Source organism: Dactylosporangium sp. NPDC005555 (genome assembly GCF_040605635.1).
Taxonomy (GTDB): Bacteria; Actinomycetota; Actinomycetes; order Mycobacteriales; family Micromonosporaceae; genus Dactylosporangium.
Genome location: NZ_JBEXDG010000005.1, coordinates 173,827 through 285,647, shown reverse-complemented (window position 1 = coordinate 285,647; position 111,821 = coordinate 173,827). Strand labels below are relative to the sequence as shown.

Here is a 111,821-nt window from a genome sequence, read left to right as displayed (position 1 = left end):
TGTGCGGTGCTGAACTCGCGGACGGTCTCCAGCATCCGGAAGCGGGTGCCCGTGGCGGTGTCGGTGACCTTGAGCAGGGACTGGTCGGCGAGCTGGGCGAGCACGGAAAGGAAGTCGCCGTCGAGGACGTGGCGGGCGGCGGCCGCGGTGAACCCGCCGGGGAAGATCGACAGGGCGCGCATCGCCGAACGGCCGGCCGGCTCCAGCAGGGTCCAGCTCCAGTCGATGACGGCGTGCAGCGTGTGGTGCCGCGGCGGCGCGTCCCTGGCCCCGCCGCGCAGCAGCGCGAACCGGTCGTCGAGGTGGCGGGCGATCTCGGGCACCGACATGACCCGGACGCGGGCGGCGGCGAGCTCGACGGCGAGGGGCAGCCCGTCCAGGTGCGCGCACAGCTCCCGGACGGCGTCGGCGGGCACGTCGGCGCCCGGCCGGGCGGCCCGCGCCCGCTGCTGGAACAGCGCGACGGTGGTGTCGAGGTCGAGCTCCGGCAGCGGATACACCGACTCCGACGACAGCCCGAGCGGCGCCCGGCTGGTGGTCAGCACCCGGAGATCGCCGGTTGCCGCGATCAGGTCCCGGACGAGGTCGGCGGCGCCGCGCACCACGTGCTCGCAGTTGTCCAGCACGAGCAGCGCGGGGCCGGTGCCGAGCGCGCCGGCGACGGCGGCGGCCGCGCCGGAGCCGTCGGCGGGGGTGCCGATGCCGAGCGCGGACGCGACCGCGGGGGCGACGTCCGCGTCGGCGGCGACGCCGGCGAGCGCGACGACCTGCACGACCGGCTGGGGTGCCTGGCGGCTGACCGCGTAGGCGAGCCTGGTCTTGCCGAGCCCGCCGGTGCCGATGACGGACGTGACCCGTGACGTGGCCAGCAGCGCGGTGACGGCGGCGATGTCGTCGTCGCGGCCGAGCAGCTGGTTGGGGTCGTGCGGGATGCCGCGCCGCACGGCGGGCGCGTCGGCGCGCAGCAGCCGCCGGTGCGCGTCCTGCAGCGGGTGGCCGGGGTCGGTGCCGAGCTCGTCGCGCAGCGACGCACGGTAGGTCTCGTAGCGGGCGAGTGCCGCCGAAGGACCAACAGTGGCGTCTTCGGACCGCAGCAGCTCCAGCAGGACCGTCTCGTCGCGGGGGCGCAGCAGGAACGCCTCGGCCAGCGGTCCGGCGGCCTCGGCGTGGCGGCCGAGACGGGACAGCGCGAGCGCGCGGGCGGTCCGCAGCGTGCGCCGGGTCTCCTCCCGGTCGGTGCGCAGCACGGACAGCGGGTCGGTGAGGCCCGGGTCGGCCGGCTCGGCCGAGGCCCACAGCGCGAGGCCCTCCTCGGCGCGGGCGAGCGCTCCGGCGTGATCCCCGGCCCGCGCCAGGTCGGCGGCGGCGTCCGCGTGCAGCAGCACCGCCGACGTGTCCAGTTGCGGCGGCGGCACGGTCAGTCGGTAGCCGCCCGGAGTGCGGGCGACGATGTCGGCGCCGGCCTGCGCCCGGACCCGGGACACGACGACCTGCAGCGCCTTCGCCGGATGCTCCGGCCGCTCGTCGGGCCACAGGCCGTCGACGAGCCGGGCGGTGCCGCACCCGGTGCGCGGGTCACCGGCGAGCAGCGCGAGCAGGCCGCACTGGCGCGGCCCGACGATCTCGCGCCCCCGGTAGGTCACCCGCGACAGCAGGCTCAGCTCGACGGTCACCGCAACAGGCTAATGCGGTGACCGCCGAGCTCGTCCGCCCGGCTCAGAACAGCAGTTCGAGGGGGCCGCGCAGGAAGTAGACGATGAACAGGACCGCCACGCCGTAGAGGAGGGGGTGCACCTCGCGGGCCTTGCCGGCGGCGACCTTGATCACGACGTAGGAGACGACGCCGGCGCCGATGCCGTTGGAGATGGAGTAGGTGAAGGGCATGAGGACGATCGTGAGGAACGCCGGGAGGGCGATCTCGTAGTCGGACCAGTCGATGGTCCGCACGACGGTCATCATCAGGAAGCCGACGACGACCAGGGCGACGGACGCCGCCTCGAACGGCACGACGGTCACCAGCGGCGCGAAGAACATCGCGACGAGGAACAGCGCGCCGGTCACCAGGCTCGCCACACCGGTGCGCGCGCCCTCGGCGACGCCGGAGGCGCTCTCGATGTAGCTGGTGTTGCTGGAGGTGCTGGCGACGCCGCCGGCGGCCGCGGCGACGGAGTCGACGAGGAGGATCTCCCGGGTGCGGGGCGGCATGCCCTGCTCGTCGAGCAGCTCACCCTCCTGGGCGACGGCGACCATCGTGCCCATCGTGTCGAAGAAGTCGGTGATGAGCAGGGTGAACACGAACATGATCACGATAAGGACGCCGGCGGTCTGCCACGAGTGCAGCACGTTGAAGTGGCCGAACAGCGACAGGTCGGGCTTGTCGATGATCTTGTCGGGGAGGACGGGGACGTTGAGGCTCCAGCCCTTCGGGTTGGGCTTGCCGTCCACGGACGAGGGGCCGGCCTTGGCGATCGCCTCGATGATGATCGCGAGCACGGTGGAGACGAGGATGCCGATGAGGATCGCGCCGCGGACCTTGCGCACCACCAGCACGACGGTGAGCAGCAGGCCGACGCCGAACGCGAGGGCCGGCCAGCTGACGAGCTTGCCGCCGATGCCGAGCCCGACCGGGACCGTGGTGCCGGCCACATCGGGCACGCGCCGCACGAAACCCGCGTCGACGAAGCCGATGAGGGCCAGGAACAGGCCGATGCCGACCCCGATGGCGGTCTTCAGCTGCGTCGGTACGGCGCGGAACACCGCCTCCCGCAGCCCGGTGAGCACGAGGACGGCGATGAGCACGCCCTCGATCACCACGAGGCCCATCGCGTCGGCCCAGGTCATGTGGGGCGCGATCTCGAACGCGACGAGCGCGTTGACGCCGAGGCCGGCGGCGAGGGCGAGCGGGAACCGGGCGACGACGCCCATGAGGATCGTCATCACGCCCGCGACGAGCGCGGTGGCCGAGGCGACCGCCGCGATGGCCAGCTTGCCGCCGGTGCTGTCGACGCCACTGCCGAGGATGAGGGGGTTGAGCACCACGATGTAGGCCATCGTGAAGAACGTGGCGAGCCCGCCACGGATCTCCCGGCTCAGCGTTGAGCCGCGCGCACTGATGTCGAAGAACCGGTCGAAGCCGTTACGCGGCTCCGCGCGGGTCGTGTTCATGTGTTGCCTCCCTGACGTTCACGTACGTGCCCCCGCCGCGCGATGATCCCATCTACGGCGCTGGAATCAACCGCGGGAATGTTTCGTGCGCGCAACGGTGGTCAGATGCCCGCGTGCGCACTTCGCTGAACCGGTCCGCCGTCGTCCTGCCGCCGCTCGCCCTGGCGGTCCTGATCGCGGTGTGGGGCCGGAAACTGCCGGTCCCCGTCGAGGTCGTCGTCGTGGCGCTGCTGGCGGGGTCGGTGCTGGCGGCCGTGCACCACGCGGAGGTGGTCGCGCACCGGGTCGGGGAGCCGTTCGGGTCGCTCATCCTGGCCGTGTCGGTCACCGTCATCGAGGTCGGCCTGATCATCACTCTGATGGTGTCCGGCGGGCCAGGGACGGCGACCCTCGCCCGCGACACCGTCTTCGCCGCCGTGATGATCACGTGCAACGGCATCGTGGGGCTGTCGCTGCTGGTCACGGCACTGCGCAGCCATGTCGCGGTGTTCAACGCCGAAGGCACCGGCGCCGCGCTCGCCGCCGTCATCACCCTCGCCACGCTGAGCATGGTGCTGCCGACGTTCACCATCAGCGCGCCCTCGCCGCAGTTCACCGGGCCGCAGCTGGCGTTCGCCGCCGTCGCATCGCTGACCCTGTACGCGCTGTTCGTGATCGTCCAGAACGTCCGGCACCGCGAATACTTCCTGCCGGTCGAAGGCGGCGGCACCGACGAGCACGCGGAGTTCCCGTCCCGGCGCAATGCCCTCACGAGCCTGGTGCTGCTGCTCGTCGCCCTCGTCGCCGTGGTGGGGCTGGCCAAGGTCGAGTCCGGCACGATCGAGGCCGGCGTCGCCCGGTTCGGGCTCCCGCACTCGTTCGTCGGGGTCGTCATCGCCGTGCTGATCCTGCTGCCGGAGACCCTCGCCGCGCTGCGCAACGCCCGTCGCGACCAGGTCCAGATCAGCCTCAACCTGGCGCTGGGCTCCGCGATCGCGAGCATCGGCCTGACCATCCCGGCGATCGCCGTCGCCTCGATCTGGCTCGCCGGACCGCTGAGCCTCGGCCTCGGCGCCACCCAGATCGTGCTGCTCGCCCTCACCTCCGGTGTCGGCGTGCTCACCTTCATGCCCGGCCGCGCCACCCTGCTCCAGGCCGCCGTCCACCTGTCGATCTGCGCCGCGTTCCTGTTCCTCGCCGCCAGCCCATAGACCATGAGGGTGGGCCCGGTGCTCGGGTGGTCGGCCAGGCGTGGATACCCTCTTATCTGACAATGTCTGCGCAATGTCGTCAGAATCGAGGAAGGCCGGGAATGATCGAACCAGTGCGGCTGCCGTCGCCGTGGTGTGACGAGCCCCTGACCGTGGTCGTCCCGACCTACAACGAGGCGGGCAACCTGCCTCGGCTGGTCGCCCGGCTGCTCGCCCTGCCACTGCCCGGGCTGAGCATCCTCGTCGCCGACGACAACTCCCCCGACGGCACCGGCGAGGTGGCGGAGAAGCTCGCCGCCGAGCACCCCGGGCGGATCCGGGTGGTGCACCGCCCCGGCAAGGAGGGCCTCGGCCGGGCGTATGTCGACGGCATCGGCAAGGCCCTCGAGGACGGCGCGAAGTACGTGGCGCAGATGGACGCCGACCTGTCGCACCCGCCGGAGGCGCTGCCCGGCATGCTCGGCGCGCTGCTGTCCACCCAGGCGGGCGTGGTCATCGGCTCACGGTACGTGCCCGGTGGGCAGCTCGACGAGAAGTGGCCGCTGTACCGGCGGGCGCTCAGCGGATGGGCCAACCTGTACGTGCACACGCTGCTGCAGGTGCGCATCCGCGACCTGACCGCCGGGTTCAAGATCTGGCGGGCGGACGCGCTGCGGACGATCGGCCTGGACCGCGTCCAGTCCAACGGCTACAGCTTCCAGGTCGAGATGCACTTCCTGGCGACGAAGCTCGGGCAGACGATCATCGAGGTGCCGATCCGCTTCGAGGAGCGCACCGACGGCGTGTCGAAGATGACCACGGCCACGAAGATCGAGAGCGCGACGATGCCGTTCAAGTTGCGCCTGAAGCACCGCAAGATCCAGCGCACGCAGCCGAACGTCTGACGGCCCAGCCGGCCGGCGCCGCCGAGGCGGCGCCGGCCCGCAGCCACGCGGTCAGGTCGGCCGGGGGCATCGGGCGGGCGTCGTGGCCGCCCCCCTGCGCGGCGTCGCAGCCGGGTGCCTGCAGCGCGGCAACGTGTGTGGCGCCCTCGGCGCCCTCGGCGACGACCGACATGCCCAGGTTGTGGCCGAGCTCGATCGCGCCGCGGACCAGGACCGCGTCCTCCGGGTCGGCGTCCACGTGCATGACGACCCGCAGCACGGACAGGGTGAGCCGGGTGATGAGCCCGGTGGTCTCCGCGACGGGATGAACTCCGCCGCCGTCCACGCGGAGCGCGGCCACGTGGTCACGGAGCGTCCGGACGGTGACCGCTCAAGCACGGACGGCTCGCACGGTGATGGCACGGCGGCTCGTGACGGCGATCGAGCCGTCGTCCACGCCGGGCTCGGGCAAGCTCGTCGACCCGGCCCGGCCCTGTCGGCGGCGGTCTACTGCATCGACAGGTGGACGTGGTTGTAGTGGTCACCGGCGGGGGTGCCGTCGCCGCCGTAGGACTTCCAGCCGCTGCTGGGCTGCCAGATCCGTTTGTACCAGATGACGTACTTCACGCCGAGGTTCTTGGCGTTGGCGACGCACCAGGCGGCGAGCGCGTCACCGTACTGCTGGTCGGCGCCGGTGGCCCGGGCGTTGACGAAGGTCTTCGCGTTGGCGGAGAAGTCGCACGCCTTGCCCAGCGGGTGGTCGCCACCGCCGCCGCTGCGGTAGCACGACGTGTAGTGGGTGTAGCCGGCCCTGCGCGCCTCGTTGTAGGCGTTGAGCATCCGCGGTGAGATGCAGTTGCCGGTCGTCGGGTCCTTCTCGCTGCAGCCCTGCTTGGCGTAGGAGCCGTCGCTGTTGCGCCCGACCGGGTTGGTGGTGACCTTGCCGCCGCTCGGCGCGCCGGTGGTGGCCCCGCCGCCGCCCGCCTTCTTCAGCGCGTCCTCGGCGGTCTTCTTGTTCGCCTCCATGATCTTCAGCTGGGCCTGCTGGTTGGCGACCGCCGCGGCGATGTCCGCCTTCTGCTGCTCCAGCTTCCGGCGCGTCTCGGCGAGCTCGCGCAGGGCCTGGTCGTCGCGGGAGACCATGTATTCGATCGTCGACATGTCGTGCAGCAGCTCATTGGGGTTGTCGCTGCCGACCACCACGTTGAACAGGCTGACGCGGCGGCCGCGGTACGCCGCGGCCGCGACCGTCCCCGCCGCGGCCTCCAGCTCGGTCAGCCGGGTCTGGGTGGTCCCGAGCTCCGCCTCGATCGCCGCCTGGTCCGCGGTCGACTTGTCGAGGCGGCCCTTCGCGTCGTTGTACTCGCCGAGCGCCTTGTCCAGGGCTTGACGGACGGTGAGATTCTGGCCGCCGTCCTCGCCCGGCTCGGCGGCGGCGGGGTCGGGGAACGCGGCCACCCCGAGGAGCAGGGAGGCCAGCAGCAGCATCAGAACCCTGGGCACGTGCCGGGTCGGAGCAGTCAGCATCGCCGCCAGCATATCCAAGCACCGGCAGAGCGCCAGTCCACCGAAAACCGGTGAAACCACAGCATTACAGCGCATCCCAGGCGCCGTGTCCGGCATCCCTGAGCTGGACCGGCCAGGGTAGCCTCCACGAGAACGACGGGCGGCGTGGGGAGATCATCGTGCACTGGAGCGCGGGCGCGCGACCCGTGCGTCCCCGGCGCCCGGCACGGTGGCTTTCCGTTGTCCTCCTGGCACTCGCGGTGATCTGGCCGACCGCCGGCGGGCTCGTGCGCACCGGTCATGACGCGCCCGCCGCCCAGCGGTCCGACGTCGCCGCACAGCGTGTCGGCACCACCGCGCCGCGTGTCAACGCCACCGCACTGCGGGCCGGCGCAACCGTGCCGCGGGCCGGCGCCAAGTGTCAGTTCATCGGCAGCCCGGGCGGGCCGGCACGCTGTGACCACCATGGCGACCGCCGCACCGCGGGCCGGCTGCACCCGTCCGGCATCGACCTGGACGACGCCGGCATCGGCCTTCCGGCGGACGGCCCGGCGGCCGGGACCGGGCAGCACTCCGCCATCGCCCGCCCACCGTCCAGGCCCTCGTTGGCACAACTGCAGGTCTGGCGCCGCTGACCGGTGCGACCCGCCGCAGCCGTAAACCCGCGCCGTGTTCCACAACGTCAGTAGCAGAGACCGACCAGTTCGCCGGCGGACCACCGGCGACCGACAGACCCGGATGGCGAAGACCTCGATGACATACACACCACCCCCGCGCACCCCTCACCGGCGCCGCACACGGGCCGCCGTGGCCCTGGCCGCCGCGTCCGCGCTGCTGCTGTCGGCATGCACCGGCAGCGACTCACCGTCCAAGGACAACGGCGCGGCACAGGGCAGGCCGGGAGCGAGCTCGGCACCGCCGGCGCTGCCGGTCGAGCTCGCGATCAGCGGCCCGGCCGACGGCGCCGCCAACGTGCCGACGGCCGTCGACGTCGCCTACACGGCCAAGAACGCGGCGAACGTCACCGTCAAGCTCACCGACCCCAGCGGCGCCGAGGTCGCCGGTGCGGCCGGCGCCGAGGGCAAGGGCTGGCAGCCGGCCGGGCAGCTGAAGTACTCCACGAAGTACACGGCGACGGTCACCGCGACCTCGACCGACGGCAAGCCGACCACGGCGACCACGTCCTTCACCACGATGGCGAAGCCCGGCAAGCTCGGGAAGGTCACCAGCATCATCAACGACAAGCAGATCGTCGGCGTCGGGATGCCGGTCATCATCACCTTCGGCGTCGACGTCTCGAAGGAGAACCGGGCCGCGGTCCAGCAGCGCATCCAGGTGACCAGCGACCCGCCGCAGGAGGGCGCGTTCAACTGGTTCACCGGCAAGGAGCTGCACTTCCGCCCGAAGGAGTACTGGCAGCCGAACACGAAGATCCAGGTCGACGCCCGCACCGGCGGCACGAACCTGGACGGCAAGTGGTGGGGCGAGCGCGACGTCTCCTTCACCGCGACCGTCGGGCCGAAGTTCGTCATGGAGGTCGACAACGCCACCAAGCAGATGACCGTCACCCAGGACGGCCAGCTGCTGCGCACGATCCCGGTCAGCCTGGGCCGGCCGAAGAACCCGTCGGCCAGCGGCAACTTCATCGTCATGATCAAGAACGAGTGGGAGTGGTTCGACTCCTCCACCTACGGCGTCCCGGCGGACTCCGCCGCGGGGTACCGGACCAAGGTGTACTGGCCGCAGCGCCTCACCTGGGACGGCGAGTACATCCACTCGGCGCCGTGGTCGGAGGGCGACCAGGGCAAGCGCAACGTGTCGCACGGCTGCACGAACATCTCCGCCGCGCACGCGGAGTGGCTGTGGAAGCAGACCCGCATCGGTGACCCGGTCATCATCAAGGGCACCGAGGAGCAGGTGAAGTGGGGCAACGGCTGGACCGACTGGTCGACCAGCTGGGACCAGTACGTCAAGGGCAGCGCGGTGCCGTACGTCCCGGCCGCGACGACGAGCGCGTCGGCCGCACCGTCGGCTTCCGCCTCGTCGAACTGAGTTCACGCCCGACCGGCACGGCATCACGGCCGTGCCGGTCGGCGACCCAGGAGAGGGTCACCGGCCGAGCACGCCCCGCTCGTAGGCGGCGGCGACCGCGGCGGCGCGGTCGCTGACGCCGAGCTTGCCGTAGATGTGCAGCAGGTGCGTCTTCACCGTCGCCTCGCTGACGAACAGCCGGGCCGCCGCCTCCCGGTTGCCGCAGCCCTGCGCGACCAGGGTCAGCACCTCCAGTTCGCGGGCGCTGAGCGTCGCCTGCCGGGGCCCGCGGACCCGGTCGAGGAGCCGCCCGGCGACCGACGGGGCGAGCACCGCCTCACCGCGCGCGGCGGCGCGGACCGCCCGGAACAGCTCCTCCCGCGGCACGTCCTTCAGCAGGTACCCGGTGGCGCCCGCCTCGATCGCGGGCAGCACGTCCTGGTCGGTGTCGAACGTGGTGAGCACGAGCACCCGGACGGCCGGCAGCCGTTCGCGGAGCCGGCGGATCGTCTCGGCGCCGCCGAGGCGGGGCATCCTCAGGTCCATGAGCACGACGTCGGGGGCGACGTGCCCGGCCACGGTCAGCGCCTCCGCGCCGTCGGCCGCCTCACCCACGACGACGAAGTCGGGCTGCGCGCCGAGGACGCCCCGCAGCCCGTCCCGCACGACCGGATGGTCGTCGACGATCAGCAGCCGGATCCCGGTCACTCCGCTGCGCTCCGGTCCGGTCCGGTCATGACGGCTCCACCCGTACCGCCGGAAACGCCGCACTCAACGCCGTCCCGGTGCCTGGTGCGCTTTCCACGTGCAGCCTGCCGGCGAGGGCGGCGACCCGCTCCCGCATGCCGGCGAGGCCGAACCCGCCACCCGTCGCGGCGGGGTCGAAGCCGGTGCCGTCGTCGCGGACGTCGACGAGCAGCTCGTCGTCGAGGTAGGTCAGCGTCACGCCGGCCCGGGTCGCGGCGGCGTGCCGGGCGACGTTGGCGAGGCCCTCCTGCACGACGCGCAGCGCGGCCACCTCGATCTCCGGGTGCAGCCGGCCGGGCGGCCCGCTCACCGTGACCGTCGCCGGCACCCCGGCCAGGTCCGACCACCGTTCGGCGGTGCCGGTGACCGCCTGCGGCAGCGTGGTCGTGTCCAGGGCGCCGGGGCGCAGCGCCCGCACCGAGCGGCGCGCCTCGGTGAGGCTGTCGCGGGCCAGCTCACGGACCGTGGCAAGGCGGTGCCGCACCCTCGATGGATCCGCTTCCTCCTCGGCGGCCTCGACCTGGGTGACGATCGCGACGAGGCCCTGGGCGAGGGTGTCGTGGATCTCGCGGGCGAGGCGCTGCCGCTCCTCGCGGACCCCGTCGGTGCGGGCGTCGGCGAGCAGCCGTGCCTGCAGACCCGCGTTCTCCCCGGCGAGGCCGACCAGCCGGGCGTTGGCCAGCCGGAGCTCCTCGACCGTCGCGTGCCGCTGCGCCACCTGGTCCTCCATGAAGCGCAACGCCGCGCCGAAGAGGCTCGCCCCCGCCGTCCACGCCGCCCACATCCCGAACTGGGCGAGGGGGCCGAGCCCGTCGCTGGCGGCGGTGGACAGGAGCGCGGCTCCCGCGGCGCCGGCGTAGGCCCACGCGCCGGGCAGCGCCACGAACGCCATCCCGCACCAGGCGACGACGACCGGCAGGAACATCCACTCCCGGGCGAGCAGCCACCAGGTGACGCCGAGCACGACGGCGAAGTACCCGGCCATCCGCGGCAGCCGGCCCGGCCACGACGGGTGGGCCGTGATCATCCACCAGTGCCAGGCCGCGAGGAGCCCGGCGACGGCGAGGGTCTGCCACCGCTGCGGCCAGGGCTGCACGCCGTCCCGGGCGACGGCGGCCGCGCAGCCGGCGAGCAGCGGATACGGCAGCAGCTCCCACCACACGTCCCACGGACGCACGTCCCGCCGCAGGATGCCCCGCATCCGTCCATCCTGCCCGCTCGACGGGTCCGCCGGAAGGTTCATCGGTAGGTGAGGCGCCGCAGCAGCACCTCGGCCGGGCCGCGCATCCCGCGCCGCTCCAGCAGGACGGCCGCCGCGACGGTCGCGGCCCACGTGAGCACGGCGGTCCCGGCCACCGCGGCGGCGCCGAGGTCGTCGCCGAGACCGCCGGCCCACGCGGTGAACAGCCCGGCGAAGACCACCGACTGCGCGAGGTACATGCTGAGCGACCGCCGGCCGGTCGCGACCAGCGCACGGATCACGCGCGCCCGCCACACCCCGAGACCGGCCGGCGGAGTCCGTGCCCCGGCCGCGACGGGGCCGGCCGGCGTTTGCGCCCGGGCCGCGAGCAGGCCGATCAGCGCGAGGTAGCCGAGTCCGCCGGCGACGCCGGTGACCCCGTGCAGGCCGCTGACGACCAGCAGCGTCCCGTCCCCCGGCCGCCACCGTCCGATGACCGCCGCCGCCGTCGGGATTCCGCCGGCGGTGGCGAGCCCGATCCCGATCGCCGCGACCCGGCGCAGCAGCGGCCGGTGGTCCGCGGGCGACTCCAGGATCCGCCGCCGCGCCGCCCACACGCCGGCCAGCGCCGCGGAGCCGACGCCGGCCATCGCCGGGAGCGTCATCAACCACTCCAGGGGCCGCCAGGCGAGCGCCTCGAGCGGGTCGGCGATCGCCATCGACCAGAGATACTGCCGCCGGCCGGGTTCGGCGGGGCGGATGCCGTACACGAGCGCGGTGATGACGGCGGTCGGCAGCAGCCACAGCCCGCCCAGCCACAGCAGCGTGCGGTCGCGGGCGCCGGCGAGGGCGAGCAGGACCAGCGACAGCAGGGCATAGGTGCCCAGCACGTCGCCGGAGAAGAGCGCCACGGCGTGCACGGACCCGAGGACCAGCAGCCACCGGGCACGGCGCCGCACGAGCTGTTTCGCGCCGCCGGTGCACCGCCGGGAAAGCTGCACCGTGCCGTAGGCGAAGAGCGCCGCGAACAGCGGATAGGCCCGCCCGTCCACGAACGTCACCAGCACCGCCTCGACGGCGTGGTCCAGCGGGGTCCCGCCGAGCGGGTGCAGCCGGATGCCGTAGACGGGGCCGTAGCGGTGCAGCGCCGCGTTGGCGAGCGCGATCGCGAGCAGCAGCAGTCCCCTGCCGAGGTCGGGGGCGAGGACCCGCTGTGCCGGCGGCAGCGGACCGGCGGTGACGGTCGTCGACATGTCCCCAGCGTCGCGGCCCGCCGGGGCCGGCACATCGACCGGCGGGCGGCCCGCGTCGTCAACCGGTCGGTGGATGACAGGTCAGCGGGCGATCTCCACGCCCTGCACGCCGTCGAGGAGGCGCAGCGACTCCGCGATCGCCGGCAGGGACGTGTTGTTGTCGCCGCGGGCGGTCAGGACGATCGACTGGTCGTGCCCGGCGTAGTCGACGCGCAGCACGTGCGCGGTCGGCAGCGCCTCGAGGGCCTCGCGCTCCACCACGTCGAGCGGGAAGTCCGGCGACAGGGTCAGCGTCACCTGGATGCGGTGCCGGTCGGGCAGCCAGTTCGCCTCCGCCACCTTGAACAGCCACAACGCGCCGAGCGCGAGGACGGTGACGGCGCCCGCCGCCCAGAACAGCCGCAGCCCCGTCGCCAGGCCGATCGCGGCGGTGACCCACAGTGACGCCGCGGTCGTCAGGCCGCTGATGTTGACGCCTTCCTTGAAGATGGCGCCGGCGCCGAGGAACCCGATGCCGGTCACGACCTGCGCGGCGATACGCGTCGGGTCGGTGCCGGCCTCCTTGCCCGCGATGGTGAACAGGGCCGCGCCGGCGGCGACGAGCATGTGGGTGCGCAGCCCGGCGGGCTGGGCACCGATCTCCCGCTCCAGGCCGACGGCGGCACCGAGGAGGATGGCGATCAGCAGCGGGGGGATGACGGTCCAGTCCATCGCACACTCTTACCGTCCGGCGGTCGTTCCCGCCACCGGAGGCGCCTCGGTTCTGCCGCCGGACGCCGGTGCGGCGGGTCCCGGCGCCGGGTTGTCGCACGCCCGTCCCGCCGGCCGGCTGTCCAACGCTGTCCGATGCTGTCCAGGATCGCGGGCGGCCGGTGCGGGGCTGCGCTGAGCATGGATGCGGCGTGACCCCACCGCATCGAAAGGCTCACGATGAGACTGTCCCGGTTCCTCGCCCTGCTCACCGCCGGGCTCGTGGCGCTCGTTCCCGCGCCCGCCCTCGCCAGCACCGTCCTCGCGGCGCCGACGGAGGTGCGGGTGCTGCACGTGGCGGACACGAGCGCCGACCTTTCGTGGTCGCACGACCTCTTCGCCGTCCAGGACGTGGTCGAGCGCAAGGTCGGCGGCACGTGGACGGAGTACGCGCGCGGCCTCTTCAACGGTCTCGCCCTGACCGGCCTGCAACCGGGCACCGCGTACACGTTCCGGGTGTATTCGCTGCCGTCGGAGACGTCCGGGTACGTCGCGAGCCCGCCGGCGGCGCCGATCACGTTCACGACCCTGGCCGGCCCCGACACGGTCGCGCCGTCGGCGCCCACCGCGCCGCTGTTCAGCACGATCACCACCACTGGCGTGTCCGTGGTCTGGGGCGAGTCGACCGACAACGTCCAGGTCACCGGATACCACCTGCAGCAGCTGACCGGTGGCGCCTGGACGACCGTCCGCACCGTCGACGCGTTCGGCCGCTTCCAGCGGGTCACCGGGCTGTCGGCCGGCACCGCCTACACGTTCGCCGTCGTCGCGTTCGACGCCCGCGGCAACCTGTCCGCCCGGTCGGCGCCGGCGACCGTCACCACGCTCGCCACCACCGCCGCCCCGACCTGTCAGGTGCAGCGCATCCTGTACAGCCCGGGCTTCACGGTCACGGTCACCATCACCAACTCGACGGTGGCGCCGGTCAGCGGCTGGACCGTCGGCTTCACCCTCGCGTCTGCCGCGGTCATCCAGAACGCCTTCGGCGGCGTCGTCACCCGCTCCGGCACCACCGGCACCGTCACGCCCCCGGCGTGGGGCGGCACGATCAGCCCGGGCGGGCAGGCGACGGCGGGCTTCATCGGCGGCGCCACCCCGTTCACGCCGCCGGAGAGTTTCACGCTCAACGGCATCCCCTGCACCGTGGTGTAGCGCTGTGACCTGGTGCGCGGGGTTGCGGCTGCATCGCACCCCGCGCACCGTGGCCGCGACCGGCCTACGCTGCCCGCATCGACACCCGCGGCGCCCTCCTCACGCCGGACGCGGTCGCGGCCGTGCGCGCGACCGCCGACCTGGCGCGGCTGCTGCGCGAACTGCGCCGCCGCGACGCCCGCCGCCGCGGCGGTGCCGAGCTCACCTACCGGGACCTCGCGGCGGCGACGGGCTGGTCGCACGGGATCATCGGCGGGTACCTGTCCGGGCGGGTCCTGCCGCCGACCGACCGCCTCGACACGCTGGTGCGGCTGCTCGGCGCGTCACCGGCCGAGCAGGGCGCCCTGGCCACCGCCCGCGACCAGGTCGAGGAGCGCCGCCGGCGCTCGAGCACGCCCGCGCCCCTCGCGCCGGAGTCCGCCGCGCGGCAGCCGGTGCCGAGGCAGCTACCGGCGGACGTGCCCGCGTTCACCGGCCGGGCGACGCACCTCGCCGAGCTCTCCACCGCCGCGGCGGGCCGGGTCGTGCTGATCGCCGGGACCGCGGGGGTGGGCAAGACCGCCCTGGCGGTGCACTGGGCGCATCGGGCCGCTGAGCGGTTCCCCGACGGTCAGCTGTTCGTCGACCTCCGCGGGTACGACCCGCGGCAGCCCGTCGACGCCGGTGACGCCCTCGCCGGGTTCCTGCGCGCCCTCGGCGTCCCCGCGTCCGGCATCCCCGCCGCGACCGACGAGCGGGCCGCCCGCTACCGGTCCGAGGTCGCCGGCCGGCGGTTGCTCGTGCTGCTGGACAACGCCTCCGCCGCCGACCAGGTCCGGCCGCTGCTGCCCGGCACCGCGACCTGCGCGGTCGTGGTGACCAGCCGGTCCACGCTCGGCGGCCTGGTCGCCCGGGACGGCGCCCACCCGATCCACGTCGCCCGCCTCGGCCACGCCGAGTCCATCGCCCTGCTGCGCCGCCTCAACGGCCCGGATCTGCTCGCCGCGCGCTGCGCCGGGCTGCCGCTGGCCCTGCGCATCGCCGCGGCCCGGCCGGTCCCGCGGCCCGCGACGTCGCAGGCACCCGGCCTTGCGACGGCCGGCCCCGAGGTGTCCGACCTGGCGGCGTTCGACGCCGACGACGACCCGCGCACCGCGCTGCGATCGGTGTTCTCGTGGTCGCTGCGGCACCTCACCCCCGCCGCGGCGCGGGCCTTCCAGCTGCTCGGCCTGCACCCCGGCCGCACCTTCGACGCCGCCGCGACGGCCGCGCTCACCGGCGGCGGGCCCGCGCTCGACGAGCTGGCCCGTGCGCACCTCGTGGAGCCGGCCGGGGGCGGCTACGAGATGCACGACCTGCTGCGTGCGTACAGTGCCGACCTCGCCGCGATGCTTCCCGAGGACGAGGCGCGGGCCGCGCTGGACCGGCTCGCCGCGCATCTCCTGGCGGGTGCGGCGGCCGCGATCGGCACGCTGTTCCCCTTCGAGGCTCCGTCGTGCTCCACGATGGACGGTCCGGACGAGGCCGCGCGATGGCTCGACCGGCAGCGATCCGGGCTCGTGGCGCTGGCCCGCCTGCCCGGCCGCACCGGTGACGCCGTGCGCCTCTCCCGGCTCCTGTGGCGGTATCTGGAGGTCGGCGGTCACCACCGGGACGCCCTCGCGCTGCACACCGCGGCCGCCGCGGACGACGACGCCGGCGCCCACGCCAACCTCGGCGCCGTCCACTGGATCCTCGGCGACCACCACCGGGCGCGGATCCACTTCGGACGGTCGCTGCACGGGCACCGGCGCGCCGGCGACGCGGCCGGTGCGGCGCGGGCGACGGCCCGGCTGGCGCTGGTCCACGAGCGGCTCGGCGACCATGACGAAGCCGCCGCACGCCTGCGGGAGGCGCTCACGGCGTTCCGGAGGCTCGGCGACCGGCACGGTGCGGCCGCCCAGCTGCTCAACCTCGGCTTCGCCCTGCACCGGGCGGGCCGCCACGCAGAAGCGGTCGGGCACCTCCGGCAGGCGGCCGAGCAGTTCGGCGACCTCGGCGACCGGCGCCTGGAAGGCTATGCCCTGGGCAACCTCGGCGCGGTGTACAGCCTCACCGGCCGCCACGAGGACGCCCTGACCCACCTGCGGCTGGCCCTCGACCGGTGCCTGGCATCGGGTGACCGGGGCGGCGAGGGCACCGCGCACGGGACGCTCGGTGCGGCGTACCACCGCATCGGCGACACCGTGAAGGCCCTGGGCCACCTGCGCCGCGCCCTCGCCGTCGCCCGCGCCACGGGCGAGTGCGGCCTGGAGGTCGAGACGCTCAACACCCTCGGCGCCGTGTTCCTCGCCACCGGCCGCCCCGACGCCGCCGGACACCGCTTCACGGCCGCCCGCGACCTCGCCGAGCGCACCGGCGACCGCCAGGGCCTGACGACCGCCCTCGCCGGGCTCAGCGGCCTGACCACGCCGTTTGAAGGCCTCAGCGGCCTGACCACCGCCGCTGAGGGCCTCAGCAGGCGACGCCGTTGACGGTCAGGTCGGACGGGGTCTCCGTCGCGGCGGCCGAGGCGGTCCAGCCGAACCGGACGGACCGACCGGTGTCGATGACCGCGTTGTAGGCCATGTTCGTCGCCGTCACCGAGAACGGGTCCGGCTGCGTCATCCGCGCCTGCCAGGCGCCGAGGTTGCCGGTCGCGGTGCGAAACGTCCAGTGTGCCGTCCAGCCGTCGATGGCCGGGCCGTGGTTGGTGATGGTGAGGTCCGCGACGAACCCGCCGTCCCAGGCGGCGAACCGGTAGGCGCAACTGACGTCCGGCACGGCCGCCGAGGCGGGCGTGGCAAGGACGGGCAGGGCGGGGAGCAGCAGCACCGCGGCGACGACGCGGGCGGATACAGACATCGAGCCTCCGATTGAGTGAGCAGGAGCCGGACACGCGGCACACCTGCCGCGTCCACACCGCTCGGCTCCCACCACGGCTCGCGGCGGCGAATGTACCGAGCGGAGGCGACGCCGGTCAACAGGTCCGCGTCCCGTCCGACCGGACGACGCGACGAACGTGGCGGAAATGCTCAGACCATCGCCCGGCGGCGCCGATGAGCAGGGGGCAGACCCAACTCCAGAGGAGGCCGGGAATGGCAGACGCAACCGGCGAACGGCGCCGCTCCGGGTTCCGCGACCTGTCCGTTGCCTGGAAACTGGGCAGCCTGGCGGGCGTGGTGTCGGTGCTGCTGCTGGCGATCGGCGTGTTCGGGCTGATCCAGCTCGGCGACGCGCAGGAGCGCCTCGACCTGCTGTACAACAACAACCTGCGCACCGTGCAGAACATCGACGAGGTGAGCTCCGACTACCGCGACGTCCGGTTCATGCTGCGCGACGTCGCGCTCGCGCAGACACCCGCGGAGAAGGACGCCGCCGAGCAGACTCTGCGGGGCGCCATCGAAGCCCTCGACACGAGCTGGCAGACGTTCACCGGGTCCGGCGGGCAGGGCGGCACGGCCGACCGGGAGTCGTTCGCCACGTCGTGGAAGTCCTACCGGGATCTGCTCTCGACGCAGCTGATCCCGCTGGCGAAGGCCGGCGACTACGACGGCTTCAACAAGGCGACGAAGGGCCCGGGCGCGTCGTTCGCGGCGGCGATCGGCAGTGCGCTGGACAACCTGGTCAAGATGGAGAACGAGGCGGCGAAGGCGACGCTGGCCGAGTCGAAGTCGGCGTACGACTCCTCGCGGGTCCTCTCGATCGGCATGATCGTGGTGGCGCTGGTGCTGGCGTTCACGATCGTGCAGATGATCAGCCGGGCGATCTCCAGGCCGCTCAACGAGACCGTCGGCGTGCTGACCGCGATGGCCGAGGGTCAACTGGACCGGCGGGTCGCGGTGGCGAGCCGGGACGAGGTCGGCAGGATGGGCACCGCGCTCAACAGCGCGCTGGACCGGCTCGCGGACACGGTGAGCACCGTCGTGGACTCCGCGACCCAGCTGAGCAACGCCTCCAGCCAGATCAGCGGCGCGTCGCAGAGCCTGTCGCAGGCCGCGACGGAGCAGGCCGCCAGCGTGGAGGAGACGACCGCGAGCATCGAGCAGATGACCGCCGGGATCGCGCAGAACAGCGACAACGCCCGCACCACGGAGGGCATCGCCACGAGCGCCGCGACCGAGGCGCAGGACGGCGGCGGCGCGGTGCAGAAGACGCTCGACGCGATGAAGCAGATCACCAGCAAGATCGGCATCATCGACGACATCGCGTTCCAGACGAACATGCTCGCCCTCAACGCCACCATCGAGGCGGCCAGGGCCGGCGAGCACGGCAAGGGCTTCGCCGTGGTGGCGACCGAGGTCGGCAAGCTGGCCGAGCGCAGCCAGATCGCGGCGCAGGAGATCAGCGAGCTGGCGGCCGGGAGCATGACGACCGCCGAGCACGCCGGCGCGCTCCTCGACAAGATCATTCCGAGCATCACGAAGACGTCGGACCTGGTCCAGGAGATCGCGGCGGCCAGCGGTGAGCAGTCCACGGGCGTGCACCAGATCAACATCGCGATGACGCAGATCGGCAAGGTCACCCAGCAGACCGCGTCGTCGAGCGAGGAGCTCGCCGCCACCGCCGAGGAGATGGCGGCGCAGACGCACCAGTTGCAGAACATGATGGCGTTCTTCACCACCGGCAGCGGCGGCCGCCGGGCCACGAACACGGCGCGCCCGCACCGGGAGACACCGAAGCCGCAGGCGAAGAGCCTGAACTACAGCACCACGCAGTACTCACCACGCGCCGACCTCACGGTCTCCGAGATCGACGAGAGCAAGTTCGACCGGTTCTGAACAACCCCGCCGCGGGCAGGTGCTACACCAGCACCTGCTCGCGGCTCACGTTCTCCGCGACCAGCGGGCCGACGTCGAGGATCAGCGCCACCTCGCCGTTGCCCAGGATGGTCGAGCCGCTGATGCACCGCGCCTCGCTGAACAGCACGCCCAGCGGCTTGATGACCGTCTGGAACTGCCCCAGCAGGGTGTCCACGACCAGGCCGGCGCGCTGCCCCGACTGCTCGATCACGACCACGTTCTGCCGGCGCGGCGGCTGCCCGTCGATGTCGAAGATCGTGCGGAGGCGGATGAACGGCAGCACCTCGCCGCGCAGGTACATGCAGTCGCGCCCGGCGGCGTTCGCCGGCAGCTCCACGCACTCGGTGACGCGGTCCAGCGGCACGATGAACGCCGACGACCCGACACCGACCAGGAACCCGTCGATGATCGCGAGCGTGAGCGGCAGCCGGATGCGGAACGTGGTGCCCTCCCCCGTGGCGGTCTCGACCTCGATGGTGCCGCGCAGCTCGGCGATGTTGCGGCGCACGACGTCCATGCCGACCCCGCGGCCGGACAGGTTCGAGACCGTCTCCACGGTGGAGAAGCCCGGCTCGAAGATCAGGTCGAAGACCTCGCTGTCGGTCATCGTCGCCCCGGCCTGGACCATGCCGCGGTCGACGGCCTTGGCCAGGATGCGGTCGCGGTTGAGCCCGCGCCCGTCGTCGACGACCTCGATCACGATCGACCCGGCGTCGTGGAAGGCGTTGAGCCGCAGCTTCCCGCGGGCCGGCTTGCCCGTCCGCCCCCGCTCTGCGCGGGGTTCGACGCCGTGGTCCAGGGCGTTGCGGACGAGGTGGAGCAGCGGGTCGCCGATGCGTTCGACGAGCGCCTTGTCCATCTCCGCCTCGCCGCCGGTGATGACCAGGTCGACGTCCTTGTCGAGGTCGACGCAGACGTCGCGGACGACCCGCTCGAAGCGGCGCAGGGTGGTGCCGATCGGCACCATCCGCAGCGACAGCGCGCTGTGCCGGACCTCCTCGACGAGCCGCATGACCTCTCCCTGCGCCTCCTCCTCGCCGTCGCCGTCGCGGCGATGGATGCCGACGCTCGACTGGGCGATGACGAGCTCACCGACGAGGTCGATGAGCTTGTCCAGGCGGTTGGCGTAGACGCGGATGGTCTGGGTCTCGTGCGACCGGCTGTCGGCGGTCTTGCGTTGCTTGCCGAGCGCTGCCTCGACGACCGGCTTCGGCACCGCCCGGGTCTCGATGAGGATCTCGCCGAGCTGCGGCAGCGTGCCGCCGGACCGGTTGCGTTCCTGCTGGATCCGCAGCGCCCGGGCGATCTCCAGGTCGGTGGCCGCGCCGCTGCGGATGAGCAGGTCGCCGAGCCGGTCCTGGTCGGGAAGTCCGTCGATCACGGTGACGTAGTCGTCGGCGGGCACGATCGCGATCTGGCTGTCCTCGCGGACGAAGTCGAAGACGCCCTCGATCTCGGTCTTCGGCGCACCGCTGACGAACTCGGCGTCGAACCCCAGGTAGCACGTCTCCGGGTCCATCAGGTCGGGCTCGGGCAGCTGGTCGGTCAGGGTCGTGACCCGGGTGACGGTGCCCATGGTGGCCAGGTAGCGCAGGAACGACAGGGGATCCATGCCGTTGCGCAGGCTGTCGGGCCCGAACCACAGCGTGAGGCGCCACGTCCTGACCGCACCGCCGCTCTGTCGCTCGTCCGCGGCGGCGGAACCGGTGTGCGCCGGCCCGTCGGTGAGGAACGGCTGCAGGGCGGCGAGGATGCGGTCGCCGTCGGCGGTCTCGGCGGGTGTCGCGTCCGGCCGGCCGGCGGCGACGCCCTCGACCATCGAGGAGACGTGGTCGCCGCACGGCAGCAGCGCGCTGACCAGCTCGGCGGTGACGGTCAGCTCGCCCTCGCGCAGCGAGTCCAGGACGGTCTCCACCACGTGCGTGAACGCCACCAGATGGTGCAGCCCGAACAGCCCCGCCGAGCCTTTGAGGGTGTGCATCGTGCGGAAGAGCGCGTTGACGGTGTCCCCGGCGCTCGGGTCGTCCTCGAGGCCGAGCAGGCCCTCCTCGAAGTCCTGCAGCAGCTCCCGCGCCTCGGTGATGAAGGTGTCGAGGGCGTCGCTGAGGTCGTCGGTCACGGTCGGGCTCCCGTCAGGCGTCCGTCGAGGACCGGGCGTTCGCCGAGCCCGCCACGGGCGGATCGGCGAGAAGCAGCTCCGGCACGAGATGCGCGGTGGCGAAGACGTCCCGGACGGCCGGGCTCGGCTCGCGGAACGCGAGGGTGCCGCCCAGCTGCTCCGCCTCGCGCCGGGCGGCGAGCAGGATCTGCAGCCCGGCGGTGTCCAGCTCGGTGACCCCGGACAGGTCGAGCTCGGCCGCGCCCTTCCCCTCACCCAGGAACGCCCGCAGCCGCGCGTGCTGCTCGGCCGCCATCGCGACGGTCAGCTCGCCGTCGAGCTCCAGCTGCCGCACCGTCACGGCATGACCAGCTTCGACACGGCGGCCAGCATCTGGTCGGGCTGGAACGGCTTGGTGACCCACGCCTTCGCCCCGGCCGCCTGCGCCTGCCGTTTCTTCTCCTCCTGCGACTCGGTGGTGAGCATGATGATCGGGGTGAACCGGTAGTTCGGCAGCTTCTTGACCTCGCCGACGAGCGTGATGCCGTCCATGTTCGGCATGTTGACGTCGGAGATGATCAGGTGGATGCGCCGGCCGTCGAGCTGTTGCAGCGCGTCCTTGCCGTCGGTGGCGGCCACCACCTCGTAGCCCGCGCCGCGGAGCGCGATGGTGACGACCTGCCGAACCGACGCCGAGTCATCGACGATCAGAATGGTCTTCGACATCAGTGCCCCCCTCTAGAAGAACGTGATCTCTGATTCGGGAACCGCGGTGGCCTTGGCGCCCGTGAGGTGCGCCTCCCGCTCCTGGTGCATCGTGTAGGTGGCGGCGAGCTCGTCGAGCAGCCGCCGCGCGTCCAGCGCCCGCCCGTCGCGTGACTCGGCGACGACGGCCGGCATCCGGTCGACGTTCTCCCGCAGATGCTCCAGGACCTGGCCGATCCGGTCCTGGAACTGCAGGTTGACGATGGCTCCGGCGACGCCGGCGCGGATCCCGACGGCGGCCCGCTCCAGCTGGTCCGAGGAGTCCCGCAGGCCGGAGAACACGGTGCCGAGGTCGTCGAGGACCTCGCTCACCTCGCTGTTGGCGCGGGTGACGGCGACGCCCTCGCGCTCAGCCTCGCCCTCGGCCTTGGCCAGCGCGGCGGCGATCGCGGCGGCGATGCTCTCGACCCTGCGCGCCATCCGCTCGCTCGTCTGGAACGACCGCTCCGCCAGCTGCCGCACCTCCAGGGCGACGATGCCGAAGCCGGCGCCCGCCTCGCCGGCCCGCGCGGCCTCGATGGAGGCGTTGAGCGCCAGGAGGTTGGTCTGCGCCGCGATCTGCGCCACCTCGGACGTCATCTGCTTCAGGTCGTCGTTGAGACCGAGCAGCGCCTCGAGGTCCCGCAGCGCCTCCTGCTTGGACGTCAGCGCGGAGTCGAGGGTGTTCACGACGCTGCCGAGCCGCTGCCGGCCGCGCTCCAGCGAGCCGCCGCCGTGGCTGTCCTCCAGCGCGGCGCTCGAGGAGGCGAGCACCGAGTCGAGGTTGTCGACGATCTGGCTGAACTCGGTCGTCACCGCGCCGACCGCCTTCTCCATCTGGGTCCGCGACGACTCGATCTGGCTCGACCAGACCGGGGCGACCGCGCCGGCGAACTCGGTGACGCTGCGCTCGTAGTCGGCGTTCGCGGCGCGCGCCGCCGCCGCCTCCCGCGCGGCCCGCCGGGCGCCGCCGGTCCCGGACCGGTAGCCGATGCCAAGTCCGGCGGCGAGGGCGAGGACTGCGATCAGGAACTCAACCATGGATACGGATCACCTCAGCGATGGCGGTCAGCGGCACTTCCCGGTCGACGGCGCCCAGCCGGACCGCTTCCTTCGGCATACCGTGCACGACGCAGGTCGCCTCGTCCTGGGCGACGGTGAGCGCGCCGGCGGTCCGCATCTCCAGCAGGCCGCGGGCGCCGTCGTCGCCCATCCCGGTCATGATGATGCCGAGCGCCCGGCGGCCGGCGACCTTCGCCACCGACCGGAAGAGCACGTCGACCGACGGCCGGTGCCGGTTGACCGGCGGGCCGTCGCTCACCTTGACCCGGAAGCGGGCACCGTCGGAGACGACCTGCAGGTGCCGCCCGCCGGGCGCGACGAGGGCCAGCCCCTCGGCGACGAGGTCGCCGTCGGCCGCCTCGCGGACCTCGATCGCTGCCAGCATGTCCATCCGCTCGGCGAACGCGGCGGTGAACTTCTCCGGCATGTGCTGCACGATCACGATGCCGGGACTGTTGCGCGGCAGCGCCGTCAGCACGGTCTCCAGGGCCTGCGTGCCGCCGGTGGACGTGCCGACCGCGATGAGCCGCCCGGCCGAGACCACGGCCGCCGCGGGTTCGGCCGGGCGCGGCGCGCCGGCGCCCGGCGCGGCAGTGGTGGCGACCGGTGCCGGGCGGTTCAGGCGGGCGACCTTGCCCGCCGCCGCCGCCCTGACCGCCGAGACGATGTCGCCGCTGTCGTCGGCCATGAACTGCTTCAGCCCGGTGGTGGGCTTGGGCACGACGCCGGCCGCCCCGGCCGCGAGGGCGTCCATGGTGGCGCGGGCGCCGCGCTGGCTCAGCGTCGAGCAGATGACGACCGGCGTCGGCCGGGTCGCCATGATCTTCTTCAGGAACGTGATGCCGTCCATCCGGGGCATCTCGATGTCCAGCACGACGACGTCGGGCCAGGCCTTGTTCATCAGGGTCATCGCGAAGATCGGGTCGGAGGCGACGCCGAGCACCTCGATGCCGGGCGTCTCGGCCAGCCGCCGCGACAGCACCTGCCGCACCACCGCCGAGTCGTCGACGATCACCACATTGATCGCCTTCCCGGTCATGACCAGCTCCGGGCGGCGCGGCGGTGCGGCTGGTCGCGTTGGCCGCGGTGCTCGGTGTGCTGCAGCCACACGTCGCCGGTGCCGAGGTCGAAGACCAGCTGCCGGGACCCGGTCCCGCCGAGGTGTTCGGCGGCGATCTGGAAGCCGTGCTCGCGCAGCAGCAGCAGACCGATCTCGATGTTGTCCTGCGGTACGTGCGGCGCGGGGCCACGCTTGCGGCCGGGGAACTGGTCGCCGCCGCCGAAGATCTTCGCCTGGTAGTCCGTGGGCCGGGTGCCGTTGCGCCGCAGCTCGGCCAGGAACAACTGGACCGCCTCGTCGGCGTAGCGTCCGCTGAGCTCCGGGTGGTCCGCCGGCGGCGCGGCGCGGTGGGCGAGGAGGTAGTGGCACATCCCGCCGACCCGCAACCGCGGGTGCCACAGCGTGATGGCCACGCACGAGCCCAGCACCGTGCGGATGCGGGTGCCGCCCCCGGCGAAGTGGAACTCGCCCGGGCTGAGGAAGACCTCGTCCGTCCTAGCCAACGCCGTCTCCGGCGAGGCGGTAGATCGACGGCTGCACCGGCAGCAGCCGCGACGGGATGCCGTTGAGCGTCTCGGACAGGCTGACGATGAGGTAACCGCCCGGGTACAGCATCTCCTGCAGCCGCCCGATCACGTGCGCCTTGGTGTCGGGCTCGAAGTAGATCATCACGTTGCGGAGCATGATCACGTCGAACCGGCCGAGGCGGCTCAGGTCCTCCAGCAGGTTCGCGCCGAGGAACGTCGTCCGCGCCCGCAGCGTCCGGTCGATCGCCATCAGGCCCTCGTACTCGGCCCGGCCCTTGCGGCAGTACCGGCGCAGCAGCGGCGTCGGGATCCGCTCCGCGGCCGCGATCGGGTAGATGCCGGCCGCCGCCCCGGCGACGACCCGCGTGGAGATGTCGGTGCCGACGATCTCCCACGGCGTGCTCGGCAGCGCGTCCGCGAGCACCATCGCCGCGCTGTACGCCTCCTCGCCGCTGGAGCTGGCGGCGCTCCACAGCCGCAACGGCCGGCTGGACCGGTGCGCCGGCGCGACGACCTGGCCGAGGAACTCGAAGTGCCGCGGCTCGCGGAAGAAGAACGTCTCGTTCGTGGTCAGCAGGTCGATCGCCTGGCGGGTCTCCGCGCCGTGCTGCGGCGACCGGATCACCTGCAGGTACTGCGTGTAGCTGGACAGCCCGAGCGAGCGCAGCCGCTTGTCCAGCCGCCCCTGCACCAGCGTCTCCTTGCCCGGCGCGAGCCGGATGCCGGTGCGCTGGTGCAGGAACTGGCTGACGGCCTGGAACTCGGCAGTGGTGATCTGCGTGGGCCCGGCCAGTGCACGTGTCATGACGACCCCGCCAGTGACCGGGTCATGACGACCGTGTCGCCCGGCCGCCCCCGCCGTTCTCTTCCGCACCGTCGGGGATGGCAGCCGTCGCGAGGTCCGCCATGTCGCTCAGCGACAGGACGTGGTCGATGTCCAGGACGATGATGAAGTCGTTGTCGCGCTTCGCCATCCCGCTGATGAAGTCGGCCCGGATGCCGGCGCCGAACGCCGGGGCCGGCTCGATGTCCTCGTCCGTGAACGCCTCGACCTTGCTGACCGCGTCGACGAGGATGCCGATGTCCTGACCGGTGCCCTGACCGGTGACACGGCCGGTGACACGGCCGTCGGCGGCGCCGGAGTCGTCGGATCCGGGCACGCCGCGGATGTGCACGATGATGATGCTGGTGCGCCTGGCGATGCTGGTGGCGCCCTTGGCGAAGCGGATCGCGAGGTCGATGACCGGGACCGCCCGGCCGCGCAGGTTGATGACGCCGCGGACGAAGTCGGGCGTCATGGGCACGACGGTGAGGTTGCGGTATTCGAGGATCTCGGTGATGTGGAAGATGTCCAGCGCGTAGGACTCGCCGTTCAACGTGAAGGTCAGGTATCGCGTCGCGTCGCCGGCGGTGCCGTCGCCGGGTCCACCACCGCGGGTTGCCGCTTCAACACTCACAGCTCTGTCCTCCCGGGCGGGTCGGGTGTCCGGTACACGCCCACCAGGAGACCTATCGGCGCCGGGCTTGCGGCCTGAAGGGGAACACCGGGGAAGATCAGACGATTGCGGGCGTGAAATGAACGGCGCCGGGCGGACATGTAGAGGCAGCACACCGCCACTACACCGCCTCAGCACGATGGGAGCCACCCTTGGCACGAGCCCCCAGCGCCGCCCGCTTCGAAGCCCTGTACCGGTCCTGCTACCAGGACCTGCTCGGCTACGCCCTGCGGCGCGTCGACCGGCCCGAGTCGGCCGCCGACGTGGTCGCCGACACGTTCCTGATCGCCTGGCGCCGCATCGACGACATCCCCGACGGACAGGGCAGACCGTGGCTGTTCGGGGTCGCCCGCAACGTCATGGCCAACCATCAGCGCGCCGACCGGCGCCGCGCCGACCTCGGGGCGCGGCTGCGCCAGGAGCTCGCCGGGGCGACCACGATCGAGCCGTCGGTGCCGCCGGAGATCGCGCACGCGTTCCGCGCCCTGCCCGAGGGCGACCGGGAGGTGCTGCGCCTGGTGGCCTGGGAGGGCCTGGGCGCCGACGACCTCGCGGTCGCGCTCGACTGCTCGGTCAACGCCGCCCGGATCCGCCTGCACCGCGCCCGCCGCAGGTTCGCCGAGGCCCTGCGATCACCGTCCCTGACCAGTCGTTCTCTTTCCATTCGTGACAGGAGTGACCGTGACTGAAATCGACGAGGAGCAGGACCATTTGGTCCGGTTGCTCTCCCCCACCGTGCACGTCCCCGCGTCCGCGCAGGCCGCCTCCGACGAACTGCTGCGGGACATCCTGCACGCCACTCCACCGGCGGCGGACTGGCGCCGCCGGCTCTTCATCGCGGTCCCCGCCGCGGCCGGGCTGACGGTCGTGGCGCTGGTGGCCGGCTCGCTGCTGTCCACGCCGGAGCCGGCGAACGCGGCGCTCACGTTCTCCGAACGGGCCGGGTACATCACCGTCACCATCAACGACCCGGCCGCCGACGCTCAGCGGTACAACGACGAACTCGCGAAGTACGGGCTCAACATCAAGATCCAGCTGGTGCCGGCCAACCCGGACGACGTCGGCAAGGTGGTGTTCGAGGAGACGGGAGCCCCCGGCCTCGAAGCCATCGAGAACCCCGGCAGGTGCAACGCCAACGGGTCGTGCCAGGTCGGCTTCAAGGTGCCGCTGAACTTCAGCTCCTACGCGGTCGTCGCCTTCGGCCGGACCCCGCTGCCCGGCGAGTCCGTCGACGGCGGCTCCACGGCGCAGAAGGACGTCGGCGAGAGCCTTCTGGGCAAGACGGTCGCCGAGGCCCGCCGCATCCTGGCGGCGAAGGGCATGACGGCCGAATACCGGGTCGGGCCGAAGTCCCTGTCCGCCCCGGCGGAGGAGGTGCCCGGCGACTGGATCGTGTTCGACACCGCGCCGATCGACACGACCGTCATCGTGCTGTGGTCCTCGGCGGACGGCAGGTCGCCGATCCCGTCGGGCGACGACGTGCCGAAGCCGGGCCCGTCGGCGAGCATCAAGCCGAACTGACCCGGGTCATCGCCCGGGGGGCGGGATCTCCCCCGACCCCCGGGCGATGTACCGCGTCGGCAGCGTCACCGCCCTGGCCGGCCCGTCGTCGCCGTCCAGGCGGGCGAGCAGGATGAGCGCCGCCCGCCGCCCCATCTCCGCCGGGTCCTGCGCGATGACGGACACCGGCGGGTCGAGCATGTCGGCGAGCGGGAAGTCGTCGAAGCCGATGTGCGCGACCGCATGGTGCAGGCCGAGTCCGACCAGGGCCCGCCGGGCGCCGACCGTCAACCAGTTCTGCGCGGTCACCAGCGCGGTCGGCGCCGGCGAGGTCGTGAACATCCCGGTCACCGCCTGGCGGGCCGCCTCGGCGGTGTGCACGTCCCGGCCCACCCACTCCGGTCGCGCCCGGCAGCCCAGCTCGGCGGTCGCCTCGACGAAACCCTGATGGCGTTCGCGGGCGGTCCACAGCGTCGTGTGGTCGGCGACGAACCCGATCCGGCGGTGTCCCAGTGCGTGCAGCGCCCGCACGGCACCCGCGACGCCACCCCGGTTGTCGGCGGTGACGGTGTCGACGCCGGGGACCGGAGAGGCCCGGTCGACGCAGACGACCGGGGTCCCGTCGCGGTGCGCGGCGGCGAGCTCGCCGTCGGGCGCGCCGGTCGGCACGACGACGATCCCGTCGACCCGCCGGGTGAGCAGGACGCCGAGCAGCTCCCGCTCCCGCTCCGGCTCCTCGTCGCTGCTGCCGGCGAGGACGAGCAGCCCGCGCCGGACGCAGGCGTCCTCGACGGCGCGGTGCAGCGCCGAGGAGAACGGGTTGGCCACGTCCTGCAGCACGAGCCCGATCGTGCTGGTGCGCCGGTCCGCGCGGCGCAGACTGGTCGCCGCGGTGTCCCTGCGGTAGCCCAGCTGCCGGGCCGCGTCGAGGACCCGCCCGGTGAGGTGCGGGTCGACCGCCACGCCGTTGATGACCCGGGATACGGTCGCCAGCCCGACGCCCGCGAGTGCCGCGACGTCCTTCATCGTGGCCCGCCCACGGTCACTCATGTATGGACATCTTTCTCTATCGAGCGCACACTGTCGAACACCCGCCAGGAAACGTTTCCTCAACCCTACCGGTCACTCCGCCGAAGGGACCACCGCCATGCGTACCGTTCGGTTCCGAATCCTGCTCGTGCCGGCGATCCTCATCGCCGTCCTCGTGCCCGCGAGCGCCCAGGCGAGCCCGTCCAGCGACTATCCGGAGTTCCCCTACCCGGCCACCGCCGCCTACGACGAGCCCTACCGGGGCCAGTTCCACTTCAGCTCGCGCAGCGGCTGGATGAACGACGTCAACGCCCCGCTGTACTACAACGGCCTGTACCACCTCTTCTACCAGCACAATCCGCACGGCCTCGCCTGGGACACCATGCACTGGGGGCACGCCACCAGCCCGGACCTCGTGCACTGGACGCAGAAGCCGGTCTCGCTGGAGCCCGGCGTGCACCCCGGTGACCTGTTCTCCGGCGCCGGTGTCGTCGACACCACCAACACCTCCGGCCTGCGCACCGGGGCCGACGCGCCGATCGTCGCGTTCACCGGCACCAACGGCGTGTCCATCGTGTACAGCACCGACGGCGCCCGCACGTTCCAGAGCTACGACCGCGGCCGGAAGGTCGTCGTCCCGTCCGGCACCAGCCGCGACCCGAAGGTCCTGTGGGACGCCGCCCGCGGCCGGTGGGTGATGGTCGTCTGGTCCGACGGCGGCGGCAACGGCGTCAACGTCTACACGTCGACGAACCTGCTCGACTGGACCTACCGCAGCCGCTTCAGCGCCGGGTGGCTCTTCGAGTGCCCCGACTTCTTCTCCCTGGCCGTGGACGGCAACACCGGCAACACCAGGTGGGTCATGACCGACGCGTCCGGCGAGTACGTCACCGGCACCTTCGACGGCGCCGCGTTCACGCCCGACTTCACCGCGCCGCAGCGCATGGACCAGGGCCGCAACGCGTTCGACGGCTCGTTCTACGCGGGCCTGGTCTTCAGCAACATGCCCGACGGCCGGACCGTGCAGATGGCGTGGCAGCCCGGCAACCACGGCGCCACCTGGACCGGCAACGCGTCCTTCCCCGCGCAGCTGCGCCTGATCAGCACGCCCGCCGGGCCACGGATCACCCGGCTCCCCGTCGCCGAGATCGCCTCGCTGCGGTTCGGCACCACGACGTGGTCGAACCGCACCGTCACCACCGACCCGGCCACGGACCCGTTCGCCGGGATCACCGCCGACACGTACGAGATCCTCGCCGAGTTCGACGTCGGCGCGAGCACCGCGACGCAGTTCGGCTTCCAGCTGCACCGCCGCGCCGACGGCGGCTACGACCGGGCCGTCGCCTACGACCGGGCCGCGCAGACGCTGTACGGCGCGCCCCTGGCACCGGTCAACGGCCGGGTGAAGGTGCGGCTGCTGGTCGACCGCGGCCAGCTGGAGGTGTTCGGCAACGACGGCCGGCTCTCCTACACCGACAACGTCAACTTCAACTCCGCCGCCACCAGCCAGGGCATCCGGCTCTTCGCCACCGGCGGCTCGGCGCGGCTCGTCTCCGCCGAGTTCCACCGGCTGCGCTCCGCCTGGGGCCAGGGCGAGCCGACCCTCGAGTCGAACCTCGCCGGGCCGTGGCGTCCCGTCGCCGGCAACGGTGCCGGCTCGTGGGGAGACACCGCCGCCGGCAAGCGCGGCACCGCCGGCGGGGACGCGTTCTACCTGAGCGACACGACCGCCGCCGACTTCACGTATGAGGGCGACGTGACGATCGAGTCCGGCACCGCCGCCGCCATCACCTTCCGGGCCAACGCCGACGCCACGCAGCACTACACCGCCAACATCGACGCGTCCGGGGTGGTGAAACTGTGGCGGCCCGGCCGGGTCATCGCCACCTACCCGACGGCCGTCGTGCCGGGGCGCACCTATCACCTGAAGGTCGTCACGGCCGGGGCGAGCATCAAGGTGTACCTCGACCACGGCGCGACCCCGGTCATCGACGCCACCGACACCGCCTACGCCGGTGGCTATCTGGGTGCGAACGTGTTCAACGGCACCGGCACCGTGCAGAACCTGACCCTCAACGGGCCGGGCTTCAGCACCAATCTGGCCGGCCCCTGGCAGCCGGTCAACGGCACCTGGACGACGACGGCACCACGGGCCGGCGCGCACGGCACCGGCGCCGGCGACACGTTCTACCTCAGCCGGACCGTCGCCGCGGACCTCACCTACGAGGGCGATCTGACGATCGTCAACGGTACCGCCGCCGCGCTCACCTTCCGGGCCAACGCCGACGCCACCCAGCACTACAGCGCCAACATCGACGCGTCCGGGGTGGTGAAACTGTGGCGGCCGGGCCGCGACATCGGCACCTACCCGACGGCGATCGTGCCGGGGCGGACCTATCACCTGAAGGTCGTCGCGGTCGGCGCGAGCATCAAGGTGTACCTCGGCAACGGCACCACGCCCGTCATCGACGCCACCGACACCGCGTACAGCAGCGGCTACCTCGGCGCGAACGTCTACGACGGCTCGGCGGTGGTGCAGCGGCTGAACCGGAGCTGATGGGCTCACGCAGGACCAACGCGGGGACCGGACCGGGGCGGGGGCTGCTGACCCGCGGCGCCGACACGATCGTCGGCGTCACCCGGTCCGGCTCCGGCATCCCGTCGACCGGCAGCAGGACGCCGCCGTCATGCGGCGCGCAGGACCGCCACGAGGAAGTCCGAGCCGGGGGTGAACGGACGCAGGTCCCAGGTGGCGAGGAGCAGGTCCGGCAGCAGGCCCGCCGCGTCGGCGTCGGCGAGGAAGTCGTCGAACTCGTAGCCTCGGCCCGCGCCGAAGCCGATGACGACCCGCCCTGCGCCCCGCAGGTGCGCCCGCAGCCGGCGCAGCACCTCCCGCCGGGTGTCCTTCGCGACGAACGTCATCACGTTGCCGGCGCTGACGACGACGTCGAAGCCTTCGGCGATGCCGTGCGCCGGCAGGTCGAGCCCGGACAGGTCGCCGACGAGCCACGTCGCCGCAGGGTGGTGGTGCCGCGCCGCCGCGACGAGGACCGGGTCGAGGTCGACGCCGGTCACGTCGTGCCCGGCCGCGGCGAGGTGCCCGCCGACGCGGCCCTGACCGCAGCCCGCGTCGAGGATCCGGGACCCGCGCGGCAGCATCGCGTCGACGAGCCGGGCCTCGCCGACGAGATCGTGACCGGCCTCCGCCATCGAGCGGAACCGGTCGATGTAACGCTGCGAGTGCCCCGGGTCGGCCTCGACGAGCTCCAGCCAGCTGTTGCGGTCAGCCATGCGGTGTCCTTTCCTTCGTCCGCCTCCCATTGTCCGCCCGCGCGTTTTCGAAATACCCGGCGGGCCGCGGCCCGGCATGATGGTGCTCCAACCGCCGTCCGTGGAGATCCTGTGACCGCACCAGCACAGCGCGCCCTCGCGCCGATCGTGTTCGCCTATGCCGCCTTCGTCCTCGTCGGTCTCAGCGCCGGCGTCGGCGGGGTGCTCCTGCCCGCGCAGATCCACGACTACGGCCTGGACAAGGCAACCATCGGGGTGACGTTCTTCGCGTCGTCCGCCGGGTTCATGCTCGCCGGGGCGACGGCCGGGGCGCTGATCCACCGCCTCGGGTTCCGGCTCGCGCTGACCCTGGGCGCCGCCGCGTTCCTCGCCGCCGGGCTGTACACGGCGACCCGGCCCGCGTTCGCCGCGCTCGTGGGTGCGCAGGTCGTCGTCGGCTACGGCACCGGCGTCCTCGAGTCGGTCCTCAACGCCTACCTGGTCGCGCTGACCGGCTCGACGACGCTGCTCAACTGGCTGCACGCGTTCTTCGGTGTCGGCGCGCTGATCGGCCCGCTCCTCGCCACCTGGATGCTGGGCTTCACCGCGTGGCCGTCGGTGTGGCTGGTGCTCGCCCTGGCCTGCGTGCCGCTCGTCGCCGGTTTCCAGCTGACCATGCGGTCCGCCGCCGACCATCGCCCGGACGGCGCGGAGCCACCCGGCCGCGGGCTGGTGCGCCAGGCGAGCCGGCGGCCGGCGGTGCTGCTCGGCGCCATGTTCCTCGCCGTGTACGTGGGGCTGGAGCTCAGCGTCGGCAACTGGGGCTTCAGTTTCCTCGTCGCCGAGCGTGGCCACGGCGACCTCCTCGCCGGGTACACGGTCAGCGGCTACTGGCTCGGCCTGACCCTCGGCCGGTTCGTGCTGAGCCCGGTCACCGCCCGCCTCGGCTGGAGCCCGAACCGGCTGATGACCGCCTGCCTGGCCGGCGTCGTGCTCTCGGCGGCGCTGCTGTGGCTGGCACCGGCGGCGGCCGTGGCCGCATTGGCGCTCCTCGGCTTCTGGCTCGGCCCGATCTTCCCGACCACGATGGTGGTGGCCCCGCTGCTCGCCCCCGCCCACCTCGGGCACACGACGATCGGCCTGCTCAACGGCGTCTCGATCGTCGGCGGCGCCCTGTTCCCGTTCCTGGCCGGGGCCATCGCCGAGCGGTCCGGCCTGTGGACGCTACCGCCGCTCGCCGTCGCCCTCGCACTGACCCAGCTCGCGCTCTGGTGGCGCACCACCCGGCACATGCACACCCCCACCGACGTCCAGCCGGCCGCCGTCTGAAGGCACCGGCGGCAGCTCGGCTCCCGCGCCCGCACTCATGCGTCTGCATGGGTGCGGGCGAGGCGGGTCAGGTCACCAGGACGACGGCGGACGCGGCGACGGCGGCGGAGACGACGGCGCCGGTCCACCGCAGCCAGGGGCGGCCCGTGACCAGCGGCAGCGTGCGCCAGGACGGGACGGCCGGGCACAGCGCCGCGACGGTGGCGGCGACGCCGAGCGCCCAGACGACGACGGGGACCGCGAGCCAGTCGCCGGCGCGGTACGCGAGCAGCAGCATCACCGCGGACCACAGCACGGACGTCGCGAGCCGGACCCGGTCGATGTGGCCGCGGGCGGCCAGGCGCACGGACACGAACAGGCCTGCCGCGCCGATCAGGCTCAGGCCCACCGTGACCAGGACCTTGAGGAGGGACCGGGACGGGTCGGCGGGGCCGGGCGGCGTCACGCCCAGCAGGCGGCGGCCGATGGGGTCGACGTCGCGGTCGGTGTTGCCGAGCACGACGACGCCGCGGCCGGTCCCGCGGTCGACGGCCAGGTAGGAGCGGAACCCTCCGGTGCCGCCGTTGTGCCAGGTGAGGGTGGCGTTGTCGTAGCGGGTGGTGAACCAGCCGTGGCCGACCCGCTCGCGGTCGTCGACGGTGTGCCGCGGGGTGAGCGCGTCGAGGCCCGGGGCGGCGCCGGCGTGCACGGCGGTGACCAGGCGGGCCAGGTCGGCGGCGGTGGACCAGACACCGATGCCGGCCGGTGCCCAGCCCGCGCCCCGCCACGGCTCGACCTTCCGGCCGGAGGCCGTCGAGCCGGACGCGTGCCCGGCCGGCAGCGCGGTGCCGTCGGAGCTGACCGTGGTGGCGCTCATCCCGAGCGGGCCGAGCAGCTCGTCGCGTAGCAGCCGCGGATACGGCACGCCGGCCCGCTCGGCGAGCGCCTGGCCGAGGACGGCGGCGCCGAAGTTCGAGTAGTTCATGGTGCCGCGGCCGCCGCCGGGGCGCTGGCCGTCGGCGGTGCGCAGCAGCCAGTCGCGGTCCTGCCCGGCGTACGGGTCGCCGCCGCCGAGGTTCGCGAAATACAGCCGGGCGGCCTGGCCCACCGATGTGACCGGGACGCTGCGCAGGCCGGAGCGGTGGCTGGACAGCTCGTCGACGGTGACGTCTCCGGCCGGACCGGTGACGGACGGCACGAGGGTCCGCAGCCGCTCGCCGGGTGCGACACCGGAGTCGGCGAGCAGCATGCCGGTGAACGCCTTGGCGATCGAGCCGATCTCGAACGGGGTGTCGGCGGTGACCGGCCCGCCGTCGCCGCGGTCGCCGATCCCCGCGGTGCGGACGCCGCCGGGGCCGATGAGCGCGACGGCGAGCCCGCGGTAGCCGTCGGGGTCCCCGGCCGCCGCGCGGAGCTGCGCGGCGAGCGCGGCGTCTCCGGTGACGGCGCCGGCCAGGTGCGGTGGCCGCGGCGCGGCCAGGAGGGCGGCGACCCCGGCGAGCAGGGCGAGCGCGACGATCGCGACGATGCGGTTGCGCATGGTTTCGACTCCTTCCGGTTTCCGGTTTCCGGTTTCCGGTTTCCGGTTTCGGGCTTCAGCGGCGGGCGGCCGCGAGGATGACCATGAGTGGCACGACCCGCTCCGGTGGCACCGTGTACCGCCCGCGGGCGGTGGTCCGCAGCCAGCCGGCGGCGGTCAGCTGGCGAAGGTGGTGGTAGAGCTGGCCGCTGGTGCCGAGGCCTTCGGTGTCCGCGAGGTCGGTGCTGGCGTGGACGCCGCCGAGGATGACCCGCAGCAGCCGCAGCCGCATCGGGTGGGCGAGCGCGGTGAGGGTCGCCGCGAAGTCCGTCCAGTCCTCGTCGAGCAGCCCGTCCACCGGCGCGCCGAGCTGCCATTCGTAATGCTCGGCGGTGGGCAGGTCGACGGTGCCGGTGAAGAGCACCGCCCCGGGGCCCGGCGCCAGCTCCTTCAACCGTTCGAGCGCCCAGAACACGGACCCTGACGGCTCCGGCTCCGGGGTCGGCTCCGGCTCCGCGAAAACCCTCGCTTCGAGCGCCGCGACCCGCTCCTCAAGACTCGCCACAGCTACGACAGTACGTAATTACGTAAAACCGTGCAACCGATCCTGACCGAACGGGCATGGAGGATCGTGCGCGTGGGCCTTAAGGTCTCGCGAGTGACCGTCGATGTCGTCCGCCCACCGCGGCCCGCCCAGGTGACCGTGGCGTTCTGGCTCCAGCTCGCCGCCGTCGCCCTGCTCCTGACCTTCGTCGGCATGGCGGTCGCCTACGCCGTGCACTTCGACGGGCAGATCTCCAGGGCCGTGGCGGCCGTGCCCGACGCGAACCCGCGCGAGGTGAGCGACGAACGCACCGGCAACGTCTTCATGACGCTGCTCGTCGGCGCGCCGGCGCTGCTGCTGGCGATCTGGCTCGGCGTGACGGCGCTGCCGATGCTGCGCGGCAGCAACATCGCGCGGATCTTCGTCTTCGTCGCGGGCAGCGGGCAGGTGGCGCTGACGATGCTGCAGTTCTGCGGCGGGTTCCTGCTCCTGCCGCTGCTGTTCACGGCCGGCTTCAGCGAGGGGAGCGGCGGTGACGTCGTCGTCGACGACGGCATGTCGTGGGAGCAGTCGCCGTTCCTCGACAAGCTGTACTCCGACGACGACTTCTCCGACCTCTTCTTCTTCAGCGGCATGCTCACCGTGATCGCCGTGCTGACGATCAGCGCCGCGGTGGCGCTGCTCGTCGCGCTGCCGCCCGCGCACCGCTACTTCGTCCCGCGCGCCGCCGGACCGGACCCGGCGGGGTTCGCGCACCCGGCGGGATTCGTGCACCCGGCGGGGTTCGTGCACCCGGCAGGGTCCGCCCATCCGGCGGCGTTCGCCTATCCAGCGGGATACGTCCAGCCCGGACCGTACTTCATCTGCCCCGACCCGTCGGCACACTTCCAACGCCCCGCCGCGCCGGCACCGGGAACGTCGGCCGCCGCGCCGACGCCGGAGACCTCGGCCGCCGCGCCGGCACCGGAAACACCGGCATCCGAGCCGCCGCCGGTCACGCAGGCGAAGGTCGTACCGACGACGCCGCCGGAACAGGAGTAGTCGAGGCCGCCCGGGCGGCCAGCAGGGCGGGCAGGTGCGCGTCGCTCCACACCCGCACCGCCGCGATGAGCGTCAGCAGGCTGCGGCCCAGGTCGGTCAGCGCGTATTCGACCCGCGGCGGGTGCTCGGGATAGGCGGTGCGCGCCACGAGCCCGTCGCGCTCCATCGCCCGCAGCGTGTCCGTGAGCACCTTCGGCGTGACGGCGCGCAGCGGGACCCGCAGCTCGTTGAAGCGGCGCGGCCCGTGCTCCAGGCACAGCACCACCATCGCCGTCCACTTGTCGCCGATCTGGAACGGCAGCGCGCCCGACGGGCACACCGGGTCGAACATCGCCGGGTCGAGGTCCATCCCAGTACCCTTGCAGTAACCGATGCCGGCGCACATACCCTCCGGGCCATGAGCGACATCGTCATCTTCGGAGCGGGCGGCAGGGCGGGGCGGGCGATCACCGCCGAGGCGCACGACCGCGGTCATCAGGTCACCGCCGTGGTCCGCGACCCCGACCGGCACCCTGATCTCACCCAGGACGGCGTGCGTGTCGTGCGCGGCGACGTGCGCGACAGGGCGGCGACGGCGTCGATCCCGCGCGGGCACGCGGCCGTCGTCAGCGCCGTCACCCCGGCGTCGAGCCCGGACGCTCTCGCCGCGCTCGGGCCCTTGGACGAGGCGTTCTTCACCGACGCCGCCGACGCGCTCATCGACGGGCTGCCGCGGGCGGGGGTGCGGCGGCTCGTCGTCATCGGCCTGTTCGCCACCTTGCTCGGCGCCGACGGCCGGCCCGTCCACGACGATCCGGCGGCGTTCCCCGCACAACTGCGACCGTTCGCGCTGTCGCACGCGACCGGCCTGGATCGCTTGTGTACGACCGGCGAAGCGCTCGACTGGCTCGTGCTCACCCCGCCGGCGGGACTCGACCCTTCGGGTCCCCGGCTGGGCCGCTACCGGACCGGCGGCGACACGCTGCCCGCGTCAGGGCTGTCCTACGCCGACCTGTCGGTCGCGGTGCTCGACGAGATCGAGACGCCCACACTGCACCGGACGCGCGTGTCGATCTTCCACTGAGGCCGGGGCCGGCGCGGCGGGACGGACACTGCACCGGCAGTGCGCGATCACCGCGGATTCCTTACACCGGCGCCGGATTGAGCCGCGCGAAGCCAGCAGTTCCCACTCGTAGTCACGGCCGACGAGCGAGTAGTAGACCTGGTGGGCGACGTACCGCGGGTGCCCGTGCCGGTCCGCGGCGGCGAGGGACTTCATGATCTGCCAGCCGGCGAAGTTGGACCGCGTCGCCGCGGTGGACGTGATCGGCCTACCGGGAGCAACCCGGACGTCGACGCCGACCTGCGGCGCTGGCCGTGGCAGCCGATGCCTTCGCCGACGACTCCGCTGACGCTGCGAAGCCGGGCAGCTGCGATGCCCGTACCGTGACGCCGTCGTAGTCGGCCGGGATCCCGGCGACACTGTCGATCTGGAAGCCGCTACCCGACGCCGCAGCACTCAGGTGTCCGGGCCGGTGTCCGATAGGACGGGCATGCCCGAGGAGCTGTACCTGCTCGGCAACCTCGTGATCATGGTGGCCTACGCGGCGATCATGGCGGCGATCGTCGTGCCGGTCGCGCGGGCCGGGCAGCTGCGGAGCAACAAGCTCGCCGTCGCCACCGCGCTGATCTTCTTCAGCTGCGCCGTCGGGCACGGGCTGCACGCGCTGACGGCGGTGCGCGCGCCGGCGGTGCACACGGGACATCTGTCGCAGCCGGGCTGGTCGTGGGCGGTCGCGTTGTGGGACGTCTGCACCGCGATCATCGGCATCTACTACTGGACGAGCCGGCGCTCGCCCGGGTCATCACGCGCATCCTCGGCAACGCCGGCTACCGCGTCGTGGCGTGCACGAACGGCGAGGAGGCCCTCGCCGCGGACGAGCTGCGCCCGTGCGGGGTCCTGCTCACCGACGTCATCATGCCGGGCATGTCGGGGCGGCGGCTCGCCGAGTGCCTGCACGAGCGCCGGCCGGCCCTGCCGGTGCTGTACATGTCCGGGTACAGCAACGGCCTGCTCGGCACCACCCACGTCCTCGACGAGGGCATCGCGTTCCTGGAGAAGCCGTTCACCGCCGACCAGCTGCTGTGCAAGCTGCACGACGTGCTGGCCGGCGCCCCGGTGCCCGGGTGAGCGTGTTGCGTGCCGGGGCGGGTGGGGTAACAGCCGTGGCATGACGGTCTTCGGGTTGCACAACTCGCACGAGCAGATCCACCCGTCCGCGCTCCTCGCCGCGGTGCGGCGGGCCGAGTCGGCCGGGTTCACCGCGGCCATGTGCTCCGACCACTTCTCGCCGTGGAGCGAGCGGCAGGGCCAGTCGGCGTTCGCGTGGTCGTGGCTCGGCGCGGCGTTGCAGGCGACCTCGCTGCCGTTCGGGATCGTCAACGCGCCCGGGCAGCGCTACCACCCGGCGATCATCGCGCAGGCGATCGGGACCCTCGCGGCGATGTACCCGGGGCGGTTCTGGGCGGCGCTCGGCACCGGCGAGGCCAGCAACGAGCACATCACCGGCGACGGCTGGCCACGCAAGGACGTCCGCAGCGCGCGGCTGCGCGAGTGCGTCGATGTGATCCGGGCGCTGCTCGCCGGCGAGGAGGTCAGCCACGACGGCCTGGTGACGGTGGACCGGGCGCGGCTGTGGACCCGGCCCGAGGAGCCGGTGAAGCTCATCGGCGCGGCCGTCAGCGTCGAGACCGCCGGCTGGGTGGGCCAGTGGGCCGACGGGCTGATCACCGTGAACCAGCCGGTCGAGCACCTCCGGCGGATGATCGACGCGTACCGCGACGCCGGCGGCCGCGGCGAACTCTGCCTCCAGGTGCACCTCAGCTGGGCGCCGACGCGTGACGAGGCGCTGGCGGTCGCGCACGAGCAGTGGCGCAGCAACATCTTCGCCCCGCCCGTCTGCTGGGACCTGGACACCGCCGGGCACTTCGACGTCATCTCCGCGGACGTCACGCCGGAGCAGGTCACGAAGACCGTGCACGTCAGCGAGGACCTGGGGCGGCACACCGAGATCATGCGCCGGTACATGGAGCTCGGCTTCGACCAGATCTACGTGCACCACGTCGGGCAGCACCTGGACGATTTCATCGACGCGTTCGGCGCGAAGGTCCTGCCGCAACTGCGCTAGAAAAACCGAAGGTGCTCCGGCGGCCCGCCGATAACGGGGTATGTGGTCCGTCCCGCGGCGGGTCCGGCGGGTCGTGTCCCGCGCCTGGGTCGTCGCCGCCGTCGTCGCGGTCCTCGCCGCGACGGTGTCGATCTCGGCCGGGACCGTGCTGGCGCGTTCCCAGCAGCGGGAGACGGCGCAGGCGCTGGACCGCAAGGTCGGCGCGGTCGCCACCGCGATGGCCAACGAGACCGGCCGGTACGTCGACACGCTGCGCACCGTGGCCGCGGCCGCCGGGGCGTTCGAGCCGCTCACCGCGGAGAAGTTCGCCCGGGCGATCCGGCCGCTGCGGTACATGGCCCTCGCGGGCGCGTCGTCGATCGTGTTCGCGGTGCCGGTCGGCAACGGCGACATCGGCAGGGTGCAGGAGCTGTGGCGGCAGCGGGGAGCGCCGGACCTGACGCTCCAGACCCGCAGCCCCGGCCCGGACCACATCTTCACCATCTTCAGCGAACCGTTCGACGGCTCGACCAGGCTCGGCGGTGGCGGCATCGACGTCAACCAGTCCCCCGTGCCGACCCGGGCCCTGCAGGAGGCCAGGCGGTCCGGTGACGTGACCGTATCCGACACGTACCTGCTGATCCGGGACCAGAGCCTGCCCGAGGACCAGCGGCAGCAGTCGTTCATCCTCGCCGCGCCGGTCTACAGCACGCCGGGCGCGGCCCGCGCGTCCGACCCGGCCGGCGAGCGCCCGTTCCTCGGCTGGGTGCTGATGGGGCTGCGGGGACAGGACTTCCTCGCCGCCGCGGTGCGCCGCAGTGCCCAGAGCAGCGTCGACGTGACGCTGACGGCGCGCGACGCCGACGGGCACGCCAGCGTCGTGGCGGCGGTGCGGGCGGACTCCGGCCGGCGCCGCACCGGGCCCCGCACCGAAGAGGTCCCGGTCGCGCAGACGTGGTGGCGGGCACGGGTCAGCGTGGTCGCCGCGGATCTGCCCGGCGCGGGCCAGTTCCCGGCCGCGATGACGGCCGCCGGGCTGGTCCTCGGCGGGCTCCTCGCCGCGCTGACGTTCGTGCTGGCGTCCGGCCGGTCCCGCGCCGCCGCCCGGGTGCTGACCGCGACCGCGCAGCTGCGGCGCACCGAGGCCGAGGCGCGCGGGCAGGCGGACCTGCTGGGCGCGGTGCTGGACAGTGTCGGCGACGGGGTCATGGTCGTCGACGAGCACGGCAGGGTCCTGCTGCGCAACCCGGCCGGCGACGCGCTGCTCGGGGTCCCGGACACCGGCGGCGGCATGGACGCCTGGCAGGAGTTGTACGGCGTGTACGAGCCCGACGGCACGACCGCGTTCGCCACCGGGGACCTGCCGCTGGTGCGCGCCCTGGACGGCGAGCCCAGCGACCAGGTGCCGATGGTCATCCGCAACCCGATGGTCCCGGACGGCATCGTCATCACGGTGTCGGCACGGCCGCTGCACGGCAGCGCGGGGCGGCCCGGAGCGGTCGCGGTGTTCCACGACATCACCGAACGCACCGCCGCGGAGCGGGCGATCGCCGAGGCGAACACGGCGCTGCGGGCGGAGCTGACGCTGCGCGAGGCGGCCGAGGCGGAGCTGCGGGCCGCGCGGGACGACCTGGCCGCCGAGCAGGCGTACCTGCGGCAGGTCCTCGACGCGCTGGACATCACCGTCATCACCTGCGACGCCGACGGGATGGTCGTGCACACCAACCGGGCGGCGCGGGCCGCGCTGCCCGGCGCCGCGGCGGACGGGCCGCTACCGGTGACGGAGAGCGGCCGGCTGCTGCGGATGGCGCACCCGGACGGGACCGCGTTCGACGACTACGACCTGCCGCTGCTGGTGGCGCTGCGCGGCCAGCGGGTCGACGGCGTCGAGGCGCACGTGACCGCCCCCGACGGGCACCAGGGCGTGGTCATGATGCACGCCCGGCCGCTGCGGGGCCGGGACGGGCACATCATGGGCGCGGTCGCCTCGTCGTACACCATCACGGCCCTGCGGCAGCGGGAGGCCGAACTGACCGCGTTCGCCGGCGTCGTCGCCCACGACCTGCGCAGCCCGCTCACGGCGATCGGCGGCTTCACCGAGTTCGTCCGGGAGTCGCTCGGCGACCGGCTCTGCGGGCAGGAGCACCGCGGGGAGCGGGAGGTGCTGGACCGGACCCTCGCCACGACGGCACGGATGCGGCGCCTCATCGACGACCTGCTCGGCTACGCCGCCGCCCGCGACGCGGTGCTGGACGCCCGCGACCTGGACCTGCGGGCCGCCGTCGACGACGTGGTCACCGAGCGGCTCGCCGCGCAGGCGGTCGACCCGACGACGCCGGCCGCGCAGATCTTCGTCGGCGCGATGCCGTCTGTGCACGCCGACCCGGCGCTGCTGCGGCAGCTGCTGGACAACCTGATCGGCAACGCGCTGAAGTACACGCCGCCCGGGCAGCCGGCCCGGGTCGATGTGTGCGCGACCCCGCACGGCGACTGGGTCAGGGTCGACGTCGCCGACCGTGGCATCGGCATCCCCGAGGGCGAGCACGACGCGATCTTCACCGGCTTCCACCGGGCGCACCGCGCCGCGGGCTACGTGGGCACCGGCCTCGGCCTCGCCATCTGCCAGCGGGTCGTGGAGCGGCACGGCGGCACGATCTCCGCCAACGACAACCCCGGCGGCGGCGCGCGGCTGTCCTTCACGCTGCCCACGGCGCAGTCGGCCCGGTTCCACGCCCGTTCACGAATCTCCTCGGATCAACCGTTCGGATGATGCCATGTCAGTACAATGGCTGATATGGCGACAGTGGTGGTTGCTGACGACGACGCTGACATCACGGACGTCGTCGCCATGGTCCTGCGCCGCGCCGGGCACTCCGTGGTGACCTGCGCCGACGGCGAGGAGCTGCTGGCCGCGGTCAGAGCGCACCGGCCCGACGTGATCGTCACCGACCATCAGATGCCGGCCCTGACCGGCCTCGAAGCGCGCGGGCGGCTGCTGCGGGACCCGGCGACCGCCGGCATCCCGGTGATCGTCGCGTCCGGCTCCGTCAGCGGGGCGGAGGCGGCCGCGGTGCTCGTCCCCGGCGACCGGCTGCTCGGCAAGCCCTACTCCGGCGCTCAGCTGCGCGACGCCGTCGCCGAGGCGGCCCTGCACCACCCTGCCGGCTGACCCCGTCGCGATCAGGACCGAGGCGGACCATCGGGAGCTGGTCCACCGGTCCGGGTGGCCATTCGCGCCGATCACAGCGGCACCGTCTGCGATCGGCGGTGCCGACGCGCGTCTCAGCGCAGCCGCGGGTCGTACGCCGACGCCTTGCCGAGCTCCTCGAACAGGTGCCGCTCGGACTCGGTCAGCCGCGCCGGGACCGTGATCTTGACCTCGGCGTACAGGTCCCCGGGCTTGCCGCGCGGGTTGGGCAGCCCCTGCCCGCGCAGCCGCAGCCGCCGCCCGGTCGACGTCCCCGCCGGCACGGTCACGCGGACCGGCCCGCCGGGCGTGTCCAGGGGCACGCTCGCGCCGAGCGCCGCCTCCCAGGGCGCCAGGGGCAGGTCGAGCACGACGTCGCGGCCCTCGACCCGCACCCGCGGGTGCGGCGCCAGGCGCACGACGAGGTACAGGTCGCCGGGCGGGCCGCCGGCGACGCCCGGGTTGCCCTGGCCGGCGAGCCGGATCCGCTGCCCGTCCATGACCCCGGCGGGGACGTTGACGTCGTAGCGGCGGGGGCGGCCGTCGGCGCCGGGGAGGGTCACCTGGCGGCGGCCGCCGCGGAACGCCTCCTCGACGCCGACCGTGATCTGAGCCTCGGTGTCGGCTCCGGGAACGGGTCCGGCACCGTATCGGGCGCCGGCACCGCCGAACATGCTGCCGAACAGGTCCCCGAGGTCGACATCGACGGTCGGCGCGGCGTCCCCGGGCCACCGGGGCCCGCCCGCGAATCCGGCGCCGGCCCCGGCCCTGGCCCTGGCCCTGCCCCGGTCGTGCCTGGCCCGGCGCTCGGGGTCGGACAGCACGTGGTACGCCTCGTTGATCTCCTTGAAGCGTTCCTCGGCGCCGGGTTCCTTGTTGATGTCGGGGTGCTGCCGGCGGGCCAGGGTCCGGTAGGCGCGCTGGATCTCCTCCGGTGACGCGTCCCTGGCCACGCCGAGCACCTGGTACGGGTCGCGGGACTCAGCCACCGTCGTCCCCCAGCGGCGCCGGCGCGCTCACCGCGACGACAGCCGGGCGCAGGAGGCGCTCGCCGTCGCCGTACCCCGGCCGCAGCACCCGGACGACGGTGCCCGGGGGTGCGTCGCTGTCGCGGACGACCTCCGCCGCCTCGTGCCGCACCGGGTCGAAGGGTTCACCCACCTCGCCGATCGGCATGAACCCGAAGCGGGCGAGGACGGCGAGCGCCTGCTCCCGGACGCCGGCGACCCCCTCGACGATCGTGGCGGGGTCGGCGTCGCCGTGCCGCAGCGCCAGGTCGAGGTTGTCCAGCACGGGCAGCCACGCGGTGGACACGGCGATCCGCTCCTCCTGCCGCTGCCGCGCCGACTGCCGCTCGGCCCACTTGCGGGTGTTCTCCACGTCGGCCGCGGCCCGCTGCCACCGCTCGGTCAGCTCCGCGACGTCCTGATCCTGGGTCATGCCGCCACCTCCGCTGCGCTCCGGCGTCGGCCCGACCTCAACCTGTCACATGACGAGCGGCCCGAGCCGCTCCGCTGGCCGCTCATGGCGTCACCCGGTGTTGAAGTCGGCGTCGATGATGTCGTCGGCGTCCTTCGCCGCCGCGCTTCGCCCCTGGCCCTGCTGGACCTGCTGTCCCTGCTGGCCCTGCCGCCCGCCGCCGCTGCTCAGGGCCAGGGCCATCTGCCGCAGGTCCTCGGTCAGCTGCCGCATCCGCTGCGCCGGCTCCTGCTCCCGGACGGCGCGGCGGGCCTCCTCGACGAGCATCGTGGCGCGGGCCCGCTCGTGCTCCGGCACCTCGCCGCGCTCCTGGAGGCCGCGTTCCAGCTGGTACGCCGCGCTGTCGAGCTCGTTGCCGGCGTCGACCCGCTGCCGGATCTGCTGGTCCTCGGCCCGGTGCTCCTCGGCCTCGCGGACCATCCGATCCACGTCTGCGGTGTCGAGGGTGCCGCTCTCGGTGATGGTGATCTTCTGCTCGGCACCGGTGTCCTTGTCCTTCGCGGACACGTTCAGGATGCCGTTGGCGTCGACGTCGAACGTCACCTCGACCTGCGGGACGCCGCGCGGCGCCGGCCGGATGTTCTCCAGCCGCATCCGGCCCAGGACCCGGTTGTCGGCGGCGCGCTCCCGCTCCCCCTGCAGCGCGACGACGTCGACGGCCGGCTGGTTGTCCTCGGCGGTGGAGAACGTCTCGGCCCGCCGGGTCGGGATCGTCGTGTTCCGGTCGATGATCTTCGTCATCAGCCCGCCGAGGGTCTCGACGCCCAGCGACAGCGGCGTCACGTCGAGCAGGACCACGTCCTGGACGTCGCCCTTGAGCACCCCGGCCTGGATGGCGGCGCCGAGCGCGACGACCTCGTCGGGGTTCACGGACATGTTCGGGTCCTTGCCGCCGGTGAGTCGCCGGACCAGGGCCTGCACGGCCGGCATGCGGGTCGCCCCGCCGACGAGGATCACCTCGTCGAGGTCGCCGTCGCTGACCTTCGCGTCCTGCATCGCCTGGCGCACCGGGTCCATCGTGCGCTCGAGCAGGTCGTGGGTCAGCTCCTCGAACGTCGCCCGGGTGACCGTCATCGTCAGGTGCTTGGGCCCGGTCGCGTCGGCGGTGACGAACGGCAGGTTCACCTGCGTCTGCGTCACCGACGACAGCTCGACCTTGGCGCGTTCCGCGGCCTCCGTGAGCCGTTGCAGCGCCTGCGGGTCGGAGCGGATGTCGATGCCGGTCTCGCTCTGGAACTGCCCGGCGATGTGCTCGACCAGCCGGTGGTCGAAGTTGTCGCCGCCGAGGTGCGTGTCGCCGGACGTCGCCCGGACCTCGACCACGCCGTCGCCGACGTCGAGGATGCTGACGTCGAACGTGCCGCCGCCGAGGTCGAACACGAGGACCGTCTCGTGGCCCTTCTTGTCCAGCCCGTACGCGAGCGCGGCCGCCGTCGGCTCGTTGATGATCCGCAGCACGTCGAGCCCGGCGATCCGGCCGGCGTCCTTGGTCGCCTGCCGCTGGGCGTCGTTGAAGTACGCGGGGACCGTGACGACCGCCTCGGTCACCTTCTCCCCCAGGTGCTTCGCCGCGTCGTCGGCGAGCTTGCGCAGGATCTGCGCGGACACCTCCTCCGGCGACAGCTGCTTGCGGCGCACGTCGAAGCGCACCATGCCGTCAGGCCCGGACTCGACGTCGTAGGTGACGGTGCGGGACTCCTCGCCGACCTCGTCGAACTTGCGGCCGATGAAGCGTTTCGCCGACGAGATCGTGCCCTTGGGGTTCAGGACGGCCTGCCTGCGGGCGAGCTGCCCGACGAGCCGTTCGCCGCTGTCGGTGTACGCCACCACGGACGGCGTCGTCCTGCTGCCCTCCGCGTTGGGCAGCACGGTCGGCCGGCCACCCTCGAACGCGGCGATCACCGAGTTGGTCGTGCCGAGGTCGATTCCCACAGCGCGTGCCATGTGCGCATCCCCTCTCGAGCCCTGCTGGCATGCCGCCTCCAAGGCTCACCGCGCGCACACGTCCGCCGTCTCACCCGCACCGGGTGGTCGGCACCGGCGCTCCGCGCCGGTCAGGCGGCCGGTCAGGCGGCCGGTCAGGCGGCCGGTCAGGCGGCCGGTCAGGCGGCCGGTCAGGCGGCCGGTCAGGCGGCCGGTCAGGCGGCCGGCCAGGCGGCCGGTCAGGCGGCCGGTCAGGCGGCCGGTCAGGCGGCCGGCCAGGCGGCCGGTCAGGCGGCCGGTCAGGCGGCCGGCCAGGCGGCCGGTCAGGCGGCCGGCCAGGCGGCCGGTCAGGCGGCCGGTCAGGCGGCCGGTCAGGCGGCCGGTCAGGTGAAGGTGACCGCGCCGTCGCGGAGGACGGCGTGCACGCCGACGACCTGGTTGACGATCTGGGTGACCCGCAGGTCGACCGCGACGCTGCTCAACGCGACCGCGTCGGCGCGCGGCACCCCGTGCAGCCGGGCCAGCAGCGCGAACATCGACTCCAGAGCGGCGTACGCGGCGTCGTCCAGGGTGTCGCCGAGGCCGACTGTGAGCCAGGCGTCGGCGGTGCGCGCGACGGGCCCTTCGACGGGGAAGTCGTCACGCACCAGGAAGGTGAGTGTCACCCGGTCCATCGGGCACTCGATGGCCGTGCCGCTCACCTCGCCGTCGCCCTGCGCCGCGTGGCCGTCGCCCACGGAGAACAGTGCGCCGTCGACGGTGATCGGCAGGAACAGCGTGGTGCCGGCGACGAGCTCCTTGCAGTCGATGTTGCCGCCGTGCACGCGTGGCGGGATCGTCGAGTGCTCGCCCGGCTCGGCCGGCGGCATGCCCATCACGCCCATGAACGGACGCAGCGGCACCGTGTGGCCGTGCTGGTTGCGGCCGGTCATCGCGGCCGGGTCGAGGTCCCAGGCGTGCACGACGCCGTCGTTCTCCAGGTGGTACCGCCGGTTCGGCCCGCTCGGCCAGCCGCCGGCGACCGTGGTGCCCCAGGCGGCCGGTTCGACCTCGTCGATGCGGACCTCGAGCGTCTGCCCGGCCCTCGCGCCCTCGACCGCGACCGGGCCGACGAGGGCGTGGCCGTAGTCGGGGCGGTGCTGCGGGACCCGCGGCCGGTCCGGCGGGTGCTCCCCGGCGTAGGGGCCAGCGGACCACCAGCAGTCCAGGGTGCGGAAGGTGACACTGTCGCCGGGCCGCACCGTCAGCACCGGCGGGTAGCCGGGCGAGAAGAAACCGTGCAGCGTCCGGTCGTCGGGCTCCAGCGAGTGCTCCATCGGTGACAGTCAACCAGGCGGGCCGTGCCGGATGCCATGATGGGGGCCGGGAACAGCTCGGTGCGACGTGAAGGGTGCTGAAGCTCGATGGCGCTGTTCGAGGCGAAGACGTCCACCTTGGAGGGCCGGGCCGTCGTTGCCCTGGCCGGCGAGTGCGACCTGACCGCCCGCGACGAGCTGACGACGGTGCTGCTGGCCGCCGTCGAGCTGGCGCCGGTCGTCGTCGTGGACCTCGCCGGGCTGCGGTTCATCGACTCCAGCGGCCTGCACGGGCTGATCACCGGTCATCACGCCGCCCGGCGGCAGGGGCACCGGCTGCACGTGGTCAACGCCGGCGGGACCGTCGCCCACGTCCTGGAGATGACCGGCGTCGGCGACCTCCTCGCGCCGCCGGCCGCGGGACCGGCCTCATGAGCGCCCCCGCCGACGCCGGCACCATCGACTACGGCGACGCCGGGGATCTCGGCGCGGTGCGGGCGTTCGTCCGCGCCCACGCCCTCGCGGCCGGCGTGCCGGAGGCGCGGACCGAGCTGCTGATGCTCGCGGTCAACGAGCTGGCGACGAACACGCTGCAGCACACCGCGGGCGGCGGCCGGGTCCGGCTGTGGACCGACGGCGGGCAGATCATCTGCGACGTCGTCGACCAGGGGCCGCCGCGGGCGTTCCCGCGGCCGATGCCACCGGCGGACGCGCCGCGGGGCCGGGGGCTCGCCATCGTCGAGCGGATCGCCGACCGGGTCGAGACGGTCAGCGGCCCGGACGGCACCACGGTCCGCCTGCACCTGCGCCTCTGAGGTGCCCTGAGGTGCTCTGAGCCCCGTTCGCCGGCGGTGCCGTCAGGGCAGGACGCGGACCGCGAGGGTGCAGGTGTCGTCGTCGGGGCTCGCGTAGTGCAGCAGACCCCGGAGCCGGGTCAGCGGCTCGTCGCCGGGGTCGGCGGAGACGTCGGCGAGGTTGCGCCGCACCCGGCCGAGCATGACCTCCGTGTCCGCGGACCGGCGCTCGACGAGCCCGTCCGTGTAGAACAGCACCAGGTCGTCCTCGCGGAGGTCCACGGTGAGGACCGGGTGGACGGCGTCGTCGCCGGCGCCGAGCAGCAGGCCCACCGGCCGTTCGAACTCGGTGGTCGCGCCGGTCCGGGCCAGCAGCGGCGACATGTGCCCGGCCCGCGCCCATCGCAGGGTGCGGGTGCGCGGATCGTACATGCCGATGACCGCGGTGCCGGTGATGCTCAGCTGCAGGCACAGCTGATTCATGTGGCCCAGCAGGGTGCCGGGGTCGCGGATCCCGATGGACAGCCACGCCACGAGCGAGAACCGCAGGTGCGCCATGCCGTTCGCGGCGTCGAGGCCGTGCCCGGCGACGTCGCCGACCGCGAGCGCCACCAGGCCGTCGGGCAGGGTCTGCGCGTGATACCAGTCGCCGCCGACCTGCACGGCGCTCTCCGCCGGCAGGTAGCTGACCGCCGCCTCCAGCCCCGAGAGGGGGAACGGCTCCCGCGGCACCGGCTGGATCAGGTTCTGCAGCTGCCCGGCGAGGCGGTGCTCGGCCAGCGCCGTCATCTCCCGGGTGCGCAGCTGGTCACTGAGCCGCTCCATCGCCGAGCGGGTGTCCTCCCGGGCGGTGACGTCCTGCACGACGGCGTAGATCTTCAGCGGGCTGCCGTCCGCGTCGCGGGCGACGTCGGACAGGATCCGCAGATACTTCACCGTCTCCGTGCTCTGCCCCGCGTCCGTGCCCGTGCCCGTGTCCGTGTCCGGGCTCCCGGTCGGGACCGCCGCGCGGACGCGGACGGTCACGTCGGAGGCGGCACCGCTGTCGAGGGTCTGCCAGGCGGTCTCGCTCACCCCACGGTCGTCGGCGAGCAGCGCCGCCTGCTGCTCGGCCCGCGACATCGCCCCGAGCGCCGGGTCCCGCCCGAAGATCCGGAACATCCCCGGCGACCACTCGCTGCGGCCGGTGACCAGGTCGTACTCGGCCCAGCCGAGGCTGCCGAGCAGCTCGGTGCGCTCCAGCCGGCGGCGGGCCTCGTCGACCCGCTGCCACCACACGAGCAGCCCGCCGAGGACCGGGTGCACGCCGACCTCGAACTGCGAGTCCGCGACGATCCCGGCCCGCTGCTCCGCATACCGGAAGTCGGGCAGCTCGGCGGCCACCCCGTCGGCGAGGACCCGGACATACAGCTGCCACAGCGGTCCGCCGACCATGCTCGGATAGAGGTCGCCGACCCGCTCGCCGACCCGGTCGGCGCCGCGGCCGTAGAGGTCGTTGCCGCGGCCGCTCACCGCCGCGATGACGAAGTCGGTGACCCGGCCGTCCTCGCCGGTCAGTGGCAGCAGCCAGGTGCATCCGGCCGGCGCGGCCGCCAGCAGCTCACGCACGACGGCCGTGGCCGCCTCGACGTCACCGCCCGCCGTGACCGGCGCGGCCCCACGCCGCGCACCGTCGTGTGCCATCACCGAAGCTTAGTGCCGCACCGCGTCGAGGGCCGCCCGGGCGTGGCGGGGTGCCGCCGCTTTCGACATTCACCCCGGTTTCCCGCCATCCGCGCCCGAATACGGCGTTACGGTGCTTGTGTGACGTCGACCGCCGCCGGGTACCGTGCCCTCGTCGCCGAGCATCTGCGCCGCCCCGGCCGCCCGTCCGGGACCGCCGAGGTGATCCCCGGCGTCGGGGACCGGCTCGCCTACAACCCGTGCCTGGTGCGGCAGGACGGCCGCACGCTGCTCGCCGTGCGGGTCGAGTCGGCGACCAGCTACTGGCGCGACGGGTCCTCCTGGGATCCGGAGATCCGCTTCTACGAGCGGGCCGGCGACGGCTGGCGGGAGGCGCCGGGCACGCCGGTGTTCCGGTCGGCGGAGGACCCGTTCGCGGCCTGGGTCCTGGACCGCGACGGCGCGCCGGTGCTCGTGTTCGGGGTGGTGTCGCTGGACTTCCGCCACGACCCGCCGACGGTCGTCACCCGCTTCCACGCCGCCCCTTCCGTGGAGCGCCTCGACCCGGCCACGCCGTTCGCCGAAGTGCCGGGGATGAAGGACATCCGGCTGCTGCAGCGCCACGACGGGCTCGCCGTGTGCGGCCGTCCGCAGGGCGGGACCGCCGGCCGCGGCCGGGTGAGCCTGATCCTCGCCGACGACTGGACGGACCTGTCCGCGGAGCTGATCGCCAAGGCGCACGTCTTCCACGACCAGGTCGCCGAGGACACCAAGCTCGGCGTCAACGAGCTCTACGACCTCGGCGACCGCATCGGCGTCCTCGGCCACGTCGCCGTCGGCGAGGAGGGCGGCCCGCAGGAGTACGCCGGCGCGTGGTGGACGATCGACCCGTCCGCCCGCACCACGACCACGCCGACGATCATCGCGATGCGCGCCGACTTCCCACCGGCGCCGCCGAAGCGCCCCGACCTCACCGACGTCGTCTTCCCCGGCTCGATGGAGGTCCTCGACCGCGGTCTCGTCCGCCTGTACTGCGGGCTGAGCGACGCCTCCGTCGGCTCGATCGTCGTGCCGTCCTTCTTCTGACTTCTTCTGATGCGGTGGCGGCGTGCGATCCAGGCCGTGAGCACCCGCCCCGGCCTGCCCAGGGCGGAGGCGGAGCGGGGCGGCCCGCCGTGGACGCCGGCGCCGGCCGGTCGGCCCCGCTACCGCTGCGCCCGGTTGCGGACCTCGACGACGGCACCTGTGCCGAGGTCCACCCGGAAGCTACGGCCGGGTGGCAGCGGCCGGTCCAGGGCACGGACCCGCAGGTGCATGCCCTCCGGCGCGACGGCACGGGCTGCGGTGAGGGCGTAGTCGTCCGGGTCGGTGTCGTCGTCGCCGGCCTTGCCCGCGCTGGACGTCGTCACACTGAAGACGATGAGTCCCGTGATGGCGTCGAAGACGATCCGGTGCGACTCCAACCTGATCCGGTCGTAGGTGGGCAGCACGATGCCCGTCCGGAAGACCAGCCCCGTGACGGCCGCCCAGCCCTGCTCCACGTACACGCGGAAACTCACGGCACGGCAGTCGTCGGACTCGGCCCGGGCCAGCACGGTGTGGTCCCAGACGCCGGTGCCGCCGTCCCGGAACCCGACGAAGGCGTGCGCGCCGGTGTTCAGGGACCGGGGCGCGGAAGGCACCTGCGGAAACGGATATGCCGGCGGCTGATGGTTGGACAGGTTCGCCACCGCCAGGACCTGGCAGCGCGGGATCCGCACGATGTGCTCGCCGATGACGTACGCCTGGCACGCCGGCGTCACCGAGTAGTCGAGGATGTTGTCGGCGCTGACGTCGGCGCTGGCGATGAGGTCCACGGCCGTCACGGTAGGCAGTGGCGGGCATCGATCACACCGGCGCTGCCGGGAACCGGACACCCCAGGGGCCATGACAGGATGGGAAAGCACGATCCGATCACCGAAGGGGAGCATCGTGGCCGCACGTGTCGTCAGTCCCACCGGACGCGGGTTCCTGCTGCTCGACTCGCACCCCGCCGGCTGCTTCCGCAGCGTCACCGACATGGTTGCCCAGATCCCCCCGAAGGCCGGGTCGCAGGACAGGAAGGTCGCGCTCGTCATCGGCTCCAGCGCCGGCTACGGCCTGGCCGCCACCCTCGCGGGCCTGGTCCGGCACGGCATCGACGGCGTCGGCGTCGCGTTCGAGCGGCCGCCGGGCCGGCGCACCGGCACCGCCGGGTGGTATCGCACGATCGCCACCGCCGCCGTCGCCGAGGAGGCCGGCAGCGACTTCACGTTCCTCAACGCGGACGCCTTCGCCGACACCACCAAGGACGAGGTGCTGGACCTGCTGGAGAAGCGGTTCGGCAAGCTCGATCTCCTGGTGTACAGCGTCGCCGCGCCCCGGCGGACCGACCCGCGCAGCGGCACCACCTACCAGTCGGTCATCAAGCCCCTCGGTGCGGCCCACACCACCAGGACGCTCGAGTTCGACGCCGACGGGACACCGGCCCTGCGCGACGTCACCGCCACCCCCGCCGGTGAGGACGAGGCGGCCGACACGGTGCGGGTGATGGGCGGTGAGGACTGGTCCCGCTGGGTCACCGCACTCGCCGACCGGGGCCTGCTGCGTGAAGGCTTCCGCACCGTCGCCCTGTCGTACATCGGATCCAGCCTGACCTCGGCGATCTACCGCGACGGCACGATCGGCGCGGCGAAGGTGCACCTGGAGCGGACCGCCGAGGAGCTCGACGAGCGGCTGCGGCCGATCGGCGGCCGGGCGCTGACGTCGGTCAACGGTGCCGCCGTCACGCAGGCGTCGACCGCGATCCCGGGCATCGCCCTGTATGTGAGCGTGCTGCACGCCGTCCTCGGCGACGCGCTGCAGTCGCCGGTCGAGCAGTCGGTGCAGCTGTGGGAGCAGCTCACCGGCGCGGCCCCGCTGGACCTCGACGAGCAGGGCCGGCTGCGGCTGGACCGCTGGGAGCTGGACCCGGCGGTGCAGGCCGCGGTGGCGGAGCGCTGGCGGGCGATCACCCCGGAGACGATCGCCGAGGTGGCGGACGTCGCCTGGTTCCGCGCCCAGTTCCGCGGCCTCTACGGCTTCGACGTCCCCGGCGTCGACTATTCGGAGCCGATCGACCCGGACCTGGACTGGCCGGCGCCGCGCTGAAAGGCCACAACGCCCCGCCGGCGCCGCACCGAAAGCCGCAACGCCCGGACCGGCCGGACCGGCCGGCGCCACGCTGAAAGGCCGCCGCACCCCGGGGAGCAACCGGCCGGCGCCGCGCTGGAAGCAGCGACGCCGGCCGGCCGAAGGCGGTCGAACGCCGATCAGGCGACCGGCCGCGGACCGCGGGCCAGGACGTAGCAGCACGCCAGCCCGAGCGCCAGCTCGACGATGCCACCGAGGACCAGGCCGCTCACGGGCGTGCCGTCCAGCGCGACGGACACGCCCCGCGAGACCGCGTAGGCGAGGTAGACCACGGCCCCGGCGACCGCCGCCGCGAACGCCAGCCGCGCCACGAACGCGCCCACCACGAGCAGCACGCCGACCGCGAGCACCGCCCCGCCCGCCGCCCTGGTCTCGCTGAGCAGGTTCACGTCGTCGCCGATGCTGATGTGGTACTGGCGGCGGAACGCCACCGGTGCCAGCAGGCTCGCCGCCCCGATCGCGACGGCCACGGCACCCGCGACGATCAGCACGATCCGCCGGATCACCGCCAGGCCCCGGCCGCCGCGGCCGCCCGGCAGTAGTCGGCGAAGTCGCGCGGCGCCCGGCCCAGCGCGTCCTGCACGCCGGTGCCGAGGTTGGCGTTGCGCCCGTCGAAGACCTCGCCGCACAGGTCGGCGAACAGGTCGCCCTGCGGGTGCCCGGCGAGCGCCGCCCGCAGCTCCTCGACGCTCACCGGCACGTAGGCCACCGGCCGCCCGGCCGCGGCAGCGATCTCCGCCACCGCCGAGGCGAAGGTGAGCAGGCGCGGGCCGGTGACGTCGTACACGCGGCCGTTGTGCGACTCGTCGAGCAGCGCGGCGACCGCCACGTCGGCGATGTCCTCGACGTCCACGAACGGCTCTGCGACGTCCCCGGCGGCGAGGGCGACGGCGCCGTCCATGACGCCCTGGCGCAGCTCGCCGCCGGGAACGTCGCCGAAGTTCTGCGCGAACCACGAGGCCCGCACCAGCGTGTAGCCCAGGCCGGACTCGCGGACGATGTCCTCGCAGCTCTCCGCGTGGTGCTCGCCGCGCCCGGACAGCAGGACCAGCCGCTGGACGCCGGCCGCTGCGGCCGCCTTCGTGAACGCCTCCACGGCGGCGGGCGCCTCGGGCGCGGCGAGGTCGGAGTAGTAGGAGACGTAGGCGGCGCCGACGCCCTCCAGGACGGCGGGCCAGGTCTCCTGCCGCTCCCAGTCGAACGGCGGGTCGCCGCGGCGGGACGCGCCCCGCACGGGGTGGCCGAGGTCGGTGAGGCGGCGCAGGATCCGTCGCCCGGTCTTGCCGGTCGAGCCGATGACGAGTGTTTTCATGTGGTCCAGCGTCGCCGGTACCGGCGAGATCCTGAATCATCAGAACACCGGAACTCTTTGCAGATCGTCCATGATGCTGGACGATGATGCGGTGACGACGACGATCCTCCCGCCGCCGGCCGACCCCCTGGGTGAGGCGCTGCACCTGCTGCGGCTGACCGGCACGCTGTACTGCCGGTCGGAGCTGACCGCGCCGTGGGACATCGACGTGCCGGCCCTCGACGGGCTGATGGCGCTGCTCGTCGTCACCGCCGGCGAGGCGGTCCTGAAGGTCGACGGCGAGCCGCCGCGGACGCTGCGCCCGCGCGGCCTGACCCTGATCCCGCACGGCACACCGCACCGCGTCCACAGTGGACACAAGCTGGGCCGCAACGGCGTGCCGCTGTTCGACATCCCCGTGGAGCGCGTCAGCGAGCGCTACGAGCTGCTGCGGCACGGCGGCGGCGGCGCGCTGACCCGGGTCACCTACTGCGTGCTGCGCTGCGACCACGTCCCGGCCCGGCGGCTCGTCGCGCAGCTGCCGCGGGTCCTGCACGTCGACGGCTGGGACGACGACGGTGGCTGGCTGCACAGCACCCTGCAGCTCATCGCCGCGGAGGCGACCGCGTTGCGGCCCGGCGGCGAGACGGTGCTGACCCGCCTCGCCGACGTCCTGGTGGTGCAGGCGATCCGCGGCTGGCTCGACACCGCGCCCGAGGCGCACCAGGGCTGGCTCGCGGCGCTGCGCGACGAGCACCTCGGCCGGGCCCTGGCGGCGATGCACCGCGCGCCGCAGGAGCCGTGGAGCGTGCAGGCCCTGGCCCGCGAGGCGGCGATGTCCCGGTCGGCGTTCTCGGCCCGCTTCACCGCGCTGCTCGGCGAGCCCGTCATGCAATACGTGACGCAGTGGCGGATGCAGCTGGCGCACACCCACCTGCAACAGTCTGCGGAGCCGCTGTCGCAGGTGGCGCACCGCTTCGGTTACGCGTCGGAGGCCGCGTTCTCCCGGGCGTTCAGCCGCACGTTCGGCGTCGCGCCGGGCGCGGTCCGCGCGGCCGCCTCGGACACGACCGGCCGATGAGGCTCCAGCATCACGCACCTGTTCGAGCAGCCCGGCCCGACCGACCGGTCCGGCCCGCCGCGCTCCGCGCGACCTGCGCGTTCACCCGATTTAACCGGGAGTGGACGGAATCCGACCGACGGGTCACTGGCGTCTCGGAGGTTTGTCCCGCAGGATACGGCGTGCAAGGTGACCATCGATGCGTTGGAGGCAGCCGAACGTGCAGGGCCAGGTGCTGGGTGGTCGTTACCGCCTGGAGGAGCAGCTCGGCAGCGGCGGGATGGCCGTCGTGTGGGCGGCGACCGACGAGGTGCTGGGACGGACGGTCGCGGTCAAGATGCTCAACGGGGCACACACCGCGAAGCCGGAGTCGCTGCGCCGGATGCGCGCCGAGGCCAGGACCGCCGCGACCCTGTCGCATCCGAACATCGCCCAGGTCCACGACTACGGCGAGGCCACCGAGGACGGCGGGATCATCCCGTACGTGGTGATGGAGCTGGTCCCCGGCCCGACCCTCGCGCAGCAGATCGCCGCCGGGCCGGTCGAGCCCAGGGTCGCGTTCCGGATCTGCGCGGAGATCGCCGCCGCGCTGACCGCCGCGCACGCGGCGTCGCTCGTGCACCGCGACATCAAGCCCGCGAACGTGATCGTGACGCCCACCGGGGCGAAGGTCGTCGACTTCGGCATCGCCGCCTCGACCAGCCCCGGCAGCGAGGGCGACCTGCCCGAACAGGTCCTTGGCACGCCGTCCTACCTGGCCCCGGAGCGGCTCACCGACGACGCCGTCGAGCCCGCCTCCGACGTCTACGCGCTCGGCGTCATCCTGTACAAGCTGATCGCCGGGCAGCTGCCGTGGACCGTGGACAGCACGACCCAGGTGCTGACCGCGCACGTGTACGTCCCGCCCGAGCCGCTGCGGCCGACGCCGGGCGTCCCGGAGCAGGTCGCCGACCTCTGCCACAGCTGCCTGCGCAAGGACCCCGCGCTGCGCCCGACCGCGCCGCAGGTCGCGGCGGTCCTCGCCGCGGCGGCCGGGCTGCAGGTCGTGCCGTCCGCGCCGGCCCTCGCCGCGGCCGGCCCCGCGGTCGACGGCGAGCCGTCCGCGCTGCTCGTCCCGCGGGCGCCGCGGCGCGGCCGGTCCAGGGTGCGGGTCCTCGCGGCGGCAGGTGTGGGTGTCGTGTCGGTCGCGGCGGTGCTGACCTGGACGGCGTTCGGCTCCCCGCCGGGCGCGGAGGGCAAGGCCGGCCCGGCGTCGTCACCGGTCGCCTCCCTGCCGGCCGCGGCCACCAGCGACCCGGCGACGCCGGCTCCCGATGCCGGCGCTTCCAGCGCTCCCGGCGCCGGCCCGACCGGAGCCGGCATGCCGGGGCGGACCCCCGGCTCGGACCATTCCGACGCCGGCAGCCCGGGCGAAGCGGAGCCGACCACCGAGGAGCCGACGACCGATCCGCCGGAGCCACCCACGGAGGAGCACACGCTGACCTCCATCGGCGGCACGGTCAACGCGGGCTGCGACTCCGCCGGCAACGCCTGGATCCTGTCCTGGACCGTGGCGGAGGGCTTCAAGCTCGTGAAGGTCGAGAAGGGCCCGGCGACCACGGTGAAGATCTCCTACAAGCGCTCCAAAGAGCAGGTCCGCATGTCGGTCACCTGCCGCAACGGCGTCCCCGCCGCCGTCACCACCACCGTGACGGGCTGACCTTCACCGGGGCAGGCCGGATCATCGGCGGCGGCCGGATCTCAGGAGGGGGCGGGCGACGCCGAAGATGAGCAGCAGCGCCAGCAGGACCGCGCCACCGCCGACGACCGCGGCCCGGATCGCTGGGGTGCCGGGGCCGTCGTCCCGGGCGGCGGGCGGCGGTGAGGGCTGAGCGGAGGGCGGCGCGGGCACCGAGGAGGGGGCGACCGGGTCGGCGGTGACCGGCGCGACGGTGGCGGTCAGGGCGGCGTACGGGTCGATCAGGCCGTGCCCGAAGCTGTCGTCCCGGCCCGCCGGGCCCTTGTCACGGGCGGTGGCGAAGAGGCGGTTGAGCACGTTGGCCGCGTCCAGGGCCGGATACTTCGACCAGATCAGGGCGAGGACGCCGGACACGATGGCCGCCGCGCCGCTGGTGCCGGAGCCGACCGCGAAACCCGAGGAGTAGCGGGCCTTCGGGGCGGCCCCGATGATGTCCTGCGCGGGCGCGGCGATGTCGACCGCCGGGTCGGCGATGGAGCCGTCCCACAGCCCACCGGCGCGGGTGGTGCCGGCGACGGTGACCACGCCCGGGTAGCGGGCCGGCAGCGGCACGTGGTCGTCGCCCTGGGGGCGGTTGCCGCCGGCGGCGACCAGGATCGCGCCCTTGGCGCGGGCGTAGGCGATGGCGTCGATCTCGGGCTGCTTCAGCTCGTCGTCGCCGAGGGTGAACGACATGTTGATGATCTTCGCGCCGTGGTCGGCGGCGTAGCGGATCGGGTCGGCGAGGGTGCCCGCCGAGGCGTCGGCGCGGTTGCCGATGGGGATCGCGATGGGCAGGACCTTGGCCTTCGGGGCGATGCCGAGCACCCGGTTCGGGCCGTCCCCGCCACGGCCGGCCAGGACCGTCGCCATCTGGGTGCCGTGGCCGTCCGGGTCGTCCCAGCCCTTCTCGCTGGCGACGCCGTTGGTGCCGGTGCCGGGCAGCAGGGCCCCCGCCAGGTCGGGCTGGGCGCCGTCGACGCCGGTGTCGATCACCGCGACGACCACGCCGTCGCCCTTGCTGACCTGGTGGGTCTTGGCGATGCCGAGCGCGCCGAGCCACCACTGCTGCTCACGCACGGTTTCGGCGAAGGCGGGCGACGGGACCAGCAGCACCGCGAGCAAGGCCACCGCCATCACAGCGCTACGCGTTCTCACGCCCGCGACCGTACCGGTACGGTCAGGACCACGACCATCGCTGGTCGGGTCGCCGCACGACGACGGGGCTCAGGCGGCCAGCGGGGCCGGGGACTCCGCACCGGGGATCAGGAGGCGGGGCGTGCCGGAGCCGTCGGCGGGGACCGACCACACGTCGGGGCGGCCGTCGTCCTGGCGGAGCGTGTAGCCGAGGGTCGTGGCGTCGAGCCAGGCGGCCTGGTCGTCGACGCTCGTCCGCTCGGCGGTCTCCGTGACGGTCATCGTGGCGAGGTCGAGGACCGACAGCCGCCAGCCGCGCTGCGGGTCGGCGTCGACCGCCTGCTTGAACGCGACCCGGGTGCCGTCCGGCGACAGCGACGGGCACTCGACGTTGGCGCGCAGGGTCTCCACGGTCCGCGCCGCGAGGTCGCCGCGGATGAGGTACCGGCGGCCCGCGGTGGACATCGTGGCGTAGAACCGGTTGTCGTCGGCGGCGAACGTGACGCCCCAGAAGTTGACGTCGACGTTGCGGTAGGGCCTGCCCTCGTGGATGACCGAGAACTCCTCCAGGGAGTTGACGGTGGTCCCCGTGCGGGTGTCGAGGATGCCGGTGCGGGTGGAGAAGCCGCTGCTGGTGTAGGAGTCGCCGCCGACGAAGACGGTCCACGCGACCAGCCGCCCGGACGGCGAGACCCTGGCGCGGTTGGGCAGGCCGGGCACGGCGACCGTCTGGTGTGGACGCAGGTCGGCGTCGAGGACGACCACCTCGTAGCTCCACGCGGTCTGCGGCCGGAGGCAGACGCCGGTGCCGGCGGCCGCGTACACCCGCAGACACTGCACTGTGGACACCGTGCGGGGACCGCCGGGGTCGGCGGCGGAGACGGTGGCGAGGTGCCGGTCGGTGATCGTCAGCAGCCGCGGCCCGGGGGTGAGCGTCAGCGGCAGGCCGTCCTTGGTCGCCGCGGGCGCCGGTTCGGCACGGTCGGCGGCGAGCGCGGTGTACCCCGCCGCGACCCCGGCGAGCACGACGACGGCGGCGGCGAGGATGCCGATCCGTGCACCGTTCGACAGCTGCGTCATCGGAGCGTTCCTCGTTTCCTGAGCAGGAGCAGGGTGGCGACCACGACCACCGCGACGACGCCGGCCGCGGCCCGGCTGGCGGACTCCGGGCCCCACGCCTGCCACGCGAGTCCGAAGAGGACGGACGACACCAGGTATGCCAGGGCCTGTCCCGTCTGGACGAGCGCGATGCCGGTCGTGCGCAGCCGCGCCGGCAGCACCGGCCCGGCGAGCGCGATGAGGACCCCGTCGGTGGCGGCGTAGAACAGCCCGTGCAGCGCGAGCGTGAGCACGAGCAGCGGCCAGCCGGTGAGCGGGCCGAAGAGCAGCAGATAGGCGACGCCGAGGGCGGTGTAGCCACCGAGGACCACCGGGAGCCGGCCGATCCTGTCGGCGAGCACGCCGAGCGGCGCGGCGAGCAGCAGGTAGGCGAGGCTGGTGCCGACCGCGAGGAGCGGGAACCACACGAGGCTCAGGTCCTCGCGGCGCTGCAGCAGCAGGTAGACGAACCCGTCGCCGATCGTGGCGAGCCCGAGCAGCGAAGCGGCCGCCACGAGCCGGCGCACCGGCGCGTCGCGCAGCAGTCCGAACGCGCTGCTCAGCGACGGGGCGGGCGCCGACGGGGCGGCCGCCACCGGTCGTTCGCGCACGAACAGGACGAGGACGACCACGGCGATCGCCGCGATGCAGAAGCTGGTGACGAAGACCGCGTCGTAGGACTCCCCGACGACCGCGAGGACGGCGAGCGCGACGAGCGGCCCGAGGAACGCCCCGATGCTGTCCATCGTCCGGTGCACGCCGAACGCCCGCCCCAGCGCCTCCGGCGGCGTCGACTCGGTGATGAGCGCGTCGCGTGGGGCGCTGCGGACGCCCTTGCCGAGCCGGTCGACGGCGATGACCGCGCCGATCGCGGGCACCGACCGGCCGGCGAGGAGCAGCCCCAGCTTCGCGACGGCGGACAGCGCGTACCCGAACCCGGCGACCAGCTTGCGGGACCGGATCCGGTCGGCGACGAACCCACCGACGAGCCGCAGGACCGCGGTGGCGCCGGTGTAGACGCCGTCGACGACGCCGTAGGCGAGCGGGCTGACGTGCAGGCCCAGCACGAGGTACAGCGGCAGGACGGCGGTGACCATCTCGGCGGACACGTCGGTGATGAGGCTGACGGTGCCGAGCGCGACGACGTTGCCGCTGACGAGCGCGATCCGCCGGCGGCGCGGACCGGCGCCGGACGGCGCGGTGACCGGACTGGTCACGGTCGACAGGTACACCCGATGGTTCCCTTCCTGCGGCAACGGTCCGCAATCGTCCGACAGCGGCGGATTCCCTTGCAACACAGCGCGTGCGGCGGTGCGGCGTGCGGTGCGTGAACACCGCATGACATTGAGGGATTTCGTTGTCCGTTCACCTGTCCGTTCATCGACGCCCCTATGTTCCTTGGGCTTCTGCACACGCCCAGAGAAGGGTTTCTGGATGGGCATCCGCCTCACCCGCCCCCCGGTGACGATGGCGACGGTCGCGGTGTTGGTCGCCGCGACCGCCACCGTCGTGGTGGCCTCCGTGGTGGCCACAGCGTCACCCGCGTCGGCCGCCACGGCCACGTTCACGCCGGTCGCCGACACGTACGTCCAGAGCGACGCCACGTCGACCAACTACGGCACGAGCACGCAGATCGTCGTGGACAACTCGCCGGTGCGCCGCATGTTCCTGCGGTTCACGGTGTCCGGCGTCAGCGGCACGGTCACCGCCGCCAAGCTGCGCCTGCGCACCATCAGCGGCAACGACGGCAGCCCCAGCGGCGGCACGTTCAAGGCCATGAGCAACACGTCATGGTCCGAGACGGGCACGACGTGGAGCAACCAGCCCGCGATCGACGGCGCCACCCTGGGCACCCTCGGATCCGTCGCCCGCGACGGCTGGTACGAGATCGACGTCAAGGCGCTCGTGTCCGGCAACGGCACGTTCAGCATCGGCGCGAGCTCGAGCAACGCCGACGGCGCCTACTACGACTCGCGGGAGAGCGGCGCCGACGCTCCCCAGCTCGTCGTCACCACCGGCACCACGCCGCCGCCGAGCGGGGACCCCGTCTTCGTCGGCGCCGGGGACATCGCCAACTCCGGCTCCGGCGACAGTGCCACCGCGGCGCTGATCGACAACATCCCCGGGACCGTCTACACGCTCGGCGACAACGTCTACGACAGCGGCACCGCGAGCGAGTTCAACTCCTACTACGACCCGACGTGGGGCCGGTTCAAGGCGCGCACCCGCCCGTCCCCCGGCAACCACGACTACGTCACCTCCGGCGCGTCGGCCTACTACAGCTACTTCGGCTCCGTCGCCGGGCCGTCGGGCCGCGGATACTACTCGTTCGACCTCGGCAACTGGCACATCGTGTCGCTGAACTCGAACATCAGCATGTCCGCGGGCTCGACGCAGGAGCAGTGGCTGCGCGCGGACCTCGCGGCCAGCGGCAAGCCGTGCACCCTCGCGTACTGGCACCACCCGCTCTTCACGTCCAGCTCCAACCACGCTCCGTCGACGTCGACCCGTCCGCTCTACCAGGCGCTGTACGACTACAACGCCGACGTCGTGCTGTGGGGTCACAACCACGTCTACGAGCGCTTCGCCCCGATGAACCCCAACGGCGGTCTCGACAACGCCCGCGGGCTGCGCACCTGGGTCGCGGGCATGGGTGGCGCGAGCCACTACGCGTTCGGCACCATCCAGCCCAACAGTGAGGCCCGCAACAGCTCCGCCTACGGCGTGCTGAAGTTCACCCTGCACAGCAACACCTACGACTGGCAGTTCGTGCCGGTCGCGGGTCAGTCCTACAGCGACAGCGGCACCGGCTCCTGCCACTGACCGTGTACCACCCGGCCGCCCGGCCTACCCCCGGGCGGCCGGCCGCGGCGGTGCGGCGCGGCCTGCGGCGTCCCGCTCGGGCCGCCGGAGCACCTCAGGTCTCCTCGGCGCGGGCGAGCAGGGCGCGGCGCTCCCCGTCGCTGAACGCGGCCGCCGCCGCCTGCCGGAACAACGCGGCGGCCCGCGGACCCAGACCGAGCCGGGCGGTGAGGTCGGCCTCCACGGCGAGCGCGTGCGGATGGCCGTCGAGAGCGCTGAGGGCGCCGCCAGAGCGGGCCGCGGCGAGCACCGCCAGGCCTTCGCGCGGCCCGTACGCGTAGCCGTGCGCGACGGCCCGGTTCAGCTCGATCACCGGCGACGGCTGCGCGGCGGCGAGCCGGTCGTAACACCCGGCGATCCGGCGCCAGTCGGTCCCGTCCGCCGACGCGGCGGTGGCGTGGCAGGCGGCGATGCGGGCCTGCCAGGCGTACGGGCCGTCGGACGTGACCCGGTCGAGGACCGCGACGCCCTCGGCGACGGCCGCGTGGTCCCAGCGCTCGCGGTCCTGCCGGTCCAGGGTGACGAGGTCCCCGGCGGCGTCGCGGCGGGCGTCGCGGCGGGAGTGCTGGAACAGGAACAGCGCGAGCAGCGCCGGCACCTCGGGCTGGTCCGGCACGAGCCGGTCGACGAGCCGGACCAGGCGGATCGCCTCATCGGCGAAGGCCGGCTCGCCGTCGGCGTTGTAGCCCTGCGTGAACAGCAGGTACAGCACGGCGAGGACGCCCGGGAGGCGTTCGGTGAGCGCCCGGCCGGTCGGCACCCGGTACGGGATGCCGGCCGTCGCGATCTTCGTCTTGGCCCTGGTGAGCCGGCGGGTCATCGCCGACTCGGTGGTGAGGAACGCCCTGGCGATGTCGCCGGTCGGCACCCCGCAGACGGTGCGCAGCGTCAACGCGACCCGCGCCTCGAGGGGCAGCGCCGGATGGCAGCAGGTGAAGATGAGCCGCAGCCGGTCGTCGATCTCCACCGGACCTTCCTCCTCCTCGGGCGGCAGCGACGCCAGCGCGGCCAGCGCGGCCAGCTTCCGGCGTTCGACGGCGGCGCGGCGCAGCACGTCGATGGCCCGGTTGCGGGCGACCGTCATCAGCCACCCGCCCGGGTTGCCGGGCACGCCGTCGCGCGGCCACCGCTCCAGGGCGGCGGCGAGGGCGTCCTGCGCGCAGTCCTCGGCCAGGGTCCAGTCGCCGGTGACCCTGATCAACGTCGCGACGATCTTGGAGTAGGCGTCGGCGGCCGCCCCGGCGACCGCCGACGCCGTCCCGGTGGGCTCGCTCAACTGGTGCGCGGCGGCAGGTACGGGCGCAGCTCGATCCGGCCGTCACGGGCCATCGGGTGCGCCCGGGCGACCTCGATCGCCTCGTCCAGGTCCGCGCACTCGAGGATGTCGAACCCGACGATGACCTCCTTGGTCTCGGCGAACGGCCCGTCGGACACGAGCAGTTCGCCGTTGCGGACGCGCACCGTGGTCGCCGAGGTGCTCGGCGCCAGTTCGAACCCCATCAGCCGCCGGCCGGCGGCGTCGTTCTCCGTCACCCAGACGTCGATGTCCGTGCCGGGCGTCTGGTCGGTGTCGGGCTCGGTGTCGGTGCAGACGAACATCATGTACTTCATGGCTTGGCATCCTCCGTTGGGCGGGATCTCACCATGGTGACGAACACGGCCGCGCCGACCGGACACCTCCCCGAAGAATTCTTCAGGCGAGTTGGAAGCGTGCCACGATCTGCTGAAGTTCCACGGACATCCGGGCCAGGTCGTCGGCGGCGGTACGGGTCTGCGCGACGCCCTCGGTGGTGACCTGACTGGACTGCGCGACGCCGCCGATGGTGCTGGCGATCTCGTTCGCGCTGGTCGCGGCCTCGGCGACGCTGCGGGTCATCTCGTTGGTGGTCGCGCTCTGCTCCTCGACGGCGGCGGCGATCGTCGTGGCGTACTGGTTGGTCTCGTCGATGACGGCGGCGATCCCGGTGACGGCGGCGACGGCCGCGGAAGCGTCCTGCTGGATCGCGTCGATGCGGGCGGAGATGTCGCCGGTCGCCTTCGCGGTCTCCTGCGCCAGGTCCTTCACCTCCCCGGCGACGACGGCGAAGCCCTTGCCAGCGTCGCCGGCCCGGGCCGCCTCGATCGTGGCGTTGAGCGCGAGGAGGTTCGTCTGTTCCGCGATCGCCGTGATCGTCTTCAGTACGGTGGTGATCTCGCCGCTGGAGTGACCGAGCTGGCGGATCGTCTCCGACGCGGACCGCGCGGTCAGCACGCCACCACCGGCGACCCGGGCGGCGTCCGCGGCGCTGCGGGCGATCTCGGCGATGGCGGCGCCCAGCTCCTGCGTGCCGGCGGCGACCGTCTGCACGTTGCTGGACACCTCCCCCGCCGACTGCGACACGACCGCGGCCCGGGCGCTGCCCTGCTCGGCGCTCCCCGCGATCTGGTTGCTGACCGCCGACAGCTCCTGCGCCGCGCCGGCGAGCGACGTGCTGCTCGCGCCGACGGCGAGCATCGACTCCCGCAGCTGCGCGGTCGCGGTGTTCAGGGCGGACGCCATCGCACCCAGCTCGTCGCGGCCGGCCACGTCGGCGGTCCGCGTGAGGTCACCGACGGCGATCCCGGCGACGACGTGCCCGACCCGGGTCACGGCGCGGACCAGCTGACCGGCGACGAGCAGCGCGAACAGGACCGCGAGGGCGAGCCCGGCGGCGAGCAGCGCCCACGTCCAGCGCAGCGCGGTCCTGTACGCGGCGCCGACCCGCTCGCGGTGGTGCCCGGCGCCGGCCCGGTCGGCCTCGCCCATCCGCTCGACCAGGTCGAACGCCTTCGTGGAGAGCGGTCCGGTGACGTCGTCGCGGACCCGCTCAACCTCGGCGACGTTGCCCGCGCGGCTGGCGGGCAGCAACTGCGTCCGGACCGCGTCGTCGTACCGGCCGAACACGGCGCTGAGCTCGTCGGCGAGGGCGGGGGCGCCGGTCGCCGCGCGGTACACCGCGAGGTTCCTGGCGAACCTGGCGGCGCCGGCCTCGATCTGCTGCGCGTAGACGGTCTCCTGCCGCGGGTCGGTGGTGAGGGCGTGGTTGAGCGTGGCGACCCGCACGGTGGCGAAGTCCTCGCGGACCTCGCTGAGGGCGGCGACCGGTAGCAGCCCGCCGACGTACAGCGCCTCCGCCTCGGACCTGAGCTCGTGCAGGCGCAGCGACGCGACCCCTGCCCCGGCGACCGCCACGACGCCCAGGATCGCCACCACGAGCAGCACTTTGGTGCGGACCGCCCGGTTCGCGAGCCAACCCGTCATCACCGATCACCCCGTCGGTCAGATCGGTTGCGAATGGGTTCGCATGAGGTGAACCGCACCGTTTCACCTGTTGGGGATGGGGCATCACGAGGGTGCGTGCCGCGCGCGGCGGCACCGGCCGAACCATCTGGGATTGGGGTTCGTCATGGGACTGAGCGACAAGATCGACAACAAGGCCGAAGAGACCACCGGCAAGGTCAAGGAGGGCGTCGGCAAGGCCACCGACGACGAGCAGCTGGAGGCCGAAGGCAAGGTCGACCAGGCCTCGGGCAGCCTCAAGCAGGCCGGTGAGAAGATCAAGGACGCCTTCAGGGACTGACAGAGATCCCGCGTGAAAAGGCCGGCGCCCTGCGGGCGCCGGCCTTTTCACATGTCCAGGACCAGGATCGTCTCGGTGAGCAACCGCCGGGCCAGGACGAGGCGGTCGCCGGGGGTGCGCAGGATCTACCGCCCGTGCCGGTCCTGCCTGCGCTGATCGGCCTCGGACGCGCGGCGGTACGCCACGGTGATGAGCGCGTCGAGGTCCGCCTCGGTGCGAGCGCCCGGGTTGAGGACGCAGATCCAGCCCTGCCGCCCGTACGCGGGGTGCGGCAGGAGCTCGTCGAGCCGGGCGAAGTCGATGGCCGCCCGCCGCTGCTCGATGCCCGCGGGCGGGTAGCCGAGGAGGCGCTCGAACTCGGCGGCGCCGGCGTGGACGTTGACCCGGTAGACGCCCGGGCGGTCCAGGTCCGACGCCTCGTCCCAGCCGGGCGTGTCCCGGCCGACGATGGTGGCGAACGGCAGCTTGCGGTCCGGGCCGACGTAGAAGAACCGGTCGCCCCAGCTCGTCTCCGGCGCCCCCGACTCCTCCGTCGCCAGCAGCAGTTCCACGCCGTGCAGCGCCATGATCCGGTAGGCGAGCGTCTCGGGTGTGAGCACGTCAGTCATGACCTCAACCGTATCGTTGAACCATCCAGTGAAGGTTCGCCGACAATCAGCTCGTACACCCGCGGAAAAGCCTCAAGTGGCGGGTTCGGTGCGGGACATGAACAGGCGGACCGTGACCCCGCGGGCGGTGCTCGTGATGTGCAGGTCGCGGCACAGGTTGCGGACCATCCACAGGCCGCGGCCGCCGACCGCGTCGGGCGCCGGCAGCTCCTGCGACAGGTGCTCGGGCAGCCCCGGCCCGTGGTCACTGACCTCGATCCGCACGCCGTCGCCGGTCTGCTCGATGACGATCCGGCCGCTGCCGCCGCCGTGCCGGACCGCGTTCACGGCGAGCTCGTTGACGGCGATCACCAGGTTGTGGGCGTTGACGGCGGAGATCCCGGCGACGCGGGCGGCCCGGTCGACGAGGTCCCGGACGCGGCGCAGGCCGTCACCGGTGAACTCCCGCGAGACTGCGCGCAAGCGGTCGCGTGTCATCGGTCACCGCGCCCCTCCGCATGGTCTCGTGGCCTGCCATGTCGTCCCCCGGTGACGTGGTACCCGTCAGGCGGTCCGGTGAACCGTGTCCGGCCCGTGACCGTGAGCACCGTGCGTGGCGCGCGCCCCGGGTGGGTAACGGCGGTGGATGCCCGACGCCGAACGGCGCCCCGCGCCCCTGATCCGCCCACCGAAGCTGCTGACCGACGTCGACCGCGCCGCGACCCGCCTCGAGCTGTTCTTCGACCTGGCATACGTGCTGGTCATCGCCGAGCTTGCGGCGACCCTGGCCAAGGACCTGACGGCCGAGGGCGTCGCCGTGTTCGCCGGGCTGTTCGCGATCGCCTGGTGGTCATGGGTGACGACGACGCTGTACGCCAACCGTTTCGACACGAACGACGTCCTGTACCGGCTGGGCAAGCTCGCCGCGGCCGCCGCCGTCATCGGCATGGCCGCCAGCGCCCCTGACGCGACCGGCGGCTCGGCGACCGCGTTCACGCTGAGCTACCTGGCGACCAGGGTCGTGCTGTTCGCGTTGTACGCCCGGGCCTACCGCCACGTCGCACGCGCCCGGGCCACGATCGGCATCTACCTGACCGGGACCGCCGCCGGCGCCGCCTGCTGGGTCGCCGCCCTCGCCGTCCCCGGCGACTGGCGCTTCGCGCTGTGGGGCCTCGGCATCGTCCTGGAGGCGCTCGGCCCGGTCGCCGCGACCCGCTTCGGCGGCAACGTGCCCCTGCACCTGGAGCACCTGCCGGAGCGCTTCGGGCTCTTCGTGATCCTCGTCCTCGGCGAGTCGATCGCGTCGGTCGTGCTGGGCGTCCACGACACCCACTGGACCATGGAGTCCGCGCTGGTCGCGGCGGTGTGCTTCGGCACGGTCGCCGCCCTGTGGTGGACCTACTTCGACCTCGGCGGCGCGGCCGGCAAGCAGCATCTCGTGCACGCCCGCGAGGACGAGGGCGCCGACGCCGAGACGGGCGCCGCGGACGGCTACGTCTACGCGCACCTGCCGCTCACGCTCGGCCTGGCCGCCGCCGCGATCGGCGTGGAGCAGCTGATCCTGCACCCCGACGGCGAGGTGTCGGCCCTCGGCCGCTGGATGCTCCCGGCCGGCGCGACACTGTTCCTGCTCGGCACCGCCGCGGTCATCGCCGGCACCGCCCGCCGCTGGAGCGCCGCCTGGCCCTGGCCGCTCGCCGCCGCCCCGTTCGTCCTCGCCGCGGGCGCCCCCACGACCCTGCCCCCGGCGGTGACGGCCGGGCTGGTCGCCGCGGCCCTGCTCGTGGTGGTGCTCGCCGGCATCCGCGCCCAGCAGCGGGGTGCCCTGCACACCACGGAGACCTGAGGAGACCTGAGCGACGGCGGTCAGGCGGGGCGGAGGGCGTCGCGGACCAGCTCCGACGCCTGGGCCATGCCCGGCCGGGCGGTCGCGCCGACGAATGCCTGGGCCTCGGTCGCGCGGACCAGGTCGCCCAGGTCGCGCAGCTCGCCGGCGGCGATGCCGGAGCGCAGGGCCGGGAACTCCTCGCGGTGCTCCCGCCGGGTGTGGGTGCTCAGCAGGTCGTGCACGGCGGCCAGGCCGTCGACCTCGCCGAGGCTGATGGACACGTCGGCCAGGGCCTCGCTGATCCGGCGCTCCTCGTCGAGGAGGTGGTCGGCGAGGTGGTGCTCCGCCGGGCCGGCGAGGTGCCGGGTGAGCGGGTGGGCGAGCTCCTCCTCGGTCGTCTCGTGGACGGCGATCATCCACGCCAGGTCGCCGAACGCGGTGTGCCGGTCCTCGCCCACGGCGGCCAGGGTCAGCTGGAACTGCTGCTCGATCCGTGCCTGCTGGCCGGCGAGCAGGTCCGGCAGGTCGCCGCTGACGTCGGCGGCCGATGCCTGCGGGTCGGCGATGATCTCCTGCGGGTCGCGGTCCTCGTGGTGGCGCAGCAGGTCGGCGGCGGTCCGCAGGTCGGCGAGCTCCATCCGCAGGTGCACCTCCCACAGCTGCCGCAGCCGCTGGTCGGTCTCCTGCTCCAGGAACGTGTGGTACATCGCGCAGGCTTCGCACTCCTGGACGACCAGCTGCGCCCAGACGCTGGCGCCGCCCTGCGCGGCCCTGGCGGTCCCGGCGAGCGGGTGCAGCACGGCGAGGTCGTCGTAGCGGGCCGAGGCGCCCATGCCCAGGCGCTGCACGGCGCGCTGCGACTCCAGGTCCGGGCACAGCGTCGCGGCCCGGCGGTTGAAGCGTGCGGCGGCGGCCTGGAGCGCTTCCATCTCCTCGATCCGCGTGAGCGCGTCGTCAAGAAAAGGGTCGAACATGAGCCCTCCATCGAGATCCGAACCGGGGATCAGGCAACGAGGTGCCGCTACCCCACTCCGGCGGCGCGACACCTCATCCTCCCCCGATCCTCGCCCTCACGGGCCGGATCGCGTCGCCCCGCAACGCCCATTGACTTTCAGTTAAGTTTCTTTATCGTTAGGCATCAATCAGTCGCAACCTGGAGGCATTGATGGCGCTACGACTCCGGCTGGTCCTGGCCGCCGCCGCGACACTCCTGGCGGCCGGTGGGACCGCCGCGATCACCACCACCCCCGCCGCCGCGGCCGGCTCGCTGACCGCGACCCTCACCTACGACTCGGACTGGGGCTCCGGCTACCAGGCGAAGTACACGATCGCGAACGGCTCCGCGTCGACCGTCACCTCGTGGAAGGTCGAGTTCGACCTGCCCGCCGGCACGACGCTCGGCAGTTACTGGGACGTCCTCGCGAGCCAGTCCGGCACGCACGTGACGGCCACCAACCGCACGTACAACGGCACCCTGGCGCCCGGCGCGTCGACCAGCTTCGGCTTCCTGGCCTCCGGCGGCGGCAAACCCGCCAACTGCAAGCTCAACGGCGTCAGCTGCGCCGGGGTCGCCGACACGCAGGCGCCGACCGTCCCCGGCAACCTGCGCGGCACCGGCTCGACCTCCAGCAGCGTCAGCCTGGCCTGGAACGCGTCGACCGACAACGTCGGCGTCACCGCGTACGACGTCTACCGCGGTGGCACCCTCGCCACCACCGTCACCGGCACGAGCGGCACCGTCGGCGGGCTGTCCGCGTCGACGGCCTACACGTTCACCGTCAAGGCCCGCGACGCCGCCGGCAACACCTCCGGCGCGAGCAGCTCCGTCAGCGTCACCACCACCGCCGGTGGAGGTGGCGGCGGCGGTACCCCGCTGCCCGTCGCGCCCTACGTGGACATGGGCGCGTGGCCGACCCCGTCGCTGGTCGACATGGCCACCGCGGGCAACCTGAAGAACTTCACCCTCGCGTTCGTCAACAGCGCGGGCTGCAAGGCGTCGTGGTTCAACGCGTACGACCCGCGCGCCGGCTGGGCGAAGGACCAGATCGACGCGATCCGCGCCCGCGGCGGCGACGTCAAGATCTCCTTCGGCGGGGCGAGCGGCATCGAGCTGGCCCAGGCCTGCTCGACGCCCGCCGCCGTCGCGGCCGAGTACCAGGCCGTCGTCGACGCGTACCAGCTGAGCTACATCGACCTGGACATCGAGGGCGCGGCCGTGGCCGACCCGACCACGGTGGCGCGCCGGTCGCAGGCGCTCAAGCTGCTGCAGACGGCCCGGCCGAACCTGAAGATCTCGCTCACCCTGCCGGTCCTGCCGGAGGGCCTCACCGCCGACGGCGTCGGCGTGGTCCGCTCGGCCCGCGACGCCGGCGTGAACCTCGACATCGTCAACGTCATGGCGATGGACTACCAGCGCAGCAGCGGCGACTACGGCAACTTCGCCGTGCAGGCCGCACAGTCGACGTTCGCGCAGCTCAAGACCCTCTACCCGGCGAAGACCGACGCGCAGGTCTGGCGGATGGTCGGCGTGACGCCGATGCTGGGCAAGAACGACGACGGCGGCACCTACGACCAGAACGACGCCCGGCAGATGGTCGCGTTCGCGCAGGCCAACCACCTCGGCATGCTCTCGTTCTGGGAGACCACCCGCGACCGCAACGCCTGCACCGGCGCGCTCTACCTGTGCACGAACATCCCGCAGCAGCCCTACGAGTTCAGCCGGATCTTCGCCGCCTACACCGGCTGATCCACCGGCTGGTCCACCCGCACAGAACGTGCCGCCCGGCCAGGTCCTCGAACGCCTCGGGGACCTGGCCGGGCGGGCGCGGCGCTCAGGTGCTGAACGGGGTCTGCGGCGGGGCGGAGCGGCGTCGCCGGTCGTCGGTGTCCGCGACGGTCTCCGCCGCCGGGTGGGAGAACACCGCCGGGGCGACCTTCGCGGGGGCCGTGGTCTCCTCGACCTCGTCGGCGGGGGCCTGCGGCGGCGCCTTGAACGTCTCCGCGGCCGGCCGCGCCGCACCCGGGGCGGCCCTGTAGGCGCCCGGCACCTCGGGTGCCGACGCGCTGAACGCGTTGCGTGACGCGCCGCGGGACTGGCCCGGGGTGGTCGAGGACACGGCCGGGGACCCGGCCGGGCCCGCCGCCGCGCCGCTGAACGTGCCGGCCTGCGCCGCGACGGCGGAGGCAGAGGCAGGGGCAGGGGCAGCGGCGGGAGCGAGGGCGGCCACGGCCTCCTCGGCGGACATCGTGCCGGCGGCCACCGCCCGCCACAGGGTCGTGGTCGTGCCGGCGGTGGTGATGACGTGCCGCTCCAGGGCCTCCGGTGTCGTGCCGGCCTTCGCCAGCACCGCGGCGGAAGGGGGCGAGAGATCGACCCACGGACGGACGGTCGCGGCGGTGAAGCCGTTGGCCGCCCATTGGGCCGCCAAGCGGCTGATCCGCTCCGCGACCTGGGCGGGGACGACGTCACGCCCGCTGGGCCGCTCGCCCAGCAGTGCCCGCGCGAGCTCGGTCAGCTCCGTGATCTGCACCCACCGCACCCCCGCGTCGTCCCCGCTCACGTCGGAGGTCGGGGATGATGCCACTCGGGTGGCACGGCGGCCAGCGGTCGGTTCCATATGTCCATGATCCCCCATCGCGTAATCAACCGGCTACGCGGACCCCGCCCCGGCGCAACGACGGAGAAAGCGCGTGGCGCAGGAGAGGGCGGTAGACGCGGACCGAGTCGGCGAGTGAGCCGAAGTGTGAGGTGCCGTTGTCGCCGATGTACCTCGTGGTGATGCCGGTCTGCTCGATGGGGAGGCCGGCACGGACGGCGTGGAGCAGGACGTTCATCTCGTACTCGAAGCGGTCGCCGGGGACGGTGCACAGCCAGGGGAGCTGGTCGGCGGGGTGACCGCGCAGGCCGGTCTGGGTGTCGCGGATGTCGCGGCCGGTCGCGGCGCGGAACAGCACGCCGGTGAGGGCGTTGCCGAAGCGGCTGCGCAGCGGGACGCGGCCCTCGAAGGCCCGGACGCCGAGGACCATCCGGGCGCTGACCTCGACGTGGCGGGCGACGCGCAGGATGTCCTCGACGTGGTGCTGGCCGTCGGGGTCGGCGCAGACGACGGCGTGGCCGGGGTGGTGCTCCGCGATGTGCCGGAAGCCGTGCTTCAGGGCCGCACCCTTGCCGCGGTTCGCCGGGAGGCGCAGGACGGTGCAGCCGAGGTCGCGCACCGCGCTCAGCGGACCCGCGGAGGCCGGGCCGCTGCCGTCGTCGACCACGACGACGTGGGCGTCCGGCGCGGCGTCGCGCAGCGAGACGACGGTCGTCACGAGGGCCTGGCCCGGCTCGTACACGGGAAGCAGCAGCATCACGGGTGACTGTTACCCCGCGGGGCGCCGCCGTAATGACGCGACCATCGCCCGCTCGCGGCGCAGCAGGCCGGCGGGGTCCGCGACGCCCATGAACCACAGACGCGACGCGACGTGCAGGGCCCGCTCGCGGCCCGGCGACGGCTCGCCGGCGGTCGCGGGCACGTCGAGCAGCGCCGCGCCGCGCAGGTGGAGGACCTTGCGGGCGAGGAACCGGATCCGCGGCAGGTGCCACGCGTGCGAGACGAGCCCCAAGGGGTGCCCGCGGCCGAACGTGTGCCCGTCGAGCAGGCCGTCCTCGACGGTGTGCAGCAGATTCTCCAGGGTGCTCCGCGAGCGGCACTCGGTCCGCAGGTCGGCGTGCGCGCCGAGCCCGGCGGCCCGCGCTCGGGCCAGCATCAGGTCACCCTCGCGGCAGCCCTCCGGCGGGCGTGGGGCCCCTTCGGACGCCTCGGCCCAGCCGCCGCTGAACACGACGAGGGGCGCCGCGGCCCCGGCGAACGCGTCCGTGTGCGCGGCCACGTAACCGACGGCGGCGTCGACCCGCGCGGCGCCGGCCGGGGTCAGCGCATACCGGCCGCCGTCCTCGGTGACCCCACGCCCGAACACCAGCAGCACGGTGGCCGTCATGATCTCCACGGTACCCACGGGGAAACGCCGCCGGTGACCTCCGCCGCGAGGTCGGCGTCACCCCCGTCAGGACCGGCACCCTCGCGCGTGCCCAGGCCGCCGGCGCGGGCGAGGGTGATCGCTTCGGGGCCCTGTTCCCCACCGTGCGCCTGCGACAGAATGCTCGGCGGGGCGTTCGGCCCCACCGGCGCGGTGAAAGGCTGGATCGGCACATGCGCATCCTCGGCGTCACCGGCACCGAACTGTTCGTCTCCGGCCCGCTGCAGGTGGTCCGGGTCGAGGTCGAGGGGTGGCCGGGACGCATCGACGTCACCGGCGACGGCGTCACCGGCCACGCCGATGTCCACAGTGGACCGATCGTCGAGGTCGGCGTCGCCTGCGCCGCCCCGCCCGGCACCCGGGTGCCGATCCGGGTGACCGCGGACGGGACGCACACCGTCGGGGCGACGCTCGACGTGGCGGCGCCGGGGTGGACGGTGTGGATGGTCCCGCACTTCCACTACGACCCGGTGTGGTGGAACACCCAGGCGGCCTACACGGCGACGTGGGACCGGGCCGGCCGCCTGGGCGCCGAGTCCCGCAGCGCCTTCCAGCAGACCGGCTTCGACCTGGTCGAGCTGCACCTGGAGACGGCCCGCCGGGACCCGGACTACAAGTTCGTCCTCGCCGAACTCGACTACCTCAAGCCCTACTGGGACAGTCGCCCCGAGGACCGCCGGTATCTGCGGACGCTGCTCGCCGAGGGCCGCCTCGAACTCATGGGCGGCACCTACAACGAGCCGAACACCAACCTGACGTCCGCCGAGTCGACGATCCGCAACCTGGTGCACGGCATCGGCTTCCAGCGCGACGTCGTCGGCGGCGACCCGCGCACCGCCTGGCAGCTCGACGTCTTCGGGCACGACCCGCAGTTCCCCGGCCTCGTCGCCGACGCGGGCATGGACTCGTCGTCGTGGGCGCGGGGACCGTTCCACCAGTGGGGGCCGATGCTGTGGACGTACGAGCCGCGCGACGGCTGGGGCGACCCGTCGGGCATGCAGTTCAGCTCCGAGTTCGAGTGGATCTCCCCGTCGGGGCGCGGGGTCCTCACCCACTACATGCCGGCGCACTACTCGGCCGGCTGGCACATCGACGCCCAGCCGACGCTCGCCGCCGCCGAGCAGAGTGTCTACGCGCTGTTCCTGCTGCTGAAGAAGGTCGCCGCGACCCGTAACGTGCTGCTGCCCGTCGGCACCGACTACACGCCGCCGGCGAAGTGGGTGACGGACATCCACCGCGACTGGAACGCCCGCTACGTGTCGCCGCGGTTCGTCTGCGGGCTGCCGGGCGAGTTCTTCGCCGCGGTCCGCGCCGAGCCGGGGTTCCGCCCGTCGCCGCAGACCCGCGACATGAACCCGGTCTACACCGGCAAGGACGTGTCGTTCATCGACACGAAGCAGGCGCAGCGCCACATCGAGGCGCTCCTGGTCGACGCGGAGCTGTTCGCGACCGTCGCGGCGGCGGTGCACGGCGAGGGCTTCCCGCACGCCGAGGTCGACAAGGCGTGGCGGCAGCTGGTGTACGGCGCCCACCACGACGCGATCACCGGCAGCGAGTCCGACCAGGTGTATCTCGACCTGCTGACGGGCTGGCGGGAGGCGCACGACCTGGCGTCGTCGGTCCTCGACGGGGCGCTGCGCCGGGTCGGGCCCACGGACGAGGGCGGGCCGGACCGGCGGGTGGTGGTGTTCAACCCCTCGGCGTGGGCGCGCACCGACCTCGTCCGGGTCCGGGTCGACCTCCCGTCTCCCGGTGCGGCCGGTGTCGGCGTCGGCGACCTGCCCGTGCACCTCGAACACCCGCAGTATCACGAGGACGGCTCCCTGGCGTCGGCCGACGTGCTCTTCCGCGCCGCCGACGTCCCGTCCCTCGGCTACCGCGCCTGGCCGCTGACGCCCCGGGACGCCGGCGAGGGCTGGTCCCGGGTGGACGGTGAGCCTGTCATCGCCAACGACGTCTACCGGGTGGTGGTCGACCCGGGGCGGGGCGGTTGCGTGTCGAGCCTCGTCGACCTGCGGACCGGCCGTGAGCTGCTGCAGCCTGGGCGGGTCGGCAACGAGCTGCTGGTCTACGACGAGTACGCCGCCCACCCGCGCTTCCACGAGGGACCCTGGCACCTGCTGCCGAAAGGCCCGGCGACCGACGGGTCCGCCCGGCGGCCCGCCGACGGCGTCGAGGTCCAGCACGGTCCGCTCGGTGAGCGGATCACCGTCACCGGGGGGACCGGGCCGCTGCGGTACACGCAGACCCTGACCCTGTGGCGCGGCGGCGACCGTCTGGAGCTCAGCACCCGGGTCGACGACTTCACCGGGTCCGACCATCTCGTCCGGCTATGCTGGCCGGCGTCGGTGCCGGGCGGGCTCCCGGTCAGCGAGGTCGGCAACGCCGTCGTCGGTCGCGGCTTCGGGCTCATCGAGGTCGACACCGACGAGGCGCCGTGGACCCTGGACAACCCGGCGCAGCACTGGTTCGCGGTGTCCAGCACCGCCCGCGTCGACGTGCACGACCTGTCCGGCACCCGCCGGCACACCCGGGCCGTCGGCATCGCGGAGATCGTGGCGTCGCCGGACGACGACGTGCGGGACCTCGCCGTCGCGCTGGTCCGGCGCGGGGTCACCGCCACCACGTCCCGGCCGGACGGGCCGCGGTACGGACGGCTCGCCGTCGACTCGAACCTGCCGGACGTGCGGATCAGCGTGGGCCGCAACGCGTTCACCGCGGCGGTCCTCGCGGCCGCCGGACCCGCCTACGCCGAGGAGGTCGACCGGCAGCTCGCCGCGACGGGAAGCGCCCTCGTGTGGGTGCCGGCGGCGAAGCCGCTCACCGACGTGTGGGTGCCCGACGCCGACCTCACCGGGATCCTCGACCTGCCGGTGCTCGTGGTCGTCGGCGCCCTTCCCGAGCTCTGTGCCGACATGGCGAAAGGCGCGGTGCGGGTGACGCAGCCCGCCACCGACGCGCCCGACCCCGATCTCGCCGACCGGACCGTGGCGCTGGTCAACCGCGGCGTCCCGGGGTTCGCGGTCGACACCACCGGCGCGCTGCACCTGTCGCTGCTGCGCTCCTGCACCGGCTGGCCGTCCGGCGGGTGGATCGACCCGCCCCGGCGGACCGCGCCCGACGGGTCGACGTTCCAGCAGCAGCACTGGACGCACACGTTCGACGCCGCGCTCGTCGCCGGCGACGGTGACTGGCGGGCGACCGGCCTGGTCCGGCACGGCCACGAGGTGAACCATCCGCTGCACGCGCGGGTCGCCCCCGGCACCGGCCCGTCGTCGGCCGGCTACGTCTCGGTGGACACCGACGGGGACGTCGTCGTCGCGGCGCTCAAGCCCACCGGGAATCCCCTCGCCACCGGCGGGACCACCGGCACCGTCGACAGCGTCACGGTCCGCCTGTACGAGGCCGCGGGCCGCCCCGCCGACGTGCGCCTGCGGCTGTGGACGCCGGTGACGGACGCCGCCGCCACGAACCTCCTCGAAGCCCCCGGCGACCCGCTGCCGGTGTCCGGCGGCGCGGTGGAGCTGTCCCTCGGCGCGGCCGACATCGCGCAGGCGATCGTCAGGGTCGGACCGATCCCGGCGGCACCGCTCCCGGCGACCGTCGAATACGCCAGGTACTGGCTGCACAACGTCGGTCCCGCACCCGCCGGGAACCTGCCGGTGACGGTCCATGTCGACCCGCCCGCCACCGACGGGGGCCCGGTCACCGTGACGGTCGCGTCGGACCTGGTCCTTCGTCAGGCCGGTTCCGTCGAGATGGACGTGCCGGAGGGGTGGCGGGCCACGCCGGACCGTTTCGCCTTCGACCTCGCGCCGGGCGACTTCAGCCGCACCCGGGTCGACCTCCACCCGCCCGCGTCAGCGGCTCCCGGCGTGTACTGGTTGCGCGCCCGCACCGACCAGGGCGTCGAGGACGTCGCCCGGCTGTTCGTCGGCACCGCCGCGCCGGAGGTCGTGACGGCGACGCTCTCGCCCGGCCACCTGCGGCTGCGGCCGGGGCAGCCGGCGGAGCTGGTCCTGGACCTCGAGACCGACGCCGCCGGCCCGGTCACCGTCGACGTGCACCTCATCAGCCCGTGGCACACCTGGGACCTGTTCCCGACCGCCGCGACGCGGGCCGACCTGGCCGGGAGCACCCGGGTCACGTTCCCGGTCGAGGTCCCGGCCGCGCATGGGCCCGGCACCTGGTGGGCGCTGTGCCGGATCGCGCACGCCGGCGAGCTGCACTACACCGCGCCCGTCGTCATCGAGGTGCTGCCGTGACCGCTTCGCATGAGGGCCCTGCCGCCTGGGTCGGTGAGCGGCCGATCGACGTCGCGACCGTCGACGAGCGTCTCGAGGCGCTGCGGCGGGGACCGTATGCCGCGCGGCTCCCCCATCCGGCGACCGCCGAGGGCCGCAACCTGCGCCGCTGGCTGGTCCAGGTCCTCACCGTCGAGGCCGTCGTCGAGCAGGAGGCCCACGCGCGGGGGCTGTCCGCCGGCGACGACCCGCCGCGCCGGGTGACCCTCGCGGAGGCGCTGCGGACCGGTGGGGTGACCGCGGCGGTCGTCGCGGCCCACCCCCTGGCCCGGTCGCTCCGGTCGGCCGTGGCGCCGCCGGTGCCCGCCTCGGCGGCGGACACGGCGGCGTACTACGACCGCAACAGGGACCTCTTTCCTGAGGATTTCGCTCTGGTACGGGAGGAGCTCGCGGCCCGGTTGGGTGCTTCGGACGCCGAGCGGCGCTTCGCCCGATGGCTCGACGAGCGCTGCGCGGCCCTCGTGCGCCTCGCGCCCGGCTACGAGCACCCGGGCGACCCGCGCCACCCGGACGCCGTCCACCGGCACTGACCTACCGGACGAGGTCCAGTGCGGCCCGGACCACGGCGTCGGTGTCGATGCCGTGGTACCGGTAGACGTCCTCGAGACCGCCGGCCTGGCCGAACCTGGACACGCCGAGCGACAGCGACCGGACCCGGTTGATCGTGGCCAGGAACGCCAGGGTGTGCGGGTGCCCGTCGAGGAGGGTCACCATCGGCGCGGCCCGGTGCGCGGGGAACACCTGGTCGAGGATCCACGACGGTCCGTCGCCGAGCCCGCGGCGGGCCTGGACCGCCTCGAACAGCCGGCCCGGGCTGGTCACGCAGACGACCTCCGCGTCGATCCCGAGCTCGGCGAGGCGGTCCGCGGCGGCCAGCGCCTCGGTGATCATCGCACCCATCCCGACGATGGTGACCTCGGCGTTCTCCGCGGGTTTCAGCGTGTACGCCCCGGCGAGCACCTGCCGGCGGCGCCGCTGCCTGGCCGCCGGGTCGGTGGGGACCGCCGCCAGGGCCTGGTTGACCGGGCGGGTCGACAGGCGCAGGTAGGACGAGCTGCCGTCCGGGCGGCCGAGGCGGGAGATCGCGTCGAACAGCGTCCACTCGACCTCGATCGCGAACGCCGGCTCGAAGCTGACGCAGCCGGGCTGCTCCAGGCCGATGGACGGCGTCTTGATCGACTGGTGCGCGCCACCCTCGGCGGCGAGGCTCACCCCTGACGGTGTCCCGACGAGGATCGACTGGCCGCCGGCGTAGATGCCGTAGGACCACGGCTCCAGGGCGCGCTCGACGAACGGGTCGTAGAGCACCCCGATCGGGAACAGCGGCTGACCCCAGCGGCTCCAGGTGGCGCCGAGCTCACCGATCAGCCCGACGAGGTTGACCTCGGCGATGCCGAGCTCCATGTGCTGGCCGGTGGGGCGCTCCCGCCAGTGCATCGTGGTCTCGGAGTCGTCGGCGAACCAGTTGTGCCGCTCCGTCGGCGACCACACGCCGACCTTGTTGAGCCAGCCGGCGAGGTTGGTGCTGGAGCTGACGTCGGGGCTGACCGTCACGACCCTGGCGGCCGCGTCGGGCGCCTCGCGGGTCAGGTCGAGCAGCGCCCGGCCGAGCGCCGCCTGGGTGGTGGAGGTGCCGTGCGGGGTCCTGCCGATGTCGGTGGGGACGGCGGGCGGTGGCACGGCCGCCGGGGTGTCGCGGCGCAGCCGGTCGGCCGTCGCGCGGCACAGCCCGCCGGCGGCGGAGTCGGCGGCGAACCGCGCCCACGGCCGCTGCGCGTCCATGCCCAGGCCGGCGGCGAGCTGCTCGTACTGCTCGACGGTCAGCAGCGACGAGTGGTTCTGCGGGTGGCCCTGGGTGGGCAGGCCGTAACCCTTGATGGTGTACGCGATGACGACCGTCGGGCGGGTGTCGTCGATCTGCGCGTACGCGGCGCGCAGCGCGTCGAGGTCGTGCCCGCCGAGGTTGCGGATGGCGCGGGTCAGGGTGTCGTCGTCGAGGTCCTCGACGAGCGCGGCGACGTCCGGGTCCGGGCCGGCGAGCCGCACCCGCAGCTCGCCGGCGCCGCAGCGCAGCAGCCGCTGATACTCCGGGTTGGGCATGTCGACGATCCGGCGCTCGAGCGCCGCGCCGCCCGGGCGGGTGAACAGGTCCTCGAGGAGCCGGCCGAACTTGACGGTGATGACCTGCCAGCCCGCGGCGGCGAACATCCGCTCCAGCCGCCCGGCGGCGATATGCGGCACCACGCGGTCCAGGGACTGCCGGTTGAGGTCGACGATCCACACGATCTCGCCGAGCTCGGCGACGGACGCGTCGAGCATCGCCTCCCACACCGCGCCCTCGTCGAGCTCCGCGTCGCCGACGAGCGAATACTGCCGGCCGCTGCCGGTCCCGGCGGCGGTCTTCCCGTCGACGAACCGGCGGGCGATCGCACCCCAGATCGGTGCGGTCGCGCCGATGCCGACCGACCCGGTCGAGTAGTCGACGGGGTCGGGGTCCTTGGACCGGCTCGGATAGGACTGCAGGCCGCCGAACTCGCGCAGCCGGGGCAGGTAGGACTCGTCGAGCTCGCCGAGCAGGTAGTTGACGGCGTGCAGCACCGGCGAGGCGTGCGGCTTGACCGACACCCGGTCACCGGCGCGCAGCTGCTCGAACCACAGTGAAGTCATGATCGACACCATCGACGCGCAGGACGCCTGGTGCCCGCCGACCTTGAGGCCGCTCGGGTTGGGCCGGACCCGGTTGGCGTGGTGCACCATCGCCGTGGACAGCCACAGCACCCGGTCCTGGACCTGCCGCAGGGCGTCGGGCCCGGCCTGATCCATCACGGGCACCGCCGGGGTGTGGAGGATGCTGGTCATGACGCCACACTAGGGCGGAATATATGATAGACGCAAGGTCGCGCATGAGTCTCGCCCTCTTTTTCGCCGCATCCCTGGCAGATACCGCGATGTGGGCCACACACCGAAAAGCTGATGGATGCGCTACCGTATATTCGTGGTGTCTGAGGCGTCGCTCGAGAAGTCAGCCGTCGGCCGGGTCGGACTGCGGTCCGTCGCCGGGCCGAACTCCGCCGTCGACCGCGTGACGGCCGAGATCAGGCGCGGCGTGCTCAACGGCACGCTGAAGGCCGGTTCGAGCTTCTCGATCGCCGACCTGAGCGTCCAGCTAGGGGTCAGCCACATCCCGGTCCGCGAGGCGCTGCGCCGCCTGGAGACCCAAGGCTTGATCACCCTGCGCCCGGGCCGCAGCGCGATCGTCAACCCGCTCGACCGCGACGAGCTCCGCTCGATCTACCGGCTGCGCAAGCTCATCGAGTGCGACCTCGCCGCGCGTGCCTGCCTCGGCCTGACCCCCGCCGACCTCGACGAGGCCGAGCGCCTGCTCGAGGCGTTCACCCGGTCCGCCGTCGACGCGGACGAGTCGTGGGAGATCCACAAGCAGTTCCACCTGGCCCTGCTGCGCCCCGCGCTGACCGAGTGGGACCTGCGCCTGCTGGAGCAGCTCTGGCACGCGTGCGACCGCTACACCCGCGTCGTCTACGAGACCTACCAGATCGACCGCGAGGAGCGCCGCCGCCGCGAGATCGCCCACCGGCTCCTCATCGACGCGGCCCGCACCGGCTCCCCCGCCGAGCTGAAGCTCGCCGTCAACGAGCACCTCGCCGAGCACGAGCTGGCCTGCCTGGAGTGGATGGCGGCCCTCCCCCCGTCCCCGTAGCGGGCGCCGCCACCGCACGTCTCGCACGCCCTCGCACGCCCTCGCACGCCCTCGCACGCTCCGCGCACGGAAACCGGCCGGGGCGTCGCGGCGGCGCGCGACGTCCCGGCCGGCGGTCTCGTGGCAGTCAGCCCGCCGGTCGGGATTCCGCGCGGGCGGCGAGGCGTTCGTAGGCCTGGGCCACCGCGGGCACCAGCGCGAGCGCGGCGGGGTGGTCGATCCTGTCGGTGCGCTGCTGCATGATGCCGCCGAGACGGCGCTCCGGGGGCACGTCGTCGCCGCGGGCGGCGATCAGCGTGTGGAAGTGCGGGTTCGCCTCGCCGAAGGTCAGCAGGTAGGTGGCGGGTGCGCCGGTCACCTCGCTGACCGCGTCGACGACGTCGCGGGCGCGCCGGCCGTAGGTGGCCAGTTCCCGATCGTTCAGACCGCCGATGCGCAGGGCGTGCCGGCGCACCCGGAGCACGTACCAGCCCGGCACGTCGTAGCCGGAGACCACTTCGCAGGCCCAGAGGTCGTCGCGGAAGACCACCGCGGCGTCCGCCAGATCCTCCATCCGGCAGGGCAGACAGTCGCCGCTCACTCGTCACTCCCGGAGACCCGCGTGACCAGCGAGCCGAGGCCCTCGATCGTGCTGACGAGCTCGTCGCCGGGGCGCAGGTAGACGGCCGGGTCGTGGCCGAGGCCGACACCCGCCGGGGTGCCGGTGAAGATGAGGTCGCCGGGGCGCAGCGGCAGGTGCGACGACAGGTAGGCGATCAGCGCGGGCACCGTGAAGATGAGGTGCTTCGTGCGCGAGTGCTGCACCCGCGAGCCGTTGCGGCTGCAGCTGATCTCCAGGTCGTCGGGGTCGGCGAACTCGCCCGGCGTCACCAGCCACGGGCCGGTCGGACCGAAGCCCGGCAGCGACTTGCCCATCCCGAACTGCGGCGGGGTGCCGGCGAACTGCAGTGCCCGGTCGCTCAGGTCCTGCCCGATGGTCAGGCCGGCGACGTACGCCCAGGCGTCGGCCTCGGCGACGTGCCGGGCGGGCCGGCCGATCACCACGACCAGCTCGACCTCCCAGTCGACGGTGTCCGACGGCAGGTCGACCTCACCGGGCCCGGTGATGCAGGAGCCGAACTTCGGGAACACCATCGGCAGCGACGGCAGCGCCATGCCGGACTCGCCGGCGTGGTCGGCGTAGTTGAGCCCGATGCCGAACACCTGCGACGGCCGGGGCACCGGCGGCCCGGCGCTCACGGGGGCGGGCACCGGCGCACCGGCCGGCGGCCGGCTCCCGGCCCACGCCATGAACTCGTCCCACCGGTCCAGGACGTCGTGCGGGTCCGGACCGAAGCGGCCGCCGCTGGCGGACGCGACGTCGACGAGGTCGGCGGCCTCCTGGGTGGCGAGCCGGCCGGCGAGGTTGATCAGCCGCATCAGTCGAACACCGTGACGACGGCGTCGGCGGGGATGTCGTCGTTGACCCGGTCGGTGTCGTCCGCCCGGCGCCACAGCTCGTAGCCGTTCTCCCGGCAGATCCTGCCGTCACGCATCTGGAACGCGTGGACGAGGCGCATGCTGCACCGGGTCCCGGGCGGGAACGGGCAGTTGCGGAAGCCCTCCTGCATGATCGTGATCTCGAAGATGCTGTCGTCGAAGACCCATTCCTCGGTGGCGAAGCGGTGCAGGTTGGTGATCCTGTGGACGTGCATCGCCGCGAAGATCTGCAGGTACTCCGCCTTGACCGTCTCCTTGTCCCGGTGGACGAGGCCGCGGGCCGGCACCTCCCACACGATGTCGTCGGTGTAGACCGCGATCGCCGCGTCGATGCTCTCCGGGTTCTCGTTGTGGAAGTGCTCGTCCACGGTCGCGTTGTTCAGCGCGATGATCTCGTCGCGCGTCCGGGCAGACGTCTGGGCAGACATGGGGTGACTCCGTTCTTCGCCAAGGGGTGTCGGAGCGCGCCGCCGCAGCGGCGCTAGAATATATTTTCTCAAGCCTGACATGACCCTGGCGGTCGCACAACCCCCTGCCGGAACGGGCCGCGCGGTGCTCGATAGACGGACCTTTCCGCACTGGCCACGGGAGGGTGAGAAGTCTGCCTACGCTGGTTGTGCTCGGACACAACGTGTGCGAACGTCTGGAGTCAAACGTATATCCTAGCGCCGCCACGGGATGGAGTTGCCCATGTCTGTCGAGATGGACGCCGGGTCGCGGGAGGCGATCATCGCCAGGAACAACGCGACCGTCGACCAGCACTTCCACAACGAGCACGCCGAAGGCATCGACCTCGCCATCGCGGTCTACACCGACGACATCGTGTGGGAGGTGCCGGCCCGCGGTCTGCTGCTGCGGGACAAGGCCGAGGTCAGGGCCGAATACCTGAAGATCTTCGAGGCGATGCGCGTCCACAGGATCACCAACCTGCACCGCTTCGCCACCGAGGAATGGGTCTTCGACGACAGCATCTTCGAGATCACGATCCTGACCGACGGGTTCCGCAACTGCCCGTTCCCGGTCGGCACCCGGTGCAGCATGCGCCTCACCCACGCGTTCCAGATGCGCGACGGCAGGATCTGCCGGGAGAACGGCTACGAGATCTGGCGCCGGGCGGACGACACCGACCGGGTCAACGACGACATCCCCGCCGACGCCAAGGTCACGGTGTTCGACTGATGGCCGTCCTGCTCATCGGGCACGGGCACGGGCACGACATGACCGGCCCGTGGCCGCGGATCATCCGGGCGCCGCGCCGGCCACCGGTGCGCATCGTGCGGCGCCCCCTCCACCGACCCGCCGTCGCGCCGGCGGCGGCATGAGGACGAGTGTGCTGGTCGTCGGCGGCGGACCGGTCGGACTCGCCACGGCGATGGAGCTCGACCACCACGGGGTCGCCTCGGTCGTCGTCGAGCCGCGGCAGCAGGTGTCGCACCTACGTCCTCGCGCGAAGACCACGTCGGCCCGCACGATGGAGCTGTTCCGCCGCTGGGGGCTGGCCGGGACCGTCCGGGAGCGCGCGCCGCTGCACATCGGCTGGTCCAAGGACATCGTGTTCTGCACGACCGTCACCGGCCGCGAGGTCACCCGGCTCACCGGCACGCTCGGCCTCGCCCTCGACGGCAGCGACCTCGCCGCCGAGCCGGGCCAGCAGGTCGCGCAGCCGATCGTCGAGCAGGCGATGCGCGACGCGCTCGGCCGGCCCGGCAGCCACGCGACGCTGCTGCTGGGACAGCGGGCGGTCGCGTTCGACGAGCGTGACGGCACGGTCCTGGTGACGCTGGAGGACGCGGACGGCGCCACGTCCACCGTCGAGGCGGACTACGTCGTCGGCGCCGACGGCCCGCGCAGCGCCGTCCGCACGGCGATGGGCGCGGTGTACGAGGGCTCCAGCCTGCCCCGGCCGAACATCAGCATCACGTTCGAATGCGCCGAGCTCGGCGACCTGATCCCGCACGGCAACGCCGTCCAGTACTGGGTGCTCGACCCCGCCGCGCCCGGTCTCGTCGGCCGGCTCGACCTGGACGGCACGTGGTGGGCGATCGCCACGTACAAGCCCGACGAGCAGGAGGACGACACCGAGGTCGACGCGACCGCGCTCGTGCACCGGCTGCTCGGCCGGGAGCTGCCGATCAAGGTGATCGCGACCGATCCCTGGCGGGCCCGGACCCTGATCGCCGACCGGTTCCGCGGCGGCCGGCTCTTCATCGCCGGCGACGCCGCGCACCAGAACCCGCCGTGGGGCGGTCACGGGTACAACACCGGCATCGGCGACGCGATCAACCTCGGCTGGAAGCTCGCCGCCGTCGTCAACGGCTGGGCGCCGCCGGAACTGCTGGACAGTTACGAGGCCGAGCGCCGCCCGGTCGCGCAGCGGTTCGTCGCCGCCGCCGCCGAGAACGGCAGGAGCGGACCGGCGGTCCTGGCCGCCGCGGCGGGCCTGATCGGCGGCAAGGCGACCGACGAGGCCGCCGCCGCCGTCATCCGGGAGGCCAAGCGCACCGAGTTCCACAGCGACGGCCTGGTGTTCGGCCTGGGCTACAGCGGATACGCGGACGTCCAGACCACCAACGGATCCGACTACATCCCGGTCGCCGCCGCCGGCAACCGGCTCCCCCACACCTGGCTGCCCACCGGGCAGTCCCTGTTCGACCGGCTCGGGCCCGAGCTCACGCTCATCGGCCCGGCCTGGCACGCAGCGGCGTTCGCGCGACACGCCGAGCGGCACGGCATCCCCCTGGCCGTGCTCGACGACCCCTCGCTCGGACTGGACGCGTTCTTCAGCGAACGGCTCGTGCTGGTGCGCCCCGACCAGCACATCGCATGGATCGGCGGTCCGGTCCCGGACGCCGAGGCCGGACGGATCCTCGACCGGGCGATCCGCGGAGAATGGAGACAGCAGCCATGACACCCACCGCCATTCCCTTCACCCACACCAGCACTGACCCTCGCACCTCAGGCGTGCTCACCGTCACCGGCCGGCGCAACACCCCACAGACCCCGGCCGCGGCCGCGCGGGTGCCGCTGATCATCGCGATCCACGGCGGCACGTACACCTCCGGATACTTCGACATCGAGGGCTACTCGCTGCTGGAGCGGGCCGCCGCGCTCGGCGTCCCCGTCATCGCGCTGGACCGTCCCGGGTACGCCGGCAGCACCCCCGTGGAGCCGGGCGAGTCGATCATCCTGGCCAACGCCGAGGCGCTGACCCACGTCATCGGCGAGCTGTGGCAGCAGCACGGTGACGGCCACGCCGGGGTGTTCGTCATCGGCCACTCCATCGGCGGCGCCGTCACCACCGCCATCGCGGCCGGGCAACCGACCTGGCCGCTGCTGGGCATCGCAGTCTCCGGCTGCCTGCTGCAGGTGCCGGACGGGCCGCGGATGGCGTTCGACGCACTGCCCGACATCCTGATGATCGACCTGCCGGGCCCGATGAAGGACAGCGTCATGTTCGGCCCCGCCTGGACGCACGCCACGACGATGCCCGAGCTGAGCCACAGCTGCGACACATCGGTGCCGCGGGCCGAGCTCATCGACATCAACAACGGCTGGATCTCCCGGGTCCGTTCCGTGAACGCCCAGGTGACCGTGCCCGTGCACGCCCGGCAGGGCGAGTTCGACGCGCTGTGGATCACCGACGCCGGTCAGGCGGCCGACTACGCCGCGTCGTTCACGTCGGCGCCGGTCGTCGACGGGCGGCTCGTGCTCAACGCCGGGCACTGCGTCGACTTCCACCACGCCGGCGCCGCCCTGCAGCTCAGCCAGCTCGCGTTCGCCCTGGAATGCAGCGTCGCCAAGCAGGACGCCACGTGAGCGGCCAGCGAAGCGGCTCGGGCCGCTCACCATGTGACAGGCTCGGCTCAGGCCGACGCCGGAGCGCAGCGGAGGCGGCGGCGTGAGCACAGCCATCACCAACGTCCGGGTGTTCGACGGGGAGCGTCTGGGCGACCTGACGACGGTCGGCCTCGACGGCGGGGTGATCACAGCGCCGCCGGCGCACGCCGAGCAGATCGACGGCCGGGGAGGGACGCTGCTGCCCGGCCTCATCGACACGCACGTGCACGTCACCGAGGTCGCGCACCTCGAGGCCGGGGCGAGGTGGGGCGTCACCACGATGCTCGACATGGGCTGCCGGGACGCCGCCGCGGTCGGCGAGCTCAAGGGCCTGCCGGGGCTGCCGACGGTGTACAGCGCCGGCAACCTCGCCAACGCGCCCGGCTCCCACTTCGTCAAGCACATGGGGTTCGGCCCGTCCAGCACCGTGGCCGGCCCGCAGGACGCGGCCCGCTTCGTGGCGGACCGGGTCGCGCAGGGCTCCGACTACATCAAGATCGCGGTCGAGGACCCGAAGATCCCCGGCACGAAGGCGCTGAGCCCGGAGACGGTCGCCGCGATCGCCGCCGCGGCCCGCACCGCCGGGCTGCGCACGATCGCGCACGTGGTCAGCGCCGACACGCTCACCACCGCGATCCGGGCGGGCGTCGACGTGGTCACCCACACGGCGCTCACCAGCCGGCTCGACGCCGGGTTCGAGGCGCTGCTGGCCCGGAGCCCGGCCGTCATCGTGCCGACCCTGACGATGATGGACGGCGTAGTGCACACCATCGGCCGCAAGCCGCTCCTGCGGGTGCTGGGCGCCTTCGTCCCGGGGATGCGGATGGCGTACGACCATGCGGAAGCCACCGTGGCCACCTTCCGCGAGGCGGGGATGGTCGTGCTCGCCGGCACCGACAGCAACGACAATCCCAAGGCACCGTTCCAGGTCCCGCACGGTGCGTCGATCCATGAGGAGCTGCACCGCCTCGTCGGCGCCGGCCTGACCCCGGCCGAGGCGCTGCGCGGCGCCACCTCGGCCGCCGCGGCCGCGTTCGGCCTGACCGACCGGGGCGTCGTCACCGAAGGTCGCCGCGCCGACCTGCTCCTCGTCGGCGGCGACCCGACCGCGGACATCACCGCGACCCGCGACATCCGCGGCGTCTGGATCGGCGGCACCCGCGTCCGGTGACCACCATCGTCCGAAAGGCAACGACATGATCGTGGTCACCGCCGCCAACGGCAACCAGGGGCGGCTGCTGATCCCCAAGCTCACCGAGGCGAGGCTGCCGGTCCGCGCATGTGTGCGGTCGGCGGCCTCGGCCGACCGGCTGCTCGCCCTCGGCGTGCCCGACGTGGTCGTCGGCGACGTCAGCGACCCCGCCGTCGCGGAGCGGGCCATGCACGGCGCGCAGCAGGTCTACCACATCGGCCCGACGCTGCACCCCCGCGAGCGCGAGATGGGCTTCGCGGTCGTCGACGCGGCCCGTCAAGCGGGCGTGCGGCACTTCGTGTTCAGCTCGGTCCTGCACGCCATCACCACCGACCTCGTCCAGCACGAGCTCAAACGCGACGTCGAGGAGCACCTGCTGTCCTCCGGCCTCGAGTTCACCATCCTCCAGCCGGCCAACTACATGCTGCCGCTGAAGCTCGAGCCGGTCTTCGCCCGCGGCGTGTTCGAGCTGTCGTGGTCCCTGGAGCGCCGGCAGTCCATGGTGGACCTCGGCGACGTCACCGACGTGGCCCGCACCGTCCTCGTCGAGGGCGAGCGGCACTTCGGCGCCACCTACGAGCTGGTCGGGCCCGGCCGGTACACCGGCCACGAGCTCGGGGCGATCATCTCCAGGGTCCTCGACCGGCCGGTCGAGGTGCGCCGGATCGACGCCGGCACCTACCTGAAGGCGTGGATCGGCGACCAGGACCCGGCGCGGTGCACGCACCAGCTGCGGGTGCTGCGCTCCATCACCGAGCGCTACAGCAGCCACGACTTCGTGGGCAACCCCAACGTGCTCACCTGGCTGCTGGGCCGCCCGCCGACCACCTTCGAGGCGTACGTGCGCCAGCAAGCGAACGGAGCCGCATGAAGCTCACCGGCAACACCGTCCTCATCACCGGCGGCGGCACCGGCATCGGCCGCGGGCTGGCCGAGGAACTGCACCGCCGCGGCAACACGGTCGTCGTCGCCGGCCGGCGGGCCGACGTCCTGGAGGAGGTCGCCGCCGCCAACCCCGGCATGCGCTGGGTGCGGCTCGACGTGTCCGACCCGGCGTCGATCGCGGTCGTCGTGCCGTCGCTGATCGCCACGTACCCGGACCTGAACGTCGTGGTCAACAACGCCGGGATCATGTTCGGCGACGACCCCGCCGAGCCGGTCGACGACGAGCGGCTCACCGCGATCGTCGCCACAAACCTGCTCGGCCCGATCCGTTTGACCTCCGCGTTCATGACGCACCTGCGGGCGCTGCCGTCGGCGACCATCGTCAATGTCAGCTCGATGCTCGGCTACGCGCCGCTCGCCTCCTCGACGTTGTACTCCGCGACGAAGGCCGCCCTGCACTCCTACACCCTGGCGTTGCGCTACCGGCTGCAGGACACGTCGGTGGCGGTGCTGGAGATCGCGCCGCCGTACACGCGGACCCACCTGATGGAGGTGAACCTCGTCGACCCGCGGGCGATGCCGCTCGCGGACTACCTGGAGCAGACCATGGCGGTGCTCGCCACCGACGAGGTCGAGATCCTGGTGCCGGCTGCGGCCGCGCGCCGCGACGCGCAGCGCCCCGACGAGGTCGGTTTCACCCGCCGGTTCAACGACCTGATGCGTGGCTGACCAGAAACGATCAGAACGGCGCGGGGCCGGTGCCGGTCAGCGACATCAGCACCTGGGTCGCCAGGAGGCGCCGCACGTTGGTGACCGCAACCGTCCCGATCTGCTCGTACGGCAGCTCGATCTGTCCTCCGGTCGCCTCGCGAACCGCCGTGTTCACCTCGTTGGGGCGGAAGGTGCCGCTCCAGCCGTTGAGGTTGCCGCGGTTGTTGGTGTTCAGCGACGCCATGCCGGTCACCCGTGCCCCGGTGTCGAGGATCAGCGTCGCAGGTCCCGAGTACGTGGTCATGATGTCGACCGTATCGGCTCATGGTGGCCGGGGTCCACGGAAGCCCCCCGAGTCACGCTGTTGTACGAACCCGGTGTTGCCGTCCGGACACGCCCAGCACCGACGGTGACGGGCCAACCCACCTGAGGCCTGCCTGAAATGCGTCTTAAATGCGTTCCCAGGCCGCCTGACGACGTTGACACACACCTATTTCGCCTCTTCGATGAGATTTTGCGCGGAAATCTCGGGAGGCAATGATGCGAATCTCGAAACGGCTCCTCGCGGCGACGGTCGCCGCCGCCGCGGTGATCACCGTGGTCACCGTCGTGGCCCGCGCCCCCGCCGAGGCGGCGGTCGGCTCGCCGGTGAAGAGCGCCGCGTCCGGCCGCTGCCTCGACGTGGTCGGCCAGTCGCAGACGGACAAGGCCCTGGTGAACATCTACGACTGTAATGGTCAGGCGAATCAGGCGTGGACGTTCACGGCCGCCGGTGAGCTGCGGGTGTACGACTCGCCGAAGTGCCTGGACGTGGCGGGGAACGACACGACCGCCCCGGCGGTGGTGCAGATCTACACGTGCCACGGCGGCCAGAACCAGAAGTGGCGGGTCAACACCGACGGGACGATCACCGGCGTCCAGTCGGGGTTGTGCCTGGACGTGACCGGCGCCGGCACCGCCAACAGCACCCCCGTCGCGCTGTGGACCTGCAACGGGCAGAGCAACCAGCGGTGGACGACCGCCGCCGGGGACAGCCAGCCGCCGACGGTGCCCGGCAACCCGCGGGTGAGCAACCTCGTCTGCGACGCGGTCACGTTCTCCTGGAACGCCTCGACCGACAACGTGGGCGTCGCGTTCTACGACGTCTTCCACGACGGCCAGCTGATGAAGTCCGTGACCACGCTGTCGACCGACCTCACCGTCGTGCCAGGCGTCACCTGGGGGCTGTACGTCAACGCCCGCGACGCCGCCGGCAACGTCTCCCAGGCCAGCACGACGGTGCCGATCACGCCCCCGCAGTGCCAGGCCGACACCACCCCGCCGACCGCACCCACCGGGCTGACCGGATCCGCGGCCGGCACGACGGTCACCCTGCGCTGGACCGCCGCCACCGACAACATCCAGGTCCGCGCGTACGACATCTTCCGCGACAACGTGAAGGTCGGCACGATCACGGGCACCGGCACCACCACCCCCGCCACCACGTTCATCGACAGCGCCCTGGCCGCCAACCGGGCCTACGCCTACCAGGTCGTCGCCCGCGACGCGCAGGGCAACGTCTCGCCGCGCAGCAACACGGCCACCGTCACCACCGGCGCCGCGTGCGGCAGCTCGGTCTGCGCCGTCACGCAGATCGGCACCGACACCGACATCCCGTGGGGCCTCGCCACGCTGCCCGACGGCACGATCCTCTACACCCGCCGCGACGCGCACGACATCGTCCGGCTCAACCCCACGACCGGCGCGAAGTCGAGCATCGGCACGGTGCCGAACGTGCAGAACACCGACGGCGAGGGCGGCCTGCTCGGCCTGGCCGTCTCCGCGAACTACGCCACCGACCACTGGCTGTACATCATGCATACGTCGCCGACCGACAACCGGATCGTGCGGATCAAGTACGAGAACAACACCCTCAACACCGGCAGCGAGCAGATCCTGATCAGCGGCATCCTGCGCAACAAGTTCCACGACGGCGGGCGGCTGCGCTTCGGCCCCGACGGCAAGCTCTACGCCTCCACCGGCGACGCGCAGAACGGTGACAACGCGCAGAACCTCAACAGCCTCAACGGCAAGGTCCTGCGCCTGAACGCGGACGGCTCGGTGCCGTCGGACAACCCGTTCGGCAACTACGTCTGGAGCTACGGGCACCGCAACCCGCAGGGGCTGGCGTTCGACTCGCAGGGCCGCCTGTGGGAGCAGGAGTTCGGCAACGCGATCATGGACGAGACCAACCTCATCCAGCGCGGCGGCAACTACGGCTGGCCGGCGTGCGAGGGCACCAGCGGCACGTGCGGCACCGCCGGCTACATCGCGCCGAAGCGGACCTACCCGACCGCCGAGGGCTCCTGCTCGGGCATCGCGATCGTCCGCGACGTGCTGTACATCGCGTGCGAGCGCGGCACCCGCATGTACCGGGCGGTCATCAGCGGCACGTCGCTGACGGACGTGCAGGCCTACTTCAACGGCACGTACGGGCGGCTGCGCACGGTCGAACCGGCGCCGGACGGCGGGCTGTGGCTGACCACCAGCACCACCGGCGACAAGGACAGCATCCCGAACAACAGCAACGAGAAACTCTTCCACGTCACCCTCGGCAACTGACCGCTCGGCCCGCCCTTTCGTTCGAGAGGGCGGGCCGGCGGCCCTGACCTGGGCGCCGATGCCGTTCGCTGCGCCGTTCGCTGTCCTGGGCGGTCGCCGTCCTGGGCGGTCGCTGTCCTGGGCGGTCGCTGTCCTGGGCGGTCGCTGTCCTGGGCGGTCGCCGGAATCGTCAGTCGCCGGGGATCGTCGGGATCGGCGTCGGCATCGCCGGGGTCAGCGTGGGCAGCGTCGGGGTCGGCGTGGGCAGCGTCGGGATCGTAGGGATCGGCGTCGGCAGCGGGACGGGGGCGGTGCAGCGGACGTCGTCGAGGGTGGCGGCGATCATCTCGTGGTGCTCGCGCAGCAGCGGCAGCGCCTCGCGGGCGAACGAGCGCAGCTTCGAGTTGCGCCCCTGCGACGCCTCCTGCTCGAAGGCGCCGATCGCGGCGACGTGGTCGATGTACTCCGCCGGCGCGTACGAGCAGTCGAAGACCGGGCCCGTCGTGGTCTCGAAGATGGCGAGGATCGCCTTCTGGTGCTCGTCCGGCGAGCCCGGGACGTCCAGTCCGAGCTCGTCGCCGAGCTTCTTCAGCTCGGCGCCGGCCTTGGTGTGGTCGGCGACCATGCGGTTGCCGAACGCACGGAGATCCCCGTGGTGCGCCTGCTGCGCGGCGAGCCGGCCGGCGGCGACCTCGAACGCGCCCGCGTGCCCGGCCTCAGCGACGAACGCCCGGTCCTGGCTCGACAGACGTGGACCGGCGGCCATCGCAGGGCCGGCGGCGCCCGAGGCGACGAGGGCGGCGGCAGCGGGCAGGGCACAGAGCCGGATCAATGCGGCGCGCATGATGATGTCCTCCAGAGTCGGCGGCGGCGTCCTGTGTACCGTTTCCCGCCCACCCTCATCGTAACGCTGCGTACGGTTGCAACTTCATAGAGTCATCCGAGATGGCGCCAGGCGGCGTCCCAGCTGATCGGGAAGTCGCACCCTTCCAGGCGGACCCAGTAGAGGTCCTCGTCGCCGGGCGGCTGCGGGAGCACCGCGACGACCCGCCGCCGGTCGGTGGGCAGGTCCGGCAGGTGCACCTCGGCGCCGACCAGTGGGACGGGCGGTGGGTCGTACGTCAGGAGCCGCCGCTGGAAGAGCTCCTGCCGCCAGTCCGGGTCGGTGCGGCACACGACCGGCACGTCGTCGGCCTGATGCCTGCCGAGCGCTTCGAGGAGCTGCCCGCCGGTGTGCCGCCACGCCCGCCGCCGCGGCACCGCCATGTCACCGTCGAGGTGCCGGACGATCCTGTCCGCCACGGCTCCCGGCTCGGGCAGCAGCCCGTCGAACCAGTGCCGGCTTCGCCGCCCGGCGGCCTCGGTCACCGTCGTCCAGCCGCGTTCGGTGCTCCATTCGGCCGCGAACATCCGCGTCTCCGGATGCGCCCCGACCACCCGCGCCAGGTCGACCGTGAGGCGGCCGTGCAGCCCGAGCGACGGCCGGTCGACCTCCCGGCACAGCACCGCGACACCCCGCCCGGCGAGCTCCCGCTCGACGGCGGTGAGGTACCCGAGCTGCGGATACCGGTCGCCCTGTCCGGTGCCGGCGGCGGCCCGCAGCGCCATGACGGCACCGGTCGCGTCGAGCAGTTGACGGATGTCGCCGCTCCAGCCGGCCGCCAGGGTGCGCGCGGCCAGGTCGAGCTCGAACCCTTCGACGTCCCGGACGCCGGCCAGCACGATGAGGGCAGCGGCCCGCCGCACCGTCGACACGGCAGCAGATCCTACAGACGGCCCGGCATACTGCGCGGGTGACCGTCTACGACACCATCGGCACGACGTACACCGCTACCCGCCGCCCCGACCCTCGGATCGGCGCCCACATCACCGCCGCCCTCGGCGACGCTCGCACGGTCCTGAACGTCGGCGCGGGCACCGGCGCCTACGAGCCGCCCGCCCCTCCTGCCCCTCCGGCCTCGGCCGGGTCGGTCCAGGCGGTCCAGGCAGAGTTCGCGGAGTTCGCTGTGTTCGCGGTGGAACCGAGCCAGGTGATGATCGGTCAGCGCTCCGCGGGCTCCGCGCCGGTGGTACGTGCCCGGGCGGAGGCGCTCCCGGTCGCCGACAACTCGGTCGACGCCGTCATGGCCCTGCTGACCGTGCATCACTGGACCGACCTCGAAGCGGGCATCGCCGAACTGCGCCGCGTCGCCCGTCACCGGGTCGTCGTCCTCACCTGGGACCAGTCCGTCACCCGCACCTTCTGGCTCGTCAAGGACTACCTCCCGCAGGCCGCCGCCCTCGACGACACCCGGGCCGTCCCACCCGCCCGGATCGCCGACCTGCTCGGCGGCGCACGCGTCGAACCGGTCCTGGTCCCTCACGACTGCACCGACGGCTTCGGCGCGGCCTTCTGGCGACGCCCCGAGGCCTACCTCGACCCGCTCGTCCGCGCCGGCATGTCCATGCTCTCCCAGGTCGGCGACGATGTGCTGCGCCCAGGCCTCGACCGGCTCGCCGCAGACCTGACCGCCGGCACCTGGCACGACCGCTACAACGACCTCCTCGACCTGGACGAGTTCGACGGCGGTTACCGCCTGGTCATCGCCGACCTCTGACGCTCGACCGGCCATCGCCGCCGCCAGGCCACCGCCGCCGCACGCCACCGCCGCACGCCGACACCGCACGCCGACACCGCCCCACAGCATCGCCACAGGTCAGCCTGTCCGCGCGTCAGCCCCGCCCCACGCCGACACCCCCACGCCAGCACCGCCCCTACGCCAGCACCGCCCCTACGCCAGCCCCTCCACAGGCCAGCGCCGCAGGCCGACACGTTCGCCGGCCAACGCCGCCGTGCCGGTCGGCGGTGCCGTCATGCGGGGCCGGTGACGACGCCGTGCTCCCAGGCCCAGGCGGCGATCTCGACGCGGTTGCGCAGGCCGAGCTTCGTCTGGATGCCCGACACGTGGCTCTTCACGGTGCTCAGCGAGATGAACAGCTCAGCGGCCACCTCCAGGTTGGTGCGCCCACGGGCGATCGACCGGACCACGTCGGTCTCCCTGTCCGTCAACGGTTTCGCGGCCTTCGCCGGCCCGGCCGGCACCGCCATCCGCCGCAGCAGCCGCACCGTCACCGACGGCGAGATGAGCGCGTCCCCGGCATGCGCTGCCCGCACCGCCTCGACGAGCAACGCCGGCCCCGCGTCCTTCAGCAGAAACCCGGCGGCACCGCCGCGGATCGCCCCGTAGACATACTCGTCGAGATCGAACGTGGTGACGACAACAACCCGCAGCGGATCAGCGACACCCGGCCCGGCAAGCGCCCTCGTCACCTCGAGCCCATCGGCGCCGGGCATACGGATGTCAACGAGCGACACATCGGGCCGCAGCCGGCGAGCGACCTCGACCGCCGTGATCCCGTTGTCGGCCTCCGCGACCACCGCGATGTCCGGCTGGTCCTCGAGGATCATCCGCAGCCCGCCACGAATCATCGCCTGATCGTCAGCGATCAACACGCGGATCGTCATCGCGCTCCTGCCACCAAGGGGACCGTGCCGGGCACGTGCAGATCACCGGCGACGCCGAGCAAGCCACCGCCGACGCCGGGCCTCGCTCCGCGGGCGGGGAGCCGCTGAGCGCCTCGGCCCTTCGCGGTGTCATCGTGGGGCCGACAGGGGGACCGTGCCGTGGACCTGCCAGCCGCCGGACGGGGCGGGGCCCGCTGACAGTTTGCCGCCGAGTGCCTCGACGCGCTCGCGCATGCCGACGATGCCATATCCGCTGTGGGTGGACAGTTGGCCGCCTGCGCCGTCGTCGGCGACGAGGATCTCCACCGATCCGTCCACTTCGGACAGCTCGACGGTGACGGTGCGGGCGTGGGTGGCGTGGCGGGCCACGTTGGTCAGCGACTCCTGCACGATCCGGTGGACCGCGCCGGTCACCCCGGGCGGCCAGTGGTCCCCGTGCGGCGTCACCTCCAGGTGCACCGCTGGGCCCAGCCCTTCGAACCGTCTCACGAGATCGGTGATCCGCTCCGGGCCGGCCGACACGCCCCAGCCGCCCTCATCGCCGTCGTCGTCGCGCAACAGCCCGACGGCTCTGCGGACCGCGGCGAGGGCCTCGGCGCCGGCCGCCTCGATCCCGGCGAGGGACTCCCCCGCCTTTGCCGGGTCCCTGCGGGCCACCAGCTGCGCCGCCTGGGCCTGCACGACGATGCCGGTGACGTGGTGAGCGACGACATCGTGCAGCTCCCGGGCGATAGAGAGCCGCTCGTCCCTGCGGACCGCCTCCACCGCAGCGATCCGGCGCGCGTCGAGCAGGCGCAGCCCCACCCCGCCGAGCACCCCACCGCTCCAGGCGAGCAGCCCGAACATCGTCACCGCGAATGCTCCCGACTCGCCGGGCCGGCTGACCGCGCCGGCACCGACGACCATGAGCGCCGCGACGGCGACCCCGGCCGCGACTCGCAGGGAGGCGACCCGTGCCACGGACCCGATCAGCAAGGCAAGGGCGAGCGACACCGCCGGTGCGGGCTCGGCCGGCAACCCGGCCACGTGCGCCGCCACCACCGCGACGGCCGCGACAACCAGCCCGGCGATCGCGGCGCGCAGCCGGCTCCGAACGTCACCAGCGCCACCGGCCGAGCCGCCATCAGGGCCGGCTCTGTGGCGGAGCAGGGCGGCGGCGCCGGCGAGCAGCCCCGCGGCGGCGCCGGGCAGGAAGTATGCCCCGCCCCAGCTGGCCGCGATGGCGACCGCCGTGCCGGCCACGAGTGTGGCGAGCGCGGCGGCGAGCCCGATGTTCCCGACGAACCTCACAGCGGCAAGCCTACGAGTGGCGCGGGCCCCGCGAACCGGTCAAAAGTAGGGTTGCCGCGACCCGTCTCTTGACCGATGTGCGAAGCCCGGCACCTCGCAACGATTGGCGCATGTTCACTTCCGCCCTCGAGACCGAGGGCCTCACCAGACGGTATGGGCGACGGACCGCCCTGGACGCCTGCACGCTGCGAGTGCCGGCGGGCCGGGTCGTCGGCCTCGTGGGGCCCAACGGCGCCGGCAAGTCGACGCTGCTGCAGCTCGCCTGCGGCCTGATCGCGCCCACGGCGGGGAGGGTGACGGTGCTCGGCGCACGCCCCGGGACACGGCTGGAGCGGGTCGGGTTCGTCGCCCAGGACACACCTGTCTACGCCGCCCTGTCCGTCGCCGACCACCTGCGGCTCGGCGAGAGGCTCAACCCGGGCTGGGACGCCGCGTTCGCGCAGAAGCGGGTCGCGGCGATCGGCCTCGACCCGCGGCAGCGCGCCGGGCGGCTCTCCGGCGGGCAGCGCGCCCAGTTGGCCCTGACCGTGGCCGCGGCGAAGCGGCCCGAGCTGCTCATCCTCGACGAGCCCGTCGCCGCGCTCGACCCGCTCGCGCGGGACGGCTTCCTGCGCACGTTGGTCGAGTCGGTGACGGAGCTCGGGGCGACGGCGATCCTGTCGTCGCACCTGCTGTCGGACGTCGAGCGGGTCTGCGACCACCTCATCGTCCTCGCGAACGGTCGGGTGCGGCTCGCCGGGGACGTCACCGCCCTCCTCGACGCCCACGACCAGGGCAGCGGGGCGGGCCCGGTCCGGCTGGAGGAACTTGTCCTGAGCTACCTGCGTGGAGGTGTGCGATGACGTGGCTCGCCTGGCGGCAGTTGCGCGCGCAACTGCTGGTGACCGGGGTGGCGGTCGCCGCCGTCGCCGTCTGTCTCGTCGTCCTCGGGTTGCAGATCCGCGACGGGCACCACGACGCCGTCGCCCGGTGCGGCGACGCGTGCGGGCAGGCGCTGCGCGGGTTCCAGTCGCGGTTCGAGGGCAGGCTGTATCTCGCGGACGCGCTGCTGGTGGTGACCCCGGCGCTGCTCGGCATGTTCTGGGGCGCGCCGCTCATCGCGCGGGAGCTGGAGTCGGGCACGCATCGGCTCGTGTGGAACCAGAGCGTGTCCCGGCGCCGGTGGCTGGTGGTGCGGCTGGTTGTCGTCACCGCCGCCGCGGCAGCCGTCACGGGACTGTTCTCCGTGTTACTGACGTGGGCGGCGAGCCCGTTCGACGCGGTCGCGGCGGACCGGTTCACCGCTGTCATGTTCGGCACACGGAATCTGGCGCCGGTGGCGTACACCTGCTGCGGCGTCGTCATGGGTGCCCTGCTGGGACTGGTGCTGCGGCGCACCGTGCCGGCGATGGCGTTGACGGCGCTGGTGTTCGCCGCCGTGCAGGTCGCGGTGCCGATGACCGTTCGGCCGCACCTCGCCGCGCCGGCGCACGGGTCGCAGGTCATGACGGCGGACACCATCCGGAGTCTGAGCTTCCTCGGCGAGCGGGCGGACGTGGAAGGGCTCAGCGCCCCGAACGCGTGGGTCGTGGAGACCAGCCGGCTGCTGACCGCCGACGGCAGGACCGTGGATCTCGACCGCTACCACGGCTGCCTTTCAGGCCAGTTCGACGTGATGGCGCAGTGCCTCGCCGCGATGGACCTGCACGTCGACGTCGCGTATCACCCGGGCGATCGGTATTGGCGCTTCCAGTGGCTGGAGTCGCTGCTGTACGGCGCGGCGGCGCTCCTGCTCGCTGCGCTCGCGCTGTGGCGGATCAGGGCCGCGTGAGAGCGACGTAGGCTGACGCGATGGACTCCTACCTTGCCCGGCTCGGTGTCCCGCGGCCGGAGGTCGCCGACCTGGCCGCGCTGCGTGTGCTGCAGGAGGCGCACCTGATGGCGGTGCCGTTCGAGAACCTGAGCGTCCATCTCGGCGAGAAGATCGTGCTGAGGCCCGCCGCGCTCGTCGCGAAGGTCGTCGATCGGCGGCGCGGCGGTTTCTGCTACGAGCTCAACGGGGCGTTCGCGGCGCTGCTGACCGACCTGGGCTACGACGTGACGCTGCACTCGTGCCGGGTGTGGACGGGGCGGCGGTTCGGGGTGCCGATGGACCACATGGCGCTGCGGGTGCAGCTGGACGCGCCGTATCTGGTCGACGTCGGGTTCGGGAAGTTCGCCCGGTATCCGCTGCGGATGGACGTCACCGACCCGCAGCACGACCCGGTCGGCGTGTTCGAGGTGCTGCCCGACGGGCCCGACCTGGCGGTGCGCGGCGACGGCACCTGGGAGTATCTGCTGGACCAGCGGCCGTATGAGCTGTTCGACTTCACGCCACTCGCGTGGTGGCACCGCACATCGCCGACGTCGAACTTCACGCGGAAGTTGACCTGCTCGATCGTCACGGACACCGGCCGGGTCACGCTCAGCGGTCGGACGCTCATCACCACCTCCGGCACCGAACGCGCCGAACGCGCCGAACGCACGATCGACGACGATGCCGAGATCCTCGCCGTGTACCGCGACACGTTCGGCATCGCCCTGGACACCGTCCCGGCGGCCATCGCGAACGCCTGACCCCGGCCGGTCAGGGTGGCACGACCACCGGCGGGCGTGTGGAGCGCCGACCGGCGAGACCACGCAACGCCGACCGGCGAGACCACGCAACGACCGCCAGCGAGACCACGTAGCGACGGTCGGCGGGACCACGCGCGACCGCCAGCGAGACCACGTAGCGGACGACCGGCGAGACCACGCGGCGACCGCCAGCGAGACCACGTAGCGACGGCTGGCGAGACCACGCGGCGACCGCCGGCGAGACCACGCGGCGACGGCCGGCGGGGCTACGTCGCGCGGAGGTGGGTGACGAAGCCGATGCGGTCGCCGCGGTACAGGGAACGCACCCGCTCGATCGGCACGCCGTCGGCGTCGTAGGAGACGCGTTGCATGAGCAGCATCGGCAGGGCCGGGTTGGCGGCGATGAGCAACGCGTCCCGCGGGGTGGCGAGGACCGTCTCGATGCGTTCCGTGGCCTCGGCGTAGGTGACACCGTAGCGGGTGCGGACGTGCCGGTAGAGCGAGCCGGTCGCGTCGAACCCGTCCATCAGGTCCGGAAAGCGGCCGACCGGCAGGTAGGTGCTCTCCAGGCCGAGCGGCTCGTCGTCCACGAGCAGCACCCGCTCCAGGTGCAGCACCTCGTCGTCCGGGTCGATCCGCAGGTCGTCCGCCAGGGCCACCCCGGCGGGGATCGGCTCGGCCGTGACGAGGCGCCGGCCCGGCCGGTGTCCCATCTCGTGCAGCGCCTCGGTGTACGAGACCAGCGACAGCGGCTGGATCAGCTTCGGCGCCGCGACGAACGTGCCCCGGCCCCGGTAGGCGCGCAGCCGGCCCTCCAGGGTCAGCTCCGAGATCGCCTGCCGCAGCGTGGACCGGGCCACCCCGTAGGCGGCGGCGAGCTCCCGCTCGGCGGGCAGCAGCGCACCCTCGCCCAGCTCGGCGAGGAGGTTGAGCAACTGGCGTTTGACCGCGTAGTACTTCGGCACCCGGCCGTGCTCGGGGACGCCGCCGCGGACCGCACTGATCGTCACCCGGCGACCCTACCCGGTGCGTGCGGGGCCCTCACCAGCATGAGGGCCCCGCCCGGAGGGTTCAGGCGACGCGAAGGTCGTCGATCACCCAGTACCAGTTGTTGTTGGCGTCGTAGTAGCGGAACTTGACGACCATGCGGGTCGCCCCGGCCGGGACGGTCACCGGCAGCGACTCGACCTTGGCCCGCGCGTCGGCGGTGTACCGCTTGACGAGGATGTCGGCGCCGCCGTTGAAGGAGACGAGCACGTCGGCCTTCTGCGCGCCCTCCTGCCGGTAGTGGGTCACGAAGTTGAGCCGGACCGTGGCACCGGCGGTGACGGTGTACTGCGGGGAGGTCAGCGTCGAGTCGAAGCTGGTGCCGCCGGACTTGTCGTTGAACTCGTCGGAGTCGGCGACCGCGAACACGCCCCGGGTGCGCAGCGCGTTCTCCCGTTCCTGGCCGGTCTGGGCGCGGCTCCAGAACTCGTCGGTGGCGAAGCTCCAGCCGCGCCACTCGGTGACGCCGCCGGCGGGCATGCGGCTGCGGTCGACGGTCCAGCCGGTCGGCGCGGCCGGCGTCCAGCCCTTCAGCGTCGCGGGGATGCCGGTCTCGTCGACCCGGGTGCGCAGCGACGGAGCGAGGGTGTCGAAGGCGTCGGTGGAGCGGACCGAGACGGGCTTGCCGTCCAGCGCCGCGGAGACGCCGAAGTGGGCGAGCGCGGTCGACGCGACGTCGGCGAGGCGCGTGTCGACGGGGCGGGCGCCGGCCGCGACGCCCGCGCCCTTGGCGAGGACGAACGTGCGGCGCTCGTCGATGCCGCAGCCGCCGTGGCCGCCGCCGGGCACCGCGTGGCCGTGGTCGGTGGTGACCAGGATCAGCCAGTCCTCGCTGCCGTACGTGGGGCGGGCGGAGATCGCGGCGAGCAGCTGTCCGAGCTGCTGGTCCTGCTTCTCGATGGCCGTCGTGTACGCCGTGCCGGTGCCGCTCGCGTGCGCGACGACGTCGGTGTTGCCCAGGTAGACGAAGGACGCGTCCGGGTTATCGTTGCGCAGGCGGTTGACCGCGTCGTTGGTGATCTTCACGTCGGCGCTGACGTAGCCCTCGGCGTCGCCGTTGAACGTGACCCGCGTGTCGATCGCCGCGCCGAAGGTGCCCTGCGTGTGCAGCACCGCCCAGTCGACCGCGGAGTAGGTGCGGTAGGCCGGGTCGGCGCTCTCCAGCCGGGTCAGGAAGTCGGGGTACGTGCCGTACTGCTTGCCCGCGAAGCTGTTGTCCTTCACGCCGTGCTTGTCGGGGAACACGCCGGTCGCGATCGTCGACCAGCCCGGGCCGCTGGAGGAGGCGGCGACGCCCGGGCAGTACACGAGACTCTCACCGAGCGTGCCGGCCGCGGCGAGCGCGTCGAGGTTGGGCGCGTTCGCGGCGACCACGTTGGCCCAGTTGAGCCCGTCCATGCCGACGACCAGCAGCTTCTTCGCCGGTGCGGCGGCGTGGACGGGCGCGGCGACGGACACGGCACCGGTGAGCGCCAGGCCGGCCGCGAGGACGCCGGCCAGGATCGATCGTTGCATCGAATACCTCCGAGTGGGGGTCACGTTGCAACGCATCGAAATCAATGAGGGTGAACGACGCCCTCCCGGCGGGCGGGTTTCCGGATAACAGGTCCGGACCAATTTGCTTTCAGTGCCACGAGGGCGGTCGCTCCGGCCGCGAGGTACAGGGCGGCCTGCAGGTTGAGCATGGGCATGACGCCGATCCGGTCGGCCAGGACCCCGGCGGCGAGCATGCCGGCGCCGCTGCTGCCCTCGTAGACCGCGCCGAAGACGCCGAACACCTTGCCCCGCGTGCTGTCGGTCGTCTCCTGCTGCAGCAGGGTGGCCAGCCCGGTGAGCATGACCACGCCGGGCGCGCCGACGAGGATGAACAGCGTGACGTAGACGGGCAGCGCGGTGGTCACCGCCGGACCGTTCCACACGATGAGGGACAGCACGCCGAAGACGCCGGTGCCCGCCGCGATGAGGGTGCCGGGGCCGGGGGTGCGCGGGGCGGCGGCGAGGAGCAGGCCCAGCCCGATGGCGCCGATGGCCTGGACCCCGCGGAGCAGCCCGGTCTCGGCCGCACCGCCGCCGAGCTCGCGGGCGACCCAGACGACGAACAGCACGACGAAGATGCCCTGCGCGGCGCCGGCCAGGGCGGCGACGCCGAGTGCGGCCCGGATCCGCCGGCTGCCGCCGCGACCCGTCCCGGCTTCGGCCTTCGCCTCGGTCCTGCTGAAGGTGCTCCGCACACTGGCGATGAGGGCCGCGGCCGCGATGAAGGTGACCAGGTCGACGGCGACGATCACCGGCAGGCCGCTCAGCGCGAGGAGCAGCCCGCCGAGCGGCCCGCCCGCGAGGCGTCCGGCGTTCTGACCGAGCCCGATCAGCGCGTTCGCCGGCACGAGCTCAGCGGCGGGCACCAGGGTCGGCAGCAGTGCGTTCTTGGCCGGGCCGAACATGGTGAGCATGGCCGCCTCGACGGCGATGACCGCGTACAGGATGGGCAGGTCGCCGCGGTCCTTGACGAGCAGCAGCGGCAGGAGGGCGACGGCCTGGACCACCGCGATGCCGACCAGGAGCCGCCGGCGGTCCCACCGGTCCGCGAGGTGTCCCGCCAGGGGTCCGAGCAGGACCGCCGGCGCCAGTTCGACCAGGAACGCATAGGACGTCTGCAGGGGCGAGCCGGTCAGCTGGTACACGAGAATCGGCAGGGCGACCAGGAGCAGCCAGTCCCCGGTGTCGGAGATGAGCCCGGCCAGCCACAGCCGCCGGAAGTCACGGTGCCGCAGGAGCTGTCGCATCTGGCGCCTCCTCGTCGGTGCTGATAGGGAATCCGTGGAAGCCGAGGTGGACCGCCTCGGCCCCGGCGGGTGCGTCGTCGCGGGTCGCCGCGATGTACGGCCGGACGAGGGCGTCGATCCGGTCGCCGAGCTCGCGCAGCTCGTCAGGGGTGAGCCGCAGCGTGTAGAGCCCGTAGTGGTCGGCGTCGCGCCACTGCGCGGGCGCCCGGTCGCGGCGCTCCATCCACCCCCGGACGAGCCGCTGGTCCCGCTGGACGGCGAGGGCCGCGATCAGCGCCGCCTGCTTGCCCGCCGGGGATTCGGGGTCCGCGTCGGGCGGCACGTCGAAGCCGGTGACGAGCGCCCGCCAGGGCCGCTCCCGCCCGTCCGCGGATCCGTCGGGCGCGACGAGCCCGGCCTTCGCCAGGGCGCGCAGGTGGTAGCTGCAGTTGGACGGGGTGTCCCCGACGGCCCGGGCACACTGCGACGCCGTGGCGACCCCTTCGGCGATGAGGTAGTTGAGCACCTCGTACCGGACGGGGTGGGCCAGCGCCCGCAACGCGTCCGGCTCGGTGAGCGTCCGCCGCGCCTCACGACCCATGTCACTCCCTCCAACCCTGAAAGACTCTTTCAGACTGCCACAGTTTCCATCGATGTGAAAGCCTCTTTCAGAATTGGGCACGGTCGAGTGGCAGGACCCCGGGCAACGAGAGGCCCGGATGCGCGACCGATGGCGCGGCGCCGCCGGGGACGGGCATGACCCCGGCGACGCCGCTGCCCATAGCTTGGCAGGAAGCGATGCGTGCTGGGGGGCACGTGGCATGCTGCGCGGATGGCGATCATCGGGTTCCCGCACACGGCCGACGTCCATGTCGGGACCTTCGGTGGCCTGCTCGCCGACCTGGCTCCGGACGTCCCCGGGCCGCATGTCGTGGACGCCGCGCTGCTGGAGGACGCGCGGGCCGGCGTCGAGGCCAGCATGGCCCCCGCCGCCGGCCTCCTGACCGGCCTGGCCGTGCCCGTGCTCAGCAGCCCCCGCGCCGCCGCGGTCGCCGCGGTCGCCACCATCAGGGGCGACCGGATCCGCGGGGCGTATACCGTTGGCGTGTGATGGCAGAGCAACCGGCACGGCGGGCACCGCAGGCACACACCGGGCGGGTGGTGCGCACCGAGCGTCTCACCCCGAACATGCACCGCGTCGTGCTCGGCGGCGACGGGCTCGCCGGGTTCGACGCCGGACAGCACACCGATCATTACGTGAAGCTGATGTTCCCGGCCGCCGGGGTCGTCTACCCGCGGCCGTTCGACCTTGCCACGATCCGGGCCGGGTTCCCGCGCGAGCAGTGGCCGGTCACCCGGACCTACACGGTGCGTGACTGGGACCCGGCGACGCGTGAGCTGACCCTCGACTTCGTCATCCACGGCGACAGTGGCCTCGCCGCGCAGTGGGCGGTCAATGCCCGGCCCGGCGACGAGCTGTCGTTCGGCGGGCCCGGCGGCAAGTACGCGCCCGACCCGGCCGCCGGCTGGCACCTCCTCGCCGGCGACGAGAGCGCCCTGCCGGCGATCGCGGTCGCGATGGAGCGCCTCCCCGAAGGCGCCGTCGTGGAGGCGTTCGTCGAGGTCGCCGACGCCCGCGAGGAGCAGAAGATCCCCGGCGTGACCTGGCTGCGCCGCGCCGGCCGCCCCATCGGCGAGGCCCTCGTCGAGGCCGTCACCGGCGTCACGTGGCACGGCGACGACGTCCACGCGTTCGTCCACGGCGAGGCCGGCTTCGTCAAGGAGCTCCGCCGCCACCTGCGCCTCGACCGGGGCGTGCCGCTGGGTCGGCTGTCGATCTCCGGGTACTGGCGGCTCGGCCACGACGAGGACGGCTGGCAGGCCTCCAAGCGCGACTGGAACACGGCCGTCGAGGCCGAGCAGGAGGGCCGCGCGTGACGGTGGCGCTGCTGCTGAAACTGCTGCTCGCCCCGCTCCTCGTCGTCGGCTCGTCGCTCGCCGGGCGCCGGTGGGGCGCCGCCGTCGCCGACCTGCTGACCCCCTCAGGGTAGGGACAGCCCCAGCACGCCGCGTGGGGGTGACGGGACGCGGAAGAAGGGGGGCGGCGGGCCTGTGCCGGGCAGCCCGGATTGGGACCGTAGGCCCATGTCCACCATGACCGGTCCGCAGCCTCTCCGATGGCACCGCCCGCTGCTGTGGTTCGCGGCGGCGATGGGTGTCGTGACCCTCGTTTCCCTCGCCGGCGTCCTCGTCGACGACCGGCTCGTCGTCGGCAGCCCCGCCTGGCTCAAGCCCTTCAAGTTCGGTGTGTCGCTCGGCGTGTACGCGGTGACCCTCGCCTGGCTGTTACGGCACGCCCGTCGCGGGCGCCGGACCGGCTGGTGGGCCGGGACGATCGTCGCGGTCGCGTCGTCCGCCGAGATGACCCTCGTCGTGCTCCAGGCGGTGCGGGGGCGGCCGAGCCACTTCAACAACAGCACCCCGTTCGACGAGACCGTGTGGACGCTGATGGGCAACATGGTCGTGGTGCTGTGGACGGCGAGCCTCGTCGCCGCGATCGTGGTGGCGTTCCAGCGCGGCGGCGACCCGGTGCTGCGGTCCGCGGCGCGGCTCGGGTTCGCGCTGTCGCTCGCCGGGATGCTGGTCGCGTTCCTCATGACGGGCCCGACCGCCGAGCAGGGCGCCGCCCTCGACCGGGGCGAGGTGGTCGGCACGATCGGCGCGCACAGCGTCGGCGTCGCCGACGGCGGCCCGGCGATGCCGGTGACCGGCTGGTCGACGACCGGCGGGGACCTGCGCATCCCGCACTTCGTCGGCATCCACGCGTTGCAGGCGCTGCCGCTGCTGGCGTTGCTGCTCGCCGCGGCCGCCCGGCGCCGGCCCGGCGGGCCGCTCGCCTCGCAGCGGGTGGCGCGCGGATTCGTGCGGGCGGCGGCGCTCGGGTACGCCGGCCTCATCGCCCTGCTGACCTGGCAGGCACTGCGCGGCCAGCCGCTGCTCGAACCCGACGCCCGGACGCTGCTCGCGGCGGGCATCCTCGCCGTCACGGTCCTGTGCGCCGCGGGTCTCGCCTTGCGGGCCCGGGGCAGGGCAGCGATCACGCAGGAACCCGCGGCCGGTGCCCCGGCTATCGTCTGACGGTGACGATCGACGACCTGGAGCTGGCCATCGCCGCCGCCGAAGCGGGCGCGGCGGTGGTCCGTTCCCATTTCGGGACCCGGCTGGACCACTACGCGAAGGGCGGCGGCGACTTCGCGACCGTCGCCGACCTCGAGGCGGAGCGGGCGATCCTCGGCGTGCTGCGCACCGCCCGGCCCGGCGACGCCCTGCTCGGCGAGGAGTCCGGCCGCACTGGCGGCGGGGACCGCACGTGGCTGGTCGACCCGTTGTGCGGGACGCTCAACTACGCCGCCGGCGCGATGCTCGTCTGCGTCAACGTCGCGCTGCGCACCCCGGAGGGCACCCCGGTGGCGGTGTCCGTCGACCCGTTCGCCCGGGAGGTGTTCTGGGCCTTCGACGGTCTGGCCCGGGTGCGCGGCAACGGGGTGGACGCGCCGCTCGTACCGACGCCGCGGACAACCCTCGTGGATGTCGACCTCGACCCGCCGCACCCGAACGCTCCTGCCTTCCACCCCGCGCGGCTCCTCGCGGATCCGGCGTTCGGCGAACGCTTCCGGCCACGGGTCGTGTCGACGAGTCTCGCCCTCGCGTGGGTGGCGGCCGGCCGCCGGGCCGCGTACGTGTACGACGGTGACCTGCGCGACAGCGTGCACTTCGCGGCGGGCGTCGCGCTGTGCGAGGCCGCCGGCTGCGTGGTGACCGGGCTGCGTGGGCAACCGCTGCACACCGGCGCCGGCGGCCTCCTCGCCGCCGCGGATCAGGCGACCCACGCGGCGCTGCTGGACATCATCGAGCGGCAGTTCCGGCACTGACGAGCGCTCTGGGCGGCGCGGGTTCGCCGGCGTGCAGCCGCTCGCCCTCGACGTCCACGTCGGGCAGGAGCCGGTCGAGCCGGCGCGGCAGCGCCCACGCCCGCTTGCCGAGCAGCATCATGACCGCCGGCACCAGGGTCATCCGCACGACGAACGCGTCGAAGAGGATCGCGGCCGCCAGGGCGAACCCGATCGACTTGATCATCGGCTCGGGCGACAGGATGAAGCCGGAGAACACGCTGATCATGATGATCGCGGCGGCCGTGACGACCCGCGCGCCGTGGCTGAACCCGTTGACGACGGCGTCGCCGGGCGCGGCGCCGTGCACGTGCTCCTCCCGCATCCGGCTGACGAGGAACACCTCGTAGTCCATCGCGAGGCCGAACACGATGCCGATGAGGATGACGGGCAGCAGGCTGACGATCGGGCCGGTCTGCTCGACGCCGATGAGGCCGGCGAGCCAGCCCCACTGGAACACGGCGACGACCGCGCCGAACGTGGCGGCGACGCTGAGCAGGAAGCCGCCGATCGCCTTCAGCGGCACCAGCAGCGACCGGAACAGCAGCGTCAGCAGCAGGAACGCGAGCACGACGATGACCGCGAGGTACGGGCCGAGCGCCGAGCCCATCTTCGCCGAGATGTCGATGTTGACGGCGGTGGTGCCGGTGACGGCGAGTTCGGCGCCGTCGGCCGGTGCGAGGGCCCGGATGGTGTGCACGAGCTCGGTGGTCTGCGCGGCGTCCGGCGCGGTCGCCGGGACGACCTGCAGGATCGCCGTGTCGCCGGCCGGGTTGAGCACCGGCGGGCTGACGGTGGCGACGCCGGGCAGCCGCGCGATGCGCCCGGCCGCGGCGGTCGCGGCGGCGGCCGGGTCCGGGCTGCCGGCGGCGTCGACGACGACGAGCAGCGGCCCGTTGAAGCCGGGACCGAAGCCGCCGGTGAGCATGTCGTACGCCTTGCGCTGGGTCGTCTGCGGCCCGGCCATGTTGTCCCCGGGCAGCCCGAGGCGCATGTCGAGGACGGGCACGGCGACGATCCCGAGGCCGAGGACCGTCACGGCCACGGTCACGAGCGGGCGGCGGGTGACGAGCAGCGCCCACCTGTTCCGTTTCGTCCGCTCCGGGGTGGGCCGCTTCGGCACGACGCGGCGGCCCGCGAACCCGAGCAGGGCCGGCAGCAGGGTGAGAGCGATCAGGACGGCGACGACGACCGCGCCTGACGCCGCGAGGCCCATCTGGGTGAGGACCGGGATGTTGACGACGGCTAGGGCGCCGAGCGCGATGACGACCGTCAGGCCCGCGAACGTGACCGCGGACCCGGCGGTGCCGACCGCGCGTCCGGCCGCCTCGACGTCCTCCCGGCCGAGGGCGATCTCGTGCCGGTACCGGGAGACGATGAACAGCGCGTAGTCGATGGCGACGGCGACGCCGAGCATCAGCGCCAGGGTCGGCGTGGAGCTGCTGATGTCGATGAAGCCGGTGACGATCTGGATGCCGGCCATCGCCGCGCCGACGCCGAGCAGCGCGGTCAGCAACGGCAGGCCCGCGGACACCAGCGAGCCGAGGGTGACCAGCAGGACGAGCGCGGCGATGAGCAGGCCGATCACCTCGGCGATCCCCTGCTCGGCGGGCGCCTGCAGCGCGTCGCCGCCGATCTCCACCGTCAGGCCCGCGGCGCGCCCGGCCTCGGCCGCCGCGACGAGGTGCTCGCGGTCGTCGTCGCTCATGCCGATCGGCGCGACGGTGTAGGTCACCTGCGCGTACGCGACCGTGCCGGCGGCGTTGACGGTGCCGCGCAGCGGGTCGCTGACATCGGCGACGTGCCCGCCGGCCTTCAGTGCGGTGACGGTCCGCTCGACGGCGGCGGCGTTGCCCGGGTCGGTGAGCCGCTCCCCCGCCGGCGCGGCGAACACCACCCGGGCCTGCGCGCCGCCGGCGCCCGCCTGCGGGAAGCGCTGGGCGAGCAGGTCCTGGGCCTCCTGCGCCTGCGTGCCCGGGATCTCGAACGTGCCGGCGGTCGGTCCGGACAGGGTGGCCGCGCCGACGCCGAGGGCCGCGATCAGGGCCAGCCACAGCGCGAGGACCAGCTTCCTGCGGCGGAAGCTCAGTTTGCCGAGCCGGTACAGGTATTTCGCCATGACCACCACGGTCTGCGTCCGCGGCCGGGAAAGCGTCGTCCCGGCGCAGGCTCCGCCGTACCACGGGCGTGGTATCCGCGCTGGTGGTCGGTACTGCGCCCGGACGACGCCGAGCGGGGCCGCCGCCGCGTACGGTGCAGGGTGATGGACGGCAACAGGCTCTTCCTGCTCGACGGCGGCAGGCTCTGGAGGCAGGTGGCGGGCAGGCCCCTGCTGCTGGACATGCTGCTCGCGCTCGTCCTGGCGTACGCGGTGCTGCGCGCCGCCGCCGATGACCGGGCCACCGCCGGTGACGTGCTCGTCGCGGGCGTGGCGTTCGTCGCCGTCCTCATCCGCCGCCTGCGGCCCCTCGCGGCGCTCGGCATCGCCACCTTGGCCACCGTCGGCGCGATCCTGCAGGGCGTCAGCAACCCGGGGCTGATCGTGGCGCTCGGCGTCATCACGTATTCGATCGCCGCGCACACCGACCGCCGCAAGGGCTGGGCCTGCGCTGTCGCCGCGTCCGGCATCGTCTACCTGACCGGGCTCGTCGTCGCCGCCGGGGACTGGTGGCGGGGCGAGACCCTGGGCATCTTCGCATGGATCTTCATGGCCGCCGCGGTCGGCGACGCGGCCCGCTCGCACCGGGCGTACGTCGCCGAGGTCGAGGAGCGCGCCCGCCGCGCCGAGCAGACCCGCGAGGACGAGGCCCGCCGCCGGGTCATGGACGAGCGCCTGCGCATCGCCAGGGAGCTGCACGACGTGGTGGCGCATCACATCGCGGTCATCAGCGTACAGGCCGGTGCCGCCGCGCATGTTCTGCAGCGCCGCCCGGACCAGGTCGCGCCGGTCCTCAACCACATCCGCGAGGCGTCCGACACGGTGCTCAAGGAGATCCAGTCGGTGGTCGGGGTGCTGCGCGGCGCCGACGAGCAGCCCCCGCACCTCGCCGAGCCGGCCCCCGGTCTGGCCCGCCTGCCGGAGCTGCTCGCCACGCTCTCGACGACCGGGTTCGGGGTGCTGCACCGGCAGGTCGGTGAGGCGCGGGAGCTGCCCGCGATGGTGGATCTCGCGGCGTACCGCATCGTGCAGGAGGCCCTGACCAACGCGCACCGGTACGGCGACGGCTCGGCCGACCTGCTCGTGGAGTACACCCCGTCCGACGTGGTCGTCTCCGTCAGCAACCGTTTCGCGGTGCCGGTGCCGCAGGGTTCCGGGTACGGGCTGCTCGGCATGCGCGAGCGGGCCGCCGCCGCCGGTGGCAGCGTGACCGCGTGCCCGGTCGGCGCCTCGGAGTTCCGTGTCCACGCGGTCCTGCCCGCGTGACCGGCCAGCGAAGCGGCCCGGGCCGGTCATCATCGGCGCAGCGTCAGGTCATGCGCCCGGAACGAAGTGAGGACGCATGACCATCCGCGTCCTGCTCGCCGACGACCAGGCCCTGATCCGCGCCGGCTTCAAGATGATCATCGACTCGGAGCCCGGCCTCGAGGTCGTCGCCGAGGCCGCCGACGGCCGGGAGGCCGTGGACCTGGCCCGCACCGCCCGCGCCGACGTCGTCCTCATGGACGTCCGCATGCCCCGCGTGGACGGCCTGGAGGCCACCCGCCGCATCTGCGCCGACGACAACCTCGCCGGCGTGCGCATCCTCGTCCTCACCACCTTCGAGACCGACGACAACGTCGTCCTGGCCCTGCAGGCGGGCGCCAGCGGCTTCCTCGGCAAGGGCGTCGCCCCCGCCGACCTGCTGCACGCGATCAGGGTCGTCGCGGGCGGCGAGTCACTGCTGTCGCCGCGGGCCACCCGCGGCCTGGTGAGCCGCTTCCTGACCAGCCTGCGCCCCGGCGCCGAAGCCGTCCTGCCGGCCCTGCACCTGCTCACCGACCGGGAGCGCGAGATCCTCGTCCTCGTCGCGCACGGCCTGTCCAACGACGACATCGCCGCGCACCTGTTCGTGTCGCCGCTGACCGCGAAGACCCACGTGAACCGCGCGATGACGAAGCTCGACGTCCGCGACCGGGCCCAGCTCGTCGTCCTGGCGTACCAGAGCGGCCTCGTCCGCCAGGGCGACCCGCTTCCCCCGACCCGCTGACGACCCTGCCAGGATGCGCTCATGAACCCACTGCGCCTGATCGAGACGTCGCCCGGCAAGTACTCGCTGCTCCTGAACGCGGGCACCACCGCCGTGGACACCGTCGTCCAGTCGCTCGGTCACGAGCCGCACGGCTACTTCTGGGCGGCGATCGCCCGGCTGCTCGTCGACACCGAGGAGCCGGCACTCGCGGGCCGCTTCTCCTACGACCCGGAGGGCGGGATGTTCTGCGCGTACGGCACGGACCGCGCCGGCCTGGAGGCCCTGTCCAAGCTCCTGACCCGGGTGGTCACAGACCCCGACCAGGCGAGGAAGACCGTCGCCCTGGCCCTCGCCAAGGGCGTGGACCTCGACGACTGACGCTGTGACCGGCCGGTCACCGGCTCACGTGGAGCCGGTCACGGGTAGTAGCCGTCGACGGCGGCCCGGGCGAGGTCGAGCAGGAAGGGGCCCTCCTGCGGGACCGACGGGAAGCCGCGGCCAAGCTGGGCGGAGGACAGGGCGTAGACGACGCGGCCGAGGCCGGAGCGGTCGATGGCGCCGGTGCACATGCCGCAGGGCTGGCAGCTGGTGAACATCGTGGTGCCTGCGGCGACGTCCGGGGCCAGGTTGCGGGCGGCCCAGCGGGCGAGTTTCAGCTCCGGGTGGGCGCTGATGTCATTGTCGGACAGGACGGTGTTGTGCTCCTCGGCGAGGATGTCGCCGCCGGGGCCGGCGAGCAGCGACCCGAACGGCGCCTCGCCGGCGGCACGCGCCTGGACCGCCAGCTCGATCGCACGGCGCAGGAACCGCTCGTCGAGAGGCGACATCACGAAGCCGCCGGAAGCATCATGGTGCCGCGGGCGACGACCAGGCCGGACCCACTGACCTGCACCCGGGGGCCGGAGACGGTGACCGTGATCCGGCTCGGCCGGCCCATCGAGTGGCCCTGTTCGATGACGGCGACGAGATCGCCGCCGGCGGCGAGGAACGCGGCCAGGGGTCCCGCGGCGGTGCCGGTCGCCGGGTCCTCCCAGATGCCCATCGCCGGGTTGAAGAACCGCGCGTA

At 73.3% G+C, this 111,821-nt stretch carries 109 protein-coding genes (2 of these 109 only partly in view); 49 read left to right on the top strand and 60 right to left on the bottom strand.

The genetic code is table 11. From position 1 onward, the window contains the following. Together ABZS58_RS08720 and ABZS58_RS08715 are read right to left on the bottom strand one after the other, a co-directional pair. Positions 1–1,673 carry the 5' portion of a BTAD domain-containing putative transcriptional regulator gene (locus ABZS58_RS08720; protein ID WP_354779127.1) on the bottom strand. Its footprint begins 1,462 nt before the window's first position, so the window shows 1,673 of its 3,135 coding nt (coding positions 1–1,673); the start codon lies at positions 1,671–1,673; the stop codon falls past the left edge of the window. A gap of 43 nt (positions 1,674–1,716) precedes the next feature. Further along, positions 1,717–3,165: an NCS2 family permease gene (locus ABZS58_RS08715; protein WP_354779125.1), complete on the bottom strand. Its 1,449-nt coding sequence runs from the start codon at positions 3,163–3,165 to the stop codon at positions 1,717–1,719. 113 nt (positions 3,166–3,278) lie between these two features. Here ABZS58_RS08715 and ABZS58_RS08710 point away from each other — a divergent pair, with 113 nt between their 5' ends. Continuing rightward, positions 3,279–4,355 (top strand): ionic transporter y4hA, encoded by a 1,077-nt coding sequence (locus ABZS58_RS08710; RefSeq protein ID WP_354779123.1) that lies wholly within the window; start codon positions 3,279–3,281, stop codon positions 4,353–4,355. Between the two features lie 101 nt (positions 4,356–4,456). Next, a complete protein-coding gene (locus ABZS58_RS08705) occupies positions 4,457–5,239 on the top strand; it encodes a polyprenol monophosphomannose synthase (RefSeq protein WP_354779121.1) in 783 nt (260 codons plus the stop codon). Here the strand turns inward: ABZS58_RS08705 and ABZS58_RS08700 are convergent. After that, positions 5,187–5,579 (bottom strand): EAL domain-containing protein, encoded by a 393-nt coding sequence (locus tag ABZS58_RS08700; RefSeq protein WP_354779119.1) that lies wholly within the window; start codon positions 5,577–5,579, stop codon positions 5,187–5,189. The genes ABZS58_RS08705 and ABZS58_RS08700 overlap by 53 nt on opposite strands. A 146-nt stretch (positions 5,580–5,725) precedes the next feature. Continuing rightward, positions 5,726–6,745: a hypothetical protein gene (locus ABZS58_RS08695; RefSeq protein ID WP_354779117.1), complete on the bottom strand. Its 1,020-nt coding sequence runs from the start codon at positions 6,743–6,745 to the stop codon at positions 5,726–5,728. A 239-nt stretch (positions 6,746–6,984) separates the two neighbouring features. Between ABZS58_RS08695 and ABZS58_RS08690 the strand changes: the two genes are divergently transcribed. Then, entirely contained in the window at positions 6,985–7,359 is a 375-nt protein-coding gene (locus ABZS58_RS08690; RefSeq protein ID WP_354779115.1) for a hypothetical protein, read from the top strand. 118 nt (positions 7,360–7,477) lie between these two features. Continuing rightward, positions 7,478–8,776 (top strand): Ig-like domain-containing protein, encoded by a 1,299-nt coding sequence (locus ABZS58_RS08685; RefSeq protein ID WP_354779113.1) that lies wholly within the window; start codon positions 7,478–7,480, stop codon positions 8,774–8,776. A 57-nt stretch (positions 8,777–8,833) separates the two neighbouring features. On the opposite strand, the gene ABZS58_RS08680 is transcribed toward ABZS58_RS08685, so the two are convergent. The 4 genes from ABZS58_RS08680 to ABZS58_RS08665 form a co-directional block, all read right to left on the bottom strand. Continuing rightward, positions 8,834–9,463, bottom strand: a complete 630-nt coding sequence (locus ABZS58_RS08680) for a response regulator transcription factor (RefSeq protein ID WP_354779111.1) — start codon at positions 9,461–9,463, stop codon at positions 8,834–8,836. 25 nt (positions 9,464–9,488) lie between these two features. Beyond that, complete coding sequence (locus tag ABZS58_RS08675) at positions 9,489–10,703, bottom strand: sensor histidine kinase (protein ID WP_354779109.1); 1,215 nt, start codon at positions 10,701–10,703, stop codon at positions 9,489–9,491. A 38-nt stretch (positions 10,704–10,741) separates the two neighbouring features. Beyond that, entirely contained in the window at positions 10,742–11,935 is a 1,194-nt protein-coding gene (locus ABZS58_RS08670) for a DUF418 domain-containing protein (protein ID WP_354779107.1), read from the bottom strand. A gap of 81 nt (positions 11,936–12,016) precedes the next feature. Next, complete coding sequence (locus ABZS58_RS08665; protein WP_354779105.1) at positions 12,017–12,646, bottom strand: MgtC/SapB family protein; 630 nt, start codon at positions 12,644–12,646, stop codon at positions 12,017–12,019. 219 nt (positions 12,647–12,865) lie between these two features. On the opposite strand from ABZS58_RS08665, the gene ABZS58_RS08660 reads away from it, so the two are divergent. Beyond that, positions 12,866–13,837 (top strand): cellulose binding domain-containing protein, encoded by a 972-nt coding sequence (locus ABZS58_RS08660; protein ID WP_354779103.1) that lies wholly within the window; start codon positions 12,866–12,868, stop codon positions 13,835–13,837. Between the two features lie 122 nt (positions 13,838–13,959). Beyond that, positions 13,960–16,329, top strand: coding sequence for a tetratricopeptide repeat protein (locus ABZS58_RS08655; RefSeq protein ID WP_354779101.1), 2,370 nt, complete (start codon positions 13,960–13,962; stop codon positions 16,327–16,329). On the opposite strand, the gene ABZS58_RS08650 is transcribed toward ABZS58_RS08655, so the two are convergent. Continuing rightward, a complete protein-coding gene (locus ABZS58_RS08650; protein ID WP_354779099.1) occupies positions 16,310–16,699 on the bottom strand; it encodes a cellulose binding domain-containing protein in 390 nt (129 codons plus the stop codon). The two genes, ABZS58_RS08655 and ABZS58_RS08650, sit on opposite strands and share 20 nt — an antisense overlap. Before the next feature lie 233 nt (positions 16,700–16,932). Between ABZS58_RS08650 and ABZS58_RS08645 the strand changes: the two genes are divergently transcribed. After that, the gene (locus tag ABZS58_RS08645) at positions 16,933–18,615 is read left to right on the top strand and encodes a methyl-accepting chemotaxis protein (protein WP_354779097.1); all 1,683 of its coding nucleotides are present in this window, start codon (positions 16,933–16,935) and stop codon (positions 18,613–18,615) included. Between the two features lie 22 nt (positions 18,616–18,637). Here the strand turns inward: ABZS58_RS08645 and ABZS58_RS08640 are convergent, their stop codons facing one another. The 8 genes from ABZS58_RS08640 to ABZS58_RS08605 are packed head-to-tail and all read right to left on the bottom strand — an operon-like array spanning position 18,638 to position 25,584. After that, on the bottom strand, positions 18,638–20,755 hold the full coding sequence (locus tag ABZS58_RS08640; RefSeq protein WP_354779095.1) for a chemotaxis protein CheA: 2,118 nt from the start codon (positions 20,753–20,755) through the stop codon (positions 18,638–18,640). A 13-nt stretch (positions 20,756–20,768) separates the two neighbouring features. Then, positions 20,769–21,095: an STAS domain-containing protein gene (locus ABZS58_RS08635; RefSeq protein ID WP_354779093.1), complete on the bottom strand. Its 327-nt coding sequence runs from the start codon at positions 21,093–21,095 to the stop codon at positions 20,769–20,771. After that, positions 21,092–21,460: a response regulator gene (locus ABZS58_RS08630; RefSeq protein WP_354779091.1), complete on the bottom strand. Its 369-nt coding sequence runs from the start codon at positions 21,458–21,460 to the stop codon at positions 21,092–21,094. The genes ABZS58_RS08635 and ABZS58_RS08630 overlap by 4 nt, the downstream gene beginning before the upstream one ends. Positions 21,461–21,472: 12 nt before the next feature. Beyond that, the gene (locus ABZS58_RS08625) at positions 21,473–22,519 is read right to left on the bottom strand and encodes a methyl-accepting chemotaxis protein (protein ID WP_354779089.1); all 1,047 of its coding nucleotides are present in this window, start codon (positions 22,517–22,519) and stop codon (positions 21,473–21,475) included. After that, positions 22,512–23,579: a chemotaxis response regulator protein-glutamate methylesterase gene (locus ABZS58_RS08620; RefSeq protein ID WP_354779087.1), complete on the bottom strand. Its 1,068-nt coding sequence runs from the start codon at positions 23,577–23,579 to the stop codon at positions 22,512–22,514. The genes ABZS58_RS08625 and ABZS58_RS08620 overlap by 8 nt, the downstream gene beginning before the upstream one ends. Then, positions 23,576–24,103 (bottom strand): chemotaxis protein CheD, encoded by a 528-nt coding sequence (locus ABZS58_RS08615; RefSeq protein WP_354779085.1) that lies wholly within the window; start codon positions 24,101–24,103, stop codon positions 23,576–23,578. Before ABZS58_RS08615 ends, ABZS58_RS08620 begins: the two co-directional genes overlap by 4 nt. Then, complete coding sequence (locus tag ABZS58_RS08610) at positions 24,096–24,932, bottom strand: CheR family methyltransferase (RefSeq protein WP_354779083.1); 837 nt, start codon at positions 24,930–24,932, stop codon at positions 24,096–24,098. The genes ABZS58_RS08615 and ABZS58_RS08610 overlap by 8 nt, the downstream gene beginning before the upstream one ends. 22 nt (positions 24,933–24,954) lie before the next feature. Beyond that, positions 24,955–25,584, bottom strand: a complete 630-nt coding sequence (locus tag ABZS58_RS08605; RefSeq protein ID WP_354779081.1) for a chemotaxis protein CheW — start codon at positions 25,582–25,584, stop codon at positions 24,955–24,957. A gap of 191 nt (positions 25,585–25,775) precedes the next feature. Between ABZS58_RS08605 and ABZS58_RS08600 the strand changes: the two genes are divergently transcribed. Together ABZS58_RS08600 and ABZS58_RS08595 are read left to right on the top strand one after the other, a co-directional pair. Then, on the top strand, positions 25,776–26,312 hold the full coding sequence (locus tag ABZS58_RS08600; protein ID WP_354779079.1) for a sigma-70 family RNA polymerase sigma factor: 537 nt from the start codon (positions 25,776–25,778) through the stop codon (positions 26,310–26,312). Then, positions 26,305–27,144: a hypothetical protein gene (locus tag ABZS58_RS08595; protein WP_354779077.1), complete on the top strand. Its 840-nt coding sequence runs from the start codon at positions 26,305–26,307 to the stop codon at positions 27,142–27,144. The genes ABZS58_RS08600 and ABZS58_RS08595 overlap by 8 nt, the downstream gene beginning before the upstream one ends. Before the next feature lie 6 nt (positions 27,145–27,150). On the opposite strand, the gene ABZS58_RS08590 is transcribed toward ABZS58_RS08595, so the two are convergent. Beyond that, positions 27,151–28,173, bottom strand: a complete 1,023-nt coding sequence (locus tag ABZS58_RS08590; RefSeq protein WP_354779075.1) for a LacI family DNA-binding transcriptional regulator — start codon at positions 28,171–28,173, stop codon at positions 27,151–27,153. Between the two features lie 97 nt (positions 28,174–28,270). On the opposite strand from ABZS58_RS08590, the gene ABZS58_RS08585 reads away from it, so the two are divergent. After that, complete coding sequence (locus tag ABZS58_RS08585; protein WP_354779073.1) at positions 28,271–30,709, top strand: glycoside hydrolase family 32 protein; 2,439 nt, start codon at positions 28,271–28,273, stop codon at positions 30,707–30,709. Positions 30,710–30,837: 128 nt separating this feature from the next. On the opposite strand, the gene ABZS58_RS08580 is transcribed toward ABZS58_RS08585, so the two are convergent. Beyond that, positions 30,838–31,443: a class I SAM-dependent methyltransferase gene (locus ABZS58_RS08580; RefSeq protein ID WP_354779071.1), complete on the bottom strand. Its 606-nt coding sequence runs from the start codon at positions 31,441–31,443 to the stop codon at positions 30,838–30,840. A 111-nt stretch (positions 31,444–31,554) separates the two neighbouring features. Between ABZS58_RS08580 and ABZS58_RS08575 the strand changes: the two genes are divergently transcribed. Then, positions 31,555–32,751: an MFS transporter gene (locus tag ABZS58_RS08575; RefSeq protein WP_354779069.1), complete on the top strand. Its 1,197-nt coding sequence runs from the start codon at positions 31,555–31,557 to the stop codon at positions 32,749–32,751. 67 nt (positions 32,752–32,818) lie between these two features. Here the strand turns inward: ABZS58_RS08575 and ABZS58_RS08570 are convergent, their stop codons facing one another. Both ABZS58_RS08570 and ABZS58_RS08565 read right to left on the bottom strand, forming a co-directional pair. Further along, positions 32,819–34,270: a serine hydrolase domain-containing protein gene (locus ABZS58_RS08570; protein ID WP_354779067.1), complete on the bottom strand. Its 1,452-nt coding sequence runs from the start codon at positions 34,268–34,270 to the stop codon at positions 32,819–32,821. Between the two features lie 55 nt (positions 34,271–34,325). Then, positions 34,326–34,814, bottom strand: coding sequence for a helix-turn-helix domain-containing protein (locus tag ABZS58_RS08565; protein WP_354779065.1), 489 nt, complete (start codon positions 34,812–34,814; stop codon positions 34,326–34,328). A 93-nt stretch (positions 34,815–34,907) separates the two neighbouring features. On the opposite strand from ABZS58_RS08565, the gene ABZS58_RS08560 reads away from it, so the two are divergent. Beyond that, positions 34,908–35,834 (top strand): hypothetical protein, encoded by a 927-nt coding sequence (locus tag ABZS58_RS08560; RefSeq protein ID WP_354779063.1) that lies wholly within the window; start codon positions 34,908–34,910, stop codon positions 35,832–35,834. On the opposite strand, the gene ABZS58_RS08555 is transcribed toward ABZS58_RS08560, so the two are convergent. Further along, the gene (locus ABZS58_RS08555) at positions 35,788–36,183 is read right to left on the bottom strand and encodes a helix-turn-helix domain-containing protein (RefSeq protein WP_354779061.1); all 396 of its coding nucleotides are present in this window, start codon (positions 36,181–36,183) and stop codon (positions 35,788–35,790) included. The genes ABZS58_RS08560 and ABZS58_RS08555 overlap by 47 nt on opposite strands. A gap of 48 nt (positions 36,184–36,231) precedes the next feature. Between ABZS58_RS08555 and ABZS58_RS08550 the strand changes: the two genes are divergently transcribed. Continuing rightward, positions 36,232–36,897 (top strand): NAD(P)H-binding protein, encoded by a 666-nt coding sequence (locus ABZS58_RS08550; protein ID WP_354779059.1) that lies wholly within the window; start codon positions 36,232–36,234, stop codon positions 36,895–36,897. 516 nt (positions 36,898–37,413) lie between these two features. Here the strand turns inward: ABZS58_RS08550 and ABZS58_RS08545 are convergent. Further along, entirely contained in the window at positions 37,414–37,638 is a 225-nt protein-coding gene (locus tag ABZS58_RS08545) for a hypothetical protein (RefSeq protein ID WP_354779057.1), read from the bottom strand. Between ABZS58_RS08545 and ABZS58_RS08540 the strand changes: the two genes are divergently transcribed. From ABZS58_RS08540 to ABZS58_RS08525, 4 genes are read left to right on the top strand one after another with little or no spacing between them, the layout of a single operon-like run. After that, on the top strand, positions 37,615–38,004 hold the full coding sequence (locus ABZS58_RS08540) for a response regulator (RefSeq protein WP_354779055.1): 390 nt from the start codon (positions 37,615–37,617) through the stop codon (positions 38,002–38,004). The two genes, ABZS58_RS08545 and ABZS58_RS08540, sit on opposite strands and share 24 nt — an antisense overlap. A gap of 40 nt (positions 38,005–38,044) precedes the next feature. Further along, positions 38,045–39,001 carry a TIGR03885 family FMN-dependent LLM class oxidoreductase gene (locus tag ABZS58_RS08535; protein WP_354779053.1) on the top strand — a complete coding sequence of 319 codons (957 nt, stop codon included), beginning with the start codon at positions 38,045–38,047 and terminating at the stop codon, positions 38,999–39,001. A 40-nt stretch (positions 39,002–39,041) separates the two neighbouring features. Next, entirely contained in the window at positions 39,042–41,750 is a 2,709-nt protein-coding gene (locus ABZS58_RS08530) for an ATP-binding protein (RefSeq protein WP_354779051.1), read from the top strand. A 24-nt stretch (positions 41,751–41,774) separates the two neighbouring features. Then, entirely contained in the window at positions 41,775–42,149 is a 375-nt protein-coding gene (locus tag ABZS58_RS08525; protein WP_354779049.1) for a response regulator, read from the top strand. Positions 42,150–42,262: 113 nt separating this feature from the next. Here the strand turns inward: ABZS58_RS08525 and ABZS58_RS08520 are convergent, their stop codons facing one another. The 4 genes from ABZS58_RS08520 to ABZS58_RS08505 all read right to left on the bottom strand — a co-directional run bounded on the left by ABZS58_RS08520 (position 42,263) and on the right by ABZS58_RS08505 (position 46,885). Continuing rightward, a complete protein-coding gene (locus ABZS58_RS08520) occupies positions 42,263–43,156 on the bottom strand; it encodes a DnaJ C-terminal domain-containing protein (RefSeq protein ID WP_354779047.1) in 894 nt (297 codons plus the stop codon). Then, positions 43,149–43,607 carry a nucleotide exchange factor GrpE gene (locus tag ABZS58_RS08515; protein WP_354779045.1) on the bottom strand — a complete coding sequence of 153 codons (459 nt, stop codon included), beginning with the start codon at positions 43,605–43,607 and terminating at the stop codon, positions 43,149–43,151. Before ABZS58_RS08515 ends, ABZS58_RS08520 begins: the two co-directional genes overlap by 8 nt. Positions 43,608–43,697: 90 nt before the next feature. Further along, positions 43,698–45,590 carry a molecular chaperone DnaK gene (gene dnaK, locus ABZS58_RS08510; RefSeq protein ID WP_354779043.1) on the bottom strand — a complete coding sequence of 631 codons (1,893 nt, stop codon included), beginning with the start codon at positions 45,588–45,590 and terminating at the stop codon, positions 43,698–43,700. A gap of 362 nt (positions 45,591–45,952) precedes the next feature. Further along, positions 45,953–46,885 carry an acetamidase/formamidase family protein gene (locus ABZS58_RS08505; protein ID WP_354779041.1) on the bottom strand — a complete coding sequence of 311 codons (933 nt, stop codon included), beginning with the start codon at positions 46,883–46,885 and terminating at the stop codon, positions 45,953–45,955. Between the two features lie 87 nt (positions 46,886–46,972). Between ABZS58_RS08505 and ABZS58_RS08500 the strand changes: the two genes are divergently transcribed. Together ABZS58_RS08500 and ABZS58_RS08495 are read left to right on the top strand one after the other, a co-directional pair. Next, positions 46,973–47,299 (top strand): STAS domain-containing protein, encoded by a 327-nt coding sequence (locus ABZS58_RS08500; protein ID WP_354779039.1) that lies wholly within the window; start codon positions 46,973–46,975, stop codon positions 47,297–47,299. Then, positions 47,296–47,679 (top strand): ATP-binding protein, encoded by a 384-nt coding sequence (locus ABZS58_RS08495; RefSeq protein ID WP_354779037.1) that lies wholly within the window; start codon positions 47,296–47,298, stop codon positions 47,677–47,679. The genes ABZS58_RS08500 and ABZS58_RS08495 overlap by 4 nt, the downstream gene beginning before the upstream one ends. Before the next feature lie 42 nt (positions 47,680–47,721). On the opposite strand, the gene ABZS58_RS08490 is transcribed toward ABZS58_RS08495, so the two are convergent. Beyond that, positions 47,722–49,341 (bottom strand): SpoIIE family protein phosphatase, encoded by a 1,620-nt coding sequence (locus ABZS58_RS08490; RefSeq protein ID WP_354779035.1) that lies wholly within the window; start codon positions 49,339–49,341, stop codon positions 47,722–47,724. A 120-nt stretch (positions 49,342–49,461) separates the two neighbouring features. Between ABZS58_RS08490 and ABZS58_RS08485 the strand changes: the two genes are divergently transcribed. Next, positions 49,462–50,406, top strand: a complete 945-nt coding sequence (locus ABZS58_RS08485) for a DUF1861 family protein (protein ID WP_354779033.1) — start codon at positions 49,462–49,464, stop codon at positions 50,404–50,406. Between the two features lie 119 nt (positions 50,407–50,525). On the opposite strand, the gene ABZS58_RS08480 is transcribed toward ABZS58_RS08485, so the two are convergent. After that, positions 50,526–51,176, bottom strand: coding sequence for a hypothetical protein (locus ABZS58_RS08480; RefSeq protein ID WP_354779031.1), 651 nt, complete (start codon positions 51,174–51,176; stop codon positions 50,526–50,528). Between the two features lie 115 nt (positions 51,177–51,291). On the opposite strand from ABZS58_RS08480, the gene ABZS58_RS08475 reads away from it, so the two are divergent. Further along, positions 51,292–52,488 (top strand): trans-2-enoyl-CoA reductase family protein, encoded by a 1,197-nt coding sequence (locus ABZS58_RS08475; protein ID WP_354779029.1) that lies wholly within the window; start codon positions 51,292–51,294, stop codon positions 52,486–52,488. A 161-nt stretch (positions 52,489–52,649) separates the two neighbouring features. Here ABZS58_RS08475 and ABZS58_RS08470 read toward each other — a convergent pair whose 3' ends face one another. Both ABZS58_RS08470 and ABZS58_RS08465 read right to left on the bottom strand, forming a co-directional pair. After that, complete coding sequence (locus ABZS58_RS08470; RefSeq protein ID WP_354779027.1) at positions 52,650–53,036, bottom strand: DUF4345 family protein; 387 nt, start codon at positions 53,034–53,036, stop codon at positions 52,650–52,652. After that, positions 53,033–53,842 (bottom strand): NmrA family NAD(P)-binding protein, encoded by an 810-nt coding sequence (locus tag ABZS58_RS08465; RefSeq protein WP_354779025.1) that lies wholly within the window; start codon positions 53,840–53,842, stop codon positions 53,033–53,035. The genes ABZS58_RS08470 and ABZS58_RS08465 overlap by 4 nt, the downstream gene beginning before the upstream one ends. A 91-nt stretch (positions 53,843–53,933) precedes the next feature. Between ABZS58_RS08465 and ABZS58_RS08460 the strand changes: the two genes are divergently transcribed. Both ABZS58_RS08460 and ABZS58_RS08455 read left to right on the top strand, forming a co-directional pair. Further along, a complete protein-coding gene (locus ABZS58_RS08460; RefSeq protein WP_354779023.1) occupies positions 53,934–54,902 on the top strand; it encodes an AraC family transcriptional regulator in 969 nt (322 codons plus the stop codon). Positions 54,903–55,080: 178 nt separating this feature from the next. Beyond that, positions 55,081–56,580, top strand: a complete 1,500-nt coding sequence (locus ABZS58_RS08455; protein WP_354779021.1) for a protein kinase — start codon at positions 55,081–55,083, stop codon at positions 56,578–56,580. Positions 56,581–56,601: 21 nt separating this feature from the next. Here ABZS58_RS08455 and ABZS58_RS08450 read toward each other — a convergent pair whose 3' ends face one another. From ABZS58_RS08450 to ABZS58_RS08440, 3 genes are all read right to left on the bottom strand, one after another. Then, positions 56,602–57,756 (bottom strand): S8 family serine peptidase, encoded by a 1,155-nt coding sequence (locus ABZS58_RS08450; protein ID WP_354779019.1) that lies wholly within the window; start codon positions 57,754–57,756, stop codon positions 56,602–56,604. Positions 57,757–57,825: 69 nt separating this feature from the next. Beyond that, a complete protein-coding gene (locus tag ABZS58_RS08445; protein WP_354779017.1) occupies positions 57,826–58,815 on the bottom strand; it encodes a hypothetical protein in 990 nt (329 codons plus the stop codon). Next, positions 58,812–60,065: an MFS transporter gene (locus ABZS58_RS08440; RefSeq protein ID WP_354779015.1), complete on the bottom strand. Its 1,254-nt coding sequence runs from the start codon at positions 60,063–60,065 to the stop codon at positions 58,812–58,814. Before ABZS58_RS08440 ends, ABZS58_RS08445 begins: the two co-directional genes overlap by 4 nt. 202 nt (positions 60,066–60,267) lie before the next feature. Between ABZS58_RS08440 and ABZS58_RS08435 the strand changes: the two genes are divergently transcribed. Then, on the top strand, positions 60,268–61,656 hold the full coding sequence (locus tag ABZS58_RS08435; protein ID WP_354779013.1) for a DNRLRE domain-containing protein: 1,389 nt from the start codon (positions 60,268–60,270) through the stop codon (positions 61,654–61,656). Between the two features lie 94 nt (positions 61,657–61,750). On the opposite strand, the gene ABZS58_RS08430 is transcribed toward ABZS58_RS08435, so the two are convergent. The 3 genes from ABZS58_RS08430 to ABZS58_RS08420 all read right to left on the bottom strand — a co-directional run bounded on the left by ABZS58_RS08430 (position 61,751) and on the right by ABZS58_RS08420 (position 64,975). Beyond that, positions 61,751–62,971, bottom strand: a complete 1,221-nt coding sequence (locus ABZS58_RS08430) for a sigma-70 family RNA polymerase sigma factor (RefSeq protein WP_354779011.1) — start codon at positions 62,969–62,971, stop codon at positions 61,751–61,753. Next, positions 62,968–63,306 carry a YciI family protein gene (locus ABZS58_RS08425; protein ID WP_354779009.1) on the bottom strand — a complete coding sequence of 113 codons (339 nt, stop codon included), beginning with the start codon at positions 63,304–63,306 and terminating at the stop codon, positions 62,968–62,970. The genes ABZS58_RS08430 and ABZS58_RS08425 overlap by 4 nt, the downstream gene beginning before the upstream one ends. An 82-nt stretch (positions 63,307–63,388) precedes the next feature. Beyond that, a complete protein-coding gene (locus tag ABZS58_RS08420; protein WP_354779007.1) occupies positions 63,389–64,975 on the bottom strand; it encodes a methyl-accepting chemotaxis protein in 1,587 nt (528 codons plus the stop codon). A gap of 145 nt (positions 64,976–65,120) precedes the next feature. Between ABZS58_RS08420 and ABZS58_RS08415 the strand changes: the two genes are divergently transcribed. Continuing rightward, complete coding sequence (locus tag ABZS58_RS08415) at positions 65,121–65,294, top strand: CsbD family protein (protein ID WP_354779005.1); 174 nt, start codon at positions 65,121–65,123, stop codon at positions 65,292–65,294. Positions 65,295–65,419: 125 nt separating this feature from the next. On the opposite strand, the gene ABZS58_RS08410 is transcribed toward ABZS58_RS08415, so the two are convergent. Both ABZS58_RS08410 and ABZS58_RS08405 read right to left on the bottom strand, forming a co-directional pair. Then, entirely contained in the window at positions 65,420–65,902 is a 483-nt protein-coding gene (locus tag ABZS58_RS08410; RefSeq protein WP_354779003.1) for a DUF6194 family protein, read from the bottom strand. A gap of 72 nt (positions 65,903–65,974) precedes the next feature. Then, positions 65,975–66,379: an ATP-binding protein gene (locus ABZS58_RS08405; RefSeq protein WP_354779001.1), complete on the bottom strand. Its 405-nt coding sequence runs from the start codon at positions 66,377–66,379 to the stop codon at positions 65,975–65,977. Between the two features lie 148 nt (positions 66,380–66,527). Here ABZS58_RS08405 and ABZS58_RS08400 point away from each other — a divergent pair, with 148 nt between their 5' ends. After that, positions 66,528–67,727 carry a low temperature requirement protein A gene (locus ABZS58_RS08400; RefSeq protein ID WP_354778999.1) on the top strand — a complete coding sequence of 400 codons (1,200 nt, stop codon included), beginning with the start codon at positions 66,528–66,530 and terminating at the stop codon, positions 67,725–67,727. Positions 67,728–67,747: 20 nt separating this feature from the next. Here the strand turns inward: ABZS58_RS08400 and ABZS58_RS08395 are convergent, their stop codons facing one another. Continuing rightward, a complete protein-coding gene (locus tag ABZS58_RS08395; protein ID WP_354778997.1) occupies positions 67,748–68,683 on the bottom strand; it encodes a hypothetical protein in 936 nt (311 codons plus the stop codon). A 191-nt stretch (positions 68,684–68,874) separates the two neighbouring features. On the opposite strand from ABZS58_RS08395, the gene ABZS58_RS08390 reads away from it, so the two are divergent. Beyond that, positions 68,875–70,455: a cellulose binding domain-containing protein gene (locus ABZS58_RS08390; protein WP_354778995.1), complete on the top strand. Its 1,581-nt coding sequence runs from the start codon at positions 68,875–68,877 to the stop codon at positions 70,453–70,455. Between the two features lie 85 nt (positions 70,456–70,540). Here ABZS58_RS08390 and ABZS58_RS08385 read toward each other — a convergent pair whose 3' ends face one another. The 4 genes from ABZS58_RS08385 to ABZS58_RS08370 all read right to left on the bottom strand — a co-directional run bounded on the left by ABZS58_RS08385 (position 70,541) and on the right by ABZS58_RS08370 (position 72,904). Further along, a complete protein-coding gene (locus ABZS58_RS08385) occupies positions 70,541–71,239 on the bottom strand; it encodes a hypothetical protein (RefSeq protein ID WP_354778993.1) in 699 nt (232 codons plus the stop codon). A gap of 112 nt (positions 71,240–71,351) precedes the next feature. Beyond that, positions 71,352–72,062, bottom strand: a complete 711-nt coding sequence (locus ABZS58_RS08380) for a glycosyltransferase family 2 protein (protein ID WP_354778991.1) — start codon at positions 72,060–72,062, stop codon at positions 71,352–71,354. A gap of 12 nt (positions 72,063–72,074) precedes the next feature. After that, positions 72,075–72,692: an ElyC/SanA/YdcF family protein gene (locus tag ABZS58_RS08375; protein WP_354778989.1), complete on the bottom strand. Its 618-nt coding sequence runs from the start codon at positions 72,690–72,692 to the stop codon at positions 72,075–72,077. Further along, positions 72,689–72,904 carry a hypothetical protein gene (locus ABZS58_RS08370; protein ID WP_354778987.1) on the bottom strand — a complete coding sequence of 72 codons (216 nt, stop codon included), beginning with the start codon at positions 72,902–72,904 and terminating at the stop codon, positions 72,689–72,691. The genes ABZS58_RS08375 and ABZS58_RS08370 overlap by 4 nt, the downstream gene beginning before the upstream one ends. On the opposite strand from ABZS58_RS08370, the gene ABZS58_RS08365 reads away from it, so the two are divergent. Together ABZS58_RS08365 and ABZS58_RS08360 are read left to right on the top strand one after the other, a co-directional pair. Then, positions 72,905–76,996, top strand: coding sequence for a glycoside hydrolase family 38 C-terminal domain-containing protein (locus ABZS58_RS08365; RefSeq protein WP_354778985.1), 4,092 nt, complete (start codon positions 72,905–72,907; stop codon positions 76,994–76,996). Next, positions 76,993–77,565 carry a hypothetical protein gene (locus ABZS58_RS08360; RefSeq protein ID WP_354778983.1) on the top strand — a complete coding sequence of 191 codons (573 nt, stop codon included), beginning with the start codon at positions 76,993–76,995 and terminating at the stop codon, positions 77,563–77,565. The genes ABZS58_RS08365 and ABZS58_RS08360 overlap by 4 nt, the downstream gene beginning before the upstream one ends. A 1-nt stretch (position 77,566) precedes the next feature. On the opposite strand, the gene ABZS58_RS08355 is transcribed toward ABZS58_RS08360, so the two are convergent. Beyond that, a complete protein-coding gene (locus tag ABZS58_RS08355) occupies positions 77,567–79,894 on the bottom strand; it encodes a transketolase C-terminal domain-containing protein (protein WP_354778981.1) in 2,328 nt (775 codons plus the stop codon). Between the two features lie 136 nt (positions 79,895–80,030). Here ABZS58_RS08355 and ABZS58_RS08350 point away from each other — a divergent pair, with 136 nt between their 5' ends. Then, positions 80,031–80,753 carry a GntR family transcriptional regulator gene (locus ABZS58_RS08350; protein ID WP_354778979.1) on the top strand — a complete coding sequence of 241 codons (723 nt, stop codon included), beginning with the start codon at positions 80,031–80,033 and terminating at the stop codon, positions 80,751–80,753. Positions 80,754–80,880: 127 nt separating this feature from the next. On the opposite strand, the gene ABZS58_RS08345 is transcribed toward ABZS58_RS08350, so the two are convergent. From ABZS58_RS08345 to ABZS58_RS08335, 3 genes are read right to left on the bottom strand one after another with little or no spacing between them, the layout of a single operon-like run. Then, entirely contained in the window at positions 80,881–81,306 is a 426-nt protein-coding gene (locus tag ABZS58_RS08345) for a hypothetical protein (protein ID WP_354778978.1), read from the bottom strand. 23 nt (positions 81,307–81,329) lie between these two features. Further along, a complete protein-coding gene (locus tag ABZS58_RS08340; protein ID WP_354778976.1) occupies positions 81,330–82,172 on the bottom strand; it encodes a fumarylacetoacetate hydrolase family protein in 843 nt (280 codons plus the stop codon). Beyond that, on the bottom strand, positions 82,172–82,660 hold the full coding sequence (locus tag ABZS58_RS08335) for a nuclear transport factor 2 family protein (RefSeq protein WP_354778974.1): 489 nt from the start codon (positions 82,658–82,660) through the stop codon (positions 82,172–82,174). Before ABZS58_RS08335 ends, ABZS58_RS08340 begins: the two co-directional genes overlap by 1 nt. A gap of 262 nt (positions 82,661–82,922) precedes the next feature. Between ABZS58_RS08335 and ABZS58_RS08330 the strand changes: the two genes are divergently transcribed. The 7 genes from ABZS58_RS08330 (at position 82,923) to ABZS58_RS08300 (ending at position 88,875) form a co-directional block, all read left to right on the top strand. Further along, the gene (locus ABZS58_RS08330; RefSeq protein ID WP_354778972.1) at positions 82,923–83,411 is read left to right on the top strand and encodes a nuclear transport factor 2 family protein; all 489 of its coding nucleotides are present in this window, start codon (positions 82,923–82,925) and stop codon (positions 83,409–83,411) included. Continuing rightward, on the top strand, positions 83,411–83,554 hold the full coding sequence (locus tag ABZS58_RS08325) for a hypothetical protein (RefSeq protein WP_354778970.1): 144 nt from the start codon (positions 83,411–83,413) through the stop codon (positions 83,552–83,554). Before ABZS58_RS08330 ends, ABZS58_RS08325 begins: the two co-directional genes overlap by 1 nt. After that, a complete protein-coding gene (locus ABZS58_RS08320; RefSeq protein WP_354778968.1) occupies positions 83,551–85,140 on the top strand; it encodes an FAD-dependent monooxygenase in 1,590 nt (529 codons plus the stop codon). The genes ABZS58_RS08325 and ABZS58_RS08320 overlap by 4 nt, the downstream gene beginning before the upstream one ends. After that, positions 85,137–86,048 carry an alpha/beta hydrolase gene (locus ABZS58_RS08315; RefSeq protein WP_354778966.1) on the top strand — a complete coding sequence of 304 codons (912 nt, stop codon included), beginning with the start codon at positions 85,137–85,139 and terminating at the stop codon, positions 86,046–86,048. Before ABZS58_RS08320 ends, ABZS58_RS08315 begins: the two co-directional genes overlap by 4 nt. Before the next feature lie 82 nt (positions 86,049–86,130). Beyond that, the gene (locus ABZS58_RS08310; RefSeq protein WP_354778964.1) at positions 86,131–87,240 is read left to right on the top strand and encodes an amidohydrolase family protein; all 1,110 of its coding nucleotides are present in this window, start codon (positions 86,131–86,133) and stop codon (positions 87,238–87,240) included. A gap of 25 nt (positions 87,241–87,265) precedes the next feature. Continuing rightward, positions 87,266–88,132, top strand: coding sequence for an NmrA family NAD(P)-binding protein (locus ABZS58_RS08305; RefSeq protein WP_354778962.1), 867 nt, complete (start codon positions 87,266–87,268; stop codon positions 88,130–88,132). Beyond that, positions 88,129–88,875: an SDR family NAD(P)-dependent oxidoreductase gene (locus ABZS58_RS08300; RefSeq protein ID WP_354778961.1), complete on the top strand. Its 747-nt coding sequence runs from the start codon at positions 88,129–88,131 to the stop codon at positions 88,873–88,875. Before ABZS58_RS08305 ends, ABZS58_RS08300 begins: the two co-directional genes overlap by 4 nt. Positions 88,876–88,885: 10 nt before the next feature. Here the strand turns inward: ABZS58_RS08300 and ABZS58_RS08295 are convergent, their stop codons facing one another. Then, on the bottom strand, positions 88,886–89,161 hold the full coding sequence (locus ABZS58_RS08295) for a hypothetical protein (RefSeq protein ID WP_354778959.1): 276 nt from the start codon (positions 89,159–89,161) through the stop codon (positions 88,886–88,888). Positions 89,162–89,397: 236 nt separating this feature from the next. Between ABZS58_RS08295 and ABZS58_RS08290 the strand changes: the two genes are divergently transcribed. After that, positions 89,398–91,458: a PQQ-dependent sugar dehydrogenase gene (locus ABZS58_RS08290; RefSeq protein WP_354778957.1), complete on the top strand. Its 2,061-nt coding sequence runs from the start codon at positions 89,398–89,400 to the stop codon at positions 91,456–91,458. A 169-nt stretch (positions 91,459–91,627) separates the two neighbouring features. On the opposite strand, the gene ABZS58_RS08285 is transcribed toward ABZS58_RS08290, so the two are convergent. Together ABZS58_RS08285 and ABZS58_RS08280 are read right to left on the bottom strand one after the other, a co-directional pair. Next, positions 91,628–92,281 carry a DUF4142 domain-containing protein gene (locus tag ABZS58_RS08285; protein ID WP_354778954.1) on the bottom strand — a complete coding sequence of 218 codons (654 nt, stop codon included), beginning with the start codon at positions 92,279–92,281 and terminating at the stop codon, positions 91,628–91,630. Positions 92,282–92,373: 92 nt separating this feature from the next. Continuing rightward, the gene (locus ABZS58_RS08280; protein WP_354778952.1) at positions 92,374–93,192 is read right to left on the bottom strand and encodes a hypothetical protein; all 819 of its coding nucleotides are present in this window, start codon (positions 93,190–93,192) and stop codon (positions 92,374–92,376) included. 38 nt (positions 93,193–93,230) lie between these two features. Between ABZS58_RS08280 and ABZS58_RS08275 the strand changes: the two genes are divergently transcribed. After that, the gene (locus ABZS58_RS08275; RefSeq protein WP_354778950.1) at positions 93,231–94,034 is read left to right on the top strand and encodes a methyltransferase domain-containing protein; all 804 of its coding nucleotides are present in this window, start codon (positions 93,231–93,233) and stop codon (positions 94,032–94,034) included. Between the two features lie 254 nt (positions 94,035–94,288). On the opposite strand, the gene ABZS58_RS08270 is transcribed toward ABZS58_RS08275, so the two are convergent. Together ABZS58_RS08270 and ABZS58_RS08265 are read right to left on the bottom strand one after the other, a co-directional pair. Continuing rightward, positions 94,289–94,942, bottom strand: coding sequence for a response regulator transcription factor (locus tag ABZS58_RS08270; RefSeq protein WP_354778948.1), 654 nt, complete (start codon positions 94,940–94,942; stop codon positions 94,289–94,291). Between the two features lie 129 nt (positions 94,943–95,071). Then, positions 95,072–96,232: a histidine kinase gene (locus ABZS58_RS08265; RefSeq protein ID WP_354778946.1), complete on the bottom strand. Its 1,161-nt coding sequence runs from the start codon at positions 96,230–96,232 to the stop codon at positions 95,072–95,074. A gap of 110 nt (positions 96,233–96,342) precedes the next feature. Here ABZS58_RS08265 and ABZS58_RS08260 point away from each other — a divergent pair, with 110 nt between their 5' ends. Genes ABZS58_RS08260 through ABZS58_RS08250 form a run of 3 tightly spaced genes read left to right on the top strand, consistent with a single transcriptional unit; the run spans position 96,343 to position 98,827 of the window. Further along, a complete protein-coding gene (locus ABZS58_RS08260; protein ID WP_354778944.1) occupies positions 96,343–97,074 on the top strand; it encodes an ABC transporter ATP-binding protein in 732 nt (243 codons plus the stop codon). Next, the gene (locus ABZS58_RS08255; protein ID WP_354778942.1) at positions 97,071–98,042 is read left to right on the top strand and encodes an ABC transporter permease subunit; all 972 of its coding nucleotides are present in this window, start codon (positions 97,071–97,073) and stop codon (positions 98,040–98,042) included. Before ABZS58_RS08260 ends, ABZS58_RS08255 begins: the two co-directional genes overlap by 4 nt. 20 nt (positions 98,043–98,062) lie before the next feature. Continuing rightward, positions 98,063–98,827 carry an arylamine N-acetyltransferase gene (locus ABZS58_RS08250; protein ID WP_354778940.1) on the top strand — a complete coding sequence of 255 codons (765 nt, stop codon included), beginning with the start codon at positions 98,063–98,065 and terminating at the stop codon, positions 98,825–98,827. Between the two features lie 266 nt (positions 98,828–99,093). Here ABZS58_RS08250 and ABZS58_RS08245 read toward each other — a convergent pair whose 3' ends face one another. From ABZS58_RS08245 to ABZS58_RS08230, 4 genes are all read right to left on the bottom strand, one after another. Beyond that, complete coding sequence (locus ABZS58_RS08245) at positions 99,094–99,837, bottom strand: GntR family transcriptional regulator (protein WP_354778938.1); 744 nt, start codon at positions 99,835–99,837, stop codon at positions 99,094–99,096. 61 nt (positions 99,838–99,898) lie between these two features. Continuing rightward, on the bottom strand, positions 99,899–101,389 hold the full coding sequence (locus ABZS58_RS08240; protein WP_354778936.1) for an alkaline phosphatase family protein: 1,491 nt from the start codon (positions 101,387–101,389) through the stop codon (positions 99,899–99,901). Positions 101,390–101,430: 41 nt separating this feature from the next. Beyond that, entirely contained in the window at positions 101,431–102,657 is a 1,227-nt protein-coding gene (locus tag ABZS58_RS08235) for an MFS transporter (RefSeq protein ID WP_354778934.1), read from the bottom strand. Further along, positions 102,632–103,237, bottom strand: coding sequence for a helix-turn-helix domain-containing protein (locus ABZS58_RS08230; protein ID WP_354778932.1), 606 nt, complete (start codon positions 103,235–103,237; stop codon positions 102,632–102,634). The genes ABZS58_RS08235 and ABZS58_RS08230 overlap by 26 nt, the downstream gene beginning before the upstream one ends. 231 nt (positions 103,238–103,468) lie before the next feature. On the opposite strand from ABZS58_RS08230, the gene ABZS58_RS08225 reads away from it, so the two are divergent. From ABZS58_RS08225 to ABZS58_RS08210, 4 genes are all read left to right on the top strand, one after another. Further along, positions 103,469–103,747, top strand: a complete 279-nt coding sequence (locus ABZS58_RS08225; RefSeq protein WP_354778930.1) for a hypothetical protein — start codon at positions 103,469–103,471, stop codon at positions 103,745–103,747. After that, positions 103,747–104,574, top strand: a complete 828-nt coding sequence (locus ABZS58_RS08220) for a siderophore-interacting protein (RefSeq protein WP_354779185.1) — start codon at positions 103,747–103,749, stop codon at positions 104,572–104,574. Before ABZS58_RS08225 ends, ABZS58_RS08220 begins: the two co-directional genes overlap by 1 nt. A gap of 207 nt (positions 104,575–104,781) precedes the next feature. Beyond that, positions 104,782–105,774 carry a hypothetical protein gene (locus ABZS58_RS08215; RefSeq protein ID WP_354778928.1) on the top strand — a complete coding sequence of 331 codons (993 nt, stop codon included), beginning with the start codon at positions 104,782–104,784 and terminating at the stop codon, positions 105,772–105,774. A 2-nt stretch (positions 105,775–105,776) separates the two neighbouring features. Next, on the top strand, positions 105,777–106,568 hold the full coding sequence (locus ABZS58_RS08210) for an inositol monophosphatase family protein (protein WP_354778926.1): 792 nt from the start codon (positions 105,777–105,779) through the stop codon (positions 106,566–106,568). Here the strand turns inward: ABZS58_RS08210 and ABZS58_RS08205 are convergent. Then, complete coding sequence (locus tag ABZS58_RS08205; protein ID WP_354778924.1) at positions 106,543–108,705, bottom strand: MMPL family transporter; 2,163 nt, start codon at positions 108,703–108,705, stop codon at positions 106,543–106,545. The genes ABZS58_RS08210 and ABZS58_RS08205 overlap by 26 nt on opposite strands. A gap of 144 nt (positions 108,706–108,849) precedes the next feature. Here ABZS58_RS08205 and ABZS58_RS08200 point away from each other — a divergent pair, with 144 nt between their 5' ends. The 3 genes from ABZS58_RS08200 to ABZS58_RS08190 all read left to right on the top strand — a co-directional run bounded on the left by ABZS58_RS08200 (position 108,850) and on the right by ABZS58_RS08190 (position 111,133). Beyond that, a complete protein-coding gene (locus ABZS58_RS08200) occupies positions 108,850–110,010 on the top strand; it encodes a histidine kinase (RefSeq protein ID WP_354778923.1) in 1,161 nt (386 codons plus the stop codon). 76 nt (positions 110,011–110,086) lie between these two features. Then, entirely contained in the window at positions 110,087–110,773 is a 687-nt protein-coding gene (locus ABZS58_RS08195) for a response regulator transcription factor (RefSeq protein WP_354778921.1), read from the top strand. A gap of 21 nt (positions 110,774–110,794) precedes the next feature. After that, a complete protein-coding gene (locus ABZS58_RS08190) occupies positions 110,795–111,133 on the top strand; it encodes an Imm51 family immunity protein (RefSeq protein WP_354778919.1) in 339 nt (112 codons plus the stop codon). Between the two features lie 38 nt (positions 111,134–111,171). On the opposite strand, the gene ABZS58_RS08185 is transcribed toward ABZS58_RS08190, so the two are convergent. Together ABZS58_RS08185 and ABZS58_RS08180 are read right to left on the bottom strand one after the other, a co-directional pair. After that, positions 111,172–111,582: a nucleoside deaminase gene (locus ABZS58_RS08185; protein WP_354779183.1), complete on the bottom strand. Its 411-nt coding sequence runs from the start codon at positions 111,580–111,582 to the stop codon at positions 111,172–111,174. Further along, positions 111,582–111,821, bottom strand: the final stretch of a protein-coding gene (locus tag ABZS58_RS08180) for a PhzF family phenazine biosynthesis protein (protein ID WP_354778917.1). 630 nt of this gene lie beyond the right edge of the window; 240 of the gene's 870 nt are visible here — the last part of the coding sequence; its start codon lies beyond the right edge, outside the window; the stop codon is at positions 111,582–111,584. The genes ABZS58_RS08185 and ABZS58_RS08180 overlap by 1 nt, the downstream gene beginning before the upstream one ends.

Coding starts and splice junctions, on each gene's coding strand:
- ABZS58_RS08550 (WP_354779059.1), top strand. CDS start 36,232: ATGAGCGACATCGTCATCTTCGGAGCGGGCGGCAGGGCGGGGCGGGCG.
- ABZS58_RS08535 (WP_354779053.1), top strand. CDS start 38,045: ATGACGGTCTTCGGGTTGCACAACTCGCACGAGCAGATCCACCCGTCC.
- ABZS58_RS08495 (WP_354779037.1), top strand. CDS start 47,296: ATGAGCGCCCCCGCCGACGCCGGCACCATCGACTACGGCGACGCCGGG.
- ABZS58_RS08525 (WP_354779049.1), top strand. CDS start 41,775: ATGGCGACAGTGGTGGTTGCTGACGACGACGCTGACATCACGGACGTC.
- ABZS58_RS08410 (WP_354779003.1), bottom strand. CDS start 65,902: ATGACTGACGTGCTCACACCCGAGACGCTCGCCTACCGGATCATGGCG.
- ABZS58_RS08425 (WP_354779009.1), bottom strand. CDS start 63,306: ATGAAGTACATGATGTTCGTCTGCACCGACACCGAGCCCGACACCGAC.
- ABZS58_RS08455 (WP_354779021.1), top strand. CDS start 55,081: ATGCGTTGGAGGCAGCCGAACGTGCAGGGCCAGGTGCTGGGTGGTCGT.
- ABZS58_RS08285 (WP_354778954.1), bottom strand. CDS start 92,281: ATGCGCGCCGCATTGATCCGGCTCTGTGCCCTGCCCGCTGCCGCCGCC.
- ABZS58_RS08555 (WP_354779061.1), bottom strand. CDS start 36,183: ATGGACCTCGACCCGGCGATGTTCGACCCGGTGTGCCCGTCGGGCGCG.
- ABZS58_RS08620 (WP_354779087.1), bottom strand. CDS start 23,579: ATGACCGGGAAGGCGATCAATGTGGTGATCGTCGACGACTCGGCGGTG.
- ABZS58_RS08205 (WP_354778924.1), bottom strand. CDS start 108,705: ATGGCGAAATACCTGTACCGGCTCGGCAAACTGAGCTTCCGCCGCAGG.
- ABZS58_RS08375 (WP_354778989.1), bottom strand. CDS start 72,692: ATGACGGCCACCGTGCTGCTGGTGTTCGGGCGTGGGGTCACCGAGGAC.
- ABZS58_RS08195 (WP_354778921.1), top strand. CDS start 110,087: ATGACCATCCGCGTCCTGCTCGCCGACGACCAGGCCCTGATCCGCGCC.
- ABZS58_RS08715 (WP_354779125.1), bottom strand. CDS start 3,165: ATGAACACGACCCGCGCGGAGCCGCGTAACGGCTTCGACCGGTTCTTC.
- ABZS58_RS08255 (WP_354778942.1), top strand. CDS start 97,071: ATGACGTGGCTCGCCTGGCGGCAGTTGCGCGCGCAACTGCTGGTGACC.
- ABZS58_RS08500 (WP_354779039.1), top strand. CDS start 46,973: ATGGCGCTGTTCGAGGCGAAGACGTCCACCTTGGAGGGCCGGGCCGTC.
- ABZS58_RS08290 (WP_354778957.1), top strand. CDS start 89,398: ATGCGAATCTCGAAACGGCTCCTCGCGGCGACGGTCGCCGCCGCCGCG.
- ABZS58_RS08215 (WP_354778928.1), top strand. CDS start 104,782: ATGTCCACCATGACCGGTCCGCAGCCTCTCCGATGGCACCGCCCGCTG.
- ABZS58_RS08415 (WP_354779005.1), top strand. CDS start 65,121: ATGGGACTGAGCGACAAGATCGACAACAAGGCCGAAGAGACCACCGGC.
- dnaK (WP_354779043.1), bottom strand. CDS start 45,590: ATGGCACGCGCTGTGGGAATCGACCTCGGCACGACCAACTCGGTGATC.
- ABZS58_RS08685 (WP_354779113.1), top strand. CDS start 7,478: ATGACATACACACCACCCCCGCGCACCCCTCACCGGCGCCGCACACGG.
- ABZS58_RS08585 (WP_354779073.1), top strand. CDS start 28,271: ATGCGTACCGTTCGGTTCCGAATCCTGCTCGTGCCGGCGATCCTCATC.
- ABZS58_RS08505 (WP_354779041.1), bottom strand. CDS start 46,885: ATGGAGCACTCGCTGGAGCCCGACGACCGGACGCTGCACGGTTTCTTC.
- ABZS58_RS08235 (WP_354778934.1), bottom strand. CDS start 102,657: ATGCGACAGCTCCTGCGGCACCGTGACTTCCGGCGGCTGTGGCTGGCC.
- ABZS58_RS08260 (WP_354778944.1), top strand. CDS start 96,343: ATGTTCACTTCCGCCCTCGAGACCGAGGGCCTCACCAGACGGTATGGG.
- ABZS58_RS08625 (WP_354779089.1), bottom strand. CDS start 22,519: ATGGTTGAGTTCCTGATCGCAGTCCTCGCCCTCGCCGCCGGACTTGGC.
- ABZS58_RS08390 (WP_354778995.1), top strand. CDS start 68,875: ATGGCGCTACGACTCCGGCTGGTCCTGGCCGCCGCCGCGACACTCCTG.
- ABZS58_RS08630 (WP_354779091.1), bottom strand. CDS start 21,460: ATGTCGAAGACCATTCTGATCGTCGATGACTCGGCGTCGGTTCGGCAG.
- ABZS58_RS08335 (WP_354778974.1), bottom strand. CDS start 82,660: ATGTCTGCCCAGACGTCTGCCCGGACGCGCGACGAGATCATCGCGCTG.
- ABZS58_RS08660 (WP_354779103.1), top strand. CDS start 12,866: ATGAGACTGTCCCGGTTCCTCGCCCTGCTCACCGCCGGGCTCGTGGCG.
- ABZS58_RS08665 (WP_354779105.1), bottom strand. CDS start 12,646: ATGGACTGGACCGTCATCCCCCCGCTGCTGATCGCCATCCTCCTCGGT.
- ABZS58_RS08320 (WP_354778968.1), top strand. CDS start 83,551: ATGAGGACGAGTGTGCTGGTCGTCGGCGGCGGACCGGTCGGACTCGCC.
- ABZS58_RS08395 (WP_354778997.1), bottom strand. CDS start 68,683: ATGTTCGACCCTTTTCTTGACGACGCGCTCACGCGGATCGAGGAGATG.
- ABZS58_RS08340 (WP_354778976.1), bottom strand. CDS start 82,172: ATGCGGCTGATCAACCTCGCCGGCCGGCTCGCCACCCAGGAGGCCGCC.
- ABZS58_RS08300 (WP_354778961.1), top strand. CDS start 88,129: ATGAAGCTCACCGGCAACACCGTCCTCATCACCGGCGGCGGCACCGGC.
- ABZS58_RS08570 (WP_354779067.1), bottom strand. CDS start 34,270: ATGCGCAACCGCATCGTCGCGATCGTCGCGCTCGCCCTGCTCGCCGGG.
- ABZS58_RS08590 (WP_354779075.1), bottom strand. CDS start 28,173: ATGAGTGACCGTGGGCGGGCCACGATGAAGGACGTCGCGGCACTCGCG.
- ABZS58_RS08225 (WP_354778930.1), top strand. CDS start 103,469: ATGGCGATCATCGGGTTCCCGCACACGGCCGACGTCCATGTCGGGACC.
- ABZS58_RS08420 (WP_354779007.1), bottom strand. CDS start 64,975: ATGACGGGTTGGCTCGCGAACCGGGCGGTCCGCACCAAAGTGCTGCTC.
- ABZS58_RS08670 (WP_354779107.1), bottom strand. CDS start 11,935: ATGTCGACGACCGTCACCGCCGGTCCGCTGCCGCCGGCACAGCGGGTC.
- ABZS58_RS08695 (WP_354779117.1), bottom strand. CDS start 6,745: ATGCTGACTGCTCCGACCCGGCACGTGCCCAGGGTTCTGATGCTGCTG.
- ABZS58_RS08400 (WP_354778999.1), top strand. CDS start 66,528: ATGCCCGACGCCGAACGGCGCCCCGCGCCCCTGATCCGCCCACCGAAG.
- ABZS58_RS08515 (WP_354779045.1), bottom strand. CDS start 43,607: ATGACCCAGGATCAGGACGTCGCGGAGCTGACCGAGCGGTGGCAGCGG.
- ABZS58_RS08675 (WP_354779109.1), bottom strand. CDS start 10,703: ATGCGGGGCATCCTGCGGCGGGACGTGCGTCCGTGGGACGTGTGGTGG.
- ABZS58_RS08405 (WP_354779001.1), bottom strand. CDS start 66,379: ATGACACGCGACCGCTTGCGCGCAGTCTCGCGGGAGTTCACCGGTGAC.
- ABZS58_RS08295 (WP_354778959.1), bottom strand. CDS start 89,161: ATGACCACGTACTCGGGACCTGCGACGCTGATCCTCGACACCGGGGCA.
- ABZS58_RS08305 (WP_354778962.1), top strand. CDS start 87,266: ATGATCGTGGTCACCGCCGCCAACGGCAACCAGGGGCGGCTGCTGATC.
- ABZS58_RS08610 (WP_354779083.1), bottom strand. CDS start 24,932: ATGACACGTGCACTGGCCGGGCCCACGCAGATCACCACTGCCGAGTTC.
- ABZS58_RS08330 (WP_354778972.1), top strand. CDS start 82,923: ATGTCTGTCGAGATGGACGCCGGGTCGCGGGAGGCGATCATCGCCAGG.
- ABZS58_RS08200 (WP_354778923.1), top strand. CDS start 108,850: ATGGACGGCAACAGGCTCTTCCTGCTCGACGGCGGCAGGCTCTGGAGG.
- ABZS58_RS08530 (WP_354779051.1), top strand. CDS start 39,042: ATGTGGTCCGTCCCGCGGCGGGTCCGGCGGGTCGTGTCCCGCGCCTGG.
- ABZS58_RS08240 (WP_354778936.1), bottom strand. CDS start 101,389: ATGCAACGATCGATCCTGGCCGGCGTCCTCGCGGCCGGCCTGGCGCTC.
- ABZS58_RS08185 (WP_354779183.1), bottom strand. CDS start 111,582: ATGTCGCCTCTCGACGAGCGGTTCCTGCGCCGTGCGATCGAGCTGGCG.
- ABZS58_RS08220 (WP_354779185.1), top strand. CDS start 103,747: ATGGCAGAGCAACCGGCACGGCGGGCACCGCAGGCACACACCGGGCGG.
- ABZS58_RS08365 (WP_354778985.1), top strand. CDS start 72,905: ATGCGCATCCTCGGCGTCACCGGCACCGAACTGTTCGTCTCCGGCCCG.
- ABZS58_RS08435 (WP_354779013.1), top strand. CDS start 60,268: ATGGGCATCCGCCTCACCCGCCCCCCGGTGACGATGGCGACGGTCGCG.
- ABZS58_RS08190 (WP_354778919.1), top strand. CDS start 110,795: ATGAACCCACTGCGCCTGATCGAGACGTCGCCCGGCAAGTACTCGCTG.
- ABZS58_RS08465 (WP_354779025.1), bottom strand. CDS start 53,842: ATGAAAACACTCGTCATCGGCTCGACCGGCAAGACCGGGCGACGGATC.
- ABZS58_RS08315 (WP_354778966.1), top strand. CDS start 85,137: ATGACACCCACCGCCATTCCCTTCACCCACACCAGCACTGACCCTCGC.
- ABZS58_RS08705 (WP_354779121.1), top strand. CDS start 4,457: ATGATCGAACCAGTGCGGCTGCCGTCGCCGTGGTGTGACGAGCCCCTG.
- ABZS58_RS08230 (WP_354778932.1), bottom strand. CDS start 103,237: ATGGGTCGTGAGGCGCGGCGGACGCTCACCGAGCCGGACGCGTTGCGG.
- ABZS58_RS08380 (WP_354778991.1), bottom strand. CDS start 72,062: ATGCTGCTGCTTCCCGTGTACGAGCCGGGCCAGGCCCTCGTGACGACC.
- ABZS58_RS08445 (WP_354779017.1), bottom strand. CDS start 58,815: ATGACGCAGCTGTCGAACGGTGCACGGATCGGCATCCTCGCCGCCGCC.
- ABZS58_RS08580 (WP_354779071.1), bottom strand. CDS start 31,443: ATGGCTGACCGCAACAGCTGGCTGGAGCTCGTCGAGGCCGACCCGGGG.
- ABZS58_RS08490 (WP_354779035.1), bottom strand. CDS start 49,341: ATGGCACACGACGGTGCGCGGCGTGGGGCCGCGCCGGTCACGGCGGGC.
- ABZS58_RS08545 (WP_354779057.1), bottom strand. CDS start 37,638: ATGATCGCGGTGCAGACGTCCCACAACGCGACCGCCCACGACCAGCCC.
- ABZS58_RS08325 (WP_354778970.1), top strand. CDS start 83,411: ATGGCCGTCCTGCTCATCGGGCACGGGCACGGGCACGACATGACCGGC.
- ABZS58_RS08345 (WP_354778978.1), bottom strand. CDS start 81,306: ATGGAGGATCTGGCGGACGCCGCGGTGGTCTTCCGCGACGACCTCTGG.
- ABZS58_RS08645 (WP_354779097.1), top strand. CDS start 16,933: ATGGCAGACGCAACCGGCGAACGGCGCCGCTCCGGGTTCCGCGACCTG.
- ABZS58_RS08355 (WP_354778981.1), bottom strand. CDS start 79,894: ATGACCAGCATCCTCCACACCCCGGCGGTGCCCGTGATGGATCAGGCC.
- ABZS58_RS08270 (WP_354778948.1), bottom strand. CDS start 94,942: ATGACGATCCGCGTGTTGATCGCTGACGATCAGGCGATGATTCGTGGC.
- ABZS58_RS08250 (WP_354778940.1), top strand. CDS start 98,063: ATGGACTCCTACCTTGCCCGGCTCGGTGTCCCGCGGCCGGAGGTCGCC.
- ABZS58_RS08650 (WP_354779099.1), bottom strand. CDS start 16,699: ATGTCTGTATCCGCCCGCGTCGTCGCCGCGGTGCTGCTGCTCCCCGCC.